At 42.3% G+C, this 115,343-nt stretch carries 117 protein-coding genes and 3 pseudogenes (1 of these 120 running past the window's edge); 79 read left to right on the top strand and 41 right to left on the bottom strand.

The window, feature by feature from the left end; translation table 11 throughout:
* Positions 1-88 precede the first annotated feature (88 nt).
* Both ACGTN9_RS12665 and ACGTN9_RS12670 read right to left on the bottom strand, forming a co-directional pair.
* Positions 89-2,494, bottom strand: a complete 2,406-nt coding sequence (locus ACGTN9_RS12665; RefSeq protein WP_499593308.1) for a DUF2357 domain-containing protein — start codon at positions 2,492-2,494, stop codon at positions 89-91.
* 24 nt (positions 2,495-2,518) lie between these two features.
* The gene (locus ACGTN9_RS12670) at positions 2,519-4,909 is read right to left on the bottom strand and encodes an McrB family protein (RefSeq protein ID WP_499593310.1); all 2,391 of its coding nucleotides are present in this window, start codon (positions 4,907-4,909) and stop codon (positions 2,519-2,521) included.
* Positions 4,910-5,088: 179 nt separating this feature from the next.
* Here ACGTN9_RS12670 and ACGTN9_RS12675 point away from each other — a divergent pair, with 179 nt between their 5' ends.
* Positions 5,089-6,426: a restriction endonuclease gene (locus ACGTN9_RS12675; protein ID WP_499593312.1), complete on the top strand. Its 1,338-nt coding sequence runs from the start codon at positions 5,089-5,091 to the stop codon at positions 6,424-6,426.
* 94 nt (positions 6,427-6,520) lie between these two features.
* Here ACGTN9_RS12675 and ACGTN9_RS12680 read toward each other — a convergent pair whose 3' ends face one another.
* Complete coding sequence (locus ACGTN9_RS12680; RefSeq protein WP_499593314.1) at positions 6,521-7,012, bottom strand: sigma-70 family RNA polymerase sigma factor; 492 nt, start codon at positions 7,010-7,012, stop codon at positions 6,521-6,523.
* Positions 7,013-7,517: 505 nt separating this feature from the next.
* On the opposite strand from ACGTN9_RS12680, the gene lipP1 reads away from it, so the two are divergent.
* The gene (lipP1, locus tag ACGTN9_RS12685; RefSeq protein ID WP_499593316.1) at positions 7,518-8,558 is read left to right on the top strand and encodes a LipP1 family hormone-sensitive lipase; all 1,041 of its coding nucleotides are present in this window, start codon (positions 7,518-7,520) and stop codon (positions 8,556-8,558) included.
* Between the two features lie 246 nt (positions 8,559-8,804).
* On the opposite strand, the gene ACGTN9_RS12690 is transcribed toward lipP1, so the two are convergent.
* Positions 8,805-9,845, bottom strand: coding sequence for an oxygenase MpaB family protein (locus tag ACGTN9_RS12690; RefSeq protein ID WP_499593318.1), 1,041 nt, complete (start codon positions 9,843-9,845; stop codon positions 8,805-8,807).
* Positions 9,846-10,224: 379 nt separating this feature from the next.
* On the opposite strand from ACGTN9_RS12690, the gene ACGTN9_RS12695 reads away from it, so the two are divergent.
* The 10 genes from ACGTN9_RS12695 to solA all read left to right on the top strand — a co-directional run bounded on the left by ACGTN9_RS12695 (position 10,225) and on the right by solA (position 18,993).
* On the top strand, positions 10,225-10,608 hold the full coding sequence (locus ACGTN9_RS12695; RefSeq protein WP_499593319.1) for a VOC family protein: 384 nt from the start codon (positions 10,225-10,227) through the stop codon (positions 10,606-10,608).
* A 273-nt stretch (positions 10,609-10,881) separates the two neighbouring features.
* Positions 10,882-11,592: a GntR family transcriptional regulator gene (locus ACGTN9_RS12700; protein ID WP_499593321.1), complete on the top strand. Its 711-nt coding sequence runs from the start codon at positions 10,882-10,884 to the stop codon at positions 11,590-11,592.
* 277 nt (positions 11,593-11,869) lie between these two features.
* Positions 11,870-12,193, top strand: coding sequence for a (2Fe-2S)-binding protein (locus tag ACGTN9_RS12705; RefSeq protein WP_499593323.1), 324 nt, complete (start codon positions 11,870-11,872; stop codon positions 12,191-12,193).
* On the top strand, positions 12,186-13,265 hold the full coding sequence (locus tag ACGTN9_RS12710; protein WP_499593325.1) for an NAD(P)/FAD-dependent oxidoreductase: 1,080 nt from the start codon (positions 12,186-12,188) through the stop codon (positions 13,263-13,265). The genes ACGTN9_RS12705 and ACGTN9_RS12710 overlap by 8 nt, the downstream gene beginning before the upstream one ends.
* A gap of 25 nt (positions 13,266-13,290) precedes the next feature.
* The gene (locus tag ACGTN9_RS12715; protein ID WP_499593327.1) at positions 13,291-13,611 is read left to right on the top strand and encodes a (2Fe-2S)-binding protein; all 321 of its coding nucleotides are present in this window, start codon (positions 13,291-13,293) and stop codon (positions 13,609-13,611) included.
* On the top strand, positions 13,601-14,689 hold the full coding sequence (locus ACGTN9_RS12720) for an NAD(P)/FAD-dependent oxidoreductase (protein WP_499593329.1): 1,089 nt from the start codon (positions 13,601-13,603) through the stop codon (positions 14,687-14,689). Before ACGTN9_RS12715 ends, ACGTN9_RS12720 begins: the two co-directional genes overlap by 11 nt.
* Before the next feature lie 99 nt (positions 14,690-14,788).
* Entirely contained in the window at positions 14,789-15,253 is a 465-nt protein-coding gene (locus tag ACGTN9_RS12725) for a TRAP transporter small permease (protein WP_499593541.1), read from the top strand.
* Positions 15,231-16,541, top strand: coding sequence for a TRAP transporter large permease (locus ACGTN9_RS12730; RefSeq protein ID WP_499593330.1), 1,311 nt, complete (start codon positions 15,231-15,233; stop codon positions 16,539-16,541). Before ACGTN9_RS12725 ends, ACGTN9_RS12730 begins: the two co-directional genes overlap by 23 nt.
* A gap of 179 nt (positions 16,542-16,720) precedes the next feature.
* Positions 16,721-17,734 (top strand): TRAP transporter substrate-binding protein DctP, encoded by a 1,014-nt coding sequence (dctP, locus tag ACGTN9_RS12735; RefSeq protein WP_499593331.1) that lies wholly within the window; start codon positions 16,721-16,723, stop codon positions 17,732-17,734.
* Between the two features lie 113 nt (positions 17,735-17,847).
* Complete coding sequence (gene solA / locus ACGTN9_RS12740) at positions 17,848-18,993, top strand: N-methyl-L-tryptophan oxidase (RefSeq protein WP_499593333.1); 1,146 nt, start codon at positions 17,848-17,850, stop codon at positions 18,991-18,993.
* A gap of 208 nt (positions 18,994-19,201) precedes the next feature.
* Here solA and ACGTN9_RS12745 read toward each other — a convergent pair whose 3' ends face one another.
* Positions 19,202-20,251 (bottom strand): NAD(P)/FAD-dependent oxidoreductase, encoded by a 1,050-nt coding sequence (locus ACGTN9_RS12745; protein ID WP_499593334.1) that lies wholly within the window; start codon positions 20,249-20,251, stop codon positions 19,202-19,204.
* 152 nt (positions 20,252-20,403) lie between these two features.
* Here ACGTN9_RS12745 and ACGTN9_RS12750 point away from each other — a divergent pair, with 152 nt between their 5' ends.
* The 6 genes from ACGTN9_RS12750 to ACGTN9_RS12775 all read left to right on the top strand — a co-directional run bounded on the left by ACGTN9_RS12750 (position 20,404) and on the right by ACGTN9_RS12775 (position 25,763).
* The gene (locus tag ACGTN9_RS12750; RefSeq protein WP_499593335.1) at positions 20,404-21,249 is read left to right on the top strand and encodes an ABC transporter ATP-binding protein; all 846 of its coding nucleotides are present in this window, start codon (positions 20,404-20,406) and stop codon (positions 21,247-21,249) included.
* Complete coding sequence (locus tag ACGTN9_RS12755) at positions 21,200-22,129, top strand: iron-hydroxamate ABC transporter substrate-binding protein (protein WP_499593336.1); 930 nt, start codon at positions 21,200-21,202, stop codon at positions 22,127-22,129. Before ACGTN9_RS12750 ends, ACGTN9_RS12755 begins: the two co-directional genes overlap by 50 nt.
* Positions 22,130-22,206: 77 nt before the next feature.
* A complete protein-coding gene (locus tag ACGTN9_RS12760) occupies positions 22,207-23,217 on the top strand; it encodes a FecCD family ABC transporter permease (RefSeq protein ID WP_499593338.1) in 1,011 nt (336 codons plus the stop codon).
* Entirely contained in the window at positions 23,214-24,224 is a 1,011-nt protein-coding gene (locus tag ACGTN9_RS12765) for a FecCD family ABC transporter permease (RefSeq protein WP_499593340.1), read from the top strand. Before ACGTN9_RS12760 ends, ACGTN9_RS12765 begins: the two co-directional genes overlap by 4 nt.
* Positions 24,225-24,448: 224 nt before the next feature.
* Positions 24,449-25,117, top strand: coding sequence for a lysozyme family protein (locus ACGTN9_RS12770; protein ID WP_499593342.1), 669 nt, complete (start codon positions 24,449-24,451; stop codon positions 25,115-25,117).
* A 229-nt stretch (positions 25,118-25,346) separates the two neighbouring features.
* A complete protein-coding gene (locus tag ACGTN9_RS12775; protein WP_499593344.1) occupies positions 25,347-25,763 on the top strand; it encodes a hypothetical protein in 417 nt (138 codons plus the stop codon).
* An 88-nt stretch (positions 25,764-25,851) separates the two neighbouring features.
* Here the strand turns inward: ACGTN9_RS12775 and ACGTN9_RS12780 are convergent, their stop codons facing one another.
* Positions 25,852-26,856: an LLM class flavin-dependent oxidoreductase gene (locus tag ACGTN9_RS12780; RefSeq protein WP_499593346.1), complete on the bottom strand. Its 1,005-nt coding sequence runs from the start codon at positions 26,854-26,856 to the stop codon at positions 25,852-25,854.
* Positions 26,857-27,138: 282 nt separating this feature from the next.
* Here ACGTN9_RS12780 and ACGTN9_RS12785 point away from each other — a divergent pair, with 282 nt between their 5' ends.
* A complete protein-coding gene (locus ACGTN9_RS12785; RefSeq protein ID WP_499593348.1) occupies positions 27,139-27,534 on the top strand; it encodes a VOC family protein in 396 nt (131 codons plus the stop codon).
* An 87-nt stretch (positions 27,535-27,621) separates the two neighbouring features.
* Positions 27,622-28,170 (top strand): annotated as a pseudogene (locus ACGTN9_RS12790) (DUF1572 family protein).
* A gap of 251 nt (positions 28,171-28,421) precedes the next feature.
* On the opposite strand, the gene ACGTN9_RS12795 reads toward ACGTN9_RS12790, so the two are convergent.
* The 4 genes from ACGTN9_RS12795 to ACGTN9_RS12810 all read right to left on the bottom strand — a co-directional run bounded on the left by ACGTN9_RS12795 (position 28,422) and on the right by ACGTN9_RS12810 (position 31,727).
* Positions 28,422-29,267, bottom strand: a complete 846-nt coding sequence (locus ACGTN9_RS12795) for a PhnE/PtxC family ABC transporter permease (protein WP_499593353.1) — start codon at positions 29,265-29,267, stop codon at positions 28,422-28,424.
* A complete protein-coding gene (locus tag ACGTN9_RS12800) occupies positions 29,264-29,932 on the bottom strand; it encodes a PhnE/PtxC family ABC transporter permease (protein WP_499593356.1) in 669 nt (222 codons plus the stop codon). Before ACGTN9_RS12800 ends, ACGTN9_RS12795 begins: the two co-directional genes overlap by 4 nt.
* Positions 29,933-30,050: 118 nt before the next feature.
* Positions 30,051-30,815 carry a phosphonate ABC transporter ATP-binding protein gene (locus ACGTN9_RS12805; RefSeq protein WP_499593358.1) on the bottom strand — a complete coding sequence of 255 codons (765 nt, stop codon included), beginning with the start codon at positions 30,813-30,815 and terminating at the stop codon, positions 30,051-30,053.
* A gap of 12 nt (positions 30,816-30,827) precedes the next feature.
* Positions 30,828-31,727 carry a putative selenate ABC transporter substrate-binding protein gene (locus tag ACGTN9_RS12810; protein WP_499593360.1) on the bottom strand — a complete coding sequence of 300 codons (900 nt, stop codon included), beginning with the start codon at positions 31,725-31,727 and terminating at the stop codon, positions 30,828-30,830.
* 172 nt (positions 31,728-31,899) lie between these two features.
* Between ACGTN9_RS12810 and ACGTN9_RS12815 the strand changes: the two genes are divergently transcribed.
* The 5 genes from ACGTN9_RS12815 (at position 31,900) to ACGTN9_RS12835 (ending at position 35,546) form a co-directional block, all read left to right on the top strand.
* Complete coding sequence (locus ACGTN9_RS12815) at positions 31,900-32,784, top strand: selenium metabolism-associated LysR family transcriptional regulator (RefSeq protein ID WP_499593543.1); 885 nt, start codon at positions 31,900-31,902, stop codon at positions 32,782-32,784.
* A gap of 152 nt (positions 32,785-32,936) precedes the next feature.
* Complete coding sequence (locus tag ACGTN9_RS12820) at positions 32,937-33,383, top strand: hypothetical protein (protein WP_499593362.1); 447 nt, start codon at positions 32,937-32,939, stop codon at positions 33,381-33,383.
* A gap of 36 nt (positions 33,384-33,419) precedes the next feature.
* Complete coding sequence (locus ACGTN9_RS12825; RefSeq protein ID WP_499593364.1) at positions 33,420-34,070, top strand: hypothetical protein; 651 nt, start codon at positions 33,420-33,422, stop codon at positions 34,068-34,070.
* A gap of 242 nt (positions 34,071-34,312) precedes the next feature.
* Complete coding sequence (locus ACGTN9_RS12830; protein WP_499593366.1) at positions 34,313-34,861, top strand: DUF1572 domain-containing protein; 549 nt, start codon at positions 34,313-34,315, stop codon at positions 34,859-34,861.
* 70 nt (positions 34,862-34,931) lie between these two features.
* Complete coding sequence (locus ACGTN9_RS12835) at positions 34,932-35,546, top strand: histidine phosphatase family protein (RefSeq protein ID WP_499593368.1); 615 nt, start codon at positions 34,932-34,934, stop codon at positions 35,544-35,546.
* A 92-nt stretch (positions 35,547-35,638) separates the two neighbouring features.
* Here the strand turns inward: ACGTN9_RS12835 and ACGTN9_RS12840 are convergent, their stop codons facing one another.
* Entirely contained in the window at positions 35,639-36,040 is a 402-nt protein-coding gene (locus tag ACGTN9_RS12840) for a DoxX family protein (protein WP_499593369.1), read from the bottom strand.
* 785 nt (positions 36,041-36,825) lie between these two features.
* Between ACGTN9_RS12840 and ACGTN9_RS12845 the strand changes: the two are divergent.
* The 10 genes and pseudogenes from ACGTN9_RS12845 to ACGTN9_RS12890 all read left to right on the top strand — a co-directional run.
* A pseudogene (locus ACGTN9_RS12845) lies at positions 36,826-36,945 on the top strand (TetR/AcrR family transcriptional regulator); the annotation flags it as partial.
* Between the two features lie 30 nt (positions 36,946-36,975).
* On the top strand, positions 36,976-37,416 hold the full coding sequence (locus tag ACGTN9_RS12850) for a hypothetical protein (protein WP_499593371.1): 441 nt from the start codon (positions 36,976-36,978) through the stop codon (positions 37,414-37,416).
* A 17-nt stretch (positions 37,417-37,433) separates the two neighbouring features.
* Positions 37,434-37,808: a DoxX family protein gene (locus ACGTN9_RS12855; protein ID WP_499593373.1), complete on the top strand. Its 375-nt coding sequence runs from the start codon at positions 37,434-37,436 to the stop codon at positions 37,806-37,808.
* A gap of 158 nt (positions 37,809-37,966) precedes the next feature.
* Positions 37,967-38,554 (top strand): YdeI/OmpD-associated family protein, encoded by a 588-nt coding sequence (locus ACGTN9_RS12860; RefSeq protein WP_499593375.1) that lies wholly within the window; start codon positions 37,967-37,969, stop codon positions 38,552-38,554.
* 412 nt (positions 38,555-38,966) lie between these two features.
* Positions 38,967-39,536: a cysteine hydrolase family protein gene (locus tag ACGTN9_RS12865; protein ID WP_499593377.1), complete on the top strand. Its 570-nt coding sequence runs from the start codon at positions 38,967-38,969 to the stop codon at positions 39,534-39,536.
* Between the two features lie 103 nt (positions 39,537-39,639).
* Positions 39,640-40,011, top strand: coding sequence for a VOC family protein (locus ACGTN9_RS12870; protein WP_499593379.1), 372 nt, complete (start codon positions 39,640-39,642; stop codon positions 40,009-40,011).
* A 136-nt stretch (positions 40,012-40,147) separates the two neighbouring features.
* A complete protein-coding gene (locus ACGTN9_RS12875) occupies positions 40,148-40,636 on the top strand; it encodes a PH domain-containing protein (protein WP_499593381.1) in 489 nt (162 codons plus the stop codon).
* Between the two features lie 175 nt (positions 40,637-40,811).
* Complete coding sequence (locus tag ACGTN9_RS12880) at positions 40,812-42,098, top strand: IS110 family RNA-guided transposase (protein WP_499593383.1); 1,287 nt, start codon at positions 40,812-40,814, stop codon at positions 42,096-42,098.
* A 407-nt stretch (positions 42,099-42,505) separates the two neighbouring features.
* Complete coding sequence (locus ACGTN9_RS12885; RefSeq protein ID WP_499593385.1) at positions 42,506-42,961, top strand: SRPBCC family protein; 456 nt, start codon at positions 42,506-42,508, stop codon at positions 42,959-42,961.
* Positions 42,962-43,041: 80 nt separating this feature from the next.
* The gene (locus tag ACGTN9_RS12890; RefSeq protein ID WP_499593387.1) at positions 43,042-43,593 is read left to right on the top strand and encodes a flavodoxin family protein; all 552 of its coding nucleotides are present in this window, start codon (positions 43,042-43,044) and stop codon (positions 43,591-43,593) included.
* Between the two features lie 64 nt (positions 43,594-43,657).
* Here the strand turns inward: ACGTN9_RS12890 and cudC are convergent, their stop codons facing one another.
* Complete coding sequence (gene cudC / locus ACGTN9_RS12895) at positions 43,658-44,221, bottom strand: choline uptake/conversion transcriptional regulator CudC (RefSeq protein ID WP_499593389.1); 564 nt, start codon at positions 44,219-44,221, stop codon at positions 43,658-43,660.
* A 207-nt stretch (positions 44,222-44,428) separates the two neighbouring features.
* Here cudC and betB point away from each other — a divergent pair, with 207 nt between their 5' ends.
* The 3 genes from betB (at position 44,429) to ACGTN9_RS12910 (ending at position 48,512) form a co-directional block, all read left to right on the top strand.
* On the top strand, positions 44,429-45,895 hold the full coding sequence (gene betB, locus ACGTN9_RS12900; protein ID WP_499593391.1) for a betaine-aldehyde dehydrogenase: 1,467 nt from the start codon (positions 44,429-44,431) through the stop codon (positions 45,893-45,895).
* 51 nt (positions 45,896-45,946) lie between these two features.
* Positions 45,947-47,632 carry a choline dehydrogenase gene (gene betA, locus ACGTN9_RS12905; RefSeq protein ID WP_499593393.1) on the top strand — a complete coding sequence of 562 codons (1,686 nt, stop codon included), beginning with the start codon at positions 45,947-45,949 and terminating at the stop codon, positions 47,630-47,632.
* Between the two features lie 427 nt (positions 47,633-48,059).
* Positions 48,060-48,512, top strand: coding sequence for a hypothetical protein (locus ACGTN9_RS12910; RefSeq protein ID WP_499593395.1), 453 nt, complete (start codon positions 48,060-48,062; stop codon positions 48,510-48,512).
* A gap of 349 nt (positions 48,513-48,861) precedes the next feature.
* On the opposite strand, the gene ACGTN9_RS12915 is transcribed toward ACGTN9_RS12910, so the two are convergent.
* The 3 genes from ACGTN9_RS12915 to ACGTN9_RS12925 are packed head-to-tail and all read right to left on the bottom strand — an operon-like array spanning position 48,862 to position 51,070.
* The gene (locus ACGTN9_RS12915; RefSeq protein WP_499593397.1) at positions 48,862-50,091 is read right to left on the bottom strand and encodes a cytochrome P450; all 1,230 of its coding nucleotides are present in this window, start codon (positions 50,089-50,091) and stop codon (positions 48,862-48,864) included.
* Positions 50,092-50,147: 56 nt separating this feature from the next.
* Positions 50,148-50,384: a ferredoxin gene (locus ACGTN9_RS12920; RefSeq protein ID WP_499593398.1), complete on the bottom strand. Its 237-nt coding sequence runs from the start codon at positions 50,382-50,384 to the stop codon at positions 50,148-50,150.
* 59 nt (positions 50,385-50,443) lie between these two features.
* Positions 50,444-51,070, bottom strand: coding sequence for a TetR/AcrR family transcriptional regulator (locus ACGTN9_RS12925; RefSeq protein WP_499593399.1), 627 nt, complete (start codon positions 51,068-51,070; stop codon positions 50,444-50,446).
* Positions 51,071-51,425: 355 nt separating this feature from the next.
* Here ACGTN9_RS12925 and ACGTN9_RS12930 point away from each other — a divergent pair, with 355 nt between their 5' ends.
* Positions 51,426-51,632 carry a hypothetical protein gene (locus ACGTN9_RS12930; protein WP_499593401.1) on the top strand — a complete coding sequence of 69 codons (207 nt, stop codon included), beginning with the start codon at positions 51,426-51,428 and terminating at the stop codon, positions 51,630-51,632.
* A 347-nt stretch (positions 51,633-51,979) separates the two neighbouring features.
* Here the strand turns inward: ACGTN9_RS12930 and ACGTN9_RS12935 are convergent, their stop codons facing one another.
* Positions 51,980-52,867, bottom strand: coding sequence for a glycine betaine ABC transporter substrate-binding protein (locus ACGTN9_RS12935; protein WP_499593403.1), 888 nt, complete (start codon positions 52,865-52,867; stop codon positions 51,980-51,982).
* A 524-nt stretch (positions 52,868-53,391) separates the two neighbouring features.
* Here ACGTN9_RS12935 and ACGTN9_RS12940 point away from each other — a divergent pair.
* Positions 53,392-53,463: pseudogene (locus ACGTN9_RS12940) on the top strand (SEC-C metal-binding domain-containing protein); the annotation flags it as partial.
* 9 nt (positions 53,464-53,472) lie between these two features.
* Positions 53,473-55,302 (top strand): tetratricopeptide repeat protein, encoded by a 1,830-nt coding sequence (locus tag ACGTN9_RS12945; protein ID WP_499593545.1) that lies wholly within the window; start codon positions 53,473-53,475, stop codon positions 55,300-55,302.
* Between the two features lie 64 nt (positions 55,303-55,366).
* Here ACGTN9_RS12945 and ACGTN9_RS12950 read toward each other — a convergent pair whose 3' ends face one another.
* A complete protein-coding gene (locus ACGTN9_RS12950) occupies positions 55,367-56,038 on the bottom strand; it encodes a GntR family transcriptional regulator (RefSeq protein ID WP_499593404.1) in 672 nt (223 codons plus the stop codon).
* 240 nt (positions 56,039-56,278) lie between these two features.
* On the opposite strand from ACGTN9_RS12950, the gene ACGTN9_RS12955 reads away from it, so the two are divergent.
* From ACGTN9_RS12955 to ACGTN9_RS12985, 7 genes are all read left to right on the top strand, one after another.
* Positions 56,279-57,481 carry a CaiB/BaiF CoA transferase family protein gene (locus tag ACGTN9_RS12955; protein ID WP_499593406.1) on the top strand — a complete coding sequence of 401 codons (1,203 nt, stop codon included), beginning with the start codon at positions 56,279-56,281 and terminating at the stop codon, positions 57,479-57,481.
* A gap of 15 nt (positions 57,482-57,496) precedes the next feature.
* On the top strand, positions 57,497-58,417 hold the full coding sequence (locus ACGTN9_RS12960; protein ID WP_499593408.1) for a hydroxymethylglutaryl-CoA lyase: 921 nt from the start codon (positions 57,497-57,499) through the stop codon (positions 58,415-58,417).
* Between the two features lie 74 nt (positions 58,418-58,491).
* On the top strand, positions 58,492-58,743 hold the full coding sequence (locus tag ACGTN9_RS12965) for a hypothetical protein (RefSeq protein ID WP_499593410.1): 252 nt from the start codon (positions 58,492-58,494) through the stop codon (positions 58,741-58,743).
* Between the two features lie 3 nt (positions 58,744-58,746).
* On the top strand, positions 58,747-60,234 hold the full coding sequence (locus ACGTN9_RS12970) for a sodium:solute symporter family protein (RefSeq protein ID WP_499593412.1): 1,488 nt from the start codon (positions 58,747-58,749) through the stop codon (positions 60,232-60,234).
* Positions 60,235-60,291: 57 nt separating this feature from the next.
* Positions 60,292-61,542 (top strand): MFS transporter, encoded by a 1,251-nt coding sequence (locus ACGTN9_RS12975; protein ID WP_499593414.1) that lies wholly within the window; start codon positions 60,292-60,294, stop codon positions 61,540-61,542.
* A gap of 26 nt (positions 61,543-61,568) precedes the next feature.
* Positions 61,569-62,177, top strand: coding sequence for a flavin reductase family protein (locus ACGTN9_RS12980; RefSeq protein WP_499593416.1), 609 nt, complete (start codon positions 61,569-61,571; stop codon positions 62,175-62,177).
* Positions 62,178-62,198: 21 nt separating this feature from the next.
* Positions 62,199-62,504 carry a hypothetical protein gene (locus ACGTN9_RS12985; protein ID WP_499593417.1) on the top strand — a complete coding sequence of 102 codons (306 nt, stop codon included), beginning with the start codon at positions 62,199-62,201 and terminating at the stop codon, positions 62,502-62,504.
* Between the two features lie 83 nt (positions 62,505-62,587).
* Here the strand turns inward: ACGTN9_RS12985 and ACGTN9_RS12990 are convergent, their stop codons facing one another.
* The 8 genes from ACGTN9_RS12990 to ACGTN9_RS13025 form a co-directional block, all read right to left on the bottom strand.
* The gene (locus tag ACGTN9_RS12990; protein ID WP_499593419.1) at positions 62,588-63,349 is read right to left on the bottom strand and encodes a sporulation protein; all 762 of its coding nucleotides are present in this window, start codon (positions 63,347-63,349) and stop codon (positions 62,588-62,590) included.
* Between the two features lie 213 nt (positions 63,350-63,562).
* A complete protein-coding gene (locus ACGTN9_RS12995) occupies positions 63,563-64,300 on the bottom strand; it encodes an amino acid ABC transporter ATP-binding protein (RefSeq protein WP_499593420.1) in 738 nt (245 codons plus the stop codon).
* Positions 64,301-64,312: 12 nt separating this feature from the next.
* Positions 64,313-65,020, bottom strand: coding sequence for an amino acid ABC transporter permease (locus tag ACGTN9_RS13000; protein ID WP_499593421.1), 708 nt, complete (start codon positions 65,018-65,020; stop codon positions 64,313-64,315).
* Positions 65,004-65,831, bottom strand: a complete 828-nt coding sequence (locus ACGTN9_RS13005) for an amino acid ABC transporter substrate-binding protein (protein ID WP_499593423.1) — start codon at positions 65,829-65,831, stop codon at positions 65,004-65,006. Before ACGTN9_RS13005 ends, ACGTN9_RS13000 begins: the two co-directional genes overlap by 17 nt.
* A gap of 122 nt (positions 65,832-65,953) precedes the next feature.
* Positions 65,954-66,226 (bottom strand): hypothetical protein, encoded by a 273-nt coding sequence (locus tag ACGTN9_RS13010; protein ID WP_499593424.1) that lies wholly within the window; start codon positions 66,224-66,226, stop codon positions 65,954-65,956.
* A complete protein-coding gene (locus ACGTN9_RS13015; RefSeq protein ID WP_499593426.1) occupies positions 66,219-66,365 on the bottom strand; it encodes a hypothetical protein in 147 nt (48 codons plus the stop codon). Before ACGTN9_RS13015 ends, ACGTN9_RS13010 begins: the two co-directional genes overlap by 8 nt.
* Before the next feature lie 36 nt (positions 66,366-66,401).
* Entirely contained in the window at positions 66,402-66,674 is a 273-nt protein-coding gene (locus ACGTN9_RS13020) for a hypothetical protein (RefSeq protein ID WP_499593427.1), read from the bottom strand.
* A 17-nt stretch (positions 66,675-66,691) separates the two neighbouring features.
* On the bottom strand, positions 66,692-66,907 hold the full coding sequence (locus ACGTN9_RS13025) for a hypothetical protein (protein WP_499593428.1): 216 nt from the start codon (positions 66,905-66,907) through the stop codon (positions 66,692-66,694).
* Between the two features lie 182 nt (positions 66,908-67,089).
* On the opposite strand from ACGTN9_RS13025, the gene ACGTN9_RS13030 reads away from it, so the two are divergent.
* From ACGTN9_RS13030 to ACGTN9_RS13045, 4 genes are all read left to right on the top strand, one after another.
* Positions 67,090-67,287 carry a hypothetical protein gene (locus ACGTN9_RS13030; protein ID WP_499593430.1) on the top strand — a complete coding sequence of 66 codons (198 nt, stop codon included), beginning with the start codon at positions 67,090-67,092 and terminating at the stop codon, positions 67,285-67,287.
* 27 nt (positions 67,288-67,314) lie between these two features.
* Positions 67,315-67,602 carry a hypothetical protein gene (locus tag ACGTN9_RS13035; protein WP_499593432.1) on the top strand — a complete coding sequence of 96 codons (288 nt, stop codon included), beginning with the start codon at positions 67,315-67,317 and terminating at the stop codon, positions 67,600-67,602.
* A gap of 93 nt (positions 67,603-67,695) precedes the next feature.
* The gene (locus tag ACGTN9_RS13040; protein WP_499593433.1) at positions 67,696-68,073 is read left to right on the top strand and encodes a hotdog domain-containing protein; all 378 of its coding nucleotides are present in this window, start codon (positions 67,696-67,698) and stop codon (positions 68,071-68,073) included.
* Between the two features lie 145 nt (positions 68,074-68,218).
* On the top strand, positions 68,219-68,614 hold the full coding sequence (locus ACGTN9_RS13045; protein ID WP_499593435.1) for a VOC family protein: 396 nt from the start codon (positions 68,219-68,221) through the stop codon (positions 68,612-68,614).
* A 139-nt stretch (positions 68,615-68,753) separates the two neighbouring features.
* Here the strand turns inward: ACGTN9_RS13045 and ACGTN9_RS13050 are convergent, their stop codons facing one another.
* The 4 genes from ACGTN9_RS13050 to ACGTN9_RS13065 form a co-directional block, all read right to left on the bottom strand.
* Positions 68,754-69,569 (bottom strand): hypothetical protein, encoded by an 816-nt coding sequence (locus ACGTN9_RS13050; RefSeq protein WP_499593436.1) that lies wholly within the window; start codon positions 69,567-69,569, stop codon positions 68,754-68,756.
* Between the two features lie 280 nt (positions 69,570-69,849).
* On the bottom strand, positions 69,850-70,302 hold the full coding sequence (locus tag ACGTN9_RS13055; RefSeq protein ID WP_499593437.1) for a hypothetical protein: 453 nt from the start codon (positions 70,300-70,302) through the stop codon (positions 69,850-69,852).
* Positions 70,303-70,638: 336 nt separating this feature from the next.
* Complete coding sequence (gene arr / locus ACGTN9_RS13060) at positions 70,639-71,055, bottom strand: NAD(+)--rifampin ADP-ribosyltransferase (RefSeq protein ID WP_499593439.1); 417 nt, start codon at positions 71,053-71,055, stop codon at positions 70,639-70,641.
* Positions 71,056-71,201: 146 nt separating this feature from the next.
* Entirely contained in the window at positions 71,202-71,633 is a 432-nt protein-coding gene (locus ACGTN9_RS13065; protein ID WP_499593441.1) for an RDD family protein, read from the bottom strand.
* A 229-nt stretch (positions 71,634-71,862) separates the two neighbouring features.
* Between ACGTN9_RS13065 and ACGTN9_RS13070 the strand changes: the two genes are divergently transcribed.
* Positions 71,863-72,381, top strand: a complete 519-nt coding sequence (locus ACGTN9_RS13070; RefSeq protein ID WP_499593443.1) for a GNAT family N-acetyltransferase — start codon at positions 71,863-71,865, stop codon at positions 72,379-72,381.
* A gap of 75 nt (positions 72,382-72,456) precedes the next feature.
* Positions 72,457-73,809 carry an FAD-dependent oxidoreductase gene (locus ACGTN9_RS13075; RefSeq protein WP_499593445.1) on the top strand — a complete coding sequence of 451 codons (1,353 nt, stop codon included), beginning with the start codon at positions 72,457-72,459 and terminating at the stop codon, positions 73,807-73,809.
* Positions 73,810-73,973: 164 nt separating this feature from the next.
* Here ACGTN9_RS13075 and ACGTN9_RS13080 read toward each other — a convergent pair whose 3' ends face one another.
* Positions 73,974-74,918, bottom strand: a complete 945-nt coding sequence (locus ACGTN9_RS13080) for a nucleoside hydrolase (RefSeq protein ID WP_499593446.1) — start codon at positions 74,916-74,918, stop codon at positions 73,974-73,976.
* Between the two features lie 363 nt (positions 74,919-75,281).
* Here ACGTN9_RS13080 and ACGTN9_RS13085 point away from each other — a divergent pair, with 363 nt between their 5' ends.
* From ACGTN9_RS13085 to ACGTN9_RS13100, 4 genes are all read left to right on the top strand, one after another.
* Positions 75,282-75,560: a hypothetical protein gene (locus tag ACGTN9_RS13085; RefSeq protein ID WP_499593448.1), complete on the top strand. Its 279-nt coding sequence runs from the start codon at positions 75,282-75,284 to the stop codon at positions 75,558-75,560.
* A 45-nt stretch (positions 75,561-75,605) separates the two neighbouring features.
* Entirely contained in the window at positions 75,606-78,989 is a 3,384-nt protein-coding gene (locus tag ACGTN9_RS13090) for an SCO7613 C-terminal domain-containing membrane protein (protein ID WP_499593450.1), read from the top strand.
* The gene (locus ACGTN9_RS13095; RefSeq protein WP_499593452.1) at positions 78,911-79,792 is read left to right on the top strand and encodes an arylamine N-acetyltransferase family protein; all 882 of its coding nucleotides are present in this window, start codon (positions 78,911-78,913) and stop codon (positions 79,790-79,792) included. The genes ACGTN9_RS13090 and ACGTN9_RS13095 overlap by 79 nt, the downstream gene beginning before the upstream one ends.
* 124 nt (positions 79,793-79,916) lie before the next feature.
* Positions 79,917-80,567, top strand: a complete 651-nt coding sequence (locus ACGTN9_RS13100; RefSeq protein ID WP_499593454.1) for a GntR family transcriptional regulator — start codon at positions 79,917-79,919, stop codon at positions 80,565-80,567.
* A 50-nt stretch (positions 80,568-80,617) separates the two neighbouring features.
* Here the strand turns inward: ACGTN9_RS13100 and brnQ are convergent, their stop codons facing one another.
* Both brnQ and ACGTN9_RS13110 read right to left on the bottom strand, forming a co-directional pair.
* Positions 80,618-81,976 (bottom strand): branched-chain amino acid transport system II carrier protein, encoded by a 1,359-nt coding sequence (gene brnQ / locus ACGTN9_RS13105; protein ID WP_499593456.1) that lies wholly within the window; start codon positions 81,974-81,976, stop codon positions 80,618-80,620.
* A gap of 325 nt (positions 81,977-82,301) precedes the next feature.
* Positions 82,302-82,625, bottom strand: a complete 324-nt coding sequence (locus tag ACGTN9_RS13110; RefSeq protein WP_499593458.1) for a winged helix-turn-helix transcriptional regulator — start codon at positions 82,623-82,625, stop codon at positions 82,302-82,304.
* 178 nt (positions 82,626-82,803) lie between these two features.
* Between ACGTN9_RS13110 and ACGTN9_RS13115 the strand changes: the two genes are divergently transcribed.
* The 3 genes from ACGTN9_RS13115 (at position 82,804) to ACGTN9_RS13125 (ending at position 84,868) form a co-directional block, all read left to right on the top strand.
* Entirely contained in the window at positions 82,804-83,211 is a 408-nt protein-coding gene (locus tag ACGTN9_RS13115) for a DoxX family protein (RefSeq protein ID WP_499593459.1), read from the top strand.
* Positions 83,212-83,282: 71 nt separating this feature from the next.
* Positions 83,283-83,894 carry an NAD(P)H:quinone oxidoreductase gene (wrbA, locus tag ACGTN9_RS13120; protein ID WP_499593461.1) on the top strand — a complete coding sequence of 204 codons (612 nt, stop codon included), beginning with the start codon at positions 83,283-83,285 and terminating at the stop codon, positions 83,892-83,894.
* A gap of 122 nt (positions 83,895-84,016) precedes the next feature.
* The gene (locus tag ACGTN9_RS13125; RefSeq protein WP_499593462.1) at positions 84,017-84,868 is read left to right on the top strand and encodes a VOC family protein; all 852 of its coding nucleotides are present in this window, start codon (positions 84,017-84,019) and stop codon (positions 84,866-84,868) included.
* Positions 84,869-85,048: 180 nt separating this feature from the next.
* Here the strand turns inward: ACGTN9_RS13125 and ACGTN9_RS13130 are convergent, their stop codons facing one another.
* On the bottom strand, positions 85,049-86,731 hold the full coding sequence (locus ACGTN9_RS13130) for an amidase (RefSeq protein ID WP_499593463.1): 1,683 nt from the start codon (positions 86,729-86,731) through the stop codon (positions 85,049-85,051).
* 400 nt (positions 86,732-87,131) lie between these two features.
* Between ACGTN9_RS13130 and ACGTN9_RS13135 the strand changes: the two genes are divergently transcribed.
* The 6 genes from ACGTN9_RS13135 (at position 87,132) to ACGTN9_RS13160 (ending at position 94,828) form a co-directional block, all read left to right on the top strand.
* Positions 87,132-88,730 carry a pyridoxal phosphate-dependent decarboxylase family protein gene (locus tag ACGTN9_RS13135; RefSeq protein WP_499593464.1) on the top strand — a complete coding sequence of 533 codons (1,599 nt, stop codon included), beginning with the start codon at positions 87,132-87,134 and terminating at the stop codon, positions 88,728-88,730.
* The gene (locus ACGTN9_RS13140) at positions 88,727-90,472 is read left to right on the top strand and encodes an IucA/IucC family protein (protein ID WP_499593465.1); all 1,746 of its coding nucleotides are present in this window, start codon (positions 88,727-88,729) and stop codon (positions 90,470-90,472) included. Before ACGTN9_RS13135 ends, ACGTN9_RS13140 begins: the two co-directional genes overlap by 4 nt.
* Positions 90,473-90,494: 22 nt before the next feature.
* Positions 90,495-91,046, top strand: a complete 552-nt coding sequence (locus ACGTN9_RS13145; RefSeq protein WP_499593546.1) for a GNAT family N-acetyltransferase — start codon at positions 90,495-90,497, stop codon at positions 91,044-91,046.
* Positions 91,021-92,361, top strand: coding sequence for a lysine N(6)-hydroxylase/L-ornithine N(5)-oxygenase family protein (locus ACGTN9_RS13150; RefSeq protein WP_499593466.1), 1,341 nt, complete (start codon positions 91,021-91,023; stop codon positions 92,359-92,361). Before ACGTN9_RS13145 ends, ACGTN9_RS13150 begins: the two co-directional genes overlap by 26 nt.
* A gap of 32 nt (positions 92,362-92,393) precedes the next feature.
* Positions 92,394-94,205, top strand: a complete 1,812-nt coding sequence (locus ACGTN9_RS13155; RefSeq protein WP_499593467.1) for an IucA/IucC family protein — start codon at positions 92,394-92,396, stop codon at positions 94,203-94,205.
* Positions 94,206-94,405: 200 nt separating this feature from the next.
* Entirely contained in the window at positions 94,406-94,828 is a 423-nt protein-coding gene (locus ACGTN9_RS13160) for a DUF2512 family protein (protein ID WP_499593469.1), read from the top strand.
* Positions 94,829-94,905: 77 nt separating this feature from the next.
* Here ACGTN9_RS13160 and ACGTN9_RS13165 read toward each other — a convergent pair whose 3' ends face one another.
* Together ACGTN9_RS13165 and ACGTN9_RS13170 are read right to left on the bottom strand one after the other, a co-directional pair.
* Entirely contained in the window at positions 94,906-95,655 is a 750-nt protein-coding gene (locus tag ACGTN9_RS13165) for an SDR family NAD(P)-dependent oxidoreductase (protein ID WP_499593471.1), read from the bottom strand.
* 92 nt (positions 95,656-95,747) lie between these two features.
* Positions 95,748-96,011, bottom strand: a complete 264-nt coding sequence (locus tag ACGTN9_RS13170; RefSeq protein WP_499593473.1) for a hypothetical protein — start codon at positions 96,009-96,011, stop codon at positions 95,748-95,750.
* A gap of 265 nt (positions 96,012-96,276) precedes the next feature.
* On the opposite strand from ACGTN9_RS13170, the gene ACGTN9_RS13175 reads away from it, so the two are divergent.
* From ACGTN9_RS13175 to ACGTN9_RS13185, 3 genes are all read left to right on the top strand, one after another.
* Positions 96,277-96,555, top strand: a complete 279-nt coding sequence (locus ACGTN9_RS13175; protein WP_499593475.1) for a GNAT family N-acetyltransferase — start codon at positions 96,277-96,279, stop codon at positions 96,553-96,555.
* 28 nt (positions 96,556-96,583) lie between these two features.
* The gene (locus ACGTN9_RS13180; RefSeq protein WP_499593477.1) at positions 96,584-97,033 is read left to right on the top strand and encodes a nucleoside deaminase; all 450 of its coding nucleotides are present in this window, start codon (positions 96,584-96,586) and stop codon (positions 97,031-97,033) included.
* Between the two features lie 217 nt (positions 97,034-97,250).
* Entirely contained in the window at positions 97,251-97,694 is a 444-nt protein-coding gene (locus ACGTN9_RS13185; protein ID WP_499593548.1) for a cell wall hydrolase, read from the top strand.
* A 232-nt stretch (positions 97,695-97,926) separates the two neighbouring features.
* On the opposite strand, the gene ACGTN9_RS13190 is transcribed toward ACGTN9_RS13185, so the two are convergent.
* On the bottom strand, positions 97,927-98,874 hold the full coding sequence (locus ACGTN9_RS13190; RefSeq protein WP_499593550.1) for a DMT family transporter: 948 nt from the start codon (positions 98,872-98,874) through the stop codon (positions 97,927-97,929).
* A gap of 387 nt (positions 98,875-99,261) precedes the next feature.
* Here ACGTN9_RS13190 and ACGTN9_RS13195 point away from each other — a divergent pair, with 387 nt between their 5' ends.
* From ACGTN9_RS13195 to ACGTN9_RS13210, 4 genes are all read left to right on the top strand, one after another.
* Positions 99,262-99,939 carry a response regulator transcription factor gene (locus tag ACGTN9_RS13195; protein WP_499593479.1) on the top strand — a complete coding sequence of 226 codons (678 nt, stop codon included), beginning with the start codon at positions 99,262-99,264 and terminating at the stop codon, positions 99,937-99,939.
* Entirely contained in the window at positions 99,936-101,309 is a 1,374-nt protein-coding gene (locus ACGTN9_RS13200) for a sensor histidine kinase (protein ID WP_499593481.1), read from the top strand. Before ACGTN9_RS13195 ends, ACGTN9_RS13200 begins: the two co-directional genes overlap by 4 nt.
* Before the next feature lie 94 nt (positions 101,310-101,403).
* A complete protein-coding gene (locus ACGTN9_RS13205; protein ID WP_499593483.1) occupies positions 101,404-101,814 on the top strand; it encodes a hypothetical protein in 411 nt (136 codons plus the stop codon).
* The gene (locus tag ACGTN9_RS13210; protein ID WP_499593485.1) at positions 101,811-104,006 is read left to right on the top strand and encodes an MMPL family transporter; all 2,196 of its coding nucleotides are present in this window, start codon (positions 101,811-101,813) and stop codon (positions 104,004-104,006) included. The genes ACGTN9_RS13205 and ACGTN9_RS13210 overlap by 4 nt, the downstream gene beginning before the upstream one ends.
* 74 nt (positions 104,007-104,080) lie before the next feature.
* Here ACGTN9_RS13210 and ACGTN9_RS13215 read toward each other — a convergent pair whose 3' ends face one another.
* Entirely contained in the window at positions 104,081-104,605 is a 525-nt protein-coding gene (locus ACGTN9_RS13215) for a ribonuclease H-like YkuK family protein (RefSeq protein WP_499593487.1), read from the bottom strand.
* Between the two features lie 367 nt (positions 104,606-104,972).
* Entirely contained in the window at positions 104,973-105,869 is an 897-nt protein-coding gene (locus ACGTN9_RS13220; protein WP_499593488.1) for a cupin domain-containing protein, read from the bottom strand.
* A gap of 328 nt (positions 105,870-106,197) precedes the next feature.
* Here ACGTN9_RS13220 and ACGTN9_RS13225 point away from each other — a divergent pair, with 328 nt between their 5' ends.
* The gene (locus ACGTN9_RS13225; RefSeq protein ID WP_499593490.1) at positions 106,198-106,548 is read left to right on the top strand and encodes a DUF2200 domain-containing protein; all 351 of its coding nucleotides are present in this window, start codon (positions 106,198-106,200) and stop codon (positions 106,546-106,548) included.
* A 168-nt stretch (positions 106,549-106,716) separates the two neighbouring features.
* Here ACGTN9_RS13225 and ACGTN9_RS13230 read toward each other — a convergent pair whose 3' ends face one another.
* Positions 106,717-107,931, bottom strand: a complete 1,215-nt coding sequence (locus ACGTN9_RS13230; RefSeq protein ID WP_499593492.1) for a M24 family metallopeptidase — start codon at positions 107,929-107,931, stop codon at positions 106,717-106,719.
* A gap of 90 nt (positions 107,932-108,021) precedes the next feature.
* Complete coding sequence (locus ACGTN9_RS13235; RefSeq protein ID WP_499593494.1) at positions 108,022-108,729, bottom strand: GntR family transcriptional regulator; 708 nt, start codon at positions 108,727-108,729, stop codon at positions 108,022-108,024.
* Between the two features lie 313 nt (positions 108,730-109,042).
* Here ACGTN9_RS13235 and ACGTN9_RS13240 point away from each other — a divergent pair, with 313 nt between their 5' ends.
* Positions 109,043-109,852 carry a 5'-methylthioadenosine/adenosylhomocysteine nucleosidase gene (locus tag ACGTN9_RS13240; RefSeq protein ID WP_499593496.1) on the top strand — a complete coding sequence of 270 codons (810 nt, stop codon included), beginning with the start codon at positions 109,043-109,045 and terminating at the stop codon, positions 109,850-109,852.
* Between the two features lie 406 nt (positions 109,853-110,258).
* A complete protein-coding gene (locus ACGTN9_RS13245; protein WP_499593498.1) occupies positions 110,259-110,813 on the top strand; it encodes a hypothetical protein in 555 nt (184 codons plus the stop codon).
* A 386-nt stretch (positions 110,814-111,199) separates the two neighbouring features.
* Here the strand turns inward: ACGTN9_RS13245 and ACGTN9_RS13250 are convergent, their stop codons facing one another.
* On the bottom strand, positions 111,200-112,153 hold the full coding sequence (locus tag ACGTN9_RS13250; RefSeq protein WP_499593500.1) for an arsenic resistance protein: 954 nt from the start codon (positions 112,151-112,153) through the stop codon (positions 111,200-111,202).
* Positions 112,154-112,371: 218 nt separating this feature from the next.
* On the opposite strand from ACGTN9_RS13250, the gene ACGTN9_RS13255 reads away from it, so the two are divergent.
* Together ACGTN9_RS13255 and ACGTN9_RS13260 are read left to right on the top strand one after the other, a co-directional pair.
* On the top strand, positions 112,372-112,743 hold the full coding sequence (locus tag ACGTN9_RS13255; protein ID WP_499593552.1) for an ArsR/SmtB family transcription factor: 372 nt from the start codon (positions 112,372-112,374) through the stop codon (positions 112,741-112,743).
* Between the two features lie 24 nt (positions 112,744-112,767).
* Positions 112,768-115,343: the 5' portion of a heavy metal translocating P-type ATPase gene (locus ACGTN9_RS13260; RefSeq protein WP_499593502.1), read on the top strand. It continues 79 nt past the right edge of the window; 2,576 of the gene's 2,655 nt are visible here — the first part of the coding sequence; it begins with the start codon at positions 112,768-112,770; its stop codon lies beyond the right edge, outside the window.

Genomic DNA, 115,343 nt, shown 5'->3' on the forward strand with positions numbered 1-115,343 from the left:
GTGGTTGTTTATATTATTAGCTACATTAATAAGAGTGGCTCTCACCCCCGCACTTAATGGCTCAGTTGACCGCAAATAGTGGCTCAAATCACCGCACTGATGGCTCAATCTGTCCGCAATACTCAAATTTAAGGGTGTTACCTCCTATATCAAACGATTCCACACCTGTTGAGTTATCCAAATGTGTATTATCTAGTTTTGTCTGAACTTTATTCGAATATCTCCTTAGGAAGCGCCATAACTTTAACTCGGTTTTTGATTTCATAAATAACTCAGGTAGATCCTTTGCATGCTTCAGCATTGTTAGTGTAGTTAAAGTATAAACTTGAATACCGTAGCCAACCGGACGGATGGTCTTATTAAGTGTATTCCATTTGCTCACTGTAAACTTTACATACAACGCTTGAGAACGGCTAGGTACTTCTTTCAGCTCATGGCGTTTTACTATTTCTACATTAGTTATTTTTCCATAATAGGTGATACCATTTGGTACTCCATTTTCCGCAGCCTTCTGAGTAACATAGAGGGCGATGTGCTTTGCCTCTTGCCAGCCGCTCTTTAATTGGTTTAATGGAATATGATAGAAGCGATTTTGGATATGGGCAGAGAGTCGCTGACTGTCATTAACCACTCCTACAAGTACCTTTTCATCGAGAGAAGACTCCCAATATTCTAGTGCCCCTTTTGGTAAAATGCCTTGAGTTTGCAGATCCTCCGGACTACTTTCAATTAAGTGTTCCAGAAATTCCTCAACCAGCCGGATAGTATTCGGTAAAAAAGGGAATCCTCCGATATTTACTTCATCGATACTTTTGTAAAACGGGTGGGTCTCATAATTTTCTTCATCCATCCAAGGGAATAACACGTAAGCACCAAAAGCATAGCGTTCATAAGGTCCGTTATTTTTATAAACCCAGGCGTCACGGTAGCGATGCATCGTGTTAATATCGTCTTCCATTGGACCAGGTGTGGAGACTTCCTTTTCTGTTTGTCCAAAATCAATCCGATATTTGGCATCAAAAATATAGTTATAAGCGTAAGGGTGACCCTTCTTTTCTACGGTCAGCATGATATCGGGTTTTTGTCTTACTGTCGGAGGAGCCTGGTGTCTTTCTTGGAAGCTAAGAGTAATGAGCTCTTCGGTAAAAGGGTGCCTGAATCTTCGTTTGGCAGATTTGCTTTGATCGAGATCCACAAAAAGGCCGTTCTGTTTAATTTTTATAATGTCCTGATCGACAGCTTCGTACTTGTTATGCAGAATTTGCCCCATTTTTAAATAGGTCCAATACTCATAAAGGGTAGCTACGTCTTTTACTGACATTTTAAAGATTTCTCCTTGAAGCGAGAGACCTTGCGATAAAACCAAATAAATCATATAAGCATCGCGATAGCCTTCCTTCATTTGCATAACAAGAGTGAGTACCGAGCGATCCAGTCGACTAATTTGGCGCCAGAAGAGTGACTTCTCAATGACATGCAGTTTCTTTTGCATCTGCGTTAACTCATCCAGTATCGAATGATCAGCAGTAGGGGAGTTGCTTAAATAACGTTCGACATCGTGACTTAAGGATTTAATTTTATCTTGTAACCGGATTACCATGAATTTTACAAAGCGATTTTCTAGTGTATCGTAAGAGAGAATTTTCTTGGCGTTCAACCCTCTTTCTGGCATTCGTTGCTTATCATCTATGGTAATACCATTGCTGGTCTCTTTGAACAAGTAAGTCCTTTTCCGTAAATATTGCCGTAATCGGCTATCCGTTCTTTTTAATTGATCGCCTCTTACCTTGTGATATTCCGTTTTCAGTTGATGGTGAGGCTGTCTTTCAATGAGTTGGATGGCGTTTATGAATTGCTTAAAATAATAATTCAGTAATCTGTAAAACTCAGCGGGAGAAGGGGACTTCGATGAAATCTTCGAAGCCCCGATAAAGGTCTTTTTCATAAAATGAAACGCTAGGTTATAAATTTCTTCGCTGACTTCATCCAACAGACGTTTATAATCTTCTTTATAATCAAGCTTTGTAGGGAACAGTTCGATCGTAATGTCAGCAAGCGTTTGATTACCATACAGGATATTAAATTCCGTTAAGCCGACTTCATTCATAAATTGCAGCTGCCCCATCAAAAAGGTGATATCCCCCACTTTTTCTTTGCTAACTGATCTTCGGACTAACGGATGTTCATGATAGAAGGACAGGTCTTTCCCTGTTTTAGAATGAACTACTAGCTGATAGACTTCATTTTCAAAAAAGATAGGAGGAAATGGCCCGTCCTTTAGCTCCACCATTTTCTCTAACATAGGATGAAATACATGTACATCTGCCCCTTCTAAAGCTTCGACCCTTAATATCATCGTTTGTTGCTCTAGGTTTACTTTATTCTTATAGCTTTTCAGGTTTTCAAAGCGACTGTTAAATGGGCCACCTTTTAAGTGTACAGAGAACTCTTCATGGTCGATTGCTAATAGTGTCGTATCATTGGCGTGAGACATTCTGTCCACCTCCTTTGCCCGCTGTTATCCTAACCAAAATGAAGTGAAACCGTGCTGCTCTTGATTCTTATACATAGTTGCTAGCTTTTCCGCCGATTTAGGGAATTTAGCTTGTTCAATCGCTTGCTCATAGTTAGCTACATCATAGGACTGACTTGTACAATACGTAAATAGCTCTCCGATAATTTCAGCAGTAGCGTAGTCACTTCCATTTAGCTTTGGTAACACTTTCTGCAGCAGTTGGCGATCGAAGGCTTCCTCTTTAGTCATTAAACCACCGAGTTTGTTATAAATCATATAAAAACAAATCTCATCACGAATGCGGTAACCAAAATGACTGTTATTCTTTTTCAATATATTGTTGATCTCAATGAGCCGATTCGTTGTATTTTGAATCAGAGCTTTATGGTCAGCTAACGCATCCTTTATAGTTAAATACTTGGTCTTAAGGACGTCATTCGTGACAGGGTAAGCATTAATATCTTGTTCGTTTTCGTTAAGGCTAGGGAAGAAACCAAGGTCCACTTCGTTGAATTCCATCGTATTGGCTCGGTCTAACACCTTTGAACTAAAAGGATGCGTAGTCTCGTCCATGTTGACTGTACCGATGATATAGACATTATCAGGAATAAGCACCCGTTTATTAAAGCTTTCAGGAGTGGGGATCTCGGAAGTTACAATTCTATCTCCCAACCACTTCCGACTTTCCATAACACTTAATACGTCACTAAAATAGTATTCTACCCTGGCTAAGTTCATTTCATCTAATAGGATAAAATAAGGAAGATCCGGGTTGTTTTCTGCATCTAGCAAAACCTTTGTTAGAGGTCCTGGTTTGAAATCTCCTTTGATGTCTTCATAGCCGATTAACTCTGACCCATCACTCCAGTCTGGACGGACGGGAATGAGATGGAACTGACCATTTTCTTCAGTTGCTCCGATGCTGTTGGCGAACTTTTCTACAATTCTTGTTTTTCCTGTTCCAGAGATACCAGAAAGAATGACAAATGGCTTCGTTCGTAAGGCGAGATAGAGGCTTTTCACCTCTTCTTTTTGATAATAGAAGCCTTCATTCTGGATATAATTATAGATATGAGTAATAAGTTTTCCTTCTGATAAGCTTTTAACCTTTGCTTTTGAAATTGCATTGATGAATTTAGACGGAAAAAAGTCTTTAAACTCGCTAAGTAGGTATTCAGAAAACTCATGCGACACTGGGAAAAAATATCCTAGTTTCGCATTTCCATTAACATCAAACAGCCCTGATTCTTGTTTTCTTCGTTCAAGTGGAATATCGTCCTTTCTTAGCTTAGTCTCCAAAGGATAATATTGAACTCTTAATAAAGTTCCATCCTCTTCCCATTGATTGGTGTTAAAATTAGTAGGCTTTTTACTGTTTATAGCCTTCTCTGTTACTTCGCAGATCGAGTGAATTACTCCTTGTGAATATGCAAAAACGATATCCCCAGGCTTAGCTTTTAAAAGATTAGTATAATGAGCAAGAGAATTTCCCGACTTACTTTTTTTAGGAGCCCATAATGTATTGCTTTCTTTTCCTTCTTTTGCAGTTTTACCTTGGTTTACCCACCAGTAATTAGGTTTGATTTTATCCTCGGTCATATTTATCACATTCCATTCTTCATCAATTAATTCAGCATATTTTAGCCAGTTCAAAGTGTTTCTAATGCCTTTATCAGCTACAGATTCTTTTATTGTAGTCTGATCTCTGGAACTTACAACAGTTAAAAAAGTTATTTCATTCAGAGCTTGTAGCTTTTCTTTTTTGTTATAAGTAGGCATTACATTTAACATTTCATAAATCATAGTTATGTATGAGCTTTTGAGCATTCCTTTTCTAAGTGCTTTTAAAGAATTATCCAACTTTACTAACTCAAGATCGTTATTTAAATATCCAAGTATATGTAAACTCTGACGAGCGTTAGATTTTATTCTTTTTTCATTCTCATCTTTAATTGTTTGGGTTAAAGTGGCTGCTGTATATTTACCGTTAATCAATTCTTGATGCAATTTCAAAGTTTGTTTATGGGTGCTTAATGGAATTTCTTGTGTTGTGAATTTTATTAATTGAACCCGGTTTTCTTCAAGTATCTTCACAAAAGGCAAGTAGGATAAAAAAGCTAATATAAATGAATGTCTTCTCCCTAAATTAATAAAATCCTGATCGTTAACCACTCTCTTACTGATTAAGATTTCTAACGCTTGTTCTAACCAATCATTTTTAACCAGTACATAAGGAACATCTTTTTCTCCTTCTTGGTACTTTTTACGAGATGATTTAGTTTCGACATGAATGCCATTGTCGCTTGATGACACTATGTAGTTAGGGGTTTTGGTACTTAAGGAATAAACTACATCTAGTTGTTTTGCAAAATCTACGATAAATCTATTAAGCATGGAAATTCCTCCGGCAAGTGGTGTTTTGTAATTATGGTATCACAAAAGGTAATGATTTCTAATGTTTGTCCTATTAACCATAATAGAAAATCGTGATAATACTTGTTCTCTTTTTTGTCAAGAAATGGATGGAAAAGCCGATAGTATATAGGAAGATATTACAGGTAGGTGGTTAAATAATGGCTGGCAAAAGGCGGACCAAGAAGCAACAGAAAGAGATGGAATCTATACTACAAAGTGTGCTGGTACTATTAGCTTTATCGATGTATTTATTTACAGGATCGGTTTATATTATGGTAATCAGTGTAGGTACGGTTGTCACAGGTATTATTGCATTTCTTTTATACCGGAAAGCGATCGAAGCGGAAAAGCTTAAGAAATCTGGCATCGAAACGATAGATAAAATGGATGGACTTCAGTTTGAAGAATACCTTGGAGTTCTGTTTAAAAACCATGGTTATAAGACTGAAGTGACACAGAGTAGCGGTGACTATGGGGCTGACTTAATATTGAAGAAGGACGCCAAGAAAATAGTCGTTCAGGCCAAGCGCTATTCCAAGAATGTGGGGATAAAAGCGGTCCAGGAAATTCATTCTTCCAAGAACTACTATAAAGCAGATGAAGCCTGGGTGGTCACCAATAGCGATTTTACGAAAGCTGCTAGAGAACTTGCTGATTCCAATAAGGTAAAACTGGTTAATAGAGAAGCTTTAATCGACTTGATTTTAACGATGAACGGGAAAATTGATCCAAAAGAAACAACAGTTAAAAAGAAGAAAAAGAACATAAGCGCTGAGAGAATTGGAGAGTTAGGGGAGTATAAAATCAATATTCAGCTGGATCAATTCCCCACCAACTATAAACATTTGCATGACGTCATGCTGGAAAATACGAAGTCTCGTTCTGGATATTCCCAAATTGACCATTTGCTGCTTACGCCATATGCCATTTTTGTAATTGAAACAAAAAATTATGCTGGGAAGGTTTATGGGAGAAAGGATGACAAACAGTGGTCGGTGAATAAGAAGTTCAAAATGATGAATCCCTTCCACCAAAACTACGGGCATATCAAAGCTATCCAGTCTGTCCTAAAAGTGGGAGAGAGCAGTCCATTTATTTCGATGATATCTTTCACTAGAAGAGCTGTGTTTCATATCAGTCCAGAGTTGCGACAGATCCAATCTAGAACTTTGTGTGTCTATGATACCGAGTTAACGGAATTCATCGATCGAAAGATTCAAGTAATCAAGCTCAAGAATCCGAAAGCCGTTTATACGTATGAAGAGATAAACAGCATGTACGACACTTTAGTTAAGGCTAATATAACGGAAACATCCAAAAGAGATCATCACAAACAAGCGTTAAAGGCATCTGTGACGAAAGAGGCAAAGTGTGTAGTCTGTAATAAACCTGTTTCTCAGAAGGTGAAGCAATTTTGTTTATCGAATAAGAAATTCAATGGAGAAATTTATTGTTTTGAACATCAAAAAGTCTATGAGTACGCTGCCTGTAAATAAAGAAAGTGTTTGATCAAATAACAGGAAAGACCGCCCTTTTGAGATAATTTTATCTCCGGGCGGTCATTTTTATAGAGTATATACTATTTGTATATCATTCTTCCTTCATATACTCCCTTAAAAACGGTCGTAAAATCTTTTTGGCACCTCGAGCCGTATTTTTAAGGATATCAATCGTTGTATCTTCTAGTAGAGCGATTTCTTTATAGCTAAGATCCCTTACTATGTAAAGGTAAAACCATTTTTCTTGAACTGGTGTGAGATGCGTTTTAATTTCATCTAGCAAAAATGAATCAATTTCTTTAGTGGGACGATAAGATATAGGTTCATAAGTGAAATTGGAGAGTTTTTCTGACTCTCGTTTAAACTTGCGATAAATATCAATAAATCGGTAGTTGATTTTATAGTAAAAATACGAACAGAAATTGGAGCGTGATTCCTGATAGGATTCCATGGCTTCATGTAAGGTGATCAGTCCTTCCTGGTAAAGTTCTTCTTTATCCAGATAAGGGTACTTATGGACAAATTTATAGATCATTCGCTCGCATTTCTCTAATTGCTGTTCAAATTCATTTCCTGCTGTCATTGGGTTATCCATTCCGATAGCGCTTTCTTCTATTGCCGGCTTTTTTATAATATATGAGCAATAAGAACTGGGCAATAATATCTACCTAAAATACAATTATCTGACATAAATGAAACTTTATTTTTGTATGTGTGATGTAGCGCATATCCTTGAAGCATTAAATAGTATTATCATGGATTTTGAATAGTATTAGCTCACATATTCATCTGGTAACCTATTGATAGACTCTCAGGGCATATTTATTTACTAGTATTAGTTAGGGGATACCAATAGAAAAAACACGGGAAGCCGTCATACATAATTAATCTCTTAGAAATGCCAGGCGCTGTAAAAGAATGGCGTGGAAGGTATAGCACGTACAAGGAAAAGTCTAGAAGAATGTAGAAATAAATTGTATATCACATCTGCACTTTCACCTGTGTGGGATGCTACGACCATCGCCAGGTTCTGAAATAGGTTTCTTTTTCATATATGTATTCATAGCATGCTTTTTTAGCTCATCTAAATGATAGAGCAAAAAATAAAGGAGAAGTCGAATGACAGAGCCACAAGTGTCTTAAGTTCTGAGGCTGCAGAAACCGACTATCTCCAATTAAATGATAGGGAGGCAGTGATGATGAGTCTTGATCCTCAGGCAAAGTTTCTTTTAGAACAAATGGAGGCAGCAGGCGAACCACCGATGCATGAACTATCTCCGGAAGAAGCGAGGGCAGCTATGGATTTTTCACCATTGGCAGGGGAGCCGGTAGAAGTAGCGAAAGTGGAGAACCGAACGATTCCGAGCCCTGCAGGGGACATTCCCATACGGATTTATACACCGGAAGGACAAGGTCCGTTCCCGGCATTGGTATTTTACCACGGTGGCGGCTGGGTTATCGGGGATTTGGATATGGTCGATGTGCCGTGCAGGCTGATAGCCAACCAAAGCAATTGTGTCGTGGTCTCTGTGGATTATCGATTGGCACCGGAACATAAATTTCCTGCAGCTGCTGATGATGCCTACGCTGTAGCGCAGTGGACCGTGGAAAAAGGCGCATCGATTGAGGTTGATAGTAAGCGGGTAGCGGTCGGCGGTGATAGTGCCGGCGGAAATCTTGCTGCCGTAGTGGCCCTGATGGCACACGATCGCAGGGATTTTTCATTGGCTTATCAAATGCTGATCTACCCTGTCACCCACTATTCTTATGACACGGCCTCCTATCAGGAGAATGCCGATGGCTATCTATTGACGAAAGATTCGATGGAGTGGTTCTGGGATCATTACTTGCGAACCGAAGATGATGGAAGACATCCCTATGCATCTCCGCTTCTTGCAGAAGATTTAAGCGGACTGCCCCCTGCACTTGTCGTTACTGCCGAATTCGATCCACTGCGTGATGAAGGAGAAGCTTACGCCAGGAGGTTGGAAGAGGCGGGTGTTGCTGTTGAACGGAAGCGTTATGATGGCATGATTCACGGGTTCTTCTGGATGCCTGCTGCACTGGAACAAGGGAAACAATGCATCAACCAGGCTTCCGCTGCCTTGAAAAGGGCGTTAGCGGAATAACATAGATAAGCAGTTCAAGGTTAGGGGGCAATATTGGACCCTAACCTTGAACTGCTTTTTTATTGGAATATCTTTACGGAAATGTTTATGAAATTAATTAGAGGATTATTGAAGAGAATAGGGACGGTGAGGGTCAGGCTCTTTTTAAAGGGGTGTGGATGAAAAAACATCTTGGATTCATTGCGATGATTATCCTATGATTCGTAATTAAGTTTTTTGTATTGGGTTATTGGTACCCCTAATGTTCTAATGCTTATCTTGAACCAAGTGGGAGTTCCTTAAATAGAAACGTCCCATTTTATCAAGCAGCAGTGACAGAAGGTTTGTCCTCCATACCATGTTTTTCAGCAAACACCAGTGTTTCCTTTTAGGCTGAAACAGTTTGATCCAACCTGTTTTCGGCACTTTCATCCAATCTGCAACTTTATCACCAACTTGAAAACGAATCAAAGCTGGGATTATACCATTTAGCGGTTTAAACTTAAGTTCTTTTTTAAGAAGACCAATTAAAGATAAAGTGAGATCGACACCTTGATCACTTGATTCTTGGTTACGTCCAAATACAGTCGTTTCTAATGCAATTGCATCGTTAAAGGAATCGGGTAGAACTTCTTCCTTGATCCCTAACAAAACACCAATAACCCGCCAAAAATAATAATAATCTTCTGCTTCCTCCTTAGAAACAGCCACTCCGAATTTTCTTAAATTCCTTATTACGACGGTTGAAAATGAAAACAAGGTACCCAATAAATCTTCCTGGTTAATGGGGGTCTCTTTTTCATTGAGGTTACTATTTTTGATATGGTATCGAACCATTGCATGGACGAGTCTAATCTTTTGAATAAGCTCTAGGGTAGTTTCGTCACCTTTCCCTAATTTTTTTGGTGTCATAACCTTTAATATAAAGTCAGCTGTTGTGACGACACGGTTATAGGTGTCGTCAGACAATCTGCTTGTGTAAGCTAGTACTTTTACTCCGTTTTTGCATGCATAGCATTCTACTAGAGATGCTGTTGCCAATATAATGACGATAATTCCTTTGTTCCTTTGAAAAAACTCGCTTGCTTTTTCTAAGCGGGGAGCATCTACCCATAATGGTAACTGGCGGGCGATTGCAAGTTGCTTTTGTAATTCATCAGGAACGTTTTCACTTAATTCTCCCACATGTCCATGTAGTAAATGAAGCAAGTACTTTTCGCTATGTGAAGTTATTATATTTTCCACAAAAGGATCTGCCCAATCATCTCCTTCATGTCTTAGTAAATTAAGGGATTCATTTGAAATCATTATTTTCTCCTCACTTCATAACTACTTTCCACATTTTATGAGGCGATTTTTTCTATCGTGTAGGCAGTTCATAGCTGTTTTTACCGATTTCTTAAAGGCGCAACAGGAGGTTTGAATATTGAAGAATGAAGTATTATCTTGAAACTGATTCTTTCTAATAATAAATGACGGTGCCAGCCCCCCCTGCGCTAATTGTGCTGGGGGGGCTGGCACCGTTTAGAATGCGGAATAAAATAAATAAGCAGTTCAATGTATGGGTGTCAGCTTGAACCCAGGATTGAACTGCTTATTTTTATCGTTCCTGCATTGATTTAAAATAGAGGATTATTAAAGTCGATGGAGAAATTAATAAACGATCTATACTTGCAGGAGGGATCTAATGATTAATCGAGTCGGTCAAATCATGGTGTATGTCAATGATCAGGATAAGGCAGTCAGTTTTTGGACAGAAAAAGCAGGGTTTCGTGTGATTGCGGATGAAAATGACGGGCAGGGGATGAGATGGATTGAGATTGCCCCTACAGAAGAAGCGGAAACAAGCATAATCCTTCACGACAAGCAATTGATCGCTAAAATGGAACCTGAAATGAATCTTGAAACACCTTCGTTAATGTTTTTCTCTGACAACCTTGAACAGTTACATAATGACTTATCCAGTGAAAATGTCACTGTTGGGGAAATTGTTAGCATGCCTGCTGGAAGAGTATTTAATTTTGCTGATGATGAAGAAAATTATTTTGCAGTTATGGAAAATAGGAAGTAGTGCGCCGGGTGACTGACCCACTGTATGGAGAGTTTTGAAGTCGATTTAGTTTTACCAATAAGAGTTTATCTTGTGGAAGCGGGTGGGCGAGGTTCAGGCACCCTTGGTATTTTGCAGTCATGAAAAAGAGAACTGCGCCTGATTCTCATTGCTCTAATGTCGAATTATATCGATTGAAAATTCTGAAAAATCATTTACTTTACGTTTTTACATCTGTATAATCTTAATAAATTATAAAGTTATAATATTATAATGTGATTGGAGCAAGTACACATGAAATTAGACAAGGGATTACCCATTCCACTATATCATCAAGTCATCGAAATCTTAGAAACTAAGATAGCAAATGGGGAGTGGAAAGTTGGAGATCAAATACCTACAGAAAACGAATTAGCAAAGCATTTTAGTATTAGTAACATTACCGTAAAAAGGGCGGTACATGAACTAGTAGACAAAGGCTTATTATATCGCCAAAGAGGGAAAGGAACTTTTGTTGCACCTCAATTTAAAGAAGCTGAGATGTACAAATTGTTAAGTTTCGGTTCAGAGAAAGAGTATCCACATCAAACCATAAAATTTTCAATAGAAGAAGCTGGAGAAGAGGCTGCAAAATGGTTGAACATTTCAAATATAGATCCGGTAATAAATTTAAGCCGATTAAAAATGGATGGGGATAAGCCGGTTGGTGTAGAACATATCTATTTAAATTACCAACTGTGTCCAACCATTACCCAAGAATCCATGGAAAATCAATTAATCTATGATGCACTGAAAGCAGAGAATATTAAACTTGGGAGAACAAAAATCGATTTCTCAGCACTAAATGCAGGAAATGCTGAAGTTGAGATGCTTAATATAGAAAAAAACACGCCATTAATCTCCATCCAAAGAACTACATTTACAGAAAAGGATCAGATTATTGAATGCTCCAGATTTTTACTTGGTCAAGATCATGCCCATTATTCTATTGAATTTTCCTTTTAACCAAAGCTAGTTTCTTTAACAATGTAAAGTTAAAATTTTATAGTTTTTACTAAGGGGGTGGAAGTCTTCAGGAGTTAAAAATTATAAATGCAACTGTGTAAGTGGGTAATTCCAGTTCAGATACAAACACTTTAAGAGGTTGCTTTTACACTAAGATACTTAGAATTACCGCAGAAGAGCATAAGAAGTACATATCACTTTAAAAGTTATAACTTTATATTATTATAATTTAATTTCTGATTTACTTAGACTTCTGATTATTAGTGGAGGTGAGTTTGTGGAGTTTATTAAAGATCATCCTATATTGCAAAATACCCAGAATGAAAAGGTCACGTTTTTTTATGGAGGTACACCGCTGCATACAAGAAAAGGGACAACTGTAGCAGCAGCACTAATGGAAAATGGAATAAAGAAACTGGGTGTAAGTCGGAAGTTGAATCAGTCAAGGGGGTATTTCTGTGGAATAGGTCGTTGTTGCAGTTGCTTTGTAACCATTAATGGTGAAGAGCATGTCCGGTCTTGTATGGTCACTGTTGAAGAATCAATGGAAGTTCATCCTAATTTACAGGATCCTAATGTAAGGAGTAATACCAATGAATAGTGATCTATTAGTTGTTGGAGGTGGACCGGCCGGTTTAATGGCTGCCCTTGAAGCTGCTGAATATGGCGTGAATGTTGCTATTGTGGAAGAATCCAGTCGACTTGGAGGGCAATTAAGACAACAAACGCAATACCTTTCTCCACTGCCATCAGGAATAGGGGAAATTAGAGGGTTTGAATTGGCAAATGAACTAGTAGAGTCTGTCACCTTTCATAAACATATTGCTACATATACGAACCATACAGTCATCGGTCTATATGAAGATGGGCGTGTTGGAATAAATAATGGCAAAGAAATTATTCGGTGCGAAACAAAAAAGATTATCGTTGCGACAGGCGCAGATATTCAAGGTGTTTTATTTCCAGGTTGGACATTACCTGGAGTACTTACAGTTGGGGCGGCTCAAATTCTGGTGAACCGCGAAAGGGTGAAACCAGGGAATGAGGCATTTATTGTTGGTTCCTCTGACTTTTCCATCGAAGTAGCGCTTCAACTCCATGATGTTGGTATTAACGTGCTGGGAATAGTTGAAACCGAAACAAGCTTACATGATAGAAAACAGGAAAACCTTTATAGGTTAAAAGAAAAAACCATTCCCATCTTAGAGAATTCTTACATTGAACAAGCAAAGGGAAGAGGACAGGTTGAAAAAGTAATCTTAAATCAAAATGGAAATAAAGAGGAGTATGACGTAGATCTAATATGTGTAGATGGAGGGCTAAACCCGGTTATAGAACTTTGCCAACTATATAATTGCAGCTTTGCTTTTAATGAAATACTCGGGGGATGGATACCCACCTATCAAGCCAATTTCGAGACGAGTACAGATGGTGTCTTCATTGCTGGAAATACAGCCGGAATTACAAAACAAGGGGCTGTGATGGTGACAGGGAAACTGGCAGGTTTGGGTGCTGCCGAATCTCTAGGGTATGTAGCAGAACAAGCTGCAGATGTATGGAGAAATAACTATTGGAGTGAGCTGTCGAAAATTGAAGATCCTCAGGTAAATAAGGCAAGGACTTACCATATTCAGAACTTTGATACCTCAAAAACCAAAGTTTATGAAACCTGAAGTTAATTGTACAGGAGGGTTGGGCTTGGATAAATCAACCATAGTATGCAGGTGTGAGGAAATTAATGTAGATGAAATCGAAACGGTTTTGAAAATGGGAGCTGAAACTTTTGATGATGTAAAGCGAATTACACGATGCGGGATGGGACCATGCCAGGCAAAGATGTGTGTGAAACCCGTGGCCAACTTAATTAGCGAATATACCGGAAAACCTTTAGCTGACATTCCGCCTGCCCGGGCAAGAATGCCATTAAAGATAACACGGATGCGTGTGTTAGCAGGTAACGAAAGTCAAGCCTCTACAGTGAAAGCTGTATTTGGAGAAGGTGATCCAGATGAAAAGTAGAACAAATGCAGAAGCCTACGATGTAGTTATTATTGGGGCAGGTGTCATAGGAAATAGTATTGCGTATCATTTATCTGAGCAAAATTCACAGAACATTCTGGTTATTGATAAATCCTTTCCATTATCAGGAACCTCTGGCTCCACACAAGCGTGGGTGTGGGTACATACAAAGACTCCTTCTTCCTATGGCGAATTAAGTTTGTTCAGTTCAGAACTTTATCCTTATCTTGAACGAAAAATTGGAGATGTAGAGTACAAAAGGACAGGGGGATTGGCCCCGTTTTTTACAGAAGAGGATCGGGAGAAAGCAATGAAATTGGCTGAGAGTCAGGCAAAAGTAGGGATAGATATTAAAGTACTCAGCCGCGACGAAGTATTAAAAAAAGAACCATCTTTTTCACCAAATGTAGTAGGAGCAACGTTCAGTAGTATTGATGGAAATGTAAATCCGTTTCGTCTACTGGAGCTATATACAAGGGCTGCTGAAAAAAATAAAGTGGATTATTCTTTTTACAATCCTGTTGTCGATATCGAACAACAAGGGGATGGCTATATCATTCATTCTGAAAAAGGGACGTTTCGAACGAAAAAGCTGATCCTGGCAGGCGGTCCCTGGTCCAGGCAACTGGGATCATTTCTAGGTCTTGATATTCCCGTCAAGTTGGTAAGAGGGCAGGTGCTAATTACAGAACCGCTCGCGCCTTTATTGAATTATACGATTGGAGGAATCAGGCAGGCAAATAATGGTGAGGTCCTGATTGGTTATTCAAAAGAAGAAGTTGGTTATAATCGCCAGGGTACGCTGGACGTTATTCAGGAGACAGCGAATATGGCGGTATCCTTTGTTCCTGCGTTGGCCAATGCAAATGTTGTACGCAGCTTTTCAGGAGTGCGTGTAGTGCCAGAAGATGGATTGCCTATTTTCGGTGAAATCCCGGGGCGTAAAAACCTTTACATCGCAACCATGCATAGTGGAATAACATTGTCCCCTGTTATAGGTACGTTGATGTCAGAGCTGATTTCAAGTGGAGAAACATCATTACCTATAGAGAAGTACTCGATTTCCCGATTTGCTTAATTGGAAAATAAATCTAAAATTTGGGAGTGAAAGGATGAGATGAGTACATTTATTAAAAAGTTACAAAAGATGCAACGTGTTGTCGTCTTATGCTTAATTATGATATTGCCGTTGCTCGTGTTTACCCAAGTACTGTTGAGGTATGTCTTTAAGGCTCCGTTGATGGGCATTGAAGAACTTATGCTGTTTCCTACCATTTGGTTGTATATGCTGGGCGGAGCTAACGCTTCCATGGAACGAAATCATATTTCGTGTGGTGTACTGACTTTATACATTAAAAGAGAAAAAACGAACAATCTTTTTAATTTAATCACATCGATATTATCATTTGTCATCAGTACCTGGCTTACTTTTTGGGCGTTTAAATACTTTTTGTATTCCTTACATGTATGGAAAGAAAGCAATCTCCTCTTAATTCCTATGTTTTTTGGTGAAAGCGCAGTATTTTTTGGGCTTTTAATCATGACTCTCTATGCATTTATGGATATTAAGCATAATTTTATGAAGCTACGGACTCGCTACACGGTAGAGGAGGGACTAAATGTTAACAATAGTAATACTTGATGTGATCTTACTTGTTTTCCTGCTGTTTATGAATGTACCGCTTCCTTATTGCTTTGGTGGTGCCCTTTTATTTATGGTTCTGTTCGGTGATGTTTCGATGCAAAGTATGATGCTATGGACATTTAATCAAACGATTAGCCCGGTACTGCTAGCTAGTCCGCTTTTTATCCTTGCTGGAGTTGTAATGGGAGGAAATGGTGTTGCCAAGCATCTCTTGAATTTCACGGATATTTTTGTTGGGCGGATAAAGGGAGGAATCGGTGTTGTCTGTGTTGCTACCTCGGCATTTATTGGCGCAGTGTCAGGCAGTGGTTTCACGGGTGTAGCTGCAACCGGTCCAATTATGATTCCACGAATGGTAAAGCAGGGATATCCACGGGGCTATGCAACTGGATTGGTTACCGTTTCATCCGTTCTTGGTCTGCTTATTCCACCAAGTGTCATTATGATTTTGTATGGATGGGTTACGAATACATCGATTCTGGCAGCATTTCTTTCAACTTTAGGACCTGGATTATTAATCGTGGTCTTATTTTCGATTATAAACCTTGTTTGGACGAGAAATTTTCCGAATATTCAGATTGAGGAATCGGTGACAAAGCCTGAAAAGGTAAGAATTATTAAGAAAAGGTCGCTTTTAGCATTTCCTGCATTACTTTTACCAGTTATTATTCTGGGTGGAATCTATGGGGGGATTTTTACCCCAACTGAAGCTGCTGCAATTGCAACAGTAGTTGCACTCCCTATTGGATTCTTTATTTACAAGGAATTAAGTGCCAAACAATTCTTTGAACTTGCAGAAGAATCTGCTACGTCAGTCGGTGCAATTATGACTATGATTTTCTTTACATTAATGCTAAGTCAAACTTATGTAATGATGCAGGTTCCTCAAGCAATCATTGATTTGTTTTTTGGTATCACTGATAACCCTATTATTATGTTACTTATTATTAATATTTTCCTATTTTTAGTGGGGATGATTGTCAACGACGCCACAGGTATGATCTTAGTTGCTCCTCTGCTTTTACCTTTGATTACAGAATTAGGAATTGATCCGGTTCATTTTGCAGCGATTATGGGCGTTAACCTGGCAATGGGCGGGGTAACTCCCCCATATGCAAGTATCTTATATTTAGGTATGCGAATTGGAAAATGTGAGTTTTCAGAATTACTTAAGCCTACCTTAGTTTTCCTCCTTTTTGGATACTTACCTGTCGTTTTCCTAACAACATTTTGGCCAGATTTATCTCTATTCCTTCCAGGAGTTTTTGGTTTACTAGAAAATTAGGGATGATAGGTAGAGATACCACACCTTAGAAGAAAATGCAGCGCAGATTCTTAAAGGATTGAAGGGAGGGATTTCTACATAGATATCTGAATGTTTAGAAAAAATGTAGTTGTCTGCTCAGTTAAAGAGAAAAGTAGTATTGTTCTATTCATTTACCAGATTAAAAGGGAGGCTTTACTGTGAATTTTAAAAAATCAATTTCGCTCTTGTTTGTTTTAATGATGCTAACGATGGGACTTATCGGCTGTTCTTCGTCTACTAGCGCGGGGGAGGAAAAGACTTTTAAAATTGGACATATTCGACCAGAAGCTACGGGAACTGATAAAGATGTACAATGGTTTGCAGAACAGATTGCTGAGAAAACCGGGAATAAGGTGAAGTTTGATATCTATCCAGCAAGTCAGCTTGGTGATTACTCTGTTGTACAAGAACGGGTAAGCATGGGAGATGTGGAAATGCAACTTGCTCCTGTTGGCCCGTCTCTTAATAAAAATATGGGGATTACGTACATGCCTTATTTAGTGACAAACTGGGAGGATGCTCTGAAGTATTATGGCCCGGATAGTGAAATTGCAAAGGCTGTTGATGAAATGTTGCAAGAAGAAAACATAAAATTACTGGCAACTTATCCAAAGTACTTCGGGGGAATTGCCTTGAAGGAAAAGCCTGACAATCCAGCAGATATGAGTCGAAAAGATATTAAAATCCGTGTTCCAGGTACGAAAGTATTTGAGTTGACCGCAAAAGAACTTGGATATTCTGCAACACCACTGCCGTTTGCTGAAGCTTTTACCGCTATGCAAACTGGAATTGTTGATGGTGTAATTGGTTCAGGCGCAGAAGGGTATTATGCAAACTTCCGTGATCTGGCGAATTACTATTTACCATTAAATGACCATTTTGAAATGTGGTATATGTACATTAGTAACGATACGTGGGAGAACTTGACAAAAGAAGAACAGGAGATTTTCCAAAACACTGCAAAAGAATTGGCAGAAAAAAGGTTTGCTTCAGCTGAACAAGAGACAGAAGACTATGAACAAAAGCTACGTGATGAAGGCATTGAGGTTATTGAGTATACAGATGAAGAGCTGGAGAATTTTGCAAAACAAGTGAGAGAAAATGTATGGCCTGAGCTGAAAAAAGAGTATGGAGAAGAATTGTTTAATCGTGTAACTGAGGGCGTTCAGTAAGATAAACATTCATGTTCCTCAAATGGTCGATGTCCATTTGGGGAGCCATTTTTTTGAAGAATTATTTTTGATAGACGAGATAAGTAAGTCTTAATCATGAGGAGGCGAAGGCATTGGATGCTGATATCGGAATTATTGGAGTAGGTACTATGGGCAGCATGGCAATGTGGCAGCTAGCCAGAAAAGGGGTTTCTGTATTAGGGTTTGAACAATTTGGTACAGGGCATGATCGTTCCGCGGGTAGCGGGGAATCCAGGTTGTTTCGAACGGTTTATTTTGAGGGGGAAAAGTACGTCCCTTTATTACAGGATGCGAAAAAATTATGGTCACAGTTGGAAGAAGAATCAGGCAATCCATTATTAACATTAAACGGTGGAGTAATGATTGGTAAGCCTGACTTTGAAGAAATGAAAAATGCCATGAAATCAATTAAGGACTTTAATTTAGACCATGAACTGTTAACTCCTGAGCAGGCAATGGAACGTTATCCGCAACATCATCTGGAATCAGATGAAATTATGATTTTAGATAAACATGCAGGTTTCCTAAGACCGGAACTGTCGACCGTTTCGGCGGTAGCAAGGGCAGAGTCTCTTGGTGCAGCGGTCCATAGGTATACGAAAATTGAAGAAATCATACCAGATGACAACGGAGTAACAATAAGAACGGAGAATAATGAGTATCGAGTAGGTAAGGTTTTAGTAACAGCGGGTCCATGGGCGGGGAAACTGCTTCCGCAATTGAATGACATTATAACCGTCAAAAGGATTGTTCTAAGCTGGTATGCTCCTAAAGACCTTAACCAATTTAAGCCTGATCAATTCCCTGTGTTCGCACATCTGGGCGATGATTTTAAACTGACCGGAACGCCTACGATCGAGGGAAGTATGGTCAAAGCTTCAAATAATCCGAAATTTAAAGATGTTAGCAGTCCTGATCAATTAAATAAAGAGGTCTCCATCGAAGAAACAATAACTGCCAGCAATTTGATCAAGGAAAAGATTCCAGGGTTAATTCCACATCCAGTTAGATCGGCAGCTTATATGGATGCCTCTACACCTGATGGACATCCAATTGTAGGAGAAGTTCCTGAAATTAAAAATACAGTATTTATGTGCGGTTTCTCAGGCCACGGCTTCAAGATGTCACCAGTAATGGGGAAAATAGCTGCAGAACTTTTAGTTGATGGAAAAACAAACTATTCGATTGAACACCTTTCACCGCAACGGATGGTAAATAGTACGCCTTTATTGAGTTAGTAATAGACTGTAGACATACTTAAACAGTAGCTATCCTCAGCGAATCAACGATTGCCGGAACCACTGTATGGGGATTAATGAATAGGATTTTGTTTTTACCCATAGAAGTTTTTCCTTTAGTAGTGAGTGGGCGAGGTTCAGGCACACTTGGTGTGTAATAAAAAACAAGCACCTCCATAGATAGGTGCTTGTTTTCGTGTATGGAGATTTAACTCTTTGTCATTTCTCTGACTAATTCACGGTTTCTCTTTTTGAAAACATCGTTATGGGAGGACACCATCGCAACAGCATTGGCATCTGGTTCGATGAATTGTTTGGCTTTATTTACGGCATTGGCTGCATCCTGGAAGGCGCCGGCGATCAGGTTCAGCTTTCCTTCATGGTTCAGGATATCTCCTGCGGCATACAAGCCTTCCACCGAGGTTTCGCTCATTACCGATCCTTTTACGAAATACTGGTCGACTAACTGGATATCAAATTTGGTGTTTTTAAGTAGCGAGGTGTCCTGATCGAACCCGTGATTGACGATGACGTCATCTACTTCTAAGTAATAGTTCTCACCGGTCTGGTTACTGGTCAGTTCCACCTGCGAAATGTTTTCATGATTTTCAGAAGCCAATAACTTCGAAATCGTCGTATAAGGTAAACATTCAACCGAACTGTTTTCTAATTGGGTGATTTGCGCTTCATGCCCGTTCAGGCAATCTTTCCGGTAGACGAGGTAAACTTTTTTGGCGACCGGTTCTAATTCATTTGCCCAATCGATCGCTGAATTACCGCCGCCTGAAATGATGACCGTTTTATCTTTAAATGTTTGCAGCGATTTGACGGTATAGTGGAGGTTGCCAAGTTCGAACCGTTCCGCTCCTTCGATGTTAAGCTTCTGAGGCATGAGAATTCCGCTACCTACTGCCACAATAACGGTTTTGGAATAATGAATCCTTCCTGAAGCCGTTTCCAATAGAAAGATTCCATTTTCATCACGTGAGATGGATACCACTTTTTCGTTGACCACTACTTCCGGATCGAAGGTCAACCCCTGTTCAACCAGCTGGTCCATAAGCTGCTTTCCTGGAACGGGAGGGAGGCCGCCGACATCCCAGACCATTTTCTCAGGATATATTTGAACTTTCCCGCCTAATTGCGGCTGGAATTCGATGATTTTTGTTTTCATTTCCCGCAGGCCACTGTAAAAGGCAGAATATAGCCCCGCAGGTCCTCCGCCAATAATGGTAACATCAAAAATTTCTTTTCCCATGGACGATTCCCCCTCTGATATGTAAATCCATTTAAACCGATAAACTTTATATGGAAAATGCTGTTGACAAAGCGAGCGAGCCGACTTATAGTATCATTATAAACGAAAGTGATAATCATTCTCAACAAAATATTTTATTTGGAGGCTTCACAATGCGTCGTTTATCAACCGAACATTTACATATCGGCTATGGAGAAAAAACGATTGTCAGTGATTTGACGTTGGAGATACCAGATCAGAAAATCACCACGATCATCGGTTCCAATGGGTGTGGAAAATCTACCTTGTTGAAAGCGATGACCCGGATCATTCCATATCAATCCGGATCGGTGATTCTTGATGGTGCAAGTATCTCAAGGGAAGATACGAAATCTCTCGCTAAAAAAATGGCGATTCTTCCACAGAACCCGGAAAGCGCTGCCGGGCTGACGGTCGGAGAGTTGGTTTCTTATGGACGGTTCCCTTACCAGAAAGGGTTCGGACGTCTAAACAAAAGAGATATCGAGGTAATTGACTGGGCGCTTGAAGAGACCGGGATCCTGTCATTCAAATACCAGCCTGTCGATGCGTTGTCTGGCGGGCAGCGTCAGCGGGTGTGGATTGCTATGTCTCTAGCCCAGGAAACCGAGATGATATTTCTTGATGAACCGACGACCTATTTAGATATGGCTCATCAGCTCGAGGTCCTTGAGCTTTTGCAGAAATTGAACAGGGAACAGGGCCGGACAATTGTCATGGTGCTGCATGATTTGAACCAGGCCGCCCGGTTTGCCGACCATATCATTGCCTTGAAAGACGGGAAAGTCGTGAAGGCCGGTTCCAGTGAAGCGGTGATCCAGCGGGAAGTCCTCCAGGAAGTTTTCAAGATTGATGCGGAAATCGGCAGAGATCCCCGCACCAATAAACCAATGTGCATCACTTACAACTTGCTTAAAGGAGAAGACGACAATGAAAAAGATACTTATGCCAATCCTGCTCTTATTCGTGCTTATTCTTAGTGCATGCGGAAGCACTTCAGGTGAAACAGCTTCCAGTGAAAAAGAAAGTAAAAAGGAAAATGATAAGTCAGAAACGTTTACATATGAGTCAGAAAATGGTCCGGTAGAAGTGCCTACGAACCCGGAACGAGTGATTGTATTATCATCCTATGCCGGAAATGTCATGGCGCTTGACGTCAACCTTGTTGGGGTGGATTCGTGGTCGAAGATGAACCCGCGCTTTGAGGAAGAATTACAGGGTGTCGAGGAAGTGTCCGATCAGAACCTTGAAAAAATCATCGAGCTGAATCCGGATTTGATTATCGGACTTTCCAACATTAAGAATGTCGATAAACTGCAGGAGATCGCTCCGACCGTTACCTATACTTACGGCAAACTAGGATATTTAGAGCAGCATATTGAAATCGGAAAACTTTTGAACAAAGAAGAAGAAGCAAAACAATGGGTAGAAGATTTTAAAGCACGTGCCCAGCAGGCAGGCGAGGACATCCGTGCTGAAATCGGTGAAGATACCACGGTTTCTGTCATTGAAAACTTCGAAAAGCAGCTGTATGTATTTGGTGATAACTGGGGACGAGGCACGGAAATCCTTTATCAGGAAATGAATTTGAAGATGCCTGAAAAAGTGAAAGAAATGGCTCTGAAGGATGGCTTCTATGCTATTTCTCCAGAAGTGCTTCCGGAGTATGCCGGTGATTATATCGTGTTCAGTAAAAATTCCGATTCCGAAACCTCATTCCAGGAAACGGAGACGTACAAGAATATCCCGGCCGTGAAAAATGACCAGGTCATTGAAGTGAATGCCAAGAAGTTTTACTTCAACGATCCGATTACATTGGAGTATCAGCTGGAGACAATTAAAGACGCATTTTTAAACTAGTAATCTATCAGAGGAATTCAACTGCTGAATTCCTCTTCTTCATACTTTAATCAATATACAGAGAAGATGGGGTTTCCATGAGTAAGGACAAACAGCTTACACGTTCATTTACATATCAGGTTATCATCGGTTTAATCGTATTAAGTCTTTCCTTTGCAGCAGCGATGCTTTTTGGTGCAGCCGACACAACGGCACGTGATGTGTGGCTGGCGCTGACTTCTAATGTGAAGTCGGAAAGCGTCACCATCATCCGTGAATTGCGACTTCCCCGTGAAATCGCCGCCATCTTAGTCGGAGCCGGGTTGTCTGTCGCCGGTGCCATCATGCAGGGGATGACGAGAAATCCACTGGCTGATCCTGGCCTGCTTGGTTTGACGGCCGGAGCTAACGCTGCTCTCGCTGTCACACTGGCGATTTTTCCATTAACGAATTACCTTGGGATGACGATCGCCTGTTTTATCGGAGCGGGCGTAGGGGCAGGTCTTGTGTTTGGTATCGGTTCGTTAAAAAGGGGAGGATTCTCGCCTTTTCGGATCGTACTGGCTGGTGCTGCCGTGTCTGCGTTTTTGTTTGCTGTGGCGGAAGGGATCAGTCTTTATTTCAAAGTATCGAAGGATGTGTCGATGTGGACAGCCGGCGGGTTAGTCGGGGTGTCATGGGTACAGGTTCAGGTAATCCTGCCGTTCATCCTGATTAGTCTCGTCCTATCCTTTTTGCTTGCCAGGCAGTTGACGATCCTCAGTCTCAATGAGGAAGTAGCTGTAGGTCTCGGTCAGAAAACAACCCAGATCAAAGCAATCTTATTTGTCCTGATTATCCTGCTGACCGGTGCTGCCGTAGCGGTGGTTGGTAATATCGCGTTTCTTGGCTTGATGATTCCCCACATCGTGCGCCCAATTGTAGGGAAGGATTATCGCGCGATCCTCCCGATGTCTGCCGTGTTCGGTGCTTCTTTCATGTTACTGGCTGATACGGTCGGTCGGACGATCAACGCACCATACGAAACACCGGTAGTTGCGATTATCTCGATGATGGGATTGCCTTTCTTCCTGTTCATTGTGCAAAAGGGAGGGAGGAGTTTCTCATGATCCATCCAGCTCTTATTAAAAAACAACGCTTGCTTATGGTGATTTTAACCTTCCTAATTTTTATTACGGTCCTGGTCAGTATGGGGCTTGGCTATTCTTCTGTATCCTTTGATCGCATCCTCCCGACGTTGTTTGGAAACGGAACCTTCAAAGAAGAATTTGTCCTGTTTTCGATTCGGCTGCCCCGGATCATTATTACGTTGCTGGCGGGGATGGCGCTTGCCCTGTCGGGGGCAATCCTGCAGGGAATCACCCGCAATGATTTAGCGGACCCAGGTATCATCGGAATCAACGCGGGAGCGGGAGTTGCAGTCGCTGTGTTCTTTTTATTTTTTCCAATTGAAGCAGGCTCGTTCGTGTATTTCCTTCCGTTGGCAGCTTTTCTTGGTGCCTTCCTGACAGCCTGTCTGATTTATATTTTCTCTTATCAAAAGAAAGTGGGGATTCAGCCGACCAGGCTGGTACTGGTCGGTGTCGGTTTTTCCATGGCGTTATCAGGAGCCATGATTGTGCTCATTTCTTCTGCGGAACGGGAAAAAGTCGATTTTATTGCAAAATGGCTCGCGGGGAATATTTGGGGCACCGATTGGCCGTTTATTTGGGCGATTCTGCCATGGCTGATCATCCTCGTTCCTTTTACGTTATTTAAGGCCAACCGGCTGAATCTCCTGGGGTTAAGTGAGCCGGTTTCTATTGGTGTCGGCCTCGCGATTGAAAAAGAGCGGATCGTCCTGCTGGTGACGGCAGTAGCCCTGGCTGCATCGGCTGTATCGGTAACCGGAGGAATTGCTTTTATCGGATTGATGGCTCCTCATCTCGCTAAGTCGTTAATTGGTCCAAGAAATCAACTATTCCTGCCTTTGGCACTGTTGCTTGGCGGATGGCTGCTGTTATTTGCGGATACAATCGGACGCAATGTGCTCGAGCCGGACGGGGTTCCAGCAGGTATCATGGCAGCGTTGATCGGTGCTCCTTATTTTATCTATTTATTGTTGAAGAAGGTTTAACTCGCTTGCTGCAGGTAGGCACTCCTTACGACGGGTGACTGACCCACTGTATGAGGTGCTTTGGTTATTAATTGGTTTTACCAGTAGGGACATTTTATTAAAAGTGAGCGGGCTAGGTTCAGGCACCCTGGGTGGGGGCGCTGTTGGTTCATATATTAAATACGAGCCAATTTAATCGTAGAATGGTAAAATATAGATAGATATTCTACGAGAGGGAGAAATACATGGCTGGAAGCAAAACTAACAGGAAATTCAAAATAGCGTTGAGAAAAGTTTTCTTCAAGAATGTTCTCCCGTTGCTGCTTGTTATTGGCTTGATTCAGTTTTTTGCAAACAACCCGATTGATATTAATGTAAGCAGTCTTACTAATGAAAAAAAGGCGAATCTATCAGAGCAAGTGTTGCAGTATGAAGATATAGTGGAGAAATACGCAAAAGAAGAGGGAATAGAAGATTATGTTCCTATTATTCTAGCCTTGATGATGCAAGAATCTGGTGGGAGAGGGGACGATCCGATGCAAGCTTCCGAATCCTATTGTGGTTCTGTCGGTTGTATTGACGATCCGGAAAAATCGATTGCACAAGGAGTTTCCTATTTCGCTCTCACCTTGGAGAAAGCAGATTATAACGTTAAATTAGCTTTACAATCGTATAATTTCGGAGCGGGATTTATCGATTATGTCATGAATCATGGCGGGAAATATACGCAAGAGTTAGCGATCGAGTTCTCGGCGATGAAGTACGAGGAGTTACAGCATACTGGTATCTATAGCTGCATTCGCGAAGAGGCTCTGCAGTATGATGCTTGTTACGGGGATATTTATTATGTAGATGCGGTATTGGATTATTACGATGAAAAGAACAATGAAAATATGAAAGTGGCAAATTTTTAATAGAAGGGTAGAGGCTGTTTCCTAAGTTTATCAAAGGCTTAGGAAACAGCTTTTTTGTGTCCTCTTACAAGTTAGTAGTTTCGCTTTATCATAATGAAGGGCAAGAGCCTCGAAGAGAGAGGGAGCAAATATCACTATGGTTGCTTTTTTACACTCAAAAAGTGCTATTGCTCTTTCTGTCGAAGTATGGAAAGATGAATATAGATTCCTATTTCAGGGAGGCAAAAGCGTGACTAGTAAACTCAAAGTTTTTGAAAGTAGTACCTATGCTGGCCACCTTCATTGTGCCATTATCAAACTGCCTGGCGTGGAATATGATGCCAGCGCCCAGGGGCCAACCATCGGTTATCGCGTAAGTGGTCAAAAGTTTAAATTCGCTACCTTGCATGGTGGGAAGGCGTATCAATCACTTGTTTTACATATGGAACCTGGAAACCCTGATTCGAATATTGGAAAAGTAAAGCAGCGAGAGGTCCAGAAAGTATTGGATTTTGATATCCTTCATTGCAGGAGCCACCTGTTGAAGCGTCATGAAGTGTATATTCCTTTTGAAAAGCTGGATTGTCTGAGTGCGTTTGCCAGTATTCAGCCATTTATCAATGAGGCGATGGAAAGCCAGGAGAAAGAAGGAAGGATTGTGGTTTAATCCTTCCTTCTTTTGTGTGATAAAAGCTATGAATCATTAATGATTTTATAGGAAACACTGCTCCATTGAGGGTTTTTAGAAAGCCAGGTTATTGTGCTATTTTTTCCTTGAACAAAGGCATGACTTCCTCTGCTACCAGCTTCATGGATTCTAGTACTTTTTCATGTGGCAGCCCGCCAAAATTCATTAACATCATGATATGATCGCAGCCAGCTTCCTCATATTTTCTCAACCGTTCGATTACATCCTCAGGGCTGCCTATTAACAGCTGTTCTCTAGCTTCTAAATCTTCAAATTTTGCTGACTTGCCGTATAGACGCGTATCTAAATATAAATTTAGATGTTCCTCTGCACCTTTTATTGCTTCTTCTCTTGTAGGTGCCACATAGGTGTGTAAGGCTAAGGGAATGTTTATTTTTTCTGCGTCGTGTCCAGCTTCTATATAATGCTGCTTATAATCATTGAGAATTTCCTTCAACGAGGAAAGGGAGTCGCTTGCAACATAGGGTACCCCCATTATGTTGTAGCCCATTCTGCCAATATGCTTTGCCCCATTGGCACTAAGGGCACCAATCCATACAGGGACTTCTTTCTGCTTAGGGATAACTTCTAATTTCACATCATTAAATTGAAAGTATTCGCCGTTATGGGAAAAGGTCTCTCCGGTCCAGGCTTTTTCAATTACAGCCAATGCATCGTTGAATTTGAAGGCTTTGTCTTTCCCGTTAACATTAAACCCCGCAAACTCATGTGGTAAATAACCACTTCCAAGTCCTAAATTTAGCCGCCCATTGCTTAACACATCTAATAGTGCGTAATCCTCAGCTACCTGGATTGGATTTTTGAAGGGGAGCGTGACAATGGAAACTCCAAGACGGATGTTTTTCGTTCTTTCTGCTACTAATGTCAATAACATTTGTGGGGAGGTCAGAATGCCGTATTCACTGAAATGGTGTTCTGCAAACCAAACAGAATCGTAGCCTAATTGATCGGCAGCCTCCGATTGTTCCACAACTTCGAATAGCAGCTCCTCCGGTTCACGTCCTAAACGATTTTTGTAATTATCAAAAACCGTAAACAATCCAAATTTCATGTTAAAACCTCCAGTAGATTCATTTGATTTAAAAAAACCAGCAGTAATGGAGCTCGTCTATGACAGCATCATGCTGTAAACAAGTTTCCAATACTGCTGGTTGTTGTACTCGCTTTTATATGTATGCGTTTACAAAATTCATTATATTCAAACTGCTTTTGGAAGTCAAGGAGTGGTTATATTATCAAATATGGAAAAAGAAGGAGTATGAAAGTTGCTGGTAGAATATAAATTTTGAGGGGTTACATACAAGAATGAATTTATAAAAACTAGGAGGAAACTATGGGGAGAATCATTCATTTCGAAATTCATGTCGATGACATGGAGCGGGCGAAGACGTTTTATGGTGAGGTGTTTGGATGGAGGTTTGAAGATTGGAGTGAGTTTGCCGGGATGCCTTATTTCGGAGCTGTGACTGGCGATGAAAAAGAGCCGGGAATAAACGGTGCTTTGATGCAGCGGCAAAGTGCTCCTCCAGAACTGAACCAGGCTGTGAATGCTTATACGTGTACCATGGGAGTGGAAGACTACGACACTATTGAAGCTAAAATTCTCGATCAGGGAGGCAAGGTTGCAATGCCGAAATCTGCCCTGCCAGGAATGGCATGGCAGGGATATTATATTGATACCGAAGGAAATATTTTTGGTATTCATCAACCTGATGAAAACGCTAAATAGTATTTTAAAGTAAGAACCCTTTTTTAGGGTTCTTTTCATTCACTGGTATTTTCTAATGCTAGAGGGAAAAAAGTAAGGAGGGACAGCATGGAAGTGGGAAAAGAGTATCTACGTATCGTTATAGAGCGGTTTGAAAGCTTAAAAGACTTTGGAGAAAAATCTATCAATCAGCTATCTGAGGAAGATATTCATTGGAAGTATAATGAAGCTTCAAATAGTATTGCGATCATTGTAAAACACTTGAGCGGGAATATGGTTTCCAGATGGACAGATTTTCTAACTTCGGATGGGGAAAAACAAAGCCGAAAGCGTGATGAGGAATTTTAAGATGATATCTCTTCCAAAAACGAGCTGCTCAAACTCTGGGAGTCTGGATGGAGTGCTTTATTTACGGCCTTAAAATCTTTGAGTGAAGAGGATTTGTTACGTCATATAACTATCAGGGGAGAAAGCCATCTTGTTTTAGAGGCGATCGAGCGGCAAATGGCTCACTATGCATATCATATTGGGCAGGTTGTCTACATTGCTAAGCAGCTGAAGGGCAAGGACTGGAAAAGCCTGAGCATCCCAAAAGGGAAGTCAGAGGAATACCTTAACCAAATGCTGGAGAAACACAAGGGGGAAGCGGATGATTAAAGATTCCAAGGGGGTATACCACTTTATTGGAATTAGTGTGATGCTGGGGGTCAGGCACCGTTTTTGATGGTATTTATCGGAAAACAACTAAAAGGCGAAGAGTGAGAAAGCCTCAGTATTTCTAAAGGGAAGTCGGAGGAATACCTGAGACAAATGCAAGAGAAGCATCAAGGATCCAAAGAATAGTAAAATAACGGTACCTGCCCCTCCATTGTGCTAATGCTCTAGCATGCTGAGGGTCAGGCACCGTTTTACCGTTGAGCTATTTTTCGCATTCCTTCTGAAATAAGATCAACCATAAATACAAGGATGATATAGCAAATGAGGTAGAGCGTAACTTCCGTGTAATGAAACCAGCTCATACTCAGTTTGAATTCGTGTCCTAAACCGCCAGCTCCAACCAGCCCTACGACCACTGTTGTACGGATAATGACTTCCCAGCGATAGACAATGTAAGAGATAAACTTTGGCAGAACAGTCGGGAAAATTCCATATAAAAAGATTTGGGGTTTAGACGCACCGGAAGATGCCAGACTTCTCACAGCTCTCAGGTCCATATCTTCAACTGTTTCGGCACACAGTTTTCCCAGTATGCCAAAGTTATGCAAGGCCAGCGCGATTGCTCCTGGTAATATACCTGGTTTTAAAATCAATATTATAATCATCGCCCACAATAATTCTGGCACAGCCCTTGATACGATATAAAACATCCGAATGATCCCATAGACCAACCATCCATACCATGCTCGGGAGAGGGTCAGCATACCGTTTGCAACAGTTCTTGCAGCGGGAATTACTGTTATGAGCATTCCCAGTGTGGCAAAGCCGACTGCCATTACACTCATCACCAGTGTTTTAAAAGATAACACGGCGGCTGATTTCCAACTCTCTGTACTAGTAAAAGCTGGGTTTTCCACTCCTATCCCTGCGAGGCTTTGGAGAAACTCGATAGTAAACTGCTTATTCTTTTCAGAAAAAAGGCTAAGGAAGTCTGCATCTTCCATGGTGAAAATAAACATCCATGACGTGATCATTAACAGGATAGCGGCAAGGATTGACCCCCGGACAAATCCGATTTTAAGATGTTTATGATTCATGCTACCAGCCTCTTTCTCAACATCTGACTCCATAGATCAACGATCATCACCATTCCGATTAAGAAATATAAAAATGTCCAGACTTCATCATAGTTTAGATCCTGCATCGATAACTGGATTTGAAATCCGAGCCCGCCTAATCCGATGAAGCTCATAATCGCAGAGGAACGGATGGCACATTCAAACCTGTAAAACGCATAGCTGACCAGGTCAGGGGCGGCAAAGGGAAGGTACCCGTAAAGAAGCTGCTGGAGACGTGTGGCTCCAATGGCTCTAAGTGCATGAAGCGGCTTTTCCGGTACATTTGTAAATATATCGGAAAACACCCTGCCTAGAATACCACTATAAGGAATGGCGATGGCAAAGATGGCGGCAAAGGGTGAAATTCCAGTCGCTGCAACGAATAATAAAGCCCAGATGAGTTCATGGATAGCTCGTGAAAATCCCAGCAGGCCACGAAAGAAATTTTTCACAACATAATGGCTCGCTCCACGAACTGGCATAAGGATGCCGGATGATAGCACGCCAAAAACAAATCCGAACAGTACCGCCAGGGTCATCCCGGCGACCGCATAAGCCAGTGTTATCCAGGCAGACCTGAAGGCAAGCCTCAGAGTTTCCAAAGAAAAATCGGGATGAAGCATGCCCTGGATCATCTGTACCATTGTGGAGAATCCCCCGGCGTGAACGATTTCGCCTCCCCATTCCACGAAAAAAAGGCTAATGACAAACGCAAGCAACATCACGATTGTCAGAACGTTTTTACTATGGAAATACCTGAGTTTATGTTGCACTTTGCGTCCGCTCCGTTAGCTGATAGAGTTGAGCCAGATCTTCATTGGTAATCGCAGCTGACTTCCGGTCGAAAAAGATTTGGCCATTCCGGAGCGCGATGATCCGGTCAAAATAGGTTTTCGCCAAATCAAGGGAGTGGAGGCTTGCGACAAGTGTTTTGTTTTCTGATTTCACCAGTGAAACCAAGATCTGGATGATATCCTCCGCTCTTGCCGGGTCCAGGGAGGAGACAGGTTCATCTGCAAGAATCACTTCTGGATTCTGAACAAGCAGCCGCGCTAAAGCGACCCGCTGCTGTTCGCCGCCTGACAATTGTGAGGTTCTGTCATAAATTTTATCTGAAAGGCCTACTCGTTCTAAAGCTTTCATGGCTGTTTGCTTTTCTTGTGGGAAAATGAAAGACCATAACGATTTCCAAAATCCCCAGTCTGCTAATTTACCAGCTAATACATTATGGATAACAGGAAGTGGACTTACAAGATCGAATTGCTGGCGAATAATCCCTGCTTTTTTTGCTAATTCTTTGGGGTTTCGATAAAGGGAGGTGGCCTTATCCTCCAGGAGGATGGTTCCGGCGTCCGGGAGTTCGATGGCTGCTAACATATTCAACAGCGTGGATTTCCCTGCACCACTCGGTCCGATTAACGCGACCACTTCTCCTTTTTTAATGCGTAAAGACATAGGAGCTACTGCCTGCAGGTCGCCATAAGCCTTCGCTGCCTGCTCTACTGTAAATGAATCACTCGCTGTCATTTTCTTCACCTGCTACTTTATAATTTCCAAGGCCTCGGCAACCTCTTTAATCGCCTGGTAGTTTTCATTTTTCGTTGCGATGAAACGGTCTGTATGGAAAAGCTTCAAAATATCCTCTTGTTCCTCATCCATATTCAGCAATGCTTCTTTTACCTTTTGTTTCGTACCTTTGCCGAACGTTTCGTTTACATTGTTAATGGTCCAGTTATAATCATAATAAGCCGGGGTTGTATAAAAGACTTCCACCTTGTCTGTATCAACTTTCCCTTCTTCTTTAGCACTCTCCCAAACCAATTCGTTCAGGACCCCTGCCTGAAAAGAGCCGGATTCTACTAATTGATAGGTGGCATCATGTGAACCGGAATAATTTGGTTCGCCGTCAAAGTACGTTTGTGGATCAATTCCCGCTTCTTTCAAAAAGTGGCGCGGCATTAAGTGACCGGATGTCGAGCTCTCACTGCCGAATGTAAAGCTTTTACCCTTCAAATCTTTAAGACTATCGATTTCCAAATCGCTGTTCGCGATAAAAACGGAATGAAATTCTTTATCGCTGGGTCTCTGGGCAATGGCCTCTGCACCTTCCACCTGATTTCTGGCCTGTACCCCAGTGAGCCCGCCGAACCATGCAAGCTGAATTTCACCACGGTTAAAGGCGGTAACTAGCGCTGCATAATCCTGGGATGGCACATATTCCACGTCCAGTCCCGTCTGTTCACTCAAATACTCGGTAAAACGGTTAAACCGCCGATTCATGTCCGAAACATTCTGATCCGGTATCGCACCAACCTTAAAGGTTGGGGTTTCACCTTTTTCATTGCTTTCCCCATCTCCGTTAAAAGTTCCTTCATTCGCACATGCAGATAGTGCTACTGTTAATAATAAAATCACTATGTAAAAATACTTACGCTGCATCATAAACCCTCCCCTTAATAAGTAAATCTTATATATTATAAAACAAAAACTTATAACCGATAGTGAAAATTATAGGCTGAAGTTAGTCAGGAGTAAAGTGTGTTTTAGAGGAAGCCGGCTTTGTTTGCATGATTTGGAGTAGTATAATGGAAGAAAAGTTTAAATTTTGGATGTGACGTATTTGAATCTGAACCATTTGAAAGCATTTGTAAAAGTTGTCGAACTGAAAAACTACCAGGAAGTAGCAAAACTGATCGGGGTTTCACAGCCGGCCGTCAGTCAGCGCATGAAAGCACTGGAGGATCATTTTCAGACAAAGCTGATCAGCAGAACTCCACAAGGGATATCACTGACCCCTCAAGGGGAAATGTTTTATAAAGAAAGTAAGGAAATACTGGGTAAATGGGAACGGTTGGAGGATTACTATTTACAAGCCCAGCCGACAGGCAATTTAACGATCGGGGCCAGTACGATTCCGTCCGAGTATCTGTTACCTAAACTATTAAAGGATTTCCGCAGTCACTATCCATCCGTTCATTTCAGCATGCGGGTAGCAGGGTCCCGGAATATTCAGGACCTGCTTTTGGAAAGAAAGGTAGATCTGATTGTAACAGGAGAACCTGATCGGCATGAGAAAGTTCAATCAATACCGTTTTTTGAAGATCATCTGACCTTAATCATGCCGAGGTCTACACCAGAAGACAACCTGGTAGTGGAGGATTTATTTCAATATGGCTGGATTGTGCGGGAACAGGACTCGGATACGAAACTTACATTTGAACAAGCACTTTCCTCTAAAGGTTTTCAGGTTCAAAATTTACATGTGGTTGGACAGGTTGGCAGTTCAGAAGCTGTCATAGCAGCGGTTGAAGCGGGGCTCGGTATCTCAGTGGTTTCTTCGCTTGCTGCTGAGCGTGCAGAAAGGTATGGCAGAATAAAAACTGCTGCAATCATAGATTTAGACATATCGAGAAACTTTTTCGTCTCTTGTCACAAAGAAAATCAACATCTATCTACCATTGACACATTTATAGACTTTGTCACAACGGAGGTATAATTGTTTTAAATGACGGTGTCATGACCGTGCCTGACCCCCAATGCGGTGATGCTTTAGCATGCTGGGGGCCAGGCACCATTTTGTTTAATCATTTCCTCAAAAAATTCTGATTGCTTGTGGAAATTAAAGGACATAAAGTTGAGGTGAATTTTGTGAGTGAAGGTATTTATCTGTTACAAGACAACGGTGAACTAGTAAAAATGAATGAGCATGCTTATGATTCAAAAGAACTTTTACAAGGATTGGTTGAAAAATATCCTAACCTATTAGCGGGAGAGCAGATGGATAATGAATCACCAAGGAAATGGCTGCTCGTGTCACGCGAAGTGGCTATTGCTTCTGAGGAAGAGGGATCTAATAGGTGGTCAGTCGATCATTTGTTTATTGACCAGGATGGGGTCCCAACGCTGGTCGAAGTAAAAAGAAGCAGTGATAAGCGTATTCGCAGAGAAGTAGTTGGGCAATTGTTAGAGTATGGGGCAAATGCCACCATGTATTGGCCGATTACTATAATTAGAAACAAATTTGAGTATAGATGCGAAGAATTAGGTCTTGATTCAGAAAATGAAATAGCCTCACACACTGATGGAAAAGATTAGGAAACATTTTGGGAGTCAGTAGAAACAAACCTGAAGATGGGGAAAATAAGAATGGTATTCCTGGCTGATGAGATTCCTTCCGAACTAAAGCGAATTGTCGAGTTTCTTAATGAGCAGATGACTCCTGCTGAAGTACTAGCAGTCGAAATCAAACAGTTTGCAGGAAACAATCTAAAAACGCTGGTTCCTCGAGTCATCGGCCAAACTGCAGAAGCTGCAGGTAAGAAGAAAAGAAACAAGCCAGGTAAACGTTGGGACTATCATTCATTCTTTAACGAAATAGAAAGTAAATTAGATAAAGAAGAAGTTCAACTAGCCAAGCAGATATATGAGTGGTCTGAAAAGATGTGCAATTGGATATGGTGGGGCCAAGGAAGAGATGAAGGTTCCTTTGTACCGATGTATGAGCATAATAAAAAATATCAATTGTTTGCAGTGAGGACTGGAGGGTATGTTGAACTTTATTTTCACACCTATCAAAGCAGGCCCCCATTTGATAAGGAAGAGAAACGACTGGAATTGCTCAACCGAATTAATTCATTATTAGATGATGAAATTCCACCCGAAGCGATCACTAAGTATCCTAAAGTCCCTTTTTCTATGTTAAAGGGTCCGGGGAAAATCGAAGAATTTCTTGGTGTATATGAATGGTTTATTAAAGAGATAAAAGAGTATTATAATGGGTAGTTTTTATTGAAGTTAAGGCACATTCGTTAACTAGGACGGTGTGTCTTTTTTGTGTTATTGGAGGATTTTTCCTATTTTTGTCGAAAAAGGTATTTACTAATTCTATTAATAGAAGAAATACTCCTGGGTAGGTTGAGTACTATCAACAAGTATTTGAGAAGATGGATATTAATAAGGTACTAGCTGAACTCATTTTTATATGCATAAGGGGTAAAGCCTTGTTAAGAACAGGGAGGGACGGCATGGAAGTAGGAAAAGAGTATCTACGTATCGTTATAGAGCGGTTTGAAAGCCTAAAGGATCTTGGAGAAAAATCTTTCAATCAGCTACCTGAGGAAGATATTCATTGGAAATATAATGAAGCTTCCAATAGTATTGCGATCATTGTAAAACACTTGAGCGGGAATATGGTTTCCAGGTGGACGGATTTCCTGACTTCTGATGGGGAAAAGCCGAGCCGAAAGCGTGATCGGGAGTTTGAAGATGATATCTCTTCCAAATACGAGCTGCTTAAGTTATGGGATTCCGGATGGAATGCTTTATTTACAGCCTTACAATCTTTGAGTGAAGAGGATTTAATGCGTCATATCACTATCAGGGGAGAAAGCCATCTCGTCTTAGAGGCAATCGAGCGGCAAATGGCTCACTATGCATATCATATCGGGCAGATTGTCTACATTGCTAAGCAGCTGAAGGGCGAGGATTGGAAAAGCCTGAGCATACCAAAAGGAAAGTCAGAGGAATACCTTCATCAAATGCTGGAGAAACACAAGGGGGAAGCGGATGATTAAAGATTCCAAGGGGGTATACCACTTTATTGGAATTAGTGTGAAGTTTTAATAAGGAACAGAGGAAAAAATATTGTTCAAACTATACATAACAAGACACGGGGAAACAGAATGGAACGTACAAAAACGGATGCAAGGCTGGGGTAATTCGGAACTGACGGAAAATGGCATGGAAAATGCTCGTGTATTAGGGGAGAGCCTAAACTCTACTGCATTTGATGCCGTCTACTCTAGTCCAAGCATGCGAACCAGAAAGACGACGGAATTGATTCTTGGAGACCGAGAGCTTCCAGTTTCTTATGAGGATAAGCTGAAAGAGATCCATGTCGGGGACTGGGAAGGTCAGACCAAAGAATTTATTGAAGAGAATTACGGCGATGCCTACCATTGTTTTTTCAACACGCCCCATCTCTATGAACCTTTTAATGTCGAAAGCTTTTTTGAATTACGGGAAAGAGTAGAGGAGTTTCTGGAGCAGCTTAAGCGCACCCATTCATCTGGAAATATCCTGATTGTTACGCATTCGGTGTTTATTAAAAGTTTGTTGGCGGTAGTGAAAGGACTTCCAATTGAAGAGCTATGGGAACCGCCGTACATCCAGGATACAAGTCTTAGCATCGTAGAGATTGATGGGGACGCGTATAAAGTGGTTGTGGAAGGAGATGTATCCCATAAGGTAGTAAAATAGTAGATAAAATAACAGTGCCTGCCCCCTACTGCGGTAATACTTTCTTATGCTGGGGCCAGGCACTGTTTGTGTTGATCTCTATACTATATCTATCAAACAGGTATTTTACTGTTAATGATCGCCTTATCACTCGAAGGATCGAACTGTTGTTTTTTGTGGTAGCTGAAGTAGGAACCAAATAGTAAAATGTAAAAGATCAAGAAGGAACTTACAGGATCCCCAACAGAGAAAGTCGAGTACATAGCTCCCGTAATATCAATCGCAAAACCGGCGTACGCCCATTCAGTAATTCGAGGAAAACCAGGAACTAATATCGCAATCACACCCAGTAATTTGGCAATTCCGAGAAAAGGGATAAGGTAGGCAGGGTAACCTAAGTGGTCGAATAATGAGATGGCATCGGGGTGAGATAGAATATTAGTAATACCACTAAAGAGCATCAATGCTGTCAGAAGACCTGTGGAAATCCAATAAACAATTGATAGTTTTTTCACTTTATCTTCCTCCTTTATTTTACTACGATATAAAGCTTATCATTTATTATTGCTGAACGTTTCTTCTGAATTGCTAACTTTTTATTAAGGCTTGCAGGAAGTATCAGACAGGACTCTTATAACAAGAAACTTGCTAATTATATTAAAATAGGGTATCAGCAAAAAGCTGAAAACGAACTTTTAAATATTGAAGAACTTTCTTTCTGTCGGTTCTGCCGGTCTTGATGGTGTCTTTACGGACTTCTCTAGTGCCAAAAACTATATTAATGAAAAAGTTCGAAGACAGGCGTCCTTCTAACAGGGTGTCTGTTTTGTCTTTATTTACAAAAGCAATAAAATAAAGAAAGGGAGAAGAAATACTGGCTTTTGATAATATAGTTTGTGTAAGAGCTCTGAGTAAAAAAGAGGTAGGGTATCTTAAGAGAACATTTAACAACTGGTATATGAAGAAAGAGCTAAATTATTTAGCAAGGAAACTAATGAAGATTAAACAGAATGCTCTGGACCTTGGAGCAGAAAATTACGCAGGATGATGGAATGAAATAAACATCGAACCTTCAAGATAAGATGGCGATTATCCTTTAAGCGATGGTCGCTTTTTTTATGTAAGAAAAGAAAGGATCTTAATTGAACGGGTCCTATAGTTACTCGCAAAAATGTTTTGACCAAGGTGGTCATCAATGCTATCATTAAAATGACCGTAGTGGTCAAATGGTTAGCGGAAGGAGGTTACAGACATTAAAGCAAATTTCTATAAGTTAAATAATGATAAAAGAGAACTAATTATTAATGCGGCAATAAAGGAATTTGTACAAAATGGATTTAATAAAGCATCAACAAACGAAATTGTAAAAGAAGCACAAATATCAAAAGGTTCCTTATTTAATTATTTTAAAAGCAAAAAAGATCTTTACGTATATGTAATCGAATACAGTGTGCAAATTATCGAGCAGCTTTATGAACAAATAGATTTAAATGAAACAGATCTTTTTAAAAGACTCGAACATATTGCAATACAGAAAATGTATATCCAAAAAAAATACCCTCACGTATTTGATTTTCTGGCTCAGTCTGTCCAGGAGGAGTCGAATGAAGTAAAAGAGATTATTAAAAGCAAAGTCGATACAATCTATGCTCGAGGTACGAAGCTAATCTATCAAGATATTGATTATTCCAAGTTTCGTGAAGACCTCGATATCGAAAAAGCAATGGAACTCCTGAATTGGGCAATGTTCGGGTTTGGGGAGAAAGCCACCCGGCAAATAAATACCTTTGAAGATATGGCTGAATTTGGAGAGCAATATCTTAAAGAATGGGAGGTCTATGCTGAAATACTGAAGTACAGTTTTTATAAGAGGGAGTTTAGGGGCAATTAGCAAGGGGGGAGAACCTTATGTTCATCATTTTTGTTATTTTACAAAGTTTTCTGCTTATCTCCATGTCTGTGGCCGGAATAAGCAAGCTCGCTGGTGAGAAGAATCAAGTCGAACTGTTTGAGTCGATTGAACTGCCTCAATGGTTTCGATTTGTCACCGGGCTAGTCCAACTAGCCGGAGCAGCCGGGCTTCTCATAGGATACTGGTATCCTGAGGTGGCCGCATTGGCCGGTATATGGATAGGCATTACGATGTTCCTGGCATGCCTATCCCATTTCAGAGTCAAGCATCCTGTTGGAAATGCGATACCGGCACTTGTGATTACTTTGATTGCAGCCAGTCTTGTATTTGTGTATGCATACGGCATGTCGCATCCTTTTCCCCTTACTTAAGAAGGGTAGGTAGAGTGGTACTTTGAATTAAAAAAATAACGCTAGGAAAAATAATAGAATGAATCCTCACGTTATCGAATATTCACGTAATGCCAAAAAGAACTGGATAGGCAATATTCTAGACGGCTGATTGAAAAAATGAAAAGGAGTGTTCCCTGATGACAAATAGTAGAAAGAATCGTAAAGTGGATGGATTTTTGAAAAAAGCCAAACAGTGGAGGGAAGAATTTGAGACGTTGAGAAATATCGTTCTTGACTGTGAGCTGGACGAAGATATTAAATGGATGCATCCTTGCTATATGCATGAAGGGAAAAACATCGTTTTAATACATGGCTTCAAAGAATATTGCGCACTGCTGTTTCACAAAGGAGCATTGTTAAAGGATCACCATAAGATTCTAATTCAGCAAACCGAGAACGTACAAGCGGCACGACAAATCCGGTTCACGAATGTTCAAGAAATAGTGGAAATGGAAACTATAGTGAAAGAATATATTTATGAAGCCATTGAAGTTGAAAAAGCCGGTTTAGAAGTTGAAAAGAAAAAAGAATTCACAATTCCTGAAGAACTTCAAAATAAATTCGATGAAATCCCTGCCTTGAAAGCTGCTTTTGAATCATTGACGCCGGGACGGCAAAGAGCATATATTATTTACTTTTCTAAAGCCAAAAAACCCCAAACCCGAGAGTCAAGGGTTGAAAAATATGTGGAGCATATTCTCGATGGAAAGGGGTTGAATGATTAGTAAAAATTAGTGGTTTGAAATTATTAACAACGATTGCGGTGAAGCTTTTAAAACGATATCTAGGAATCAATCCTCTATAAATAGTTGGCTTTAATGATGTCCCTGATCTCCACGGGGCTAATAATTTAGCATGCTGGGCGGCACACTTTATTAATAAGTATGGAAGAAATGTGTAAATTCGATTTCCTTTTGATTACATTAGGGATTTAAAACAAATTTTTTGTTAGTATAGAACTGTAGCACAAGCTGCCTGCCAAACGCCCGCCCCCTGGCGTTTGGTAAAATAACTTTCCAACATGAGCCGGGACGTAAACACTGTGGTGTTTGCGTCCTATTTTTTTGTGGAGTTAAAAGTATCTTTACATATATAAATACACGTGTAAAATTATAGCTGAGAGGGGGCTTTTTTTTGATGAACAGGTGCTTACTTGTGATTGATTATACCTATGATTTTGTGGCAGATGATGGTGCGTTGACATGTGGTAAGCCAGGTCAGGATATAGAACCTGACTTGCAATCGTTAGTGAAACAGTGGGTAGAGGACAACGAACCGGTTGTTTTTGCGGTGGATCTTCATCAACAGGACGATCAGTATCATCCGGAACACAAACTCTTTCCTCCCCATAACATTGAAGGGACAGATGGCAGAAAGCTGTATGGTTCGCTTCAGGAATATTATGAAGAAAACAAAGCCTTGGATACTGTAAGATGGATGGATAAAACAAGATATAGTGCGTTTGCCGGTACAGACCTTGACCTTTATTTAAAAGAAAGAGGAATCAATGAAATTCACCTTACTGGTGTCTGCACGGATATTTGTGTGCTCCATACGGCTATGGATGCTTACAATTTAGGATATTCTATCGTTATTTATGAACATGCTGTCGCCAGTTTTAATGAAGAGGGGCATAAGTGGGCGCTTGGCCATTTTGAACATGTACTCGGTGCCAAAGTTGTAACTATTGATGAACGAGTTGTTTAATATGAATATAATCTCTTTATCCTTTTTTAGAGTATATATAAAGGATTTTTACTTAACAAAAGCGAACCCGTTATATATTAACCAATGATATAGGGGGAACTTGATGAAACTAGGAGCATTTTCTATAAGTTTAACTGTGAAAGACATTAACAAATCAAAAGATTTTTATGAAAAATTAGGATTTCAATCCTTTGGGGGAAATACTGATCAAAATTGGATCATTATGAAAAATGAAGATTGTGTTATTGGTTTATTTCAAGGAATGTTCGAGAAGAATATCTTAACTTTCAATCCTGGCTGGAATCAAAATGCAGAAAACATTGAGCCTTTTACAGATGTTCGAGAACTTCAAAAACAGCTGAAAGAAAACGATATTAAACTATTGTCTGAAGCTGATGAAGCTAGTGAAGGACCAGAAAATATTATAATCGAAGACCCTGATGGTAACCCAATACTAATTGATCAGCACAGATAAATTAGTATGGAGAATAGATAGGGTTCTTGGAATAGAAGGCGAATTATCATTACGTTCAGAGAACTATAGATAGAACATGATGAAAGGCAGGGTATCCATAACAAGGGTACCTTTTTTACATATTTGTCAGAACCAATTGAGTGCCAGAGGGATAGAATTAGAAATGCGAGGTGGGAGTTATACAATGGTTTTTCGCTCAAAAGTGGATAAATTTTTCATTAACTTTATCGTAATAGCCGTACTAATTATAGGTGCGGGGACATTTTGGCCACTATTTCTTGAAGGTGGAACTGAATTACCAGTGGTTCTAATACTGATAGCCATATACTTAGTTGTCGTTAGTTTTATATTATGGACTGCCTTTTCAGTTACGTATGTTTTCCATACAGACCATTTATTAGTAAAAGGTGGACCATTCCGAAGTCGAATTCCCTTTGATCATATAACAAAAATCTCACCTACCACAGATATTTTCACGGGTTACAGAATACTATCCTCCAGAGATGCCATTGAAATTTTTTATAAGCGTGCCGTTTTAGGAAGTGTAAAAATTTCACCAAAAGATAAAAATATGTTCCTATCCGAACTAAAAAAACATAATCCAAACATACATATTAAAGCATAAACTGTATATTGTTGCAGTAAATTGTATCAAAATTTTATAAAGGAGCATTCCTGTAATGAAGAAATTTGCAGGGGATATCAAAGTAGAGTGCGAATGCATAAAAAAAGCCCCCTTGGTACGATAGGGAGTGTCATCACGATGACCTCGAATTGAGTACCGAAGGAGGACTTCTACTATGGATTTTACACAAAATGAGCGCTTAGCGCAAATCAATGAAAGCACACTGATTATCGGTGTCGATGTAGCCAAAAAGAAACATGTGGCGCGGGTGATTGATGATCGGGGGCGAGACTTGGCCAAAAGGCTAGTGTTCGCAAACTCCCATCAGGGTTTTTCAACGCTTCTCATCTGGGCAAAAGAACTGGCGGATAAGCATGACCGACCAAACATCATCATTGGCACGGAGCCGACCGGTCATTATGGGATGAACCTGGCTTATCATCTGAAAAACAAAGGCATCCATGTGGTGGGCGTGAATCCGATGAAGGTGAAAAGGTTCAAGGAAATGGATGATGACTCCCCGACGAAAAATGATACGAAGGATGCCAAAGTCATCGCTCAAATCATTAAAGACGGACGTTTTCATGAACCCACACTACCCGAGGATGTGTACGCCGAATTGAGGGAAGGCATGAAACTCCATGACATCATCCAGGAGGATTTGTCTTCCATTAAAGCTCAGATGCATAATGCGCTGGATCGTTACTTCCCGGAGTTCCTGGATGTCTTCAAAGACTGGAAAGGGAAAGCAGCTCTCCACCTTTTGGAAAAGGGCTATCTTCCTGATGATATACGAAAGGCTTCGGAAGAAGACCTGATGGCCGAAGTGAAAAGCGCTGCCCAACGGGCCGTGGGGATGAAACGGATCCAGGCATTAAAACAGGCAGCTGAAGACAGTATCGGGCTGACGGTCGGTTTACGCATGGCCCGTGAGGAATTCCGTTACCTGGTTGACCAATACAAGGCTCTGGAAGAACGTATCCTCGCTCTTGAAGCACAACTTGAAGAACTCGTTCTTCTGATCCCGGGGGCGGAACAGATGACCGCCATCAAAGGGGTCAGTATCATAACGGTGGCCGGTTTCTTTGCGGAAGTCGGTGATTTGTCGAATTACAGAGATCCACGCCAAATCATTAAATTAGCGGGACTCAATCTTATGATGAATCAATCCGGCAAATTCAAGGGCCAGACTACGATCACAAAACGAGGGCGAAAACGACTGAGAAAGCTTCTGTATCAGGTTGCACGGCCCCTCTCGATTCATAATAAAGCCTTTCGAAAGCTTCATGATCATTACCGTCACCGGTCCGATAATCCCCTAACGGGGAAGCAATCGTTTATCGCGTTAAGCCGAAAACTCGTGAAAATCTTTTATGTACTAGGAACACGCCAGTGTGCCTTCAGTGAAGAACGCATGATCCGGGATATCCCCGGTCTTTCAGGCTTACAGGAAGCTGCCTGAACAAAAAAGATCCATTCCGTTTAAGATCCATTCTTTTGAACATTCGAAGCACGGAGAAGCCGGTCGTTATTATCACCGTTAGGGCATTGACCCGCTTAAGGAGCATTTCCGGTATCCACCATGGTCAGGTTGAACGAAGGAATTTTCGCGCATTGACGCCGAGAGACGTGGGAGGGTCCACCGCCATGAATAACGTGGAGGTCCAAGGTGCGATTATAGGAAATCAAACCATTTAATGGAAAAACCCCATGGATGTGTAGTTGGTGTTATGCCTTAATTCCATAAATACCCTTTATTGATAGATAAATGAATGACCAACCCCCATCAGCTTTGAAGAATAAAAAAGAAACGGGAGAAAAACGGAGGAATTCTAAGAGAACTTTAATTTATAGAGGGAGGTAAACAACGTGAGTATTCATTTTGATGTAACAAGGACTATCCATGTATCTAAGCAAAAAGCATACGACTCTTTACTTGATCTTGATGCCGCGAACCATTGGATGAAAGGTTTAGTACGAATGGAGCGTTTGGATGATGGACCAATGAAAGAGGGAAGTGAGTGGAAAGAAACAAGAAAGATGTTTGGGAAAGAGGCATCTGAGTATTTTGAGGTAGTAGAACTTTCTGAACCAGATAAAATTGTGCTTCGCTGTGATGGTTCGAAAGGAACAACCGGTAAAGGAGAATATATTTTTACATATCTTGTCCGTTCTTCGGGAGAATCTTCTAACATTGTACTTAACGGCGAGATCAAGGGGCTTACTGGCTTGTCAAAATTATTTGGTAAGCTGATGGTCGGGTCCTTTAAAAAAGCATGCGCAAAAGATATGGATGCGTTAAAAAGTTATTTGGAGAATGGATGAAGAAAAGCACCTGTTCCTTTTAACTGAATGAGTTTCAGCCCAAATAGTATTTATAACGAATGATATATGAGGTGATTTAAATGAAAGTTTGCGTAATATATGGGAGTACAAGAGAAAATGGAAATACAGAGCTGTTAACAGAAGAAGTAGTTAAAAACTTACCGGACGTCATCAGAATTGATCTTAAAAGGTATCATTATCATGATATTATTGATCAAAGACATGACAAAAGTGGATTTTCTCCCGTGGATGATGAGTACGATCAAATCATTGACCAAATCATTGATTGTGAGGTTTTAATTTTTGCGACACCTATTTACTGGTATGGGATGAGTAGTGTAATGAAACGTTTTATCGATCGCTGGTCACAGACGGTAAGAGATGAAAAATACCCGAATTTTAAAGGACAAATGAGTCAGAAAAAAGCCTATATTGTTGCGGTCGGTGGAGATGAGCCACGTGTGAAAGGTATCCCGCTTGTCCAACAGTTCCAGTACATCTGCGAATTTATCGGTTTAAATTATAAAGGATATCTATTAGGGGAAGGTGGGAAGCCTGGAGAAATTCTTAATGATAAGACAGCTTTAGAGGATGCACATAAGTTAGGAGAATTGATAAAGAGAAGAGCTTGAGGGTTGTGACGTGCCTGCCCCCCATTTCGCTAATGCTTTAGCGTGCTGGGGGGCAGGCACTTTTTTATTCTTCGGGATTCGTTTTTTCAATCGGGAGAAATTCAAAGATCTCTCCGGAGTCAATGGATTGGGCCAGCTGCTCCAGCCAATGACAGTAACTCCTGTATTCCTCCAATTGTTTTAAATCCTGTTCTGCCCGTTGCTTTAAATCTTCCCCTGTGTTTTCATCTTCGAGGATTTGTTCCAGCTTCTCTTGAGCATAATTGATGGCAGTCAGGTTTAATTTGGCTTCTCTCTCCCACTTATCACCGAAGAACTGGGAAAAATAATGAAAGAAATTTTTCTCGGCCAAAAACAGGTCTTTCCGTGTTCCTTTTTTCCAGACTTTCTTCACAATATTGATGTCTTGTAATTTACGGACGGCGGTGCTCATACTCGGTTTGCTCATGCCAAGTTCATCTTTCATATCATCAAGGGTCTGGGGATCATGCTTGAAATACAGGGTTGCGTATAGTCTGCCGATGGATGGGGTGACGCCGTAAAGGTCCATGGTTTCGGCGATTGAGTTAATGACTGCGCGTTCTGCCTGTTCCAGCAATTCTTCTGAGTTCTTCTGATTTTCTTCCATTGCAATCCCTCTTTTCCTATGTTTCGCACTATTCAATAAGTTAAATATAAATTTAACTACTTTAATATTAACTATAACGCAACTTTTAGGAATGTCAAAAGAGAAAATGAGTGTTGGTTTACAACGAAAATCGAGTATGCTACTATTAATTGTGTTAAATACGTTAAAAATAAATTTAATAAAGTTAATATAAAAGGAGTGATTGGCATGAAAAAAATGTACATCAATGGGGCTTGGACGGAAGCTCGTTCCGGAAAAACAAGGGAGATCATCAACCCATTCAATCAGGAAGTTATCGCTACAACAGCGGAAGGGGACGCAGAAGATACGAAACTGGCGATCGCTGCGGCACGGGAAGCTTTCGATCATGGGGAATGGAGTCATACCCCTGCTTCTGAACGAGGAAAAAAAGTACTCGAGATTGCCAGATTGATAGAAAGAGGTAGGGAAGAACTGTCGGAATTAGAGTCTCTCGATACCGGAAAAACCATTGAAGAAAGCCGTGCCGATATGGACGATATTGCAGAGGTTTTCCGTTATTTCGCAGGGCTGGCTGATAAGGACGGCGGAGAAATAATTGAATCCCCAATCCCAAATAGCCAAAGTAAAGTTGTTCGTGAACCGGTTGGCGTGTGCGGGCAAATCACCCCGTGGAATTATCCGCTGTTACAGGCAGCCTGGAAAATTGCCCCGGCGCTTGCAGCTGGCAATACCATCGTAATGAAACCGAGTGAAATAACACCACTTACAACAGTAAAGGTGACGGAATTAATGGAAGAAGTCGGTTTTCCGAATGGTGTCGTCAACCTGGTTCTCGGTGAAGGAGCGACTGTTGGTAATGAACTGGCTGTCAGCCATGACGTCGACCTTATTTCTTTTACCGGCGGCATTGTGACAGGCAAGAAAATTATGCAGGCAGCAAGCAGCAATGTGAAAAAAATTGCGCTTGAGCTTGGCGGAAAAAATCCGAACATCGTCTTTGCGGATGCTGATTTTGATACAGCCGTTGACCAGGCTTTGAATGCAGCTTTCTTCCATGCCGGGCAAGTTTGTTCGGCAGGGGCCAGGTTACTCGTGGAAGATTCGCTTTATGACCGCTTTGTCGAAGCACTTGCGGAAAGAGCGAAGCGAATTAAACTGGGCAACGGATTCGATGAGAATACAGAATCGGGTCCATTAATTTCTGCAGAGCACCGGGCTAAAGTGGAAAAATACGTGGAGATCGGAAAAGAGGAAGGAGCTACTGTGTTAGTTGGCGGCTCCCGGCCTGAAGATCCTGAACTTCAAGACGGCTTCTTTTATTTGCCGACGATCATGACTGATTGCCGTTCCGATATGACAATCGTGCAGGAAGAGGTATTCGGCCCTGTTTTAACGGTCGAACGGTTTGAAAATGAAGAAGAAGCGGTGCGCCTTGCGAACGATACGATCTATGGTCTTGCCGGTGCCGTCTGGACGACGGACGTGGATAAGGCCGAACGCGTAGCTGCCCAATTACGTATGGGTACCGTTTGGATCAACGACTTTCACCCTTATTTTGCCCAGGCGCCGTGGGGTGGATATAAGCAGTCAGGAATTGGACGTGAGTTAGGCAAGCCTGGCTTAGAAGAGTACACAGAAACGAAACATTTGTATCGGAATCTCAAACCAGAGCCGATTAACTGGTTTAAATAATTGTTTTAGAATAAATGAGCGTGTTTGGTGAATTTCAAGGAGGTTTGTAAGATGAGTGAAAGATATGATTATGTAATTATCGGCGGTGGGAGTGCAGGTTCTGTACTCGGTAACCGCCTTAGTGAAGATGGCAATCGCAGCGTGCTGATTCTCGAGGCAGGACGCAGTGATTTTTCGTGGGATCTGTTAATTCAAATGCCTGCGGCTTTACCATTCCCATCAGGGAAGAGCTTGTATGACTGGAAATACGAATCGGATCCTGAACCTTACATGGGGGGACGGCGCATCAAGCATGCCCGGGGGAAGGTGCTCGGCGGTTCGAGTTCCATCAACGGCATGATTTATCAGCGCGGTAATCCGAAGGACTATGAACGCTGGGGCGCCGACACCGGGATGGAGACGTGGGATTTTGCCCATTGTCTTCCTTATTTTAAACGCTTGGAAAATGCTTTAGCAGCAGATCCGGATGATGAGTACCGTGGGCACGATGGTCCGATTAAATTAGAGCGCGGACCGGCAAAGAACCCTTTATTCCAGGCTTTCTTTGACGCAGCTGTAGAAGCTGGCTATTCCCGGACACCGGATGTTAATGGGTATCGTCAGGAAGGGTTCGGCCCGTTCGATAAGCATGTGTATAAAGGCCGACGTATGTCCGCATCCCGTGCCTATTTGCATCCCGTTAAATATCGTAAAAACCTTACCATTAAAACACGTGCATTCGTGAAAAATATCGACATTAATGGGGATCGGGCAGACGGTGTCACATACCAGCGGAACGGCAAGACGCATCAGGTGACTGCAGGGGAAGTAATCCTTGCCGGCGGTGCTATCAATACGCCGCAGCTGCTTCAGTTATCCGGTGTGGGTGACCCGGAACACTTGCGATCCGTTGGCGTGGAGCCGAAAGTGGACCTGCCAGGGGTAGGGGAGAACCTGCAGGATCATCTGGAAACCTATATTCAATACGCTTGTCCACAACCGGTTTCTCAGCAGCCTAACTTGAAACTATCACGCATGCCTTGGATTGGCTTGCAGTGGATTCTCGGACGGAAAGGCCCGGCAGCCACCAACCATTTTGAAGGGGGAGGTTTCGTACGTTCCAATGAGACTGTCGACTATCCTAACCTGATGTTCCACTTCCTGCCGGTAGCGGTGCGATACGATGGGCAAAAAGCGGAAACGGAACACGGATTCCAGGTTCATGTGGGACCGATGTACTCCGATGCCCGTGGGTCATTAAAGATTCGTTCCAACAATCCTAAAGAACACCCAAGCATGGTTTATAACTACCTGTCTACGGAACAGGACAAACGGGAGTGGGTAGAAGCGATCAGGGTTTCCAGAGAGATTATGGCGCAGCCAGCCATGAAACCTTACAATTCAGGAGAAATTTCACCTGGTCCGTCTGTACAAACAGATGAAGAGATTTTAGATTGGGTGGCGAAAGATGCGGAGACGGCACTTCATCCATCCTGCACGGCTAAAATGGGACCGGATTCTGACCCGATGGCAGTCGTCGATCCGAAAACGATGAAAGTCCACGGGCTTGATAACGTACGCGTGGTGGATGCCTCTGCTATGCCGTACGTCACAAACGGAAATATCCATGCGCCGGTGCTGATGTTAGCGGAGAAGGCAGCAGACTTAATTCTCGAAAAAGAACCTCTCAAGCCTATTAATATTGACTACTATCGTCATGGAGTGGATCCAGTTGACGCAGGTACAGTTACTAGTTAAGTATGATAGATGATCAAAAGAGCGTTGAATTGCACAAGCAATTTGACGCTCTTTTTTTAGTGGCTATGTGACTGTTTAATATACGAAGCAAAAAAAGAACTTCCTTAAAGTTTAAGGGAGTTACTAATCTTGTATCACATTGCCAGACCCAATACGCTTATGCTTTCGTATGCTCGGGGACTGGCATTTTTTCTATTGTTAATGGCATTTATTCTTTGCAGGTTTTGGCAGCATGTTTATTAGCAAAGTGGTATAAGTCAACGAGCCTTCGAATGAATGAAATTGTATTTATTTGGTTTTATCTCGAATTCAAGTTTTCTTTATAAGGGCAGGATTGTGGAAGATTAGAATTCGAGACATAGCTTATTTAATAAATAACTCCTGACTGGGAACATTAAAATCAATAAGATAAAAGGAGTTCCCAGATATGTGGATCAATATAGTGTTCGGTCTAGTTATTCCCTGGGTAACGATCGGTTATTTATTCAAAAAAAATCCAGTAGTAATCATATTGATGTATCCAATAGGGGTAGCTATTGCATTTGTGGGCAGTGATTGGGGTTTCGGACTTTTTTGGGAAGTTACTCCGACTTATGAGCAGAACCGTTCTTTGCCGGCGTTTCCTTTCAAAATCGGTTACTTGCCCCTATTGTCCGTTTTGTTTGGTTATATAAAAGCAAAGGAAATAGTCAAAACACCTCTACTTATAATTTTATTCACGATCATTACCGTTTTTATGGAATTTGTGGGGGTTTGGGCGGGTAAAATTGTCTATTCTCATGGTTGGAACATTTTCTGGACGCTTTTCATCTATTTATTTGGGTTTATGGGAGCAGCCTTCTATATAAAAATACTTAAGAAGTATAAAATTTTAGAGTAGAGATCTATTTACCCTCTATCATCCGAGCTAGTACAGGGTTAGTGCTCGTTTAATGCAGGGTATCTCGAAAACAAGTCTTCAAGTAAAGGGGGCAAACCAGGAATAATGGTTTGGTTTGTTCCTATTTTTGTAAGAGATAAGTTTTTTGAGAGAATTTAAAGGACCATTAAATGGAATCATCCTGAAATTAAATATTGTGAAAAATCAAGAACTGTGATATTGGTATTTGTTGAATTGCTCGAAAAGTATTTTTAAGAAATACGAGTTCAGCCTCATAAGCGCCGCATGTTAGAGAAGTAAATTACCCCTGTCCAAAATAGGACAGGGGTTTCGATATTACTACTTTAATTTATCGATAGACCTTCATAGGAAGATGCACTAAAGACTGACCGGGAGCTGAAGCGGTTAAATTGTTCTCCAGCTCGAATGATTCTACTGGTTCAATGCAGGAGAATTTTTGTAAAAATGTCTCCAGTGCCAGCTTCATTTCTAATCGGGCAAGAGGGGCACCTAAGCAAAAGTGATTCCCTTTACCAAAGGTTAAATTTTTTTTATTATTGGAGCGGTGAATATTGAGAGTGAAAGGATCTTCAAATACCTCTTCATCCATATTGGCTGCGCTCATCCAGGCAACGACGACATCCCCTTTTTTAAGGTCAAGACCTAATACATCAGTATCTTGTTTCACGGTCCGATCTCTCTTTGATATATGAAAACGATACCGAATCATTTCTTCAACAGCATCGGGAACCATTTCTAAATCGTTTCGGAGCTCTTCATAGAGAGATTGATCATCATAAAGCAAGGAATAAAACGTATTGGCCAGGGCATGACTGGTGGTCTCAATTCCTGCCCCTAATAGAAACATGGAGACTCGTACAATTTCATCATCGGAAAACTTCTCCCCGTCTACTTCCGCATTGATTAAATCAGATATAATATCTTCCGATGGGTTTGCCCGTTTCTCAACAACAATAGGGTAGAGGTATTGGAAATATTCTTTGGCGGCCTCTTGTTTCTTCCTTTCAATTTCCTCTTCGTTTCCTTTTTCATAGGGTTGAAATAGAACATCGACCCATTGCTTAAATTGTCTCCGATTCTCTATAGGAATCCCGAATAGTTCAGCGATCACCATTCCAGGCAGGGGAGCTGCCAGTGCTTGTACGATATCAACTGTGGAATTCTCCTCGATATCTTCAACAAGTTCGGTCGCAATTCGTTGTATCCGAGGCTCCCAATTCTTTAGGCTGCGAGGGGTAAAAGCTGCCGATAATAGGGAGCGCCTCTTTCGTTGAACCGGAGGATCGACCATGATGTTGGTATTATCAGGCAGTGTTCCTTCTTCGTTATTTGCGCCTACAGGAATGGCGCTTCTGGGACCTTCCACTGAAAAAACTTCATAATTAGACAGCACCTCTTTCACATGTTCATATTTAAAAACATGCCATGTATTTGTGCCTTCATGAAAATAAACAGGATGGGAAGAAAGCATTTCTTTATACCAATCCAACGGGAAAAATTCTTCCGAACGTGTCTCGAAGTTTTTTACGTCTTGCAAGGAAATGATTTCTTTAGCCATTAAGCTTTCTCTCCTTTAATTTTAAAATTGAAGGGTCCACTGCCTTTATCGTCAAGCTAATCTTCCTTATTAAAAGGCTGGTCAGACACTCTTATTGCTTCTGTAGGGCAATCCTCCACAGCTTCTTCTAAAGCCTCCACTTTGTCCAGTGGTATGGAGGAAGAGCCCCTGTTCTGATCTAGCTTCACAAACGCTAACGTCTCTTCATCAAGTTCGAAAATATCGGGGGCTATTGCTTCACAACTTCCACAGCCAATGCATGCTTCACGATCAATGATGGCATATTTAGCCATATCTACACCTCCATTTAATCTTGCTGCTTAGGGTGCGTTTTAACTCTCAGCGGGGCAATTCACCAACTTTTATAAAAACCGTTTCGCAAATAATTAAATACCGTGTCCAAAAATTGATTGTATGGTATAGCTCCAGATACTTCAGATGGATCATCATCTGGGAGTATGATCTTAAGGCTACCGTCGTATAAAGGCATCATGGCACCGTAAACCGCCCCGACAAGAAGGTGTGTATGTTCTTCGGAGTAATGTCCACTTGAGAACTGATTTAAGTTCTGTCGGGCTGATATTTTCAATTGTTGTAAAGCGTTGAGAATATAGGGCACGAGCGACGGATTTTTTCTTGAAAGCGATGCAAGTTCCCTTATTTTTCGAAAATGGTCTACTGTCAGCTGCATCTTCATCAAATGGTACATCACATCGAGAGGAGAAGTATCTCTTGGCAAACGTGCCATCAGATTCTCTGCCTCCTGAGTATTTTTAAAGCACAAAGCAGCGGTCGCCACTGCTTCTTCCTTGCATGAGAAGTGATTGGCGAATGTTCTTCTGGAGTAAACGGCGAGTTGAACGACATCCTCAATTGTGAATCCATCTAATCCTCGTTCGAGCGCCAACTCAAAGGCTGCATCAGCCAACGCATGGGCTGTAGCTTCTTTTTTTATTTCACGCAAACCTGGTTTTCGCATTAAACCCCGCTCTCCTTTTTAAATGAAATTTGAATTAGTAAAGTCATTTATATTTAGTATTTTTGCATATTAAGCATTATTGCTCAATGGGCAATTAGTGGTGAGTTTTTTGGGAAAATTAAAAGGCGCCTCTTTACATAGGGACCTGGGATTAGCTACTGGGTAGAAAAGAATATTTGGGCAAAGGAGTTGCTAGCAATAAGTACTTTTTCTATTGTCTTACTCAGTATGAGTTTATTATATTTTGGATTACTTTTCTTAGGTTAAGAATATTTATCTCAGTACTGAGTGTTCAACAATAGGGGGCTTTTCAAGAGTAAGATGCGTGATGCGTCCGAGAGAGAGGAGAATGTTGATGTTATCAAAGAGGAAAACCACAACAGGAAAATGGCTTGTTTATTTAGGTTTGTGGATTTTTGCTGCTGGATTTGCATTTAGTGAATTTATTGATATCAAAGGTAAACCAAAATTGTTAGAATCGGCATCTACTCCAATGATAGTAATAGGATTATTGATGGTAATCACGTCAAATTTCTTTAATAAAAAACGTTCAGATATATAAATTAGGATATCAGGAGTTCGAGTCTCAAAGTATTTGGTCAAAGCATAAGCAGTATTATTTATGGTTAAGTCTTAAAAAGGACAGTTTATCTTGATCCTATTAGTACATACAGTCTAGAAAAAGAGAAAACATTTGTTTATATCTTGATATCGATTCTTCATGTAAAGGAGGCGATAGCTGAATAGTGTCTATCACTTATTATGCTAACGGAGCTCTTCCATAATTGGAAATAAGTTTACTATTATATCGCTCATTTTACTAATGAATAATGGTCTCTACTTTACATGGAAGGATAGGATACAAAAAAGCTAGTCTCTCGAAAAATAAGAGACTAGCTTTTACTATCTTTATTTTACCCATTCATCTACTAATTCCTGGTTTTCTTCGACCCATTTCTTAGCACCATCTAGTGGTTGATCGGCACTTTCGACATAGTCGATCAGTTCAGCGATTTGCTGGTCATTCATCTTCCAATTTTTCATCCATTCGCTGACTTTCGGATAATCTTCCGCAAATCCTTGTCTGGTCGCATGGTGGATTTTTTCCACGCCACCGTATGTTTTCTTTGGATCTTCGAGGAATTTTAAATCATATTTTGAGAATACCCAGTGAGGACTCCAGAGCGGCGCCACGATTGGTTCTTTATTCTCGATGGCTTTTCCAATCTCAGCTATCATCGCCGGCTCAGAGCTTGGCAGTAATTCATAATCCAGATCGTAATCTTTCAGTAATTGTTCCGTCACTTCCATCGTACCCGCGCCAGGATCAAAACCGACAATTTCTCCCTCAAACTTTTCTTTATGTTTTTTCAGGTCTTCGACACTATTTACTTCTTCTACGTATGTCGGAACGACGAGGCCTACTTTCGCATTGTCGTACCAGGTAGCTTCAGAGAAATTGACCGTATCTTTATATTCCTTCAGATAATTAGCATCCTGGACTGGTAACCAAACTTCCAGACTGGCATCCAGGTCGCCACTTTCTAAAGCTTTCATCGTTGTACCCATGTCCACGTTATTTAACTTCACGCTATAACCTTTTTCTTCTAAAATAACCTTCCACATATTTGTCACAGCAATATTTTCAGCCCAGTTAATTTGACCAATCGTAATTTCTTCATTACTTGCCTCTGCCTGCTCTTTATCTGATGCTTCATCAGAGCTGCCGCATGCAGTTAAGATAGCACCCACTATCAGTACTAAAATTAAACTAAGTGCTTTTTTCCAACTCTTCATTAAGAAAAACTCCCCTTTGATTAATTTATATTAAATCAAAATATTTCAAACGTTAAAATTGTTTGGAAATATTTTAACAATAACACGAAACAAAAACTCATTTCTTATGTAGTCACGCACGCTTTACTGGACCCGGTAGTTTTACGCATTATTGGACTATCACAGATACATAAGAAAATGAATCAAATAGTTTGTTAAATAATTTTTAAACGTTTTTTACATACTTTATGTTAACGCGTTCAGATGAAATGTCAAGGGGAGATCGTGATAATATCTCACACAGATGGCTGTTGATGTTGCTGTCACAAACATCCTGGTTAAAATTAATGTTTTTCCTGAAAACTTCTTACTAACTTATGCTGCGTAAACAGAAGGATTTATTCCATGTAACAATACCCCAGGAGAACCAGAAAATAGTTCTTCTGATCAAAGTGCTGTTTGTGGGTAAGACGTGGGTGTTGTACATTTTTTCGCTTTCTATTACGCTTGTTTTAACAAGAAATAAAGGAAGGCGAGTGAACTAAGTGGAGAAGGTAGGAAGAAATGATCCGTGTCCATGTGGGAGCGGGAAGAAATATAAAAAGTGCTGTGGGAAAACGAATGTAGTGTCTTTTCCTACGCAGCAGGTAGAGGAAGAACTGGCAAACTTTCAACAACAGTTCCAGGAATATATGTTAGATTATTATCCTTACTTGTTGCCTCACCGGGATCCTAAAACGGATGAAGAGTATTTCCTGTTCTTGTTGAGCCTGCTTTATCGCGGCATTTTTGAAAAGCAGAAAGATGATAGGACACCTTATCAACATTTTCTGGCGAAACGAAAGAAAAATATCGTTCGTCCTGCGACGAGAAAAGCGGTGGAGGATTGGGAAAATGGCATTCCTGGTATTTTCCGTCTGGAAAAAATGGAATCCGAAAGCATTGTGGTGATCAGCGATTATTTCAATAATAATCAGTACCGCATTGATAAGGCATGTATTCCGGTAGATAAGGAAGTCTTCGAAGAGGTTCCTTTTTATATCGGGTTATTATTGAACTGGGGAGAAATGTACAATTTCCGCCCGCTCGCGATACCGGGCAGTGGGGCCGTCAAAGATCATTATATCCAACAGCTCGAGGAGCGGATGAAACAGAACGATATTAACACCTCGATGTCTGACTATATAAAAGAGAATTTTGTACAGGAAGTTGAACATTGGGTTTTTGATGCGCCGGATTCCGTGCAGGATATGTGGGATGGAAGGCCGGAGGAATTGGATGTACTGGCGCTTCTTGATGAACATGTTTCCCCTCACGTGCAACAGGCAGAGGGCTATCATGGTCTTAAACACTTCTGGCACAGTTTTTGCCAGGAGCACCGCCCCCAAATCAGAAAACCGGCTGTTCTTGCTGCTGCGCTGGAATATTTCATGGTAGCCACGCCATTTTTTGAGTTGGAGGACTACGATGTCACGCAAAAGCAGATAGCTGAAAAATACCGTGTCAGTACCGGGAGTATTGTACGCAGGTTTGATGAGTTTGAAGACTTCATTTTTGAACTGATGGATGAGAAGATGGGGGACCAGCCAGAGCCTATACCTCGTAATGTGGAACCGGGCAAAAATGTCGACATGGAGAAAAGCATTTATGAAATGCACAAGAAGATCGAAGCGTCAGGGCTTACCAGTACAGATGAAATCAACCGCTTTATGACCGAAATGCAACATGAGCCTTTTATCCCTGCCAATGACCAGGAACAAGCCCAAATACTTGCTTATGATGCGATGCAAACCGAGGATGTTGACTTAAAAGAGAAGCTCGTCAACGAAGCGTTAGCTTATGATGAATACAATATTGATGCGCTCGTCCTCCAGGCCCAAATGGAAGAGGATGATTTGAAAATAGAAACAGGCTTGTTAAAGGCATTGAATAGTGGGCTTCGTTCCTTGCGTGCGGTGTGGGAAGACGTTGATGAAGACGGAAGTGTCTGGGGGGATATCGAAGCACGTCCGACCCTCCGCGCACAAGAAGCGCTGGCTGATTTTTATAGGGGAAAAGGGGAAGTAGATAAAGCGATCAATGAGTATGAGTATCTATTGAATTATAACCCGAATGATAACCAGGGGATACGCTTTAAACTGATGACGTTATATTTAGAACAAAGACAGGTAAAGAAGGCGCGAGAGCTTTTGGAGAATTATCCGGAAGATCATACGGTGGACTTGTACTATGCAACAGTGTTAATTGAAATTTTAGAAGGAAGCTCTTATGAAGAAATAAAGGATACGCTGGACAGAGCATTTGAGAATAACATGTATGTCATGAGTTTCATTACAGGGAAGATTGAGCTTCCTGAAGAAATACCGGACCAGTATACACCAGGATCTCTGGAAGAAGCTATCGTCTATTATCATCGAAATAAAAATCTCTGGGATTCTATCCCTCTACCGGACTGAAATACAATAATACTACCCCGGGAAAACCAGAAAATGGTTATCCCGGGGTTTTTTATAGGAGTATTTATTGGACAATTTCTCCATATGAATACTGCTCATCAATCGTATCCATCTGTTTTAATACTTCATCTCTTCCGTGGTAAATATGTTCATGCATGGCGACACGGGCTCGTTCCATATCTTGTTCTTCGATTGCTTGGAGAAGAGTTTTGTGAGCATCGAGGGAACGTCTCAACTGCTCCTCGTTAAACCAGTAGAAGGAACGGAATATTAATGGAACAACGACTACTTTGGAAATATGGGAATAAATGTGCAGGTTCTGAGAAGCTTTGATGACGGCGTTATGGAATTGATGATTGATATCCAGAATATTCTCAATCGTCGTCTCCCCATTTTTGATATAACTGTCGATCGCCTGATCATAGGAGTCGTTGGCGAGGCGTATATTTTCAAGATCATTTTCGTTACGATGGATGGCTGCCTGGGCAGCTGCGTATCCTTCCAGAAGTGTTCGCAGGTCATAGATTTGCTGGATGTCTTTTTTAGTGAAATGGCGGACGCGTACGCCCCGTTTCATGGAAACCGTCAGCCCCTCGGACTCTAATTGTTTCAGCGCTTCCCGGATCGGTGTCCGGCTAGTCTTTAGTTTATTTGCTAAGTATTCTTCTGTCAGCCGCATTTTTGGCGGAAACTCTCCATGGATGATGGAGCGTTTAATTGATTCATAAACTGTCATGGACTAACCTCCCCTGCATTCATTGTATACAAACAGATAGCTTCATTCAATCACATATAGGTACTTGTATACAAAAGAGGGTAATTTAAGCTTATTTTCCACTATTTTCATAGACTATGTTGAAAGTTTGTATACAAACTGTTAGGATATAACACAACATTCAGAAAATTATTATATTTTCAGCAAGAAAGAAAGCGTTACCAAGACAGCATTAGAGAAGTAGCTATCATCGATAAAGGGGTGTTGGATGTGCAAAGTTTAGAAGGTGTCAAAGTATTGGAGATGGGAAGCTTGATTGCCGGACCATTCGCAGGAAGACTGATGGCTGAGAACGGGGCGGATGTCATCAAAGTGGAACCGCCGAAAAAAGGTGATCCACTCCGGGACTGGAGGCACGTGTATGAAGGGACGTCGTTATGGTGGAGACTCCAGTCGAGAAACAAGAAGTCGATCACTGTGGATCTGAAAAGTGAAGAAGGGCAGGAAATCATCAAGTCTTTGATCAAAGAATGCGATATCCTCATCGAAAACTTCCGACCAGGCACGCTGGAAAAATGGAACCTTGGCTATGATGAATTGTCTGCCATCAATCCGGGTCTGATTATGGTGAGAGTTTCTGGCTATGGCCAGACCGGACCGTATCGTGACAAGCCGGGCTTTGGCAGTGTCGGAGAATCGATGGGAGGCCTTCGTCACCTGACCGGTTATCCGGGTCAGGCGCCAACGCGGGTTGGGGTCAGCCTTGGGGATTCTGTTGCTGCTATGTATGCCGTGATCGGTGCGATGATGGCGATCTATCATCGCGATGTGAATGGTACAGGTAAAGGACAGGTGATTGATGTGGCACTGTACGAAGCTGTGTTCAGTCTGTTGGAAGGTGCGCTTCCTGAATTTGATAAAGTTGGCGCTGTCCGCGAACGTACAGGGACCTCCTTGCCAGGCATCGCACCATCGAATACATACAAATGCAGGGATGGTAAATACGTGGTCATCGGTGGTAATGGCGATGCAATTTTCAAACGGCTGATGGAAGTAGTGGGACGTCCAGAGCTTGGGGAGGATGAGCGCTACCAGAGCAACAGCGGCCGTGCGGCTGATGCTGATTTTCTCGATGAAGTGATTGAGGCATGGACAAAAACAGTTGATTTTGAAACCGCTTTAGAAAAACTCGATGAAGCTCGCGTACCTGCCGGACCAATTTACAGCATTGAAGATATCGTCAATGATCCACATTACTTGAGCAGGAAAATGATTCAGAACTTCCAGCTCAATAAAGAAGAGTCGTTGAAGATTCCTGGGGTGGTGCCAAAGATGAGTGAAACTCCAGGAGAGACGAAGTGGCTTGGACCGGAGCTAGGACAGCACACAGAAGAAGTGATGAAAGACTGGCTGACGTATGATGAAGAAAAAATCGCCGCATTGAAAGCACACGGTATCATTTAGAAAGGAGGAGAAGGCGTGACACGGATTTTTATTCAGGAAGTAGCAACGAGGGACGGCTTCCAGATGGAAGAGCGGTTTATACCGACGGATGAAAAAATCGCGTTGATTGACAGGCTGAGTGATTCGGGTGTGGACAAAATCGAAGTGACCTCATTCGTTTCCCCAAAAGCGATTCCGAATTTGCGCGATGCTGAGGAAGTGATGAGTGGAATCAAGCGTAAGGATGGGGTCACTTACACGACGTTAATTCCGAACGTCAGAGGAGCTGAGCGAGCGGCAGCGTGTCGGGCTGATGAGGTTAACCTCGTTGCTTCTGTCAGTGAAACCCATAACAGAAAAAATGTAAGAAGAACTGTCGATGAGTCATTTGCCAGCTTTAAAGAAATTGCGGATTACCTTTCCGGCACAGGTATTACCATCAATGGAACACTTGCCACGACATTCGGATGCCCGTTTGAAGGTTCGATTGATGAGAAGCGAGTCCTGGAGCTGGCGGAAAGCTATCTTGATCTTGGTGCAAGTGGTATCACTCTTGCCGATACGACAGGGATGGCGACCCCGAATCAGGTACATGATCTTTGTGAAAAAGTGCTGGAGCGCTGGCCTGATCTCCCGATAACCCTTCATTTTCATAATACAAGAGGGATGGGGCTCGCTAACGTCATCGAAGGAATCCGGGCAGGCGTATCAAGGTACGATGCTTCGCTAGGTGGATTGGGCGGCTGTCCATTCGCTCCGGGGGCAACCGGGAATATTTGCACTGAAGATCTTGTCCACATGCTTACTTTTATGAGCTATGAAATGAATGCTGATTTGGATAAGCTGATTGCGCTATCCAAACAACTTGAAACCTTAGTAGGCCACGAAGTGCCAGGACAGGTCATTAAAGCGGGGAAAATCACGGACTTACATACTAGTCCAGCGCATTCTAAATAAGAAGAATTCAGTCACACCTATCTTTTTTTATCCTTATCTATCTGAAAATTTTGAAATAAGAGGAGGCATCATGTATGTCAACTGAAAAAAGAGAACCGATCAAAAACCCGAGGATCTGGATCATATTAGGAATATTACTAGCGATGATCACACCGTGGTATTTCCCGGAGAGCTTTGGTGAAATACTCGTGTACGGAGTCCCGCTTTGGGCTGTGATTATCATTATTTCGTCGTTATTATTGTCTGCTTATCTGTCATATGTGATGAAGTATCATTGGATGTTGGAAGAAGATGAGGAAGAAGCCGAACAGAAAGGAGCGAAATAAATTATGGAATTAGCATTCTCAGGTTGGTCCGGTATTTTGATTCTTGCTATGTATGGGTTAATCATGCTTGGCGTCGGTGTTGTTACTTATTTGCGCAACCGACATATCCACCAAAGTCTCGATGAATATTACCTTGGCGGAAGAGGGCTGGGTGTCATGGTCCTGTTCTTCACTTTTTTTGCCACACAATACAGTGGTAATACCGTCGTCGGTTATCCACCATCCGCTTACCGGATGGGCTATGAATACTTAGTATCTGTTCCATTTTTTATCACAATCATTATGGCATACTTATTGTTCGCTCCCCGATTATACAGACTTGGAAAAAAATACAAACTCATAACGCCCGCCCAGTGGTTTGAAAAGCGTTACAAGTCAAAAGCGGTAACGATTCTTGCTGCGTTATTGATGCTTTATGGACTGGGTAATTACTTGCTGGAGCAGCTTGTAGCAATCGGCCAGGGTGTATCCGGTTTGACGGGCGGCACGATTCCTTATCAGGTAGGCGTCGTTTTTTTCGTCATTATCATGGTCATCTATGGCTGGCTTGGTGGAATGCGTTCGGTGGCCTATACAGATACGATGCAGGGGATAGCGCTGTTATTTGGTGTGTTCATGCTGTTGATCGGTTCTATCGTTTATTTTGGCGGCTTACCAACGTCAGCGGATTATATGCAAGCCTACTCTCCGGAAAAGTTAGGTGTTCCTGATGGTCCCGCTGTAGTAAATTGGTTTAGTTTACTGGTTCTTATAGGAATTGGAGCAGCCGTTTATCCTCACGCCATCCAGCGGATATTTTCTGCAAAAAGTGAGCGTACGCTGAAGAAGTCTTTCAGCAGAATGGCCTGGATGCCGTTCCTTACTGCCGGTGTGGTATTCGTTATCGGTATCATCGGGATCAATGCTTATCCTGGTTTGACGGAGTCCGAATCGGAACAGCTGGTAGGGATGATGGCCAGTGCAGTCGCGAGTCAGAACGTCGTTTTCTATTGGGCAATGGTTCTCTTATTTGGCGGTGTCATTGCAGCGATTGTGTCAACTGCTGATTCCGTGTTGCTCACATTTTCATCGATTATTTCTAACGACTTGTACGGAAGCTATATCAATCCGGAAGCTCCCGAGAAGAAGAAGCTGTTGGTTGGAAAATTAGTAGGGCTTGTGGCTGTCGGAATATTGATATTGGTTGCCTGGTTCCCGCCTGGAACCCTGTATCAGATATTCGTTCTGAAATTTGAGCTGCTGGTTCAAATAGCTCCTGGACTAATCCTCGGGCTGTACTGGAACCGGCTTCATTCAAAAGCCGTCTTTGCCGGTATGCTTGTCGGTACGATCATCGCATCCTCAATGACGTTGTTCGGTCTTTCCTATTTTGGTGTTGCAAATGGCTTATGGGGTCTGCTTGTCAACATAGGTATCTGTGTAGTAGGAAGCCTGGTTATGAGTGTTTCCGTCGTTGAGGAAAAAGAAGCGAAGCAAGTCATTGGCATGTAACATTAAATAGGTTTAGTCTCTATTTATAGCAGTTTGATAGAAAAGAGATGAAGCACAATGGAAAAACCTGCAACAACACTCACACCAGCGAACAGGTCCGAACCGTGGCGAATGCTTCTGTGGCTCTTGATGGCGCAAATTATGGTGGCGTTCATCGGGCGCAGCCTCGGACCGCTTGGTGTACTGATTGAAGAGGATCTTTCGTTGACAAAAGCACAAGTCGGACTGCTTCCGTCTGCCCTGTTCCTGGGGCAGGCGGTTGCCTCTATTCCGACTGGTTTCTTAGCGGATCGCTTCGGCTCCAGGCCACTATTGATGGTAATGTCGGTGACGTTAGGTGTCAGCTTTTTATTGATGACCCTGCAGCATAACTATGTATTGGTATTGCTGTTGATTATGATTGGCGGGATCGGCTATGGCGGGATGCATCCGACCACCAATCGTGGGATCGTCTACTGGCATGTGCAAAAACAAAGAGGGACTGCGATGGGCATCAAGCAGATGGGTATCACCTTCGGGTCGACCTTAGCGGCCATTTTATTATTGCCTTTGGCTGAGACACACGGCTGGAGAATTGTCGTGTTGCTCGCTTGTATCGTGCTGATTGTTACGGGAGTTATTGCTTATTTTCTTTACCGGGATCCTGAGCAGGAGAAGCATGCCGTTAAAGCGGTGCCAGAGAGTACATTCAAATCGATAGCCGCGATGACAAAAAACAAAGCATTGCTGTTGATCAGCCTGTGTGCGATGGGAATCAATGGCTCGCAGATGGCTTTGAATACATACCTTGTTCTGTTTACCTATGAACAGCTCGGCATCAATCTAGTCTTAGCCGGCCTGTTGCTTGTCGTTTCCGAGGTGGGTGGTTCGGTTGGACGGATCGGCTGGGGTGTCATCAGTGACCGTGTCTTTGGCGGGGAGCGGCTGAAAGTGATGGCCATCATTGTGACAATCACGCTGATCGCCAGTGCGGTTGTGGCATTTTTACCATCGGGAACGCCTTATGGACTGCTTGTTCCATTGTTTTTTGTGTTTGGGTTTGCTGTGTCCGGTTTCAATGGTATCTGGATGAATCTCGCTTCTGAACTGGTACCGAAAGAGCAGGCCGGTCTATCAAGCGGGTTCAGTATTACGCTCGGATCCATGGGAGTTATTTTTCTGCCTCCATTGTTTGGGCTCGTCGTCGACCAGACGCAAGGGTATACATTTGGCTGGCTGTTGATCTCATTCTTGATGGTAATTGTCATGATGTTATTAACCCTCCTGAATAAGTTGAAAAAAGAGCAGCAATCCGCTCGGAGTCATTAATAGAATAGGAAAGGAGCCATGAAACAGTGAAATTCAATCCAACTGAACTGGAAACAAACCAAGTATATAAACTATTATCGGGAGCTGTCGTACCACGTCCGATTGCCTGGGTGTCGACCATTTCAAATGATAATGTATTGAACCTGGCTCCCTACAGCTTTTTTACCGTTGCTTCGAGAAATCCGCCGATGCTTTGTATTTCGGTTGGTCCGGGAGTTGGCGAGCGGACTGGGACGGTCAAAGATACGCTGACCAATATCCGGAATACAGTGGAATTCGTCATCAACATAGCGACCACCCCATTAGGGAATGAATTGCAAAAAACGGCCGACAACCTCCCGAGCGAAGTTGATGAATTTGAAGAAGCGGGGCTCACTCCTGTTGCCAGTGAACTCGTGAAACCAATGCGTGTGCAGGAAGCACCGATTCAAATGGAGTGCCGGCTGCATCAAATCATCCCACTCGGCAGCGATCATTTAGTGATTGGCGAGATGGTAATGTATCATATTAAAAAAGAATGTTATCAGGAAGCCTATAAAGTGAACTTGGAAACTCTGCGTCCGCTCGGCCGGCTGGCCAGCCAGTTCAGCGAAAGCAGGGACTTTTTCACACTTCCGAAAAGCGATTTGAAATAGTTTTGTAGAAGGAGATTCCCTATGCACATCCATCTGATTATTTTTATTTCTTCATTAAATAAACCGGATGTATCGAAAGCTATGACGAAAACCTATGAATCTGACATCCGTCCTGTGAAAGGTGACATCATCGATGATCCAGGATTTCATCCGGAATTCCACAATGGTTATGAGGTGGCCAAGGTGACGCTCAATTATGCTGTTGATGCATGCTGGGTCTCTTTATCACCACTCGCGATTGAAGTAGAAAATATAGAAGTTCGAAGCTACATCGACCACCTCGAAGCTCATGGCTGGCAGGAGTTGCCGAAGGAAAAAATCGTATAATCACAAAAAGTACCTGACCCCCAACTACAGTTAATGACATTGTGTGGGGGGTTAGGCTTTTTCATTTATTAAGTCAAGGGTGCTTATTTTTTATATTGATCGATCGTCTGTTTCAGCTTACGGGCAACAGCATCTAATGGTCCATTCAGTTCCTGGCTGGTAAGCGTAACTTTCGCTCTGCTTTCGTCGATTTCCAAAGCTTCAGCAAACAATCCTCCCAGTCCTCGGGCACGGCGGTCTACTTCCAGCATGACATCCACGTGATTCTCCTGTAAGAAGAAGATCACTTCTAATTCATCTAAATAAGAACGATATTCTCCACCTGGGGTGAATTCAAATTCCTGCACATAGCCGAATCGTTTAGATGCTTCCATTTCCACTTTTCTAAGGTGAAAGCCTAAGTTATTATCCAGTGCATTCAGCACTTTTTCAATGTATGGGTGAGGGGCTACTCTGATTGGATCTCTATCTTCAGGGTCGAGAGCCATTGGAATGTCTACTCCTGTCTCAAACCAAATCGGAAGTTTCCCAAGTGAGGCAGGTACGTGGTAAGGAAGTTTGATAGAAAAGGGAAGTTCTTTTGTTTCTCCTGCCTGTATGGTTACCTGATTGGCAATCGGATACTTCTGTAAATCCACTTTTTCTGTCACTTTCCGGTCATCCACTTCACGGATGGCTTCTGTCATGAGGAAAATGTGGATGGAGTCGATGGATTGTTCGACATCTCCACCTTGGATGACCACTTTACCATGCACATCTTCCCCTGGGACAAAGTGGTCTTTTTCTAATTGGGTATCAACCTTTGCAGCGCCAACGCCTACGCTTGCTAATAATTTTTTAAACATGACATCTCCTCCTCTTCTTGATTATACGAATGAATTCAGCAAAAAGGTTCATCTTTGCTAAAAAAAGTGCCGCTCTCAAACGATAGCGTTAGAATGGAATGGCTATGACTTCTGATACTCCTGATTAAAAAAAACTTGGCGGGTAGCCAAGTTTTTCTAATGTGTGAAGCATCCGAATGAGTAAGGAGGAAGTGTCAATGGAGAGCATTCTACTTACTCACTCAATAGATTTAAGAATTCTTTTGTTCTTTCATTTGAGGGATGGGAGAACATTTCAGCCGGGTGGCCGCGTTCCACGATGTGACCGCCTTCCATGAAAATGACTTCATCCGCTACATCTCTGGCAAATCCCATTTCGTGCGTGACGACGACCATGGTCATGCCTTCTTCTGCTAATTCTTTCATGACTTGCAATACTTCCCCGATAAGTTCAGGATCCAGGGCTGAGGTGGGTTCATCGAATAACATGACCTCTGGTTCCATCGCAAGTGCCCTGGCGATTCCTACGCGTTGTTGCTGTCCTCCGGAAAGCTGGAACGGGTAGTAGTCCATTTTGTCGCCTAACCCTACTTTTTCCAATAGTTGTCTGGCTTTTTCGCGAGCTTTCTGTTTCTTGACGTTCTGGACAATGACCGGTCCTTCCATCACATTTTCGATCGCTGTTTTATGCGGGAAGAGGTTATAGGTCTGAAATACCATTCCGGTCTGTTTGCGAAAGGATTGAATATTTTTTTTGGTAACTTTGGTGGAGAAATCGAGTGTTTGATTATTTATCTGCAGTTCCCCTTGATTAGGGGTCTCCAGTACATTTAGACACCTTAGCAAAGTTGTTTTACCTGAACCGGATGGGCCAATAACGACGACAACTTTGCCAGTTTCGACTTTCAATTCGATGCCGTTTAATACGACTAAGTCACCAAATTGTTTATGAAGGTTTTTAATTGATAGCATAGTTGAGTCTCCTTACGTTTGCACATATCGATTCAAGTGTTTCTCAATGGCATCTTGTCCTAGTGACAATAGGAAACAGATTGTCCAATACAGTAGAGCGGCTTCCGTATATAGCAGTAACGGTTCATACGTTGTTGCGACAATTTCCTGTGATTTCCGGAACATTTCTGTAACCATGATGGTGGAAGCGAGTGACGTATCCTTTACCAGACTGATGAAAGAATTGGACAATGGCGGGATTGAAACTCTTGTCGCCTGAGGGATGATAATCCGGCGAAGCGCCTGTCCATAATTCATACTGATGGAGTAGGATGCTTCCCATTGTCCTTTCGGAATCGATTGGATTGCCGCACGAATGATTTCCGAAGCATAGGCTCCTGTATTCAATGAAAAGCCGACGACTGCAGCAGGGAAGGGGTCGACTTCGATGCCCACGCTTGCTAGTCCAAAGAAAATGATATACAGCTGCACGAGTAACGGTGTGCCGCGAATGAGCGAAACATAAATTCTGGCGATGATCTCAAGCAACTTAATGCCGGATAACCGGAATAGAGCTGTGATGACAGCTAACACGAGTCCAATACTGAAAGCGATCAAGGTAAGAGGTATGGTACGAGTCAAAGCTCCTTCCAACAGAGGAAAAAAGGAGCTTTGGAAAATATCCAGGTAACGATCCATACCTAAAGTAGCTGACATTATCAGATTACTGATTAGATACATCTTCGCCAAACCACTTATTGGAGATTTCAGCTAGCGTGCCATCTTCTTTCATTTCTTTCAATGCACCATTCACTGCTTCTACAAGGTCTTGATTGCCTTTTCGGAACATCATGGCACTTTCAGCTGCATCTTCTTGCCTGTCGACGATTTCTACTGGAGCTTGATCCCCTTTCTGATTGATATAATCCAGTACAGAAAGCCGCTCATTAATCGTAGCTTCGACACGGCCGGAGGCAGTCAGCTGCATCGCTTCGTTGAACCCTTCTACGGATTGGATTTCTCCTCCGTATTCTTTTGCTATATCTGCATAGTTACTGGTCAATGATTGTGCTACAGGTTTGCCTTCAATGTCTTCGAATGTTTTGATGTCTTCATTTCCTTTTTTAGCCACGAGTACGGCGGTAGATACCGTGTATGGCTCAGAAAAATCATATTTTTCCTGGCGGTCAGGGCGGATGCCGACCTGGTTGGCAATCATGTCAAATCGCTTGGCGTTCAATCCAGCAAACATCGCGTCCCATTTGGTTTCATTGAATTTCACTTCCAAGTCCAGGCGCTTGCCGATTTCACGGGCGACTTCCACATCATAACCGGTCAATTCATCTTGATCGTTATGAAAGGTAAATGGAGGGTACGTTCCTTCTGTACCGACTGTCAGGACGCCTTCTTCTTTGATTTGTTCATACAATGATTGGTCTGAGTTGTCAGAAGAAGTGGCTTCCTCCTGATTATCGCTTCTTTTATCCGACCCGCAGGCGACCAATGCCGCGGCTAACAACGTAAATATGAATAATAGCAAAGATTTCTTCATTATAAAATTTCCTCCTTCTTTCTAATGCATACTAAATAGATGGGTTTTATAGTATTTATCATAAGGGTGTTTACAATAGTATGTCAATGAAATTACTGTAGGAGTAATAGAAATACCGATTATTACCATACACCTCTACCGATAATGGGTAAATGGAAAGAGAAAAGTGTCTGAAATAATGATGAAAACGGTGGAACCCATGATCCGTCCGGCTGGCAGGAATTGCCTAAGGGAAAAATCATATAATCAGAAAAAGTGCCTGCCCCTTTAGAAGTTAATGTATTACTCCAATAGGGTACAGGCACTTTTGACTTTAAATTTAGCATTACAATATTATCAATGGTGGACCAATCAAAGGTGCCGTTCCGGATTTGTTCTCTTCGTTCTTTATTCATCTGGTCTGCCGCCATGTGGAAAGTACTTCTTATGATTCTGGTAAAGCGGACGTTCGTGGTAAAGGATATAGGCGGAAAAATCAGCTGCTTCTTGATCGGTTAAGGAGTTCTCCTGGCCGATCGGCATATTCCGCTTCACAAACCCTGCCACTCCTACAAATTAAGTAATGATTTGCTATGAAAAATAACCCATAGCTATTAGGATACCGCCAATGATAAAGGTGGCGATCAGTGTGGTCTTGCCGATCCATAACATCCGGTGGTTTTCATCTCCTCGTCGATGAAGCAGGGCGATATAATCAGCGATAATCCAGAATGCAATGGAAAAAATGATCATGCCGTAAGAAGGCAGGGATTTCCGGATTTGAAGTTCATAAAAAACATACATAGCAACTATTCCAAATGATAAGTTTCCGAGAATGGTATAGGTTAGTAACTTTTTATTCATGGTCCCTCTCCTTAGAATCAACCTATTAGAATTATACTTAGTAAGTAGCCGCCAATTGCCCCAAGGACACCGGCAACTTTCAAAAATTTTGCCTGCTTGCCTGAATCATAATCTCTGCCTAACACAACACCCATACAGAAAGCGACGATGCCAAGAAACGGCGGGAAGATAAACAGGGCAAAAATAGCAGACAGCCATCCGATCGCAATTAAGATTTGGCCATTCTTCTCCATTTTGATCTCTCCTAGCTAGCTTAATAGATATGTACGACATGCGTTTCGTGAATTTTTTGAGCAATAGTATTATTATGCCAAAGATTGCCTGCACCCTCAATGGAAGATGGAAAATAGTTGAAACGTTTGGGAGTGTAGTTCGTAAAATGAATAAAAGCAAAATCGAGTAGGGGATGGCATGGATGTATGAGCGTTGGGAAAAAAAGAAGCAAAAAACGAGAAAGGCGAGAAAAAACGAGGAAGCTTATACGTTTTGGGACGGTTTCTTAGACCTCTTATTTTGGGTGCCGGAACTGCTTATCGTACCTGTCCGTATGATTTTTTTCGCATTAAGGTTGATAGGCAGGATATTTAAGGATGCTTTTGATTTTATCCCGTAAGTAAAGTTGAAAAAGGGGATGGTTGTAATGATATTTGCAGTACCCATTTGTGTGATGATCATCGCATCCTTCATCGCTTATCTGTGGAGTGATGGGAAGTCGGTGCGGCGTAAATATGTTATTTGGGGAACCGTGTTTATGGTAGCGATTGCACCTTGTTTGTCGTTCCTGATTGGTATTATTTTTGCAAACATCGTGGGGGACGGGTTTGCAGGCGGGATGATGATGGTTCTTGTGTTTATCGGCCTTTTTTTAATAGGACTGTTTGTGCTCGTGATTGGGATTGTTAAAAAACAGAAGGATGTACATACGTAAAAGAAGGCAATCAATTTTTATAAACAGAAGAGGAATTTTTCATGCGTGTCTCGTAGTTAAGGTAACAAGAAATAAATGCTAGGAGGAATGAAGTTGTCGCTAAAAGTAGGTGATACCATCACTTTCGAACGAACATTCACGAAAGAGGACGTGGAATTATTCACAAAGGTTTCCGGGGATGAAGGGGTACACCATTTAACCCCGGATGAGCAGGGGCGTCTAGTGGTGCAAGGGTTACTAACGGCAACGCTGCCAACAAAAATCGGGGGCGACCACAATGTAATGGCCCGGACCATGAATTTCGAGTTTTTAAGACCCGTGTTCACGGGAGATACGATTATTTGTGAAGCTACCATTGAAAAATACGAAAAAGCAGAAAAGGATAGAACAGCGATTGTAGCGAGCTTTTTCTGTACGAATCAGAAGGACAAGGAAGTACTGAAAGGGAATTTTTCAGGTTTCATTCTTTAAACCTATTCCCCATAAGTTAAAGCTGATGCAAAGTTTTTCGCTGGCTTCATTCGTTGGAAAAAGAAGGAGTATGACAGCTGCTGGTAGAATATAAATTCCTAGGGGATACATACAAGAATTAAATTTTTTAATATAGGAGGAAACTATGGGGAGAATCATTCATTTCGAAATTCATGTCGATGATATGGAGCGGGCAAAGAAATTTTATGGTGAGGTATTTGGTTGGAGGTTTGAAGATTGGAGCGATTTCGCAGGGATGCCTTATTTTGGTGCGGTGACTGGCGATGAAAAAGAGCCGGGTATCAACGGTGCTTTGATGCAGCGGCAAAGTGCTCCTCCGGAAGTGAACCAGGCTGTTAATGCTTATACTTGTACAATGGGAGTGGAAGATTACGATTCTATCGAAACTAAAATTCTTTCTCAGGGAGGCAAGGTGGCAATGCCGAAATCCGCTCTGCCTGGAATGGCGTGGCAGGGATATTATATGGATACGGAAGGCAATATTTTTGGTATCCATCAACCTGATGAAAACGCAAAATAGCACCCTGTCATGGTAATGCAAGAACCCTTAATTTAAGGGTTCTTTTTTCTATCAAGCTAAGGTTTACATTAAACGCTTAACAAAAGTATCCTGCCAACACCGCTATCCTGCCCGATGGGGACAGGATCTTTTTTTGCAATCATCGATCCCGTGATTGTAGTAGAAATAAAAATGCAATTAGCGATGAAGGGATATGGTCCCGTTTTTTCCACTCGACTAAGTAACCGGGCATCCGTTCAAAACGATCGACTGCTTCTGTCGGAATTGCTCCACGTTTGATGATTGCCCACGTTGTGCCTTCTTGGTCCTTGATCGTGAAATGGCCGATGACGGCATCGCCTTCTGCGCGCCAGCGCCACTGGTCGGATTCAATGTATTGGGTGATCTGCTTGCCCTTGATTTTCGTATCTTTCGTATAGGCAACATAGTTTCCTTTTCTGTCCTGCACATAGCCCCGCCAGGAGAATCCGCCTTTCTTTTCCACCCTGTATAAGAGGTTTCCTTCTTTATTTTTCAAAATGAAATCAGCGGATCGCACGGAATCAAATGACAAAGTAGCTGTTACCCCCATCATAATCTTTTGTTTGAAGCCGACCTCTTCCTGTATCTCCCCGTACAGTTCGCCATCCATTGCAAAAAGACCAGCCTGGTAGGATTTCAGCGGTTTTTGGCCAAGATACATCCGGGCAGGGACTCTTTCAAGCGTGTCCTCTGTGTCATCTTCCGTTAAATCATCCTCTGTCTGCCTCGCTTTTTGTAAATCGAGATAGCCGGTACGAAGCAGACCGAGGCCGCTTATGGTAAAAACCGCGCTATAAATGAGAGAAAGTATGAAACCGCTTGGGTTTAATGTAAGGAAACCGATGATGAAAATGAGTGCGATAAAGGATAAAGCTACGCCTGTGAGCAATTGACGCCGTGCGTCCTGGTAAATGAGTTCTTTCACATGAGTCATTTAAACAACCTCCTTACCTAAACTACGGGTATAGTTGGAAAAAGTTTCACTTTACTTGGGTGAAAATGGATGTTTTGTTTTAAGTGAGTCAGCTCTGTTAAAGCTTATGAAAACAAAGGAGTGATACATAGGAAAAATGTGAAAAACAAAAGGCCGAATGGAGGCGCCATTCGGACAATGGAAGGACTATTATAAATGAGTGCCATGATTGGGGCAGTCACCGTACCGTGCAAAAAATTGAGAGGAATGCATGTAATAATTGAAGAATTAGTGTGGTGGATTATGGGAAAACGTTGAGCTTTATTAATAATTTTGAAATAGCCCCGATGGCCAGAAAGCCGCCAACATACATAAGGATAGTGTAAATAAAACTCCATTCCTGCCCATAAGATAGTGTTCCCTGGAGGAGGGCTAATCCTTCTAAGGTAGTCATCCCTCCGATAAACAAGCTGTATACCAAAATAGGGTGCTTCCTTTTGTAGACAAGCATATAGGTAAACCAGGCCCCGGCAATAGTGAAGATGCCCAGGTCTAAGAACAAGGAATCCAACAATACAATCACGGGCATATGATTCACTTTCCATAACCCTAGATGTATCCCTGCCTGGTTTAGAACGACAGCAATTAAAGCGGTAATGGGAGCTGTTGTGTAGAAAATCTTCGGTGCCTTCTTATATAAATAGACCCCTGTTATCCATGGAATTATAAAACCTGCAATTAGTATAAATACCACTGCCACCACCTCAAGTTATTTTTTGATTTACTGATATTTTTATACATTCATCTATCAGGTTTTACTAGCTGGGAGAAAAGAAGTTTTAAGTATTGTTCAGTACGTGTAAGATATCGTGGTTATATCGTGGTTTCATAGAAGGAATGGATATTAGAAATCGTTTTGCTGCCATGAAGGTAAGAGAGGGAGGGGCTTGAGTTGGGGTGGAACTTTTATAAAAGGCGATTGACATGGAAGATGAACTACTGGAAGACATATATTAGCGCCTGACCCCCACTTTAGAAGAGTGGGGATAGGCACCGTTCATATCAGTCATAACATAATAGACATTGAAGGTTAATCGTAAATGACTGCTTTTCCTTGTTCACGTAACTTTTTTAAAGAGGTAAGCATATGATTTATTACTTCATCCGAATGTCTTTCCCACGTCTTTAATTCGGCTACTATTTTCAAAGGCGATTTAGACCGGTAAGAACGTGTGGGATTTCCAGGGAACTTTTTGTCAGTAACGTTCGGATCATTTTCAAATTCACCTAGGGGTTCTACAATATAAATTCTTTCTTTTGAATTAGACTTTGCTAATTCAGCACCCCATTTAGCAGCCTCTAATGTTGCGGTGAAATATATATAGTTTGATTTTTTGTCCTGGTAGTTGGATAAGTATTGCGGTTTCAACAGATCTCCAATATTCAGTGCTGCCTTCGTACCATGAAAGAATGGGCCTTTATCTAAGACATCTTTTTTGTCATTCATACCGATACACCTCTTATTTTTAGATTTGTGTATTACAGTATAGGACAGGAACGATAGAAAGAGTAGTCTACAAATACTTTATAATTAGGAGTATAATGGAAGTAGAAAGCCTGGATTTGAACAAAAATACTTTTTATACTTAAAATTCAAGCCTGCTCACTTTTTTCTGGTGGGTCATAAGTGACATAGGTACCTCCGATGAAATCATGGATGGCTCGTTTATCTTCTCTTAATCCGACCATAAATGCACTGACAATAAGCCCGATTCCTAAAGTAAATGCATATACAAATGCACTTACCAATTCTCTCAGCAGCATATTCCCTATCCCTACATTTTCTCCATTCTTCTTCACGATACGCACTCCTGTCAGGCGTTTACCGACGGTGTATCCATACCAGAAGATAGGCAGGAGGAGGACATACAATAGCCCGATTCCATCTGTCGGGTCATAGTCCTCACCTAAAAATTCTCCAGACAGGGTTAGAGTAATGAGTCCTGTCACCACACTCATTAAAATACTATCGATGATTCTCGCCCCTAACCTGTTCCAAAACCCTGCTGGATTAGATATTTCCATCCGTGATCCCCCTTACAATTTTCTCTTTTCACTTTATCGTATCATATCTATTTTCTATGAAGCTTTTATATGCATATGATTCGTTTGCAATCCGATATAAGTGAAGGAAACTTCAAATCAGAATAAATAATTCATAAATCTGTCTTGGTTTGTATAGGTATGCTAGCGATAATAAGTGGAATGATCTTAAGTATTTTATAATAAAAGTAGCACAGAGGAGGGGATGGAATTGTTACCGTCTTTTGAAACAGAGCGGTTGTTCTTGCGGGAGCGAACGCTGGAAGATATGGATGACTGCATTGAAATGGATCTTGATATCGAGGTAGTAAAATACATACCGGAGATAGCGGAGCTTATTAATGGAGGATATTATAATCAGCACAGAGCTTTTGTCAGAAAGCGTATGGAAACGGTGTATCCTCCTGGGATGGGGTACTGGGTAATTGAATCAAAAGAAAATCCTGCAGAATTTTTGGGCTGGGTACTATTGATTCCAATAGACAATCGTGGCCCGGAGATTGAAATTGGGTGGAGGCTAAAACGGAAATATTGGGGGAAGGGCTATGCTACGGAGGCAGCACGGGTGATTTTACAACATGCTTTTGATACGCCGGGCCTGGAAAAAATAGTGGCGGATATCCATTACATGAATCATGGATCCATCAGGGTTGCTGAGAAACTTGGTCTCAAAGCGATCGGTACAGATGACGATACTAATTATAGAAGATACTGCATATATAAAAGTTAATTCAAATCAATAAAGGGTTTTTCCGTTATATTGAGGTTTATGGTGAAGTGAGGAATAGGATGGGAGTTGTCGTGGTTGAAACGGAGAGAAAAGGCTGTTGTTATTGGTGGAGGTATTTCTGGAAAATTGGCTGCACGTGTGCTGGCTGATTCTTTTCAGGAGGTCATTATTTTAGAACGTGATTCAGAAGCCCATGGGCCTCTTCCGAGGAAAGGAGCGCCCCAAGGCGAGCATATCCATGCGCTGCTTTTTGCTGGTGCGAATGGTCTTGAAGAACTGTTTCCTGGTATTACGGAGAGGTTTAACAGAAGCGGGGCTGTTAAAATCAATGCAACCCAGGATGTTGCCTGGTTTCACCATGGCGTTTGGAAACTACGGTTTAACGGAGACTACACAACTATTCTTCAGACACGCCCGCATCTGGAGTGGCATATCGAACAATATGTGAAAAGCATCCCAAACATAAGCATTAAGTACAGCCAAAGGGTTCGTGACTTTTTCTATAATGAAGAAGAAAATCAAATTACCGGAGTCGAAATTGCTGATGGCGACACGATAAAAACCATTCATGCAGATCTCGTGGTAGATGCCAGTGGCGTGAGTAGTATTTCCTCCAGGTGGCTTACCAAACGAGAAGTACATATACCCGTGGAGAAGGTTAAAATTGACTTGAGTTATTTTACAAAGACCCTTGAACTCCCTGACAACCCAGACAGGGACTGGTCGATTAAGCTTGTGTATCCAACGCCTCCGTTAGAAAAAATCGGCGGTGGCATTTCGAGGGTAGAGGGGAATCGTTATTTAGTCACTTTCATGGGATATCATAACGAAATAAACGAAAAAGAAGTACTAAAGAGTGATGATAGCTTTATAGAAATCGCCAGAAAATTGCCGAAACTGGATCTCTATCACGAACTGAAGGATGCCACTGCTTTATCCAAAACTGCTACCTTCCGTGTACCGAATATTACTTGGAGAAGAATAGATAAGGTGAAGCAGCTGCCAACGGGGCTTTTGATGATTGGTGACACGGTATGCAGGATTGATCCTTTTTTTGGCCAGGGGATGAGTATTGCAGTCCTGGAAGCACTGGCATTAAAAAAATTGCTTACCAGCGACAATAGGTCCACGCAAAATATAATAGACAGGTTTCATCAAGAGGCCGGGAAAATCATTTCTCCTATTTGGAATATGGTAATCACAGAAGATTTTCGCTACCCCGATACGATTGGAAAGAAACCCGTAGGCCTTGCTATTCAGCAATGGTATGCGAAAAACATTTTTCTTTTATCATCGGAAAACAAAGATGTCTATCAGTCTTTTATACGTGTAATGCATCTGCTTGGCCCAACTTCTACTTTGATGCGTCCGGGAGTTGTAAAAAGTATGTTGAAGCGAACATTTTCAAATAATCGTAAAATACGTTAGGTCGGAACATCGTTGCGTGAGGACAGGAGGTAAGTGCGTTAGGCAAGAAGTTTCTCGTTCGTTCCACGCTGGCTAACCATTTATGTGACAGGCGGCTTTTGCCTTTGTTTTTTAAAAAGGCTGGTCCGTTGAAAAATACGGTCCTCGCCTTTTCTGAAGGATAATTAAAAGGTTTCTCCTGTCATAACACTCATAAAATTTTTGAAGAACAGGGAATAATCGAATTGAAATGCAATATCATGGAGTTTGGCTGTTTCTTCAAATTCAATATAAGGTCGAATGTCAGCAATACTTTGTCCTCTCAGTATTCCAGTAGCGCTGGTATCAATATGAACTGGCAACTGTCGATAATTAAACATTTCAGGATGTAGAGGAGCCATCATGGTGAGTGCATCGTGTACAGGACTACCTTTGATATCGGGGTTCCTTCCTTTATAAAAATCATAATAAAAGTCCAATAGTTTTTTAACGATTTTAGCTTTTCCTTTTGCCCCGATGTAGTCAGCCATTTCAGGTGTGACAATGGCGTGATCTGTCACATTCAACGGGATAATCTTGAGGTTTTCGGCGTAAGTGAGCACAATTTTAACTGCAACGGGGTCAGCATGGAAGTTAGCTTCTGATACAGCCGTAACATTACCAGGAACCCAGAAGGCCCCTCCCATGATATAGTATTCTTTCACTTCTTTCATGAGTGATTGATATAAAATGAACATCGTTGCGAGTGCTGTGAGCCTGCCAATGTTTATGATAATCAATTCGTCTCGATGTGTATCAATGATATCTACTATTTCAAAGAAATTCTCGATTACTCCTTCATATTTACCCGGTGTAATTGGCCCCAATCCATACTCGCCGTGAATTTCCGGATAAAAGGCAGGTGTCTCTCCGGTCATAGGGGCTTCGGCTCCTCCAATGATCGGAACGTCCTTTGCTACATCAAAAAGATCAAACAAGTAATGAACGTTTCCGACAGCAACATCTCGTGGGACATTTCCATAATCGGCAACAATCCCCACCAATTCAATGTCATCATTTAAATATGCATAAATAAGGGCAATCGCATCATCCACCCCTATGTCTCCGAAAACCAGGGCCTTCTTAACCATACTATTCACTCCTAGACCGCTATTCGTATCGTTATAATAGTTGATGTAATAATTGGGGAAATGTGCCTGTATAAATGTTCCTAGAGTTTCTACAACAAAATAAGGTGGATAAAGGGCGTGCACACATAAGTGTTAAGACGCCACTGCAAACCTCATGAGAAAATAGGTTGAGTATTTGATGGGGTTTTGAAATAATTGGAATTAAGTGATTAGGAAGATAATGTCTTACAAACACCTTCTTATCATAGATTACGATATTATGGTAAATATTAGCATTACATATAAATGTTTAATCCCGATGATTACAGATTAGAAGTTTTATGCAAGAAGCGGTCGTTGTATGGAAAGATAGGGGGAGGAAGGTTGAGGAAGCAGAAAACAGGAATCTTATTAGGTTTCATATCCATGTTACCTGTAATTATTAGTGTCAAAGTTTTCTATATTTTAAGAGGGCCTGATGTAAATTTGCACGTTATCATTACAGTCTACAGTATTCTTTCGGTGGCTGGTATTTTACTGGCGATACTCTCCTGGTTGATGGCTAAGCGTTGGTTATTGCTATTGATCAGCCTTGTCGGGAATGGGTTTGTGCTGGTCGTTGCCTATTTCCTGCAGCTGGCGATGGGGATTGGAGGCCCGTAAAGAGCTGACTTCCGATATAGGGGAGCAGGAGGAAGGGGGAGGAGTATGGCTTTTTTACCAGAAGATGAGAAACTGACCATATTTAATGATCGGCTTTTTCAATTATGGAAGAATGGATATTTGAGTGATGAAGCATATGAGGACGCCATAAAAGCGAACGAGTCCTACATACACGACATGGAGCTGGCTGCAAATCAGCCGGAAGAAGCTGAATCTGACCCGGTGCAGATGACAGAACCTGAGCCTGTGAAGCCAGTGAAACAGAAAAAAGTGAAATCGGCTGAAGAAATACGGGAACGGAACATCACCTGGTCGTTAATCCTCGGGGTTTCGCTTTTACTCATTACTGGTCTGATCGTTGCGACGAGCCAGTGGAATCAAATGGAGGCTGGCATGAAAGTTGCTTCAATCGCATTTGTTTCCTTGTTTTTCTTCGGGTTAAGTTATTTCACCGGTCATATCCTGAAAATCAGGAAGACGGCTTTTGCTTTTCTGACATTGGGGAGTTTGCTGATTCCCATCGGGATTGTGGCCATCGGCTTTTTTGAACTGTTAGGCAGCTATTTGTCTTTGTTTGGAGAGGGAAGGTACCTGCTTGGTGTGATGGGAACGCTCCTTCCACTGCCGTTATATATCAGGCACGCCTTCGTACATCAATCCCGGTTATATGTATGGATTACCCTTGTGTTTGCTTCGCTTTCTGTTGGTTTTGCGCTAGGGGCGCTGCCGCTGTCGGTTGACGAGTTTTATTTGCTATTGATGCTCTATAACGCTGTACTGCTGATCGTTTATGTGCGTGCTAAGACATGGAACCTTTTTATAAAAGAGTTACCACTATACGCTCAGCTGAACCTTGTGCTATCGACACTGCTCATGTTGTTTTTCTTTGAAAGTGAATTTTTTTATAGTTTCAATCTATTACTGACAGCAAGCATCTATATGGCGATGGTGTTCGTCTATAAAACGAAAGCGTACCAGTTCGTCTTTTCAGTTATGATTGTCTATGCCATCTATCAGCTGGTCGAGCATACCCCATTGCAGTCGGTCGATGTGACGATTTATGCGTTAGCCGGTCTGCTTTACTTAGGATTCGCCTATGCCTTTAAGGACAATGAATTTGTAGAAAAAGTGTTCCGTTACACGAGCGGGGTTGTTTCGCTGTGTGCTTTTATTTATATAAGTTATCAAGGCATTACACTAAAGGGAGAAGAAGGCTCTGTGGTGCTGCTGGTGGCATATTTGATTATCACCGCCAATTATCTTCTTTTGGCAAATGTGATCAGCCATGTGGCATTCCGCTATTTGACGCCGATTTTCTTTTTTATCAGCTTATGGAACCTTTGGGAGTTGGGCCATGTCGCTCCGTTGTTCCTCTTTATGTTCCTTGGAGCTTCCATTGTGTTTGTTTATGTCGGATTGTGGACAAAAATTAGCTGGCTGCAGCCGGTGCAGGAAAGCACCTTGTACACGTCGCTGATCGTTTTAGCGGGATCGATCGGCTATGCCATGTACGACATGCTATTTGGATATGTTTCCTTCATGTTCCTCCTGGTCAGTCTGCTTGCTTATCTGGTGAAAAAGAAACCCGTGCGTACTGAAATCCGGGAAACAGCTATATGGAGCCAGCCTTCCGCTTCCATGGTAGCTGCAGCCATGGTGTATGAACCGCTTGTACGCTGGTTTCCATCCTATGAGACGGGGTTATCCTTTCCGTTTCATATCGCAGCGGCATCTGTCCTGCACGTGATTGTTTTTGTGGGGTGGTACAAATGGAAGGAAAAGGAATTGGCAGCTGCGACTTTTTATATTTCCCAGGGTGCTTATGTCTTGTCGATGATCATGTTATGGAATAATCCCCTGGTTGATGCCGCTGTTGTCAGGCCGCTGATTCTTTTAACCGGTATTGGCATGATGTTTGGACTTGTGCATTTTTCTAAACAGTCCTATTTATGGGGTGCAGTGGCACTAGTCACCCTTGCCTTTTACGTATCTCTTTTAGAAACTTTTTCAATCGGATCGTTCGAGGCTTTCCTTATTTATATGCTATTTGCTCCCGTGCTGTTGGTCGCGATAGGGGAGGCAGGACAAAAAAGGTGGGCGTCGAGCAAGCCGTATTTTTATGGGCTGGGACATATCATCCAGCCATTGATCATCGTTCTGTTTCTGTTGGATCAAATCGGAAGAACGAGTGTCCATCCCTTGTTCCTGCTTTTGCCGCTGGGGTTATATATCTATAGCTCGTTACAGGCAAAACGGGAGTGGGAATTGAAACTGATGCTTTTCGCGGCACTTACAACGCAGTTCCTGGTCGTTTTGACGCTGCCTGATTATTATGGCTGGTGGTCAACCATGCCGTATGTATATGCCTTTTTGATCACAAGCATTCTGATGGCTGGTATCTGGATGCTCGTGTCAGAAACCTGGAAAGAAAGAATCGAATGGTACTGGATTCCTTTTTCGATATTCGGCTTATTCCTTTTTACCAGTCGTTCAGAGACATGGGCAGGGTTTGAATGGCTGGTCGCACTTGGCTATGCTATTCTGATTCTCTTCTACTTACACCGGAGAGGGTGGTCACTTGTACGATTTGCACCATTATTACTGACGATCGTTTTGTGGGAAAATGTCATCATTGACTGGGACCTGACTGGTATTGTGGCTGTCATAGCCGGCTGTATCGGGATTTTACTAATTGCAGGCCGGTTTTTCCATTCCTATTTGATTGGCCCGAACTATGAGGTGGATGCGTACTCATGGACAGCACTTGTGTATATCGCTTATTTGAATGTCATGACGATGAGCGATGAAAATGTCTGGATACGTATCATCCCTGTCCTCCTTTTGGCCGTGTGGTTCCTCCTCCTTGCTAAAAAGTGGACGGAAGTCCTGCTCGAAAAAGGCTTTGTCACGGCTGGGTTTTTAAGCCTTTATGCCAGCTATCTCCTTGTATCAGTCGATTATCATTGGTGGATCCCGGACCTGGTTGAAGCAGAGCTTCACATGCTGCCAATCCTTGGAATATTGTACTTTCTTAGAAAGCGGACCTGGAAAACGTTCGCGACGATGATGAATCGAATTCAGTTCGCTGTTGTCCTATTCGTTGCTGCTTATTTAGTCGTTGATGCGATACAAAGCCACACTATTTGGGATGCCTGGATCATCGGAGGACTTTCGCTTGCTTCCATGATCGCCGGCATGCAGTGGCGAATCAAATCCTACTTTTTTGTCGGCATGGGCGTGTTGATGTTCAATGTCATTTACCAGACAAAACCATACTGGGGCAATGCACCGTGGTGGGTGTACTTACTGGTTGCCGGACTGCTTCTTATCGTCATCGCCAGTTACAATGAATGGAAGAAACAGCAATCGGATTCGCAGGTGGAAAGAAAACTGAAGCGGCTATGGGTTGCTTTGAAAAAGTGGAATTAAACTTATTCGGAGGTACGATCATGACAGATATAAATGATTTGTTTCGTGAGAGAGTCGGGTTGGCTGAAGCCGAAACGATTACCATGGATTCTCTCCATGAATTGCTTGAGAAAACAGCATGGACCTTTCCCTTTGAAAATTCCCGTGTTTTGAATGATACAACCCGGCCGCTTACAAAGGAAAATCTTATACAAAAGTTACTCGTCGAAAATGAAGGCGGGCTATGTTACGAGCTCAATCCACTGCTTTACTTTTTTCTCCTGGAAAATGGCTTTGATGTCCGGATGGTTCGTGGAGAAGTGTTCGTAGAAGCGAAACAGGATTGGACGAATCTCGGAAGAACACACGTCGCGATTATCCTTCAATATAAAGGCCAATCCTGGCTGGTGGATACTGGGTTTGGCGGCAACTTACCGCTTCGCCCCGTACCGTTTACAGGTGAAACAGTGAACTCCGGCAATGGTGAGTTCCGGGTGAAACAGTCGGACAGTAAGTATGGGAATTATCGCTTGGAAATGAAGCTTAGACACAAACAGAGCGACTGGCATATCGGGTATGCATTCGATACCAATCGTCCGGTGAATAAGGTGCCGGAATTAGAAGAAGTGCAGGATATCATCAAGCATCACGACCAGTCCCCATTCAATAAAAATCCATTGGCTGTACAGCTTACTGTCGATGGCAGCAAAACCTTGACTGATTCCTCTTATACGGAGTGGATTCATGGAAAGAAAGAGAAGCGGGAGATAGACAAAAGAGCGTTCCAAACGCTGGCAAGAGAACAGTTTGGGATTGAATTTTAACGGATGGTTAGCAGGAGTTTAATCCAGGTCGTAAGTACATTAATGATATATTGCATATTTCATTAATGGGCTTTTTCGTGTATACTTTTTCATACCAAATGAATATCTAGAAAGGAGGAATCTTATGCCTATACCTGCAAACCATTCGAAACCTGTTCGCCAATCTGCCAAGGAAAACGCGTTCAACCAGATTCAGCAGTGGATCATTGATGGAACCTTGCGACCTGGCGAAAAGCTGAATGATACGGAGCTGGCTAATGCGTTAGGAAGCAGTAGAACGCCGGTACGTGAATCACTGCAGCTTTTAGAAGTGCAAGGGTTTGTCAAAATGTATCCAGGGAAGAGCACCGAAGTCACAGAAATCGAACGCGAAGCTATCAATGATCTCCTCCCGCCATTGGCAGCCTTACAGTCTTTATCCGCGGAACTGGCAATTGATTACATAACAGCGGATCAGCTGAAAGAGCTTGAAAACATCAATGAACGTTTTGCCAAATTAATTTCTGCCAATCAGGCCTATGATGCATTAAAAGTCGATGAAGAATTTCACCAGGTGATTATTGATATAACAAAAAATACGTATATCAAAAGCATGGTAGCATCCTTGCAGGCACATGTTCGCAGGCATTTTTTCCATAACTCTATCATTTTAGCCGAACGGTCCATCGAAGAGCACAAAGTAATTATTGCCGCCATGAGAGATGGTGACAAGGATAAAGCTGCAGCCATAATGAAAGATAACTGGCTCCGTACACTAGAAGATTTTAAACAATAGCAAACGCAAAAGCCGGCTCCTCAAGTAATGAGGTGGCCGGCTTTATTCGTTCATGACGCATGAACGGGAGCTTTTCTTTGAAAACGGCTGATGACACCGGTGAGGGCAATGACAACTATTGCCGGCAGCAGCCATCCAAGTCCTTGGTTATAGAGTGGTAAGGTTTGTTCATAAAAGCGCACAATCGGCTGCATCCAGCTGAAATAGTCGACTCCCAGTGATTCACAGAGCGACTTGAGACCATCAAAGATGCTGATTAAAAACGTAACAGCGATAGTTGAACTATAAACGATCGTTGCATGATGGAACAAAGGAGACAGGAATGTCAAAAGGATCAGGACAATCGCCAGTGGATATAAGAACATCAAGACCGGTACAGAGTAAGTGATGATGTTTGCCAATCCAAAGTTCGCGATCACAAAAGTGATTGTGGCAAAGAAGACAACAAGTGTCTTATAACTGATCTTCGGAAACAACGTATGGAAGTACTCTGCATTGGCTACCGTCAATCCGATCGCAGTTGTCAAGCATGCCAACGTAATAGCAATGGCAAGCAGGACAGAACCAAATGTGCCGAAATAATGGGAAGCACCGTTACTTAAAATCGGTCCGCCAGTTGCAAAGATTCCATAAGCTTGTGTGCTTGTGGCACCTAAATACGCGATACCAACATAAATCGAACCTAGCAGCAATATCGCAATACTCCCTGCCTTGACGGTTGCTTTAAGAATATCGGTATTAGAGGTGACCCCCATTGCCCGAATAGCGTTTATCACGATAATACCAAATACCAGTGATGCAAGGGCGTCCATTGTATTATATCCTTCGAGGAAACCTGTGAAAAAAGCTTCATTTGCATAAGCTTCCTGAGGAGCTTGCAATGTTCCCATCGGATTGGTGAATACTGCAACAAGAAGCACGGCAAGCAGTACAACCAGCCCAGGTGCCAAAAATTTTCCAACATTATCTACAAGCTTGGCGGGTTTTAATGAAAACAATAGAACCACAACGAAAAATAAGAAGGTGAAAATAAATAATCCCATTTGTTGTGAAGACTCATTTATAAAAGGTGATATACCAACTTCAAACGCAACTGTACCTGTACGGGGGGATGCGAAAAATGGTCCGATAGTCAAATAAAGCAGTGACGTAAAAAATATGGCATACACCGGGTGTACGCGGCTTGAAAGTTCCTGCAGATTACGGCTTCCCGAAAAACTCATGGCAATAATCCCAAGCAATGGGAGTCCCACTCCTGTAATTAAAAATCCAATAACTGACGGCCCGAGATTGGTACCGGCATTTTGACCCAACTGTGCTGGAAAGATCAGGTTACCGGCTCCGAAAAATAAAGCAAATAGCATGACGCCAATGGTTACATATGACGAAAAAGACATTTTTCCCTTCATGAAGCCTTCCTCCTAATATTTTTTAAGTTAGTAATATGCAATATATCAATGAAATCTATCATACTCCTCCCATATGCAAAATGCAATATATTACAGAATATTTTTATATGTAAATAAATTCAATATATACCCTTTGAATCTTCAGATGCAGTGCAGGATCATGATTTGGGATCAAAAGTATCTCAAAACTGACCAAAATATAAGAACCAGGCGATTTTGTTCACCTGGTTCTTTAAATGGTATCGGGTTTTAATTCAAAATTACGCTATTCTTATTTCCCTATCGTTTAGGGCTTCATAGTGCAAAAAGCACAAAGGCTTTAATCTTATAAGGTCTCTTTACTGGCAATCCAATCTTGAGACCATTTTTCTAATTCTTTCATCAGTGGCTGTAATGCTACCCCTTTTTCCGTCAACGAGTATTCAATTCGAATAGGTGTTTCAGGGTATACGTCCCGTTTTACAATTCCCTCGTCCTCTAAATGTTTTAATCTATCTGATAAGAGCCTTCCGCTAATCCCAATAGATGATTCAATGGTACAAAAGCGTTGGGGGCCTGAAAGCAGCTGGTAAATGACCAGGCCTGTCCAGCGTTTACTTAAAATGCTCATTGCTTTTTCAAATTTAGGACAGAGTTGAGATGTATTCATACGTTATCACTCCTCATTACTATTTTACCCTAAAATACTAACAGTAATCAATTTACTTAATATAAATTAGTATATTGACATAAGTTGATTATTTATATATACTTACTTACTAAAAGTAACTGAAGTGAATTTATAATATCTTGACTTTAGTTAAAACTATACAAAGGAGTGGATTTGAATGAACAAACATGAGGCAGGAGCTTCTATCCTAAGAGTGATATTAGGGGTTATATTTTTTGTTCATGGGTTGGATAAATTCCAGGCAGGAATTGGAAACACCGTCGGATTTTTTGACAGTATTGGAGTACCCGGATTTTTAGCTTACGTTGTAGCGGCAATTGAACTTGTTGGCGGGATTGCATTGATTTTGGGATTAGGAACAAAGATTGTTGCCTCTCTATTTGCCGTTATTATGCTGGGGGCTATTTTCACAGTTAAACTATCTGCCGGCTTTCTGGGTGGATATGAGTTAGATTTGGCGTTACTGGCCATGTCTATTTATGTAGCACTTTCCGATAACACAGCTCTCTCACTGGAAAATGCCATGTTTTCAACGAAACAGGGCTCGATAGAAAATGTATCTTAATAAATGGAGAGGGGATTCATGCAATGGGAATTTTTAATAAATTATTTGGAAAACCAAAGGAGATGGAAGACATGTCAAACGTTAAATTAGCCGTCATTTTTTACACGATGAGTGGAACGAACTATCAAATGGCCAAATGGGCAGAAGAAGGAGCAAAAGCAGCTGGTGCCGAAGTGAAAGTATTAAAAGCGGAAGAACTGGCACCGCAATCCGTCATCGAGGCGAATGAAGCATGGAAAGCCACCGTGGAAAAAACAAAAGACGTACCTGTAGCGACATCCGCTGACCTTGAGTGGGCTGACGCCATTATTTTCAGCATCCCGACACGCTTTGGTAACATGCCTTCGCAAATGAAGCAATTCCTTGATACACAGGGCGGTCTTTGGGCAAGCGGCAAGACGATCAACAAAGTTGTCAGCGGCATGACTTCCGCACAAAACCCGCACGGTGGCCAGGAAGCAACCCTGCTTTCACTTTATACTTCTATGATGCATTGGGGCGCAATTATTGTTTCTCCAGGGTACACCGATGAAGTATTGTTTGGTGCCGGAGGAAACCCATATGGGACAAGTGTTACTGTTGATCAGGATGGCAATATGGCCGAGGATGTGGAAGGCGCCGTCAAGCATCAGGCGAAACGTACAGTGACCGTTGCTTCCTGGGTTAAACAAGGGCAACAGTAATGTAAGTGATCGAATAAATATAATCTATAAGCTATAGCTAACAGGATGCCTAATATCGAGTCGCTGATATTAGGCATTTTTTAAAAAAGAAAAATCGAAAAGATATACTAGGAGGAATTTCGTTGTCATTTCATCATAAACCTATTACATTTGTAAAACATGTCACTATTAAAGTACAAAATTTAGAACGCTCCCTTGATTATTATCAAGAGGTGATAGGGTTTAAGGTTTTAGAGCAAACCAATAACAGAGCGAAGTTAACAGCCGATGGGAAAACATGTATTCTGTCCTTAGAGCAGCCGGAAAATGCCATTGCAAAGCAGCGAGGAACTGCGGGGTTATATCATTTTGCTCTCCTTGTACCACGGCGTTCCGATTTAGCAAATATCGTTCACCATTTTATTAAAAAGGGAATTCGAATTGGATCTTCGGACCACCTTGTCAGTGAAGCTCTCTATTTAAATGATCCGGATGGTAATGGGATTGAAATTTATGTGGATCGTGATCCTTCCGTGTGGAAATGGAAGAATGGCGAAGTTGCCATGACTGTTGATCCGTTGGATTTCGAAGACCTGCTTCAGGAAGGGGATTCAGAAGAACCATGGAAAGGCATGCCTGCCGGTACTGTGATGGGGCATATACACCTGCATGTTTCTCACTTAGAAGAAGCAGAGGAATTTTACACGAAAGGACTGGGGTTTGAGGTAGTAAACCGGTTTGGTGGTCAGGCTCTATTCATCTCATCCGGTAACTATCATCATCATATTGGTTTAAATACATGGGCAGGCGTTGGAGCTCCTGAACCTGCCAAAAATAGCGCCGGTTTGGAATCATATACAATCATTTTACCCGATGAGGAATACAGGAATAATGTGATAGCGAGTCTGGAGAGAGTAGGTGCCTCTGTCACAGAGGAAAATGATATAGTTACGACAAAGGATCCGTCTGGCAACTGCATTCACCTGGCTGTTTAAGGTGTTACTTTAATTTACGGATCTTATAGGAAAATTATAGAAAGAGGCTGACCCCCAGTGCGTTAATGCATTACTAAGGTGGGGGTCAGCCTCTTTTTACTAATCCCAAGATATTAACAACGGCTTTTAGCTCTAAGCAAGACAAGGCTAAAGCCGTTTATTTCTATATAAGTGGTGGTGTTAATTTCCGGTGGCTGCATCATCAGTTTCTAAGATCGGAACTTCCCGATACTGGGTAGCCTGCTCATAATCATATGCCATTCCAAGCAATTCCGCTTCACTCCACATTTTTCCGAAAAATGCGAGGGAAAATGGTTTTCCGCTTTGGTAATAGCCGGCAGGTACCGTTACCAGAGGCTGGCCGCTGATGTTGACTTCCGGTGATGCGGTTGGCTGGTGGATGCCTTCGGTAAGCGGCGGGATTTCTGCTGCCATTTGCGGGTAAACGAAAGCATCGAGGTCATGTTTATCCATGACTCCCTGGATGATTTCCTGATAATTTGCCCTGGCATCGAAAAAGTAGCTTAGATCCGGTACCTGATACGGATCTTGCAGCTTCTCTTTCAAATTAGTTTTATTAAAGTTCTGAAGTGGTTCGCCTGCTGCCCAGGGTGCTGTTTCCATTTGATTGAATAGCTCGGGAAGAGAAGGAATCGTTTCTTCCGGATCCATCCGATCAAGGTAAGCCTGGATATCGCTCACAAAGGCGTCGTAGCCGATGTTCCCGGTAGCTTCTGTAAAACTGGAAAATCCGCTTCCCGCGAAAGGATCGCGGACAACTTCTGCCCCTTGAGACTCCAGTTCCTTAACAGAACGTTCATACAATTGCTGCGTTTCTGCAGTCAATGCTTCTCCTCGCCAGCCTGGTCCGTAAAGGCCAATGCGTTTTCCTTCCAAAGCATCTTCCGTTAAGTTTCCAGTATAACCTTCTTCAGGCAGCTTGCCTGCAGCTGCTTCCGTTTTAGGATCATCCGGGTGGTTTCCGGCAATGACATCCATCATGATTGCTGCGTCTTGTACGGTCCGGGAATGAGGGCCCAGCACGTCTCTGGTGCTCGCTGCAAACGGAGCGGCCCCCGAGTTAGGGACAAGTCCGAATGTCGGTTTGACCCCGACTAATGCCTGGGAAGCGGCCGGGTTTTGAATCGATCCGCCAGTTTCTGCCGCAATGCCTAAGACTGCCAGATTACCAGAGACAGCGGTGGCTGTTCCGGAACTGCTCCCGCCAGGAGCAAAAGCAGGGTTAATGCTGTTCAAGGTTTTACCAGCCCAGCTGGTATTGGCATTCGTTGCCGAGATGCTGAAGGCAGGCATGTTCGTTTTGCCGAGAATGATTGCACCCTCTTCTTTTAATTTACCAACAATCGGTGCATCGACTTGCGGCATAATCTCCACGCCGCCCGCTTCTTTATGGAAGCCTTCCCAGCCGAAAGTGGAAGGGAAGCCTGTGACATCGACCGTTTCCTTCAGGACGATCGGAACACCTGCCAATTTTCCAGGGGAGTCTTCCTTTTTAATTTTAGCATCCATCTCACTTGCCTCTTGCATGGCGTGGTCATTGACGAATGTAAATGCGTTATATGTATCTTCATACTGTTCGATTCGTTCCAGGTGAGCCTGGACGACATCTGTCACAGTAAAAACTCCATTTTGGTAGCCTCTTGTCAGTTCGGCTACGGTGAGTTCCTTGCCATCTTCCAGCCGTTCACGCAAGTCCATTCCCTGGTAGGGGAAATTTTTATGTTCAAGAACTTTCGTATGTCCGGATGCATTCTCTGGTGGGGCAAGGGATGAATTACCACCAATAAGTATAGCCGCAAACGCCAGAATAAAGGTAATGACAACGATTTGCAGTTTTTTCATGGTATAACACTCCCTGTCTAGTTACCAAAGGTAGAATACCATAGATTCACAGTCTATTAAATGGTTCTTTCTGATAGATTGTAAAAGTTTGTATCATAACATCGACTTGAAGTGGAATCCCTCTAAACGAAAAAAAGTCCCTCATAAGATGCCACCACACCATGCTTCCCCAGCAATTCCCCTGGATATTGAAGCAGTCTTCGTATATTAGAGGATGACTTTTGCCGCCATTGCTTTTCGTTTTGACTGCTAAATATTGGCTTATTTTCGTTGATAAATACCTATTAGAACAGTAATAAGGGTGTAATTGATAACGTGTCTCAATTACTATTGACTATGATTATCATTCTCAATTAAGATGTTTGTGTAGCTTAATTGAAAATCATTTTCAATTGAGAGTATGTCAACAGCGTGGCAATTTTCCATACTTAAAGCGGAAAGGAATGAAAAGGATTTGAATTTCAGTTATGAGTCGATGGCAACAACGCAGCAGATAGCGGAAGGAAAGAGTAGAGCGTTCGATCACCTATTCTTTCATGAAAATAATACGGGAGAGTTCCAATATACCGTTCAGCAAATAACGGAAAAGCTCGTCAAGGTAATGAAGGAGCTTGATCAGCCCTATTCTGGAAAGACTCCTGAGATATTGCAGCAGGAGTTGGATAACCTTTCTGTTTTCACATACGAGGGAGAATCGGTCGAAGAATTACTCGATGATATTGACGACTCCCTATTACTAAGCAATATCCATATCACGCATCCAAAGTCTGTCGCCCATCTGCATTGCCCACCGCTTGTTTCTGCGATGGCAGCGGAAATGGTCATCAATGCGTTTAACCCGTCGATGGATTCGTGGGATCAGAGCCCTGCAGCCACCTACTTAGAACAGGAAGTCATTGAATGGCTTACCAAAAGCTTTGGTTTTGACGGTGCATCCGATGGCGTTTTTACAAGCGGAGGGACGCAGTCCAATTACACAGGGCTATTGATTGCCCGGGACTCCTTTTGTAAACGCAAGTGGGGGGTGGATGTGCAGAAGCAAGGTTTACCAGGTGATTTCAAGCGGCTGCGGATTCTTTGTTCGGAGGAGGCGCATTTTACCGTTCAAAAGTCAGCCTCCCAGCTGGGACTCGGCGAAGATTCGGTCGTCTCGATTCAAACCGATGAAAATCATAAGCTATGTCTTTATGACTTGGATAGAAAGCTGGAAGAACTGGAAGCAGAACAGTTACTGCCATTTGCGCTTGTGGCCACTTGCGGTACAACTGATTTCGGGAGTATCGATCCGCTTGCTGAACTGGCATCCATTGCAAGCGAGCATGGGTTGTGGCTTCACGTTGATGCCGCTTTCGGTGGGGCATTGATCCTCAGTCAGACTCATCAACACAAATTGCAAGGGATCAATCAGGCGGACTCTATTGCAGTAGATTTCCATAAATTATTCTACCAGCCGATCAGCTGTGGTGCCTTCCTATTAAAAAATAAAGAACAATTCAAGCATCTCCAGCATCATGCGGACTATTTGAATCCCGCCGAAGATGATGACAAAGGAATCGTTAATCTAGTAAACAAATCGATCCAAACAACAAGGCGGTTTGATGCTTTGAAGTTATTTTTCTCCTTAAGGATGGTAGGAACGAAGCAATACGGTGTCATGATCGATCATACGTTAGCATTGGCAAAAGCGGCTGCGGGTTATATCGATGAAGTGGAGGATATGACAGTGAGCCAGCCGGAACCGGAGTTGAATACGATTGTGTTCCGGTATCAGCCGGCTGTTCCATCTGTCGTAGATTTGAATCAGGTGAATCTCGCAATCCAGAAGCGGCTGCTTCATGAAGGCAAGGGTGTTATCGCTAAGACGATGGTAGAGGAGAAAGTCTATCTTAAATTTACGCTCCTTAATCCCAGGACACAGCTAGCTGATGTAAAAGAAATCCTGGCAGACATCCAGAATATTGGAGAATCGGAAATAGAGAAATGGAGGGTTTCCGTATGAAGGACGTACAGGTAATTGCTGAAAATGCGACGATGCAAAGCTTCTTGAATTGTTATCTCAAAGAGACAGGTAATTTCCATATAGAATCTGCCAATGGAACAGTAATAAAGATTTCCTGCCCATTATCCAATCAGGCAATCGACTTGATCATCGATGTGAAATACTGGTCTGAAACAGGAAGACATTTATTTGAATTCCCTATTCATTATCGCACAGGGGAAGAAGCGAAGCCTATCGACTATGTCACATTAGCTGCTCTGATTACCAAAGAGTTAGCGTTGGTAAACAACCAGGAGGCTGCAGAGGATGAACTGATCCTGCGGGTGATTCTGAGTTGTAAAAACATAAAGAAGTATCTGGAACATCGGTTGCAGGATAGCAGTCAATTGAGCAGCAGTGCATTTAATTATATCGAAGCGGAGCAATCCCTTATTTTTGGCCACTTGCTGCATCCCACCCCGAAAAGCAAGCAAGGAATCACAGAAGAAGAGGACAACCAGTTCGCACCTGAAATGAATGGGAAATTCCAGCTGCACTATTTCTGGGCAGCCGATGAGCAAGTCATACAGGACTCTTCGCTGTCGGTCTCTGCCAAAGAAATCGTCCAGGGCGAACTGCCCGAGGAAGAATTAGTGACTGATGAAGCGGGCGCACTCATTCCTGCCCATCCGTTACAGGCGAAGGCCCTTTTGAAAAAAGCATCCGTCCAGCAGATGCTTGAAGGTGGTACATTGAAATACCTTGGACCACTCGGACAAGAGTTTACAGCAACCTCTTCCTTTCGTACTGTTTACAGTCCGGAATCAAAGTATATGTACAAGTTTTCCATCCCGATAAAGATTACCAATTCGCTCAGGATGAATCAACAGAAAGAACTGGACAGGGGCGTGGAAGTATCGCGATTGTTACAGACTTCTCTTGGCGATGAACTGAAACGAAATTTTCCAGATTTCCACGTCATTTCAGACCCGGCGTATATTCGTGTGGCTATACCTGGGGAAGAGGAGGTATCGCTCGATTGCATCATCCGTGAAAACCCGTTTTATAGGAATGATTCCGATACCATTTTAGCTGCAGGACTGGGACAGGACCACCCTTTTGGAGAGCAGTCCAGACTGTATAACATCATTAACAGCGTCGCAGAGAAAGAAAATAGATCCTTACAGGCGGTGAGTGAAGATTGGTTTAAACGCTATTTGTCGATCACACTCGATCCCATGCTATGGCTCTATGAAACGTATGGCATCGCCCTCGAAGCGCACCAGCAGAATTCCATCGTGCAACTGAAGGACGGGTACCCTGATTTCTTCTATTATCGTGATAATCAGGGTTACTACTTCCGCGAAAATAAGGCAGGTGACTTGCGTCAATTGCTGCCAACGCTGAACGAGAAGAGCGACACGATCTGTTCCGAAGCAATTGCGGAGGAAAGGCTTCGGTATTATTTCTTTTTCAATCATTTGTTCGGGGTCATCAATGGTTTTGGTACCAATGGACTGATACTTGAAGAAGATTTGTTACAGGTGCTGCGTGAGCGGCTGGAGACACACCACAAGCAAGCGGGTGATGCAAAACCGTTGCTGCACAGTCTATTAACAAATGAAGAACTCCCATCTAAAGCTAATCTGCTGACCCGATTCCATGACATGGATGAGCTTGTCGGTTCGTTAGAGACGCAATCCGTCTATACGATGGCAGCTAACCCATTAGCACAAAAGGCAGGTGTCACGAGTGAAACCTAAATGCATGACAATTGACCGAGACCTGGAGAGAGAAATTGTGTTTCGTGAACTGGAGTACGACAAGGATCTGACCAACGTGTTTTTATGGATGCATGAGGAGCATGTCATTCCTTATTGGCAGTTGAATCTTCCGTTTGTGCAATTTAGCAGCCACTTAAAAAAAGCCTTGGAAGATCGCCATCAAACCCTCTATATCGGCGAGATTGACGGTCACCCGATGAGTTATTGGGAGGCCTATTGGGTAAAAGGGGACGTTGTGGAAAAATGCTATGACGCGGAAGCTTTCGACCAGGGTGTCCATCTGTTAATCGGTGATCCAGACTATCTTGGTAAAGGCTATGCACTCCCTTTATTAAGAGCGATGGTTGGTTTCCAATTCCAGCATAAAATGACGAAAAAAGTAGTCGCAGAACCTGACATTCGGAATGAGAAGATGATTCATATTTTTAAACAATGCGGGTTTGAACCGGTAAAGCCTATAGAACTTCCTGACAAAACAGGGTTGTTGATGTTTTGCACACGGGAGAATTTCGAAAAGAGGTGGTCGTATGACGGATACTATCAACAAGTCTGAAGTGTATGATGTGATCGGAATCGGTGTCGGTCCTTTCAACCTCGGTTTTGCAGCCCTGGTCGAAGATGTTCCTGAAATAAATGCCTTGTTTTTTGAAAAGAAACCGAAATTTGACTGGCATCCTGGAATGTTGATTGAGGGCACCACGCTGCAGGTTCCCTTTTTAGCTGACCTTGTCAGCATGGCTGATGTGACCAATCGTTTTAGTTTTCTGAATTACTTACAGACTCACAACAGACTCTACCGTTTTTACTTCCGGGAAGATTTCCATATTCCAAGGAAGGAATACAACCATTATTGCCAATGGGTTACTGGGAAATTGGATGCTTGTAAGTTCGGGATGAACGTAAAGCAGGTAGATCTGCGAGAGTTTGATGGGGAAAGTTTGTACGAAGTGGTGGTTGAGAATGAACAGCATCCAAAGGAAGAAAAACGCTATTTAGCAAGACATATTTTGATGGGAATCGGTACGGTACCATCTGTACCGGAGCAGTTTCAGGAAGCCTTGGGAGATAGAGTCTTCCATACGGCGGATTATTTATATAAGAAAGCGAATTGTGCGGACGCTGAAAGGATCGCGGTCATCGGTTCCGGCCAAAGTGCGGCAGAAGTATTCCTGGACTTGTTGGAAGACCAGCCTGAACATGGTTATTCGCTGCACTGGTATACGAGGTCCAAAGGATTCTTTCCGATGGAATACACTAAGCTTGGCCTGGAACATTTTTCACCGGATTACACCTCTTTCTTTTATAAGTTGCCACAGGAGAAAAAAGATCAGCTGCTAGTAGATCAGGACTTATTATATAAAGGAATCAGTACGGATACGATTGCGGATATTTATGAACGTTTATACCAGTACAGCATAGGAGAGGATGACCCTGACATCCACTTGCAGGCCATGTCAGTAATCGACCGCATTCAGCCTTTGGGTAATAAATGGAAGCTTTGTGGCTTCCAGCAGGTGAGTGAAGAGGCGTTTACGATCGATGCCGATGCAGTGGTGTTAGGGACCGGTTACAAACCGAACCTGCCGGATTTTCTCACGCCGCTCTATGATTGGATTTCCTGGGATCAGCAGGGACGGTTTCATATCACCGAAGATTATCGGCTGGTTATTAAGGGCAGATCGCGCAACCATATTTATATACAAAATGGGGAACTCCATACCCATGGAGTCGGGGCGCCGGATCTCGGGCTTGGTGCTCATCGTAATGCTGTCATCATCAACGCCCTGGCAGGGAGAGAGGTTTATCCGGTGCAATCGGTTAATATCTATCAATCATTCGGAGCACAAAGACAACCCGTTACTAATTAGGTTAGTCACCATCTAAGAAAGAAGGGATTTCAATGTATTCAAATTATCTGAAGCAATACTTCAATCAGGAAAACTGGGAACAGGCGAATCGGCAATTGCTGGTTAAAATGCTGGAGGAATATGTGTACGAAGACATGATAAATCCAGTCGTGATAAAAGAGCATGGAAAATGGAAGGAATATGAGCTGTCGATTACCGACCGTAAACATTATTCTTTTGAGGCCAAAACAGACTATTTCGACGGGGTTAAAGTGAAAGCTGATTCCATTGATATTGTAGAAAACGGGGAGCGTGCTGAAGCGGATGATGCTATTCAGTTCCTGCTCGATATTCAGCCGCTCATCGGGATGTCTGCTGAGACAGCGGGACATTTAATCAAAGAGTTGAACAATACGCTTGTGGCGGATATGCATTTACTAGGAAGAGCCTCTAAAACCTCGGATGAATTGATTCATGAAGATTATGCCGTATTGGAAGGGCATATGAGCGGGCATCCGTGGATCACCTATAATAAAGGCAGAATCGGATTTGGTTATGATGATTACGTGAAATTTGCACCGGAGATGCAGAAAGAAACAAAGCTGTTCTGGGTCGCCGTTGATAAAGAGCGTGCTTCCTTCCAATCGACAGCGGATACCAACTATTACAAGCTATTACACGAAGAATTGTCATCGGAAGAGAAGCAAGAATTCAAACAAGTCTTGCAAGAACAGGAAGTAGATCCGCTGGAATATTTCTTCCTGCCCGTCCACGAGTGGCAATGGAAAAATGTGCTTATCCAGCAGTACGCTCAGGATCTATCCAACAAGCAGATCATTCCGTTGGGAGAAGGGAAGGACAATTACCTGCCTCAGCAATCGATCCGGACCTTCGTGAACCGAAGCCAAAAGGATAAACATCACGTGAAAGTTCCGATGAGCATATTGAATACGCTCGTTTACCGAGGGCTGCCGGCAGAACGAACGCTGATTGCCCCGAAGATTACAGAATTCATCAAAGGTATCTATGAACAGGATTCATTTTTGAATGAAACATGCCGCGTCATCCTGCCTGGAGAGATTGCCAGTATCAATATCGATCATAGCCATTATGCAGAGCTTGAAAATTCCCCGTATCAATACCTGGAAATGCTGGGGGTCATCTGGAGGGAGAGTATTTACACCTATCTGGAAGAGGATGAAAAAGCAGTGACCCTGGCTGCCTTATTACACGAAGATAAAAATGGCAAACCTTTTATCATGAGCTTGATAGAAGCCTCTGGAATCGAGCCGGAAGAATGGCTGAAGGAGTTTTTCCAGGTTGTCATGGATCCACTTCTGCATTATTTATATCAATATGGAACGGTGTTTTCTCCTCATGGGCAGAATACGATCTTGGTGATGAAGAATTTCAGGCCACACCGTCTTGCTGTCAAAGACTTCGTAGATGATGTGAATATTAGCGACCAGCCATTTGAAGAATTATCGGTACTGACACAAGACCTCAAAGATGTGTTGAGGAGCGAGCAGCCTGAGGGATTGCTGCAATTCATTTTCACCGGGTTATTCGTATGCCATCTCCGCTATCTGGCCGATATCCTGGACAGGAATGAACGGGTAACCGAAGATAGATTTTGGGAGCATCTGGCCAATACTATTATAAGGTATCAGGCTAGTCATCCTCACTTGAGAGATCGCTTTGAAATCTTTGATTTTTTCAAACCGGAAGTTACGAAACTGACATTGAACCGGAATCGCATGGTGGATGATGGCTATGGTGATGGAGATGACCGGCCTCATGCTTCCGAATTTGGGAGTGTTGCCAATCCACTTGCACGATTTGCCCGGGAAGTACATTTATCGTGAGTTGATTATTCGTATAGAAAGATTGTTTCGGCTTGTAGAAAAACCCATCTGTTTTTTCTGCAAGCCTTTTATTTATATCCTAAACGGCATTCTGGTTTAGTCCTATAAAGGAGAAATGTAAGGGATTACAGGTTTCTTACGGAAGAATTATAAAGCGGAACAAGGAAACACTACCACCATATAAAGGAGGTAATCTGTACATGAGTAAAATGAACTTTTCCATGCTTTTCAATTTGGGAAAGCCGGAAAGGCAGCTGCTCAACAGTTTGTTTATCAAGCTGGTCCTGATACCGATCGTACTGTTTATAGGAATGGTCAGTACCGGGCACATCACATATGGTGCTTTGTGGCAGCCGGTTGTGTTAACTCTCGTGCTTATCGTTGCAGGAATAACTATGGAAAAATTGGTTTTAAGTAAAGAAACCCTGGGTGCGAGTGTCTTTATGGATTTTATTGTTTCGTTGCTGATTATTCTGGCTCTATCCAATTGGTTTCCAAATGCGATGGTAACATTTATTGGGGCTTTTACTTTGGCGGTCGTGCTGGCGACGAGTGAATATTTCCTGCATCGCTTCTTACTTGCTTTACGTAATAAAAGTAACTCGGTATCGATAGAGCCATGAGTATCTTCTTGTTTCCGGGGACTGTTTGGTAAAAGATAATAGGCAAACCCAACTAACTGAGTCTGCCTATCCTATGATTATTTTGTATTGGTAAATCCACCATCAATTCGGATGACTTCCCCGTTGATATATTCCGCTTTGGAGGTTAAGAGGAACTTAACGAGCTCAGCAACTTCTTCCGGTGTACCTAAACGCTTTTGTGGAATGCCCTGCTCCGCACTTTCTTTCATTTTCGGATTAGCATCAAAATAGGACTTGACCATCGGTGTTTCCGTAGGGCCTGGAGCAACGGCATTGACGCGTAAACCGTCTTTCGCATACTCAGCAACTAAACTTTTTGTTATACCAACGATGCCATGCTTGGTTGCTGAATAAGTGACTACCGTGTCCTGACCGATGACCCCGGCACTGGAAGCTGTATTAACAATCGCGCCGCCGCCATTTTTCACCATCACTTCAGCGACATAGCGGACACCATATAGGGCACCCATCAGGTTGATGCCGACAATCTTTTCGATTTCATCAATATCCGTTTCAAGGTAGTAGGCACCACTGCCCGAGATTCCTGCATTATTAAAGAAATAATCGATCGTACCGAACTTCTCGACGGTCTGGTCGACGTAGTTCTTCACTTCATCGGCTTTAGAGACATCCGCTTTAATGAAAATGGCTTCGACTCCGGACTTTTTCACCATCTCGACCGTTTCATTGCCGCCTTCTTCATCAATATCAACAACAACGATGTTCACTCCTTCTTCTGCTAAACGGAGTGCTGTGGATTGGCCTAAACCGCTGCCGCCACCGGTAATAATCGCAACTTTACTCATTTAAAAAACCTCCTTTATTAGGTCTAACGATGAACTCAAACTTTACCTGAAAAATTTTTATGATCTACGAATAAAAATTCCACTCTTAAGCTTTATTGAAACATTGGCCGAATCCTGTCTAAATCATTAATAAAAAGGCTTAACTCTTCCTGACTTAATTGGATTAGTAATTGGTCATTCAATGACAGCACCTGGCCATCCGAATCCTGTGTATGTTGGTTCAGATATTCATAAATCATATGGAACTGATTTTTATTAAAGCTGGATGTAGTGGTATGCTGTTTCACTTGCTGCAAGATGAACGTGTCACTTGTTTGGTCAAAGTCGCCAGACAGGATTTCTCCCGTAAATTCCATCTTCCCACTCCTTTGGTATTCAGCAGTTGAAGTTAGTTTATCCTTAATCCTACCGCTTATCAGGACAAATAATTTAATGGCACTTGATTACCGGAGAATGCATTCAGTCACACGCAGGTGTAAATTATTTTTAGAATCGTATTTATTATGTTTACAGGGAAGAAATGGTATCATTTGCATATAGGCATGAACCTTATATCAGCTTTTTGCACTTTGGGATGCAGCAAGTTAGAAAAGATGGTTCCAAAAAAGAGGAGGTATTCACATGACTACGATTAATAAAGGCGACGGAAAATTTTATGTCGGTGAAGATGAGCAACATCCATTGGCGGAAATTACATTTTTGGAAAAAGATCATTTAGTTGTAGTGCATACATATGTTTCGGAAGAGCTCCGGGGTCAGGGGATGGCCGCTAAACTAGTTGACAAAATGGTAGACTACGCGAGAGAAGAGCAGAAGAAAATCGATCCCAAATGCGACTACACAGAAAAGAAACTTAAACAGAATCCGGATTACCACGATGTTTTGCTGGAAAATGACTGATCAGGAGAATGATTCGGGAGGGTAGAAAATGGATCAATTCATGAAACGGGCAGTGGAACTGGCGGTGGCAAACGTAAAAGAAGGTGGCCAGCCTTTTGGCGCCGTGCTTGTTAAGGATGGTGACATTGTCGCTGAAGGAGTGAATGAGCTGCACAAGCAGTATGATGTCAGTGGCCATGCAGAACTGCTTGCCATTCGGCAGGTACAGGAAGAGTTGCAGACAAACGACCTGTCCGGCTATACGATGTATGCCAGTGGCGAGCCTTGTCCGATGTGTCTCACAGCGATGTATTTTGCAGGAATAGAAGATATCTATTATTGTGCTTCTGTTGAGGAAGCAGTGGAAGCAGGATTAGGAAAGTCGAAGCAAGTCTATGACGATTTGCAAAAAGCAAAAGAGGAACGTTCGCTCCGTATGCAGCGTATGCCTCTTGACGAAGGACAAACCAATCCAATGAAGCTTTGGAAAGAGTCGTGACCGACACCAGTTTACTAAAGACATCAACGGAAGAATAGGAAAGCGTCTCTCCTATTATTAAGTAAAGGTAAAATAACTTTGTTTCATGATAAGGGCGACTATCCCATCCGAGGGAGTCGCCCTTTCTTTACTTTACCGTCGTACAGTTTCTTTGATTAAAGGTACAAAAAGAATGACCTGCCCTTTTTCTTCATACAATGTCTTTGGGGTGAAAAAAATGCCAAGAGTAAAATACACAGATTCAGATGTTGCCTTAATGGCCAGGATGATGAGAGCGGAAGCTGTAGGGGAAGGAAAACAAGGGATGTTGTATGTCGGCAACGTAATTGTTAATCGTGCGAAAGCGGATTGTTTAGATTTTAAAGATGTAAGAAATATTAGAGATGTCATTTTTCAAGTGCAAGGAGGAAATTATTCTTTTGAGGCTGTGCAGAAGGGTAACGTATTTTATAACAGAGCGAGAGCTGTAGAGAAAAGATTAGCCAAAAAGAATTTGGATTATTGGAGGCAGCATCCAGCAAAGTTTTCGCTTTGGTATTTTAATCCATATGGTCCCTGTCCTCCCACATGGTACGGTCAGCCGTTTGCCGGTCAGTTTAAACAACATTGTTATTATGAACCACAAGCGAATACATGTGACAGTGTCTATATCGGAGGTTAAGCTTACTCGATTTCTATTGATATTGTGGATTTGTAAATTGCGAAATTAAAAGGGAACTTCCGCCGTGGGGAAGCTCCCTTTTTTACACTTTGAGACAGTTTAACTTTGTTAAAGGATTAAAGTATAAGAAATATTAAGGGCTTTCGCCATAAGTACTTGGCGACAAGCCAAGTTTTTCTAATGAATAGCTTTCCTCTAAAAAAAGCGCCACAGCCACCAGAGGTCCTAACCATCAGCCAGCTTTGATGGACTTTTTAGTGTTACGTTTTTTACTGGTGGAAGGCTCTTTACTCCATGCTAAAAACAGCGTCATCGCGATGATGCTGGCAGTTCCAACCCATTGGAAAAATCCGAAAGGCTCATGCAGCCAAACGACTGTCGTCAGCACTGCAGATAAAGGCTCCAGGCTGCCCAGCAAGCTTGTCTCCTGTGGAGACAGGCTTTGCAGACTTTCGATATAGAACCAGAAGGCAATCATTGTGCCAAAAATGATCACAAAAACCAGGTATGCATACACCTCTGCCGTGAAGTTTGCACTATTTACTTCCCATGGAGCATGGATGAAGCTTAAGGCGAATCCGCCGATGACCATCGCCCAGCCGACAACGACAAGAGAATCGTAGTGCTTCAGCAAGGGAACAGCATATAGCGTGTAAAAAGCTAATGCTACTCCTGATAAAATCCCCCAGATGATTGCCGGACTCGGCACGGATAATTGGGAGACTGATCCATTCGTCAATAAGAAAAAGCACCCGATTAACGCGAGCGAAACGGTCACCATATCACGCCCGGTCAATACGGTCTGGCGGCGTAGCAGCAAATAGATGATGATCATGGCTGGTGCCAGGTATTGCAGCAGCGTTGCAACAGCGGCATTTCCATGATTGATGTAAGCCATGTATGTATATTGGACACCGAGCATACCGAGCAGACCGAAGATGATTAACTGGATCGCTGTTTTTTTATTCTTCCAGACGGCGAACACCTGGGATCGGTCTTTCTTAAAATACTGGACGGCTAACAACAGCAACCCAGCGATAAGCAGGCGGGTCGTCACGAGCCAATTGACATCGATTTGATAATCCTGAAAGAGCTTTTGGGAGACTGTGCCCCCGACGCCCCAAAAAGTCGCTCCGGTAATCACTAGGATAAGCCCGGTGCTTTTTGCGGATTTATGCATCATGGAGTCACACCTTAAAAATAGAATGATAATGCTATCTTAAAGGAAAAGCAGCTGTATGCCTACCTGATTGGAGAAAAAAATAGTTGCGATGGAAGTTGGGAGGTTATAAACCTTCATAGCTATGAGGCAGCAACAAACTTCATGAGAATACCAATAGGTGTGCTCGTAGGTAGTTAGTGAAGAACATAGGCGCGTTAGGGCGGAAGTTTAAACGCTAACTTCGAAAACCCTGTTCACCTTCCGTTTATTTTCATTTTTCATACTTAAAGAAAATTTAACTTTATACGAAAGCTTTCTCCATAAGTACTTGGCGATAAGCCAAGTTTTTCTAATAATGTAAAGTCGGTGGGGAAAGTTTACAATAGTAGGGAAAGGGTGAGCGGAATGACAACCATCTTGGTGGTAGACGATGATTTACATATATTGAATCTAGTGGAGATTCAGCTGAAGGAAGCCGGGTTCCAGGTGAAAAAAGCAGGGAACGGCGTGGAGGCGCTGGAGATTTTGGAGGAGCAGGTGGTCGACCTGGCTGTAGTCGATATCATGATGCCACATATGGATGGCTATACCGTGACGGAGAAAGTCAAATCAGACTTTGATGTTCCGGTCATTTTGTTGACAGCAAAAGGGGAAATCGAGGATAAGGAAAAAGGGTTCCGCTCCGGTTCAGATGATTATGTCGTCAAGCCGTTTCATCCGAAGGAATTGCTCTTTAGGATTCGAGCGGTATTGCGCCGCTACGGGAAACCTGCGGAAACTATCATTAAAATAGGCGGGCTCACGATCAACCGGAAAAGCTATGAAGTGCAGGCGGGAAACCGGACGATTCTAATGCCATTGAAAGAATTCGAACTGCTGTCGCTGCTTGCCTCCCATCCGAACCAGGTGCTGACAAGGGATTTTCTGATCGAGCAGGTGTGGGGAATCGACTTTGAAGGGGACGAACGAACCATCAATGTCCATATCAAGCGGATTCGGGAGCGTCTGTCAGGGCTGACAGACGAGATCACGATCGGCACCGTGCGTGGCGTCGGCTACCGGCTGGAGGCAGCACGCACATGAAAACACTTTATTCGAGGTTTCTGATTGTCACCCTTTTTATTATGGTAGGCAGCACGATCGTCGGGTTTCTATTTTCCAATTCCTATTATCATCAGAAAGTGAAGCCGGAAAACGATCAGAAGAATATGGAGATTGCAGAGAACGTCGCAGGCTTTTTGGAAAAAGAAGACGATATGGACAGCTACCTCGAGCATATCGGGGACATCGGCTATCAGTTATATGTCGTTAATGAATCGGGAGAGGAAACTTTTTATGGCGGAGATTTCCGCGACAAGCGGCTGCCAGATGACATCAAGCAGCGTGTCCTATCTGGCAACGCGTATCACGGCATGAAAAATTTCCCGAGAGAAACGTTCGTATCGGGATTCTTTGCTGATGAACTGACGAATACCGTGGGGGTCCCTTTTGAATATGAAGGAGAAAGGCATGCCCTTTTCCTGCGCCCGGACATCGAGCTATTGTTCAGTGAAGTCCATATCCTGCTTGGCTGGATGGTGGTAGTCATGCTTGTGCTGACGATCATTGCGGTCCTGATTACAGCCAGATTGCTGGTAGACCCGATTCGGAAGCTGTCGAATGCGACCAACAAAGTGGTCGATGAAAATTTCGACGTCCAGCTTGATATTAATAGGAAGGATGAAATCGGGCAACTGGCCAACCGTTTCAACGACATGCTTGAGCGGCTGGGGGAACAGGATGCCATGCGTAAGTCATTCATCTCCAATGTCTCGCATGATATCCAGTCGCCATTATTGAATATTGAGGGTTATGCCCGCCTGTTGGAAAGCGACACGCTGACAAGGGAAGAAAAGCAGGCTTATATCGATGTGATTAAAGATGAAACGAACCGGATGTCGATGCTGGCAAAACAGTTGCTGCTATTGACCTCCCTGGATCAGAAGGGGAAACTCGTGGAAAAAGAGGCTGTTGATGTGACGGCTCAATTAAAAGAAATTATCCATAAATATCGCTGGCTGTTCGAAGAAAAAGAACTCCTGGTCGGGTATGATCTCGACGACGCTGAGATTTTTGGTGACACTGCGATGCTCTATGCAGCCTGGGAAAATTTACTGACGAATGCCATTAAGTATAACCGGGCGGGAGGTTCGATTGAATTGACCCTCACCAATAAGGAAAAAGAAGTGGAAGTTATTTTTCAGGATACGGGCATCGGGATGGCCGATGAGGAACAAAAGCGTGTTTTTGAGCGGTTTTACCGAGCCGATCAGGCAAGGACGCGTACGACGGAAGGGACCGGGCTTGGGCTGTCGATTGTCAAGCAGGTCATTGACATGCACGGCGGCAAAATCAGCGTTACCAGCGAACCTGGTGTAAAAACGGAATTTGTAGTGACTTTGCCGAAAAAATAATGATTCCGTTAACCTTCTGTTCACTTTCCTGTTTTACATTAACAAGTGGAGAGAGAAAAAGAAGTCTCTCAGTTAGGGAAAGGGAGGAAAAATGATGGAAGCATATAGCAGGTTGTTACTTCGGGTGTCCGCAGTATTCGCCTTGATTGGAGTGTTTATTGGTTCCCATATGGCAGGAGCTGGTTCGTACGCGATGCGTCCGATCCATGCGCATATTCTTGTGGTCGGGTGGCTGTCATTATTTGCGTGGAGTGTGTATTACAAAGTGTTCACCGTGAAGGTGAGAAAGCTGGCGATTGCTCACGTGTGGACCGCGATTATCGGTGCTGTCGGTCTGACCACCGGGATGTGGGTCCATTTTCTTGATCTGCTCAGCATGCCGAAAGCAGTTTCGCTAAGCTTATATATCGGAGGCGGATCGATTCTGCTGATCAGCTTTATTCTATTCTTAATTACTACATTTTTTATCGCACCGGAATCTGAGGAGAGAAGGGGAGAGTCATGAAGCGATTTTTTCGTAGCACCACTAGCAAAAAAGGGATGATTATCAGTTTATCAATCTGGCTAGTCTTCATGCTGGTGTTAAGTTCCATGGCCCCAGGGGCAAGGGACCAGGCCGTCAATGCGACCGGGGAAGGGCTGCCGGAAGAGGCGCAATCGGTGATTGCCGATGAAAAGGTACAGGAACATTTTGACGACAGCGACAGCCTGCCTGCCATCCTGGTGTTCCATCAACCGGATGGACTGAATGATGAAGGGTTAGCCAAAGTAGGTGAGGGGCTGCAAGCGCTCGACGAGCTTCCAGCAGAACAGCAGGAAATGATCAAGGGAGTCCTGCCGTTCAGTCAGATGCCGCCCCAGGTCCAGCAGTCGTTTTTATCCGATGATGAAACGACACTGGTGATGCCTGCGGAGCTGAAAGCAGGGCTTGAAATGGAACAGGTCAATGACTTGGTGGTCGAAATGGAAGAAACTATCCAGCAGGGGCTTGGTGGTAACATCGAAATATCAATCACAGGACCTGCCGGAATCGCTTCGGATGCACTGGAGCTATTCTCAAGCGGGGATATGGTGCTGCTGTTTGCCACCGTCGGACTGATCCTTATATTGTTGATCGTCATTTATCGCTCGCCATTGCTGGCATTGATTCCGCTGATTGCGGCAGCTATCGTTTATGAAGTCGTCAACAGAGCGATCGGAATCGGAGGCGCGAGCGGATGGTTTACCGTCGAAACACAAGCGTTGTCGATTATGATGATTCTTTTATTTGCGGCAATTACAGACTATTCCCTGTTTGTATTCTCACGGTTCAGAGAAGAGCTGCAGACCGTGGAAGATAAGTATGAAGCCATGCAACGGGCGATGAGTAGTGTCGGGGAGCCGATTTTCTTCAGTGGCGGGACGGTACTTGTCGCAGTCATCACACTTGCGGCTGCTGTGTATGAACCGTATCGAAACTTTGCACCGGTTTTCTCCGTGGCTATGCTGTTTATTCTATTAGCTGGGTTAACCCTGGTTCCTGCTTTGTTTACGCTGTTCGGCAGAAGAGCTTTCTGGCCAGTGATTCCGCGCGTTGGTAAGGAAAAAGTTGCGAAAACGAACAAATTATGGGAAAAAGTCAGTCACGCGGTCACGAAAAAACCGCTGGTCAGTGGCTTAAGCGTATTGATTTTATTAGGGATATTCTCCCTGAACGCATTCCAGGTCAATTACTCTTATAATCTATTACAATCGTTTCCGGAAGATATGACTTCGCGCGAAGGTTTTGAATTAATCGAGGAAAAATATAACCCTGGAGAGGTTGCGCCTACGACCGTGCTGGTGACTTCGGATGATAGCCTCGCAGAAAGTCAGGCGGAAACACTGGCAGCACAACTGGAAGATAGGGAACATGTAGCGGAGGTCACGATCAATCAACGGGACTTTTTATCAGAGGATGGAAAAGCCTCCAAGCTGAGTCTCGTATTTGACAGCAACCCTTACCAGCATGAAGCGTTTAACTCAATGGAAAAGCTACGGGATAAAAAAGACGAAACCCTTGAAGCAAGCGGGTTGGATCCAGCCCAGCATGACCTTTATTTTGCCGGGGAAACAGCGGCTAATCTGGATGTCAAGAAGTTGAACGATCGGGATACGATATTGGTTATGGTGCTGGTTACTGCTCTGATCACCATCATGCTTGGGTTCCAGTCGCGATCCATCATCGCTCCCATCTACATGATGGCTACGATTCTATTATCCTTTAGCGCTGCACTCGGATTCTCGGATCTCTTGTTCAAAAACGTATTCGGGTATGAGCAGATGAGCTACCGGATCCCGCTCTATGCGTTTGTATTCCTTGTCGCACTTGGGGTAGACTACAACATCATGCTTGTTTCACGGATTCAGGAAGGTTATCGAAAGCTTCCATTAAAAGAAGCTGTCCAGGAGGGATTAGCGAAAACAGGCGGTGTTATTTCTTCAGCCGGCTTGATTCTTGCTGCGACGTTTGCTGTCCTTACGACACAGCCGATTCTTGAACTGTTTATGTTCGGGTTCGTTGTCGCTGTTGGTGTGCTGATCGATACGTTCCTCGTCCGGACGATTCTTACACCGGCCATTATTATGAAACTAGGAAAATGGAGCTTTTATCCGTTTGCAAAAAATAAAAGCGCTCCAGCAAGTGTCCCCGGGAAAGAAACGTCATCGCTGAAATGATGATTCCCAGGTTAAGTATTAAAAAAAGTGCCTGCACCAGGCTGTTTTAGTAGGGGCGGGCACCTTTGATTCGCTTATTTGGTATATTTGTTGGCATAGCCGCTTGCCACGATTGCATCGGGTTTTATTTTCGCTTCCATCCCGAGCGATTCAATCCTCGCCATCATTTCTTCTACATAGACTCGTGTCCGGTTTCTTTCCCCTGCGCCAATATCGATATGCCCTTCGATAGAGAAACTGGCACCTTTATAAATGTGAGGCAGGACGATATTGATCAGTTTGGTCTTTTTTTCTTCGGTGAAAAGACTGGCGACTTCCTCTGTCAATGAAGTTTCGTAGGATATTCGCTCACCGAGTACATGTATTTGTCTGTTTACGACTTCTTTTCTGAAACAGGCCCAGACGCCAGCGCCTTTGCGTTGAATGACGATGCCTGTGATAAAAACAGTGGCATGCGGGTGTACCTGTGAGTCCGTACCTAACATCAGCTTATAGTTACCCATCGGTTCTTTTTTCATAAAGCTATAGATGTATTGAAATACCTCCTCGAAATTCATTCGATTCCGGGAGATATTTTGAAAATTCAACGGTCTGTCCATATCGTTTCCCCCTGTGTCATCAGCGGTGTATTCCAGTACTTTTTTATACTTTAAGGAAGTTTAACTTTGTTAAAGGATTAAAGTATAAGAAAAACTTAGGCTTTCGCCATAAGGACTTGGCGATAAGCCAATCTTTTCTAAGAGGATGTTCTAAAAAGAATCCCTTTATGCAAACAGGGATTTGCAGCGGAGATTTTGAGTGCTATGCAAGTGGAGTTGTGAGGCTAGGTAAAATCAACTACGCAAAAATAGGGTGTCATACAATAACGTATGTTGAAAGAAGCATTTTATTGAATGGATAAGGAAAAAGCCTGCCTCGGAAGTCAATTTGACAAGGAGGGCAGGCAATTTTTTTACCGATCATCTATTAATCTTCATTTTGTTGTTCAGCTGCCAATGCGTCTGCTTTCGTTTCATGGACGGTACCAAATGGATGCTCCGGGGGTGCGTAGATGGTGTAAAGCTTAAGCGGCTCATTCCCTGTATTGGTCAGGTTATGCCATTTACCAGCAGGTACCATGATGGCATAGTCATCCTCTACGTTCGCTTCAAAATCCAACTGGTCCGCACTGTCTCCCATTTGAACCAGACCCTGCCCTTGCTCGATCCGTAAAAATTGATCCACGTCCGGATGGACTTCCAGACCGATGTCGTCTCCGACGCCGATGGTCATCAACGTCACCTGCAGGTTTTCGCCGGTCCATAAAGCTGTTCGGAACGTATTGTTCTGTAGCGTAGCTTCTTCGATATCCACTACAAACGGTTCGGTGCCATAATCTTTTAGCACAACTCTTGTTTCTTCGCTTAAGGCATGTAACTTTTCCGCATGCCTGGCATCATCATGACAGGCTCTCCAAAATATTTCAGAGAATGGGGAGTGCTGATGAGAGGCATAGCTTTGACGGTTGGTTTCATAACTTTGTGTTTCAGTCTGGCAGGCCTTTCGTAATCCTTCCTGATAGGAAGAAAACTGGATTTTTTCAATGTCACAGGCAGGCTGTCTACCGGTCAGCATGACATATAGGTCGGTCAGCTGTCTCCAATGGAACTTCTCCTCATCTGCAGCCTGAAGGATCACCTGCTGATGCTGCTGGTTTGGTGCATGGCTGGCTAATCGGCTGTATAGATCAACTGCTTCTGTTTTCTCTTTTATCGCGGCCAGTAACGTGTCAGGCACCTGTTGATTATTTCTCGTCATGAAGTTTTGAGACATCGGCGCGCTTTCGTAATAAGGATATTGGTATACAGGGGGAATTTGGTACATATCGCATCATTCCTTTCCGGGAATTCTAAACATATCCTATGCAAGGAACGAAAGGAAGGGGAATGAAACCTGGGCACAGCCTCTAAACAACACGTGAAAAATTGGAGTACCATCATAAATGACAGGGGAAAATTTTCTAAGCCGGCCGCTTTTTTGTTATGATGGAAAGAGCAGGAATTTTTATAAAGGATGAAAAAAAGTAACTACTCTGAGCATCAAGTATCCTGCAGTTTGCCAATACATTATAGTAGCGATTACGTAAAGGTGTTTATTCGACTGATATCATTGGATGAAAATCATAAAAGATTTACGAAAGGGAGGGTGTACCATGACCAAACATAAGATCTATACCATGAGTTTCGCAAGTGTCTATCCCCATTATGTTACGAAGGCGGAGAAGAAAGGACGTTCAAAAGCAGAAGTCGATGAAATCATCCGGTGGTTGACAGGATATAGCCAGGAAGAGTTAGACGCTCAACTGGAAAAGCAGACAAACTTTGAGGACTTCTTTGCGGAAGCTCCTCAACTGAATCCATCACGGAATAGGATCAAAGGTGTGGTCTGCGGTGTCAGAGTGGAAGACATCGAAGAACCAACCATGCAGGAAATTCGCTACTTGGATAAGCTGATTGACGAGTTAGCGAAGGGAAAAGCGATGGAGAAGATTTTGCGGAAATAACAATTAAACATCAATTTTCTATTCATATGGGCATCCATTTAGAAGTGGGTGCCTTTATTCTTCAGTAAATAGTACATAAATCAGAAAGTGCCTGCCCCCCGATGCGTTAATGCAATACTCTGGGGGGGCAGGCACTTTTTTTGAGAATTTTCTAACCTGTTTTCAATTTTATTTTAATAGTTTGTGTTCAAATGGGAAGTCTGAGAAGTTCTCGACGCCATCCTCTGTTACAAGTAGCTGTTCTTCAAGTTTGACTCCTTCTTTTCCGCCGGGAGAGCCAATATAACTTTCTACAGAAAGGACCATGTTAGGCTGAATGATGCCATCATAGCCTTTTTCTTCAAAATCCTGAGGATAGACGATATAAGGATACTCTCCACTTAGCCCCGTGCCATGAGCGACAGTGAAATAGCGGTTTGGGAAGAATTCATCTGGAATCCGCCAGCTTTTCTCTGCATATTCACGGAAAGACATGCCTGGTTTCAAAAGATCAATATTGTATTGGATTTGTTCATAAGCGGTTTGATACAAGCATTTTTGTTCATCTGTCGGTTCGCCGTTTCCACAATAGAACGTGCGGCTGATATCTGTGAAGTATCCGAATGGACCATTCATATCTGTATCGAATGCAACCAATTCTCCCTCATTAATGACTTTATCGCTGCATTCTTGGAACCATGGATTCGTCCGGTTACCGGAGCTGAGAAGTCTCGTTTCTACATAATCCCCACCTTGAGAAATGTTCACATGGTGAAGGTTGGACCACAATTCATTTTCTGTGATTCCGGGCTCTAATGCCTGCTGCATACGGATCATGCCTTCTTCCGCTGTTTTAACGGATATTTTCATGGCTTTGATTTCTTGATCGTTTTTAATGCTTCTCGCATGTTCAATAGGTTCTTGCCCGTCTACGACTTCGATGCCTTCTTTTGCAAGCTCGATGGCTCCGACAGATGGAACATAGTCAATGGCCAGCTTTTCATTTTCCCCTGCATGCGTGCGGAAAAGGTCGGCAATTTCTTTTGCCCATTCTCTGGCATTATCGTAAAGGTTCTCACCTGATGCTACATAAGAAAGCGTAATGGCTGGCCTTACCTCATCAATCGTTTCAATTCCTTCTGAAAGGTGCTCGCAGTTCGGAAAGTCAAATAATGTAACCGGACCTTCTGTAGGGATAAAAGCATAGCGAGCAGGGTTTCTTAACATAAATACTTGCATGTTCCGGCTTCCCGTTGCATATCTCAAGTTTACGGGATCAAAGATGACAATGCCCCCATATCCAAGTTTCTTTAATTGTTCACGGACTCTACCTAAACGGTATTGTCTCATTTTAACAATATCAATTTGTGTCTTATCATGACGGATACTTGTTAATTTGCTCATGTAATCCTCCGTTTCGGGTTTCTTCGATTGATTTACATCGCACATGTTACAACAAGGTTAAACATATTGCAATAAGTTTCTATTGGAAATTCAGTCAATTTCGATCGTGTATTTAAAAGCTTTTGTCGTATATTTGGTAATACTGTATTCAATGGGTTTGGAGTCTATTCCCAGCGTGTTTCTTTCAATGGTAATTAAGGCTTCCCCAGTGGCGACACCTAGTAGATCAGCTTCATGCTGAGTAGCATTGCTCGCTGAGACATGTTCTCTTATATTCGTGTGATGTATCCTGTGCTTTCCCAGGGTTGGAAAAAAGTCAAATTCCTTATCAGCCACCTGTTCAACTACATTACCTATAGCCAGTGGAAGGTAAGATTGTTGAATGGCGATAGGTTTACCATCACCAATGCGCAGCCGCTCCATAAAGAAAATATCTTCTGTTTCTGTAAGCGAAAGCTGATATTTGGCATGGTAGTGAGTTTGACTTTTTTCCATACGTAAAAGAGTAACGTCCATATTTGTACCTATCTCATGATGGATGATTCCAGGATTACTTAAACCTTCCTCTGGTATTTCCTTTACTTTTGTAGGAGCACCACGCCTCGTCTCCAGGGTGCCATTTTGGACAAGGTCACGGATAGCTTGTCTAATTGTTGTACGGCTGACATTGTATCGTTCGATCAGTTGACTTTCAGAAGGGATGGATTCTCCTGGCTTCCAGATTCCTTCTTTTATATTTGACACTAACTTGTTTTTAATTTGGATATATAATGGTAATTTCTTTTGTTTTTTACTCATGATCTAAATCTCCTTCTACATGAATACTATTCCTTATTCTATAGAAGTTGGAACATCCTTACTAGCTTATTCCTTTTTAAACCTTTTTAATTGGCGGTTCTATCTATTTCCTTATCGATTCAGAAAGTGCCTGCTCCCACGATGCTTTAATGCAGTACTAGGGGGATCAGGCGCTTTTTTTGCTTAAGATTCGTTTTATACAAATTTGAAAAGAAAGGTTGGCAAGAAATGATGAGTTGTGTAAAATAAAACGCGTACATTAAAAGATGTTGATTAAATAATGTTCGTATTTTATGGTGGGAGGAGAAATAGGATGAGTTTAAAACGAAGTATAAGTGGTTTAATTGGAGTAGTGATTTTAGTTTTCTTGCTTGCGGGTTGTGGAGACCAGCCCCAGGCTACAGGAGCGGCTGACAAAGAGGAAGAAAAAGTTATAGGAATCATAGGTCCAATGGAAGTGGAAATTGACATTCTTCATTCTAATATGGAAGTGGAAGAGACAACTGAAAAAGGGAAATTAACCTTTTACGAAGGAACTTTAGAAGGCCAACCCATCGTCCTTGTTAAATCCGGAATAGGGAAAGTGAATGCAGCTTCCGCAGCTCAAATGCTCATCAGCGATTTTGATGCGGATGTATTGATTAACTCTGGCGTTGCAGGAGGGATACATCCTGATTTGGGTCTGGGAGACATTGTTATCTCTACGAAGACCGTGCATCATGACATGGACGAAACGGCTAAAGATTTCAAGCCAGGACAAATCCCATACATGGACACAAGGTATTTTGAAGCGGATCAAGAACTAATTCAGCTAGCTAAGAAAGGTACGAAAGGTCTTCCTGATTACGTTGATGTATTCAAGGGACCGATTGCGACAGGAGACCAATTCATTGCAAGCAAAGAAAAAACGGACTGGATTTATAAAACGTTTGATGCGTATGTAGTGGAGATGGAAGGAGCGGCTGTTGGACAAGTTGCCTACTTAAATGAAATCCCGTACGTAGTCATTCGCTCAGCTTCCGATGATGCAGGAGAAGAAGCTGCTGGAATTCAAGAAAACTTTGTAGAAGAAGCAGCGAAGAACTCCAGTCAAGTGATTGAAGAAATGTTAAAAAACATGTAGGAATGAATGAAAGTGCCGGCCCCCACTACGCTAAAGCATTAGTATGGTGGGGGTCATTCATTTATTACGAGAGAAATTCACTTCAGTTGAAACTTTGATGGATCCTAACCGTAAATACAGATGAGGAAAGGTGGGAAGTTATGAAGAAGTATTTAATTTTTATAGGAAGCTTTTTATTACTTTACTTCGTTTATCAAATGGTATCAGGTCTCCTTTTAACTATGAATTATAATCCAGACATTTCTTTTACGGGAGTTTTTTCACCTCAGGAAGTGAGTTTTGGAAATAGAAGCTTTCATTTGATAGTCATCGTATTAATCGCTAGCATTTCCTATTTCTTTTCACAACATAAAAGAGTTAGATCTGGTTCATAAATAGGGAGCGATTGTAATCGGGGAGAGAAAAAATGAAGAAAATAACTTTCACATTAATACTATCGATAATTTTAATTATATCTGCTTGTAAGGATATAGATCAGGAAAAGGAAAGTCAGACAGCTGAAACAGGAACCAATACACAGAATGCTGAAGTCCCACCACAAACTGAAAAACAGAATGAGGAAGAGGATGCGGAATTTCACACAGAAATTCCTTCTATAAAGAAAATAAGTTCGAATGGTCCAGATATAATTTTAGACAATAGTTATCAAGAAGTATGCTGGGGTGATTGTGATGATAATAGTACCTATCATTACCCTGATATTCACTCTGGTGAGGTAGAAGTCGGTGACAGAATTTTAATTGACTGGAGAACCATGAAACCAATTCCATCGGAAGTTAACTTCATTTATGTAAACAGTTCAGGAGAGGAAATCAGTAAAGAAAATATAAACCCTGGTAGTTCTACGTTAAACATACAAGTTGGCGAAGAAGAAATCGGAAAACAATTTGCGGTTCAATTCTTATGGGAAGATGGAGAAAAACTACAAGGTCATAGTGTGTTAAATTACAAGCTAAAATGAAATTGATCATACATAAAAAAGGCAGTATTGTGATTGCTTAAAAAAAAGACAAGATTCAAAATTGAAACTATGGGAGAAGATATTGTGAAGGAAAAGCTATCGTACGAGGTCTACATAGAATTATTTCTTATTACCATACTATTCGGTGGTATTGGAATTCTTTTATTTTTAGTGACAAATAACTTTGTAATAATTTTCGTCTCATTAATTTCAGGAGTTTTAATAGATATGTTGAAATTCGCAGCTAAGATTTACTCTTTGCAGCTTAGTAAAGAGGATAGTAATAAAAAAGGGATAAATTAAGGGTTATCCTATTGTCGGGCTACAAGGCAGGTTAACTTAATACAAAAGCACACATTCGTTTATAATGTGTGCTTTCCTTGTTTTCATATATCCTTACGGGTAGTGATAAATAATAGAAACTGCGTGATGATCGCTAAGATAGGCAATTCTAATAATGGACCAATCACTAAAACCAGGGCAATTAAAGGCTGGTCTGGAAATGCGGTCATAGCAATAGCTAGAGCGATTGGAGAATTTCTGGCTAACGTAGTTAAGCTCAAACTTGCTCTGTCGGAGTTCGGGAACCTCATAAGCCGCCCAACCTTTTGACTGACAAATAAATTAACGATAAAGAATAAAAGAATAGGGATAGTTATTTTCCACATTAAATCTAAATTATCAAGCAATAATTGTCCTTGAGAAGCGAACATAGCAACGATTGCAAGGCTTAGGAAGATAATGGGGTATACGCTAAGTTTAGATAGGAAATTTTCTCTTGCTTGTTGCTTGTTTCTAAGAAGCCATTTGGTAAGAAGGGCCAATACCAAAGGAATGAACAAAACCGTTAGTATACTTTCTACCAGGAAACGTAGTTCTATAACGCCAGTTTTTCCACCAAAAATTAAAAGATATATAGGAAGTAATAGGACCTGCAGGATTAAATTCAAAGGCAAAATAGCGGTTGAAAGCGCAACATTCCCTTTGGCTATTCCTGTGAAAATTAAGTACCAATCCGTACATGGCGTAACCATTAACATAATAAATCCAATGTATAATGCCGTATTATCTCCTAGAAAAAACATCGCTAACAGCCAGGCGAAAAGGGGTGTCCAGACAAAATTAATGAGGACGGAAGTGGATGTGAATGTAATGTTTCTAAAGGATTTTTTTATTTCTTCCATAGGTACTTGTAAGAAAGTAATATATAGCATAGCCACTAATAAAGGGACAATAAAACTGTCCGCATTAGTGCTTATTAATGCCACTTGCCCAATCCCTAAACCGATAACAACTGCAGAAAATATAATAAGTGTATATAATTTTTCGAATAAGTTCATTGCGGGTCACAACCTGTAAAAGTAAATAGGAATGCACAACTAACATTATCATAATTAATGTGATTTTACTTATTAGTGCAACTTTTAGAAAGAGACTTCTGTGGTGAAGTCTCTTTTAATATTCAAATAATAATTTGAATATTTGGTTGACACTTACGTTACAGAAACATACACTATAAACAAATATTCAAATAATCGTTAGAATGAAGGTGAAACCAATGAGTGAAGAGGTAGTTAAAAAAACTCCTAAAGATACTTGTGATACGTTTTGTTATGATGAAGAACTTGTTCAACGAGTCCAGCCGGAAATCGAAAAGGTGGAAGGTGTGGAGTTGATTTTTAAAGCTCTATCGGATGCAACGCGTATGAAAATTGCGTATGCCTTAACACTGGAGAAGGAACTGTGTGTCTGTGATGTGGCGAATATCATAGGCTCAACGACGGCCACGGCGTCACATCATTTAAGGTTATTGCGCAACATGAAGTTAGCTAAATACCGCAAAGAAGGAAAGCTTGTATTTTATTCCTTAGCGGATGATCACGTTCATCAGTTAGTTTCAATTGCTTTAGCACACGCCAAAGAAGATTGACTGGAATAAATAGGGGGCACACCAATGAGTCATAAACAAACAGAAACAACATCAACTTGCTGCTCAAGTCAGACAGAGTCGGAGGACAATGAAACTAAAGATTCAAGTTCTTGCTGCTCTGAGGAGGGAAACACAGATGCCTTAGCCACTTCTATTTGTTGTGAAAGTGAGCCAAATGAGAAAGAAGCTTCTGCTACTTCTGCATGCTGTAGTAGTGAAGTGAACGAGGAAGAAGCTTCCACCACCTCTTCATGCTGTGGAAATGATCCAGACGCAAAAGAAGAACATACAGGAACCAATTCATCCTGCTGTAGTGCGGGAGGAAGTACGTACGAACAAGCAGGTGAAGGAAGTAGTCAGCCAGCAGGGCAACAAAACATGGAGTTCAGAGTAAATGGAATGGATTGCCCTTCCTGTGCCGCAACCATTGAGAAAGGGCTGCAAAAAATCAAAGGAATCCAATCGATTCGAGTCAATTACGGTACCGGAAAAATGTCTGTTAGTGCCGATGATCTCTCGGTATACGATCAAGTTCCTAAACAGGTCCGTAAATTAGGCTTTGAAGCTGCACCTTTGGGCAAAGACAAAAGCATGCAAACGTATAAAATTGAAGGAATGGATTGTGGCTCTTGTGCGATGACGATTGAAAAGCATTTAAGCAAAAATCCAAATGTTAAAGAGGTCAAGGTGAATTTTTCTACAGGAAAAATGCAAATCGATCATAGCACGAACCAAAAAGACATTATAAAAGAGGTTCAAAGAGCTGGTTTTGATGCTTCCTTAGACTCGATCCGTAACCAGAAGAAATCAGCCACGGATAACAAGAAAAAAGGGGCCTCGACCACCACCATATCCGGGATATTCCTGGCACTTGGTTTTATCGGTTCTTTTACTGACGTTACCCCATGGTTAATCACGGCTTTATATGCGGCAGCAATCCTTATCGGAGGCTTTAAGCCAGCGAGAAGTGCCTTTTATGCAATAAAAAGTGGTTCCTTAGACATGAATGTGCTCATGGCCTCTGCAGCCCTTGGAGCAGCCCTCATCGGAGAGTGGTTTGAAGGGGCGACGGTCGTATGGCTTTTTGCCTTAGGAAACACCTTACAAAACAGGTCGATAGAGCGTACAAGAGAATCGATCAGAAGTCTAATCAACCTGGCTCCATCAGAGGCTACTGTTAAATCAGGGACTCGACTCATTCGAAAACCAGTCGAAGAGGTGGAAGTCAATGATGTGATCGTCATCAAACCCGGGGAGAAAATTCCTTTGGATGGAGAAATTTTGTCAGGTACATCCAGTATAAATCAAGCGCCGATCACGGGAGAATCCTTGCCTGTTGATAAACAGCAGGGTGATACGGTTTATGCAGGCACGGTCAATGAAAGTGGCTCTTTAGAAGTTAAGGTAACAAAGTTAGCTGAAGATACAACGATTGCAAAAATCATTCATCTGGTAGAAGAGGCTCAGGAGAAAAAAGCTCCAACCCAGGCATTTGTGGATCGGTTTGCAAATGTATACACGCCTATTGTATTTACTCTTGCCCTTCTTGTAATGGTAGTACCGCCATTATTTGGGTTCGGATCCTGGGGAGAGTGGCTCTATAAAGGCCTTGCATTACTGGTGGTAGCCTGTCCTTGTGCACTGGTTATATCTACACCAGTCGCGATTGTATCTGCGATTGGCAATGCAGCTAAGAATGGAGTGCTCATCAAAGGTGGGACCTTTTTAGAAAAGGCAGGAGCCATTCAAGCGATTGCTTTTGATAAGACGGGAACCCTTACAGAAGGGAAACCGAAAGTTGCCGAAGTGCTTGCCCTTCAGAACAACAGGGAAGAACTGATCAGTATTACACGGACGATTGAAGAACATTCCACTCACCCAATTGCTCAGGCAATTACCACTTTTGCAGAAGAACGAGGCATTCCCGTTAAGGAAGGGGAAGCTTTTAAAGCCATTGCTGGTAAAGGGGCGCAGGCTACGATAAACGGTGTGGAATATTTTGCTGGTAATCCTAAGCTGTTTAAAGACATGGAGGTTCCTCTTAAGGAAATCGAAGAGCGGATTGATTCCTTACAAGGAAATGGAAATACACTTGTAGTAGTAGGTACTCGCACGGAGGTGCTGGGTCTCCTGGCTGTTGCGGATACCATCCGTGATATTACGGTTCAATCCATTCAAAAGCTCAAACAAGTCGGGATGAAAGAAATGGTGATGCTGACGGGGGATAATGAAGGCACAGCAAAGAAAATCGCAACCGACACAGGTGTCGATCGCTACTTCGCTGAGCTGCTGCCTGAAGACAAAGTGACTGCTGTAAAGAAATTGCAGAATGAAGGTAAGCGTGTTGCTATGGTGGGGGATGGAATAAATGATGCTCCAGCCCTTGCAACAGCTGATCTAGGCATTGCCATGGGTGGTGCCGGAACAGACACAGCTATGGAGACCGCCGACATTGTACTGATGGCTGATAATTTGGAAAAACTTCCACACACCATCCGTTTAAGCCGGAAAGCTCTGGATATTATTAAGCAGAACATTTGGTTCTCTTTAATCACCAAATTAGCCGCTCTGGCTTTGATTTTCCCAGGACTTCTTACTTT

This window comes from Halobacillus sp. B23F22_5 (assembly GCF_043497085.1).
Taxonomy (GTDB): domain Bacteria; phylum Bacillota; class Bacilli; order Bacillales; family Halobacillaceae; genus Thalassobacillus.

Excerpts from the sequence above, each read along its gene's own strand:
- ACGTN9_RS13080 (WP_499593446.1), bottom strand. The coding sequence starts at position 74,918 with ATGGTTAAGAAGGCCCTGGTTTTCGGAGACATAGGGGTGGATGATGCG.
- ACGTN9_RS13240 (WP_499593496.1), top strand. The coding sequence starts at position 109,043 with ATGAGTTTAAAACGAAGTATAAGTGGTTTAATTGGAGTAGTGATTTTA.
- ACGTN9_RS13225 (WP_499593490.1), top strand. The coding sequence starts at position 106,198 with ATGACCAAACATAAGATCTATACCATGAGTTTCGCAAGTGTCTATCCC.
- ACGTN9_RS12860 (WP_499593375.1), top strand. The coding sequence starts at position 37,967 with ATGACAAATAGTAGAAAGAATCGTAAAGTGGATGGATTTTTGAAAAAA.
- ACGTN9_RS12880 (WP_499593383.1), top strand. The coding sequence starts at position 40,812 with ATGGATTTTACACAAAATGAGCGCTTAGCGCAAATCAATGAAAGCACA.
- ACGTN9_RS13150 (WP_499593466.1), top strand. The coding sequence starts at position 91,021 with ATGACGGATACTATCAACAAGTCTGAAGTGTATGATGTGATCGGAATC.
- ACGTN9_RS13160 (WP_499593469.1), top strand. The coding sequence starts at position 94,406 with ATGAGTAAAATGAACTTTTCCATGCTTTTCAATTTGGGAAAGCCGGAA.
- ACGTN9_RS13180 (WP_499593477.1), top strand. The coding sequence starts at position 96,584 with ATGGATCAATTCATGAAACGGGCAGTGGAACTGGCGGTGGCAAACGTA.
- ACGTN9_RS13255 (WP_499593552.1), top strand. The coding sequence starts at position 112,372 with ATGAGTGAAGAGGTAGTTAAAAAAACTCCTAAAGATACTTGTGATACG.
- ACGTN9_RS13230 (WP_499593492.1), bottom strand. The coding sequence starts at position 107,931 with ATGAGCAAATTAACAAGTATCCGTCATGATAAGACACAAATTGATATT.
- ACGTN9_RS13215 (WP_499593487.1), bottom strand. The coding sequence starts at position 104,605 with ATGGACAGACCGTTGAATTTTCAAAATATCTCCCGGAATCGAATGAAT.
- ACGTN9_RS12870 (WP_499593379.1), top strand. The coding sequence starts at position 39,640 with ATGAAACTAGGAGCATTTTCTATAAGTTTAACTGTGAAAGACATTAAC.
- ACGTN9_RS13095 (WP_499593452.1), top strand. The coding sequence starts at position 78,911 with ATGGAAGAAACAGCAATCGGATTCGCAGGTGGAAAGAAAACTGAAGCG.
- ACGTN9_RS13025 (WP_499593428.1), bottom strand. The coding sequence starts at position 66,907 with ATGGAGAAGAATGGCCAAATCTTAATTGCGATCGGATGGCTGTCTGCT.
- ACGTN9_RS12785 (WP_499593348.1), top strand. The coding sequence starts at position 27,139 with ATGGGGAGAATCATTCATTTCGAAATTCATGTCGATGACATGGAGCGG.
- ACGTN9_RS12745 (WP_499593334.1), bottom strand. The coding sequence starts at position 20,251 with ATGGGAAAAGAAATTTTTGATGTTACCATTATTGGCGGAGGACCTGCG.
- ACGTN9_RS12805 (WP_499593358.1), bottom strand. The coding sequence starts at position 30,815 with ATGACAGCGAGTGATTCATTTACAGTAGAGCAGGCAGCGAAGGCTTAT.
- ACGTN9_RS13050 (WP_499593436.1), bottom strand. The coding sequence starts at position 69,569 with ATGACTCATGTGAAAGAACTCATTTACCAGGACGCACGGCGTCAATTG.
- ACGTN9_RS12730 (WP_499593330.1), top strand. The coding sequence starts at position 15,231 with ATGTTAACAATAGTAATACTTGATGTGATCTTACTTGTTTTCCTGCTG.
- ACGTN9_RS12920 (WP_499593398.1), bottom strand. The coding sequence starts at position 50,384 with ATGGCTAAATATGCCATCATTGATCGTGAAGCATGCATTGGCTGTGGA.
- ACGTN9_RS12985 (WP_499593417.1), top strand. The coding sequence starts at position 62,199 with ATGCACATCCATCTGATTATTTTTATTTCTTCATTAAATAAACCGGAT.
- ACGTN9_RS13115 (WP_499593459.1), top strand. The coding sequence starts at position 82,804 with ATGAACAAACATGAGGCAGGAGCTTCTATCCTAAGAGTGATATTAGGG.
- arr (WP_499593439.1), bottom strand. The coding sequence starts at position 71,055 with ATGAATGACAAAAAAGATGTCTTAGATAAAGGCCCATTCTTTCATGGT.
- ACGTN9_RS13245 (WP_499593498.1), top strand. The coding sequence starts at position 110,259 with ATGAAGAAAATAACTTTCACATTAATACTATCGATAATTTTAATTATA.
- ACGTN9_RS13020 (WP_499593427.1), bottom strand. The coding sequence starts at position 66,674 with ATGAATAAAAAGTTACTAACCTATACCATTCTCGGAAACTTATCATTT.
- ACGTN9_RS13190 (WP_499593550.1), bottom strand. The coding sequence starts at position 98,874 with ATGCATAAATCCGCAAAAAGCACCGGGCTTATCCTAGTGATTACCGGA.
- ACGTN9_RS12810 (WP_499593360.1), bottom strand. The coding sequence starts at position 31,727 with ATGCAGCGTAAGTATTTTTACATAGTGATTTTATTATTAACAGTAGCA.
- ACGTN9_RS12770 (WP_499593342.1), top strand. The coding sequence starts at position 24,449 with ATGGCTGGAAGCAAAACTAACAGGAAATTCAAAATAGCGTTGAGAAAA.
- ACGTN9_RS12755 (WP_499593336.1), top strand. The coding sequence starts at position 21,200 with ATGAAAAAGATACTTATGCCAATCCTGCTCTTATTCGTGCTTATTCTT.
- ACGTN9_RS12670 (WP_499593310.1), bottom strand. The coding sequence starts at position 4,909 with ATGCTTAATAGATTTATCGTAGATTTTGCAAAACAACTAGATGTAGTT.
- ACGTN9_RS12865 (WP_499593377.1), top strand. The coding sequence starts at position 38,967 with ATGAACAGGTGCTTACTTGTGATTGATTATACCTATGATTTTGTGGCA.
- ACGTN9_RS12665 (WP_499593308.1), bottom strand. The coding sequence starts at position 2,494 with ATGTCTCACGCCAATGATACGACACTATTAGCAATCGACCATGAAGAG.
- ACGTN9_RS13090 (WP_499593450.1), top strand. The coding sequence starts at position 75,606 with ATGGCTTTTTTACCAGAAGATGAGAAACTGACCATATTTAATGATCGG.
- ACGTN9_RS12750 (WP_499593335.1), top strand. The coding sequence starts at position 20,404 with ATGCGTCGTTTATCAACCGAACATTTACATATCGGCTATGGAGAAAAA.
- ACGTN9_RS12825 (WP_499593364.1), top strand. The coding sequence starts at position 33,420 with ATGGGGAAAATAAGAATGGTATTCCTGGCTGATGAGATTCCTTCCGAA.
- ACGTN9_RS12925 (WP_499593399.1), bottom strand. The coding sequence starts at position 51,070 with ATGCGAAAACCAGGTTTGCGTGAAATAAAAAAAGAAGCTACAGCCCAT.
- ACGTN9_RS12710 (WP_499593325.1), top strand. The coding sequence starts at position 12,186 with ATGAATAGTGATCTATTAGTTGTTGGAGGTGGACCGGCCGGTTTAATG.
- ACGTN9_RS12760 (WP_499593338.1), top strand. The coding sequence starts at position 22,207 with ATGAGTAAGGACAAACAGCTTACACGTTCATTTACATATCAGGTTATC.
- ACGTN9_RS13165 (WP_499593471.1), bottom strand. The coding sequence starts at position 95,655 with ATGAGTAAAGTTGCGATTATTACCGGTGGCGGCAGCGGTTTAGGCCAA.
- ACGTN9_RS13195 (WP_499593479.1), top strand. The coding sequence starts at position 99,262 with ATGACAACCATCTTGGTGGTAGACGATGATTTACATATATTGAATCTA.
- ACGTN9_RS13110 (WP_499593458.1), bottom strand. The coding sequence starts at position 82,625 with ATGAATACATCTCAACTCTGTCCTAAATTTGAAAAAGCAATGAGCATT.
- ACGTN9_RS13030 (WP_499593430.1), top strand. The coding sequence starts at position 67,090 with ATGTATGAGCGTTGGGAAAAAAAGAAGCAAAAAACGAGAAAGGCGAGA.
- ACGTN9_RS13065 (WP_499593441.1), bottom strand. The coding sequence starts at position 71,633 with ATGGAAATATCTAATCCAGCAGGGTTTTGGAACAGGTTAGGGGCGAGA.
- ACGTN9_RS12950 (WP_499593404.1), bottom strand. The coding sequence starts at position 56,038 with ATGACAGTTTATGAATCAATTAAACGCTCCATCATCCATGGAGAGTTT.
- ACGTN9_RS12995 (WP_499593420.1), bottom strand. The coding sequence starts at position 64,300 with ATGCTATCAATTAAAAACCTTCATAAACAATTTGGTGACTTAGTCGTA.
- betB (WP_499593391.1), top strand. The coding sequence starts at position 44,429 with ATGAAAAAAATGTACATCAATGGGGCTTGGACGGAAGCTCGTTCCGGA.
- ACGTN9_RS12830 (WP_499593366.1), top strand. The coding sequence starts at position 34,313 with ATGGAAGTAGGAAAAGAGTATCTACGTATCGTTATAGAGCGGTTTGAA.
- ACGTN9_RS13140 (WP_499593465.1), top strand. The coding sequence starts at position 88,727 with ATGAAGGACGTACAGGTAATTGCTGAAAATGCGACGATGCAAAGCTTC.
- ACGTN9_RS12695 (WP_499593319.1), top strand. The coding sequence starts at position 10,225 with ATGATTAATCGAGTCGGTCAAATCATGGTGTATGTCAATGATCAGGAT.
- ACGTN9_RS12965 (WP_499593410.1), top strand. The coding sequence starts at position 58,492 with ATGTCAACTGAAAAAAGAGAACCGATCAAAAACCCGAGGATCTGGATC.
- ACGTN9_RS12765 (WP_499593340.1), top strand. The coding sequence starts at position 23,214 with ATGATCCATCCAGCTCTTATTAAAAAACAACGCTTGCTTATGGTGATT.
- ACGTN9_RS13170 (WP_499593473.1), bottom strand. The coding sequence starts at position 96,011 with ATGGAATTTACGGGAGAAATCCTGTCTGGCGACTTTGACCAAACAAGT.
- ACGTN9_RS12680 (WP_499593314.1), bottom strand. The coding sequence starts at position 7,012 with ATGACAGCAGGAAATGAATTTGAACAGCAATTAGAGAAATGCGAGCGA.
- ACGTN9_RS13210 (WP_499593485.1), top strand. The coding sequence starts at position 101,811 with ATGAAGCGATTTTTTCGTAGCACCACTAGCAAAAAAGGGATGATTATC.
- ACGTN9_RS13135 (WP_499593464.1), top strand. The coding sequence starts at position 87,132 with ATGTCAACAGCGTGGCAATTTTCCATACTTAAAGCGGAAAGGAATGAA.
- ACGTN9_RS13155 (WP_499593467.1), top strand. The coding sequence starts at position 92,394 with ATGTATTCAAATTATCTGAAGCAATACTTCAATCAGGAAAACTGGGAA.
- ACGTN9_RS12975 (WP_499593414.1), top strand. The coding sequence starts at position 60,292 with ATGGAAAAACCTGCAACAACACTCACACCAGCGAACAGGTCCGAACCG.
- ACGTN9_RS12795 (WP_499593353.1), bottom strand. The coding sequence starts at position 29,267 with ATGAATCATAAACATCTTAAAATCGGATTTGTCCGGGGGTCAATCCTT.
- ACGTN9_RS12675 (WP_499593312.1), top strand. The coding sequence starts at position 5,089 with ATGGCTGGCAAAAGGCGGACCAAGAAGCAACAGAAAGAGATGGAATCT.
- ACGTN9_RS12935 (WP_499593403.1), bottom strand. The coding sequence starts at position 52,867 with ATGAAGAGTTGGAAAAAAGCACTTAGTTTAATTTTAGTACTGATAGTG.
- ACGTN9_RS12780 (WP_499593346.1), bottom strand. The coding sequence starts at position 26,856 with ATGAAATTTGGATTGTTTACGGTTTTTGATAATTACAAAAATCGTTTA.
- ACGTN9_RS13185 (WP_499593548.1), top strand. The coding sequence starts at position 97,251 with ATGCCAAGAGTAAAATACACAGATTCAGATGTTGCCTTAATGGCCAGG.
- ACGTN9_RS13000 (WP_499593421.1), bottom strand. The coding sequence starts at position 65,020 with ATGTATCTAATCAGTAATCTGATAATGTCAGCTACTTTAGGTATGGAT.
- ACGTN9_RS13005 (WP_499593423.1), bottom strand. The coding sequence starts at position 65,831 with ATGAAGAAATCTTTGCTATTATTCATATTTACGTTGTTAGCCGCGGCA.
- ACGTN9_RS12855 (WP_499593373.1), top strand. The coding sequence starts at position 37,434 with ATGTTCATCATTTTTGTTATTTTACAAAGTTTTCTGCTTATCTCCATG.
- ACGTN9_RS13200 (WP_499593481.1), top strand. The coding sequence starts at position 99,936 with ATGAAAACACTTTATTCGAGGTTTCTGATTGTCACCCTTTTTATTATG.
- ACGTN9_RS12890 (WP_499593387.1), top strand. The coding sequence starts at position 43,042 with ATGAAAGTTTGCGTAATATATGGGAGTACAAGAGAAAATGGAAATACA.
- ACGTN9_RS12990 (WP_499593419.1), bottom strand. The coding sequence starts at position 63,349 with ATGTTTAAAAAATTATTAGCAAGCGTAGGCGTTGGCGCTGCAAAGGTT.
- ACGTN9_RS13130 (WP_499593463.1), bottom strand. The coding sequence starts at position 86,731 with ATGAAAAAACTGCAAATCGTTGTCATTACCTTTATTCTGGCGTTTGCG.
- ACGTN9_RS13205 (WP_499593483.1), top strand. The coding sequence starts at position 101,404 with ATGGAAGCATATAGCAGGTTGTTACTTCGGGTGTCCGCAGTATTCGCC.
- ACGTN9_RS13100 (WP_499593454.1), top strand. The coding sequence starts at position 79,917 with ATGCCTATACCTGCAAACCATTCGAAACCTGTTCGCCAATCTGCCAAG.
- ACGTN9_RS13250 (WP_499593500.1), bottom strand. The coding sequence starts at position 112,153 with ATGAACTTATTCGAAAAATTATATACACTTATTATATTTTCTGCAGTT.
- ACGTN9_RS13220 (WP_499593488.1), bottom strand. The coding sequence starts at position 105,869 with ATGTACCAAATTCCCCCTGTATACCAATATCCTTATTACGAAAGCGCG.
- ACGTN9_RS12725 (WP_499593541.1), top strand. The coding sequence starts at position 14,789 with ATGATATTGCCGTTGCTCGTGTTTACCCAAGTACTGTTGAGGTATGTC.
- ACGTN9_RS13175 (WP_499593475.1), top strand. The coding sequence starts at position 96,277 with ATGACTACGATTAATAAAGGCGACGGAAAATTTTATGTCGGTGAAGAT.
- cudC (WP_499593389.1), bottom strand. The coding sequence starts at position 44,221 with ATGGAAGAAAATCAGAAGAACTCAGAAGAATTGCTGGAACAGGCAGAA.
- ACGTN9_RS12910 (WP_499593395.1), top strand. The coding sequence starts at position 48,060 with ATGTGGATCAATATAGTGTTCGGTCTAGTTATTCCCTGGGTAACGATC.
- ACGTN9_RS12700 (WP_499593321.1), top strand. The coding sequence starts at position 10,882 with ATGAAATTAGACAAGGGATTACCCATTCCACTATATCATCAAGTCATC.
- betA (WP_499593393.1), top strand. The coding sequence starts at position 45,947 with ATGAGTGAAAGATATGATTATGTAATTATCGGCGGTGGGAGTGCAGGT.
- ACGTN9_RS12915 (WP_499593397.1), bottom strand. The coding sequence starts at position 50,091 with ATGGCTAAAGAAATCATTTCCTTGCAAGACGTAAAAAACTTCGAGACA.
- ACGTN9_RS13045 (WP_499593435.1), top strand. The coding sequence starts at position 68,219 with ATGGGGAGAATCATTCATTTCGAAATTCATGTCGATGATATGGAGCGG.
- ACGTN9_RS13235 (WP_499593494.1), bottom strand. The coding sequence starts at position 108,729 with ATGAGTAAAAAACAAAAGAAATTACCATTATATATCCAAATTAAAAAC.
- ACGTN9_RS12690 (WP_499593318.1), bottom strand. The coding sequence starts at position 9,845 with ATGATTTCAAATGAATCCCTTAATTTACTAAGACATGAAGGAGATGAT.
- ACGTN9_RS12720 (WP_499593329.1), top strand. The coding sequence starts at position 13,601 with ATGAAAAGTAGAACAAATGCAGAAGCCTACGATGTAGTTATTATTGGG.
- ACGTN9_RS13010 (WP_499593424.1), bottom strand. The coding sequence starts at position 66,226 with ATGAATAAAGAACGAAGAGAACAAATCCGGAACGGCACCTTTGATTGG.
- ACGTN9_RS12930 (WP_499593401.1), top strand. The coding sequence starts at position 51,426 with ATGTTATCAAAGAGGAAAACCACAACAGGAAAATGGCTTGTTTATTTA.
- lipP1 (WP_499593316.1), top strand. The coding sequence starts at position 7,518 with ATGATAGAGCAAAAAATAAAGGAGAAGTCGAATGACAGAGCCACAAGT.
- ACGTN9_RS13035 (WP_499593432.1), top strand. The coding sequence starts at position 67,315 with ATGATATTTGCAGTACCCATTTGTGTGATGATCATCGCATCCTTCATC.
- ACGTN9_RS12800 (WP_499593356.1), bottom strand. The coding sequence starts at position 29,932 with ATGGTACAGATGATCCAGGGCATGCTTCATCCCGATTTTTCTTTGGAA.
- ACGTN9_RS12970 (WP_499593412.1), top strand. The coding sequence starts at position 58,747 with ATGGAATTAGCATTCTCAGGTTGGTCCGGTATTTTGATTCTTGCTATG.
- brnQ (WP_499593456.1), bottom strand. The coding sequence starts at position 81,976 with ATGAAGGGAAAAATGTCTTTTTCGTCATATGTAACCATTGGCGTCATG.
- wrbA (WP_499593461.1), top strand. The coding sequence starts at position 83,283 with ATGTCAAACGTTAAATTAGCCGTCATTTTTTACACGATGAGTGGAACG.